Source organism: Cytobacillus sp. NJ13 (genome assembly GCA_030348385.1).
Lineage (GTDB): Bacteria > Bacillota > Bacilli > Bacillales > Cytobacillaceae > Cytobacillus.
This window is the reverse complement of the sequence record JAUCFP010000006.1, coordinates 2,133,039-2,248,381: the sequence shown is the minus strand read 5'-3', so window position 1 is coordinate 2,248,381 and position 115,343 is coordinate 2,133,039. Positions and strand designations below refer to the sequence as shown.

The 115,343-nt window shown below is 41.3% G+C and carries 114 protein-coding genes and 1 riboswitch (1 of these 115 only partly in view); of the genes, 69 read left to right on the top strand and 45 right to left on the bottom strand.

Annotation, left to right across the window (positions count from 1 at the left end; genetic code table 11):
* The 3 genes in view from QUF73_10915 to QUF73_10905 are tightly spaced (at most 4 nt apart) and all read right to left on the bottom strand, a layout consistent with a single transcriptional unit that may run on beyond the window.
* Positions 1–916: the 5' portion of a YheC/YheD family protein gene (locus QUF73_10915; GenBank protein ID MDM5226732.1), read on the bottom strand. The gene continues 449 nt to the left of window position 1, outside the view; only the first 916 of its 1,365 coding nucleotides appear in the window; its start codon is at positions 914–916; its stop codon lies beyond the left edge, outside the window.
* Entirely contained in the window at positions 894–1,997 is a 1,104-nt protein-coding gene (locus QUF73_10910; GenBank protein MDM5226731.1) for a YheC/YheD family protein, read from the bottom strand. The genes QUF73_10915 and QUF73_10910 overlap by 23 nt, the downstream gene beginning before the upstream one ends.
* 4 nt (positions 1,998–2,001) lie before the next feature.
* A complete protein-coding gene (locus QUF73_10905; protein ID MDM5226730.1) occupies positions 2,002–3,372 on the bottom strand; it encodes a YheC/YheD family protein in 1,371 nt (456 codons plus the stop codon).
* 224 nt (positions 3,373–3,596) lie between these two features.
* Between QUF73_10905 and QUF73_10900 the strand changes: the two genes are divergently transcribed.
* The 3 genes from QUF73_10900 to QUF73_10890 all read left to right on the top strand — a co-directional run bounded on the left by QUF73_10900 (position 3,597) and on the right by QUF73_10890 (position 5,856).
* Positions 3,597–4,742: a DUF445 family protein gene (locus tag QUF73_10900; protein ID MDM5226729.1), complete on the top strand. Its 1,146-nt coding sequence runs from the start codon at positions 3,597–3,599 to the stop codon at positions 4,740–4,742.
* 109 nt (positions 4,743–4,851) lie between these two features.
* Positions 4,852–5,202, top strand: a complete 351-nt coding sequence (locus QUF73_10895; protein ID MDM5226728.1) for a YlbF family regulator — start codon at positions 4,852–4,854, stop codon at positions 5,200–5,202.
* 129 nt (positions 5,203–5,331) lie between these two features.
* A complete protein-coding gene (locus QUF73_10890; protein MDM5226727.1) occupies positions 5,332–5,856 on the top strand; it encodes an HAD family hydrolase in 525 nt (174 codons plus the stop codon).
* A 69-nt stretch (positions 5,857–5,925) separates the two neighbouring features.
* On the opposite strand, the gene QUF73_10885 is transcribed toward QUF73_10890, so the two are convergent.
* From QUF73_10885 to QUF73_10865, 5 genes are all read right to left on the bottom strand, one after another.
* Complete coding sequence (locus tag QUF73_10885; GenBank protein ID MDM5226726.1) at positions 5,926–6,126, bottom strand: alpha/beta-type small acid-soluble spore protein; 201 nt, start codon at positions 6,124–6,126, stop codon at positions 5,926–5,928.
* Between the two features lie 240 nt (positions 6,127–6,366).
* On the bottom strand, positions 6,367–7,146 hold the full coding sequence (locus QUF73_10880) for an energy-coupling factor transporter transmembrane component T (protein MDM5226725.1): 780 nt from the start codon (positions 7,144–7,146) through the stop codon (positions 6,367–6,369).
* Positions 7,133–8,833, bottom strand: a complete 1,701-nt coding sequence (locus tag QUF73_10875; protein ID MDM5226724.1) for an energy-coupling factor transporter ATPase — start codon at positions 8,831–8,833, stop codon at positions 7,133–7,135. The genes QUF73_10880 and QUF73_10875 overlap by 14 nt, the downstream gene beginning before the upstream one ends.
* A complete protein-coding gene (locus tag QUF73_10870; GenBank protein MDM5226723.1) occupies positions 8,817–9,413 on the bottom strand; it encodes an ECF transporter S component in 597 nt (198 codons plus the stop codon). Before QUF73_10870 ends, QUF73_10875 begins: the two co-directional genes overlap by 17 nt.
* A gap of 1 nt (position 9,414) precedes the next feature.
* Positions 9,415–10,020: a YkoF family thiamine/hydroxymethylpyrimidine-binding protein gene (locus tag QUF73_10865; GenBank protein ID MDM5226722.1), complete on the bottom strand. Its 606-nt coding sequence runs from the start codon at positions 10,018–10,020 to the stop codon at positions 9,415–9,417.
* A gap of 89 nt (positions 10,021–10,109) precedes the next feature.
* A riboswitch (TPP riboswitch) is annotated at positions 10,110–10,212 on the bottom strand.
* A gap of 228 nt (positions 10,213–10,440) precedes the next feature.
* Here QUF73_10865 and QUF73_10860 point away from each other — a divergent pair.
* The 4 genes from QUF73_10860 to QUF73_10845 all read left to right on the top strand — a co-directional run bounded on the left by QUF73_10860 (position 10,441) and on the right by QUF73_10845 (position 15,843).
* Complete coding sequence (locus tag QUF73_10860; GenBank protein MDM5226721.1) at positions 10,441–11,307, top strand: Cof-type HAD-IIB family hydrolase; 867 nt, start codon at positions 10,441–10,443, stop codon at positions 11,305–11,307.
* 253 nt (positions 11,308–11,560) lie between these two features.
* Positions 11,561–13,075 carry a coproporphyrinogen III oxidase gene (locus QUF73_10855; GenBank protein ID MDM5226720.1) on the top strand — a complete coding sequence of 505 codons (1,515 nt, stop codon included), beginning with the start codon at positions 11,561–11,563 and terminating at the stop codon, positions 13,073–13,075.
* A 148-nt stretch (positions 13,076–13,223) separates the two neighbouring features.
* Positions 13,224–14,846 (top strand): long-chain fatty acid--CoA ligase, encoded by a 1,623-nt coding sequence (locus tag QUF73_10850; GenBank protein ID MDM5226719.1) that lies wholly within the window; start codon positions 13,224–13,226, stop codon positions 14,844–14,846.
* A gap of 205 nt (positions 14,847–15,051) precedes the next feature.
* Positions 15,052–15,843, top strand: a complete 792-nt coding sequence (locus QUF73_10845; GenBank protein ID MDM5226718.1) for an enoyl-CoA hydratase — start codon at positions 15,052–15,054, stop codon at positions 15,841–15,843.
* Positions 15,844–15,888: 45 nt separating this feature from the next.
* Here the strand turns inward: QUF73_10845 and QUF73_10840 are convergent, their stop codons facing one another.
* On the bottom strand, positions 15,889–16,074 hold the full coding sequence (locus tag QUF73_10840; GenBank protein MDM5226717.1) for a YhzD family protein: 186 nt from the start codon (positions 16,072–16,074) through the stop codon (positions 15,889–15,891).
* A gap of 179 nt (positions 16,075–16,253) precedes the next feature.
* Here QUF73_10840 and QUF73_10835 point away from each other — a divergent pair, with 179 nt between their 5' ends.
* Together QUF73_10835 and QUF73_10830 are read left to right on the top strand one after the other, a co-directional pair.
* The gene (locus QUF73_10835) at positions 16,254–17,153 is read left to right on the top strand and encodes an ABC transporter ATP-binding protein (protein ID MDM5226716.1); all 900 of its coding nucleotides are present in this window, start codon (positions 16,254–16,256) and stop codon (positions 17,151–17,153) included.
* Positions 17,146–18,396, top strand: a complete 1,251-nt coding sequence (locus QUF73_10830) for an ABC transporter permease (protein ID MDM5226715.1) — start codon at positions 17,146–17,148, stop codon at positions 18,394–18,396. Before QUF73_10835 ends, QUF73_10830 begins: the two co-directional genes overlap by 8 nt.
* 52 nt (positions 18,397–18,448) lie before the next feature.
* Here the strand turns inward: QUF73_10830 and QUF73_10825 are convergent, their stop codons facing one another.
* Positions 18,449–19,081 carry a LysE family transporter gene (locus tag QUF73_10825; protein ID MDM5226714.1) on the bottom strand — a complete coding sequence of 211 codons (633 nt, stop codon included), beginning with the start codon at positions 19,079–19,081 and terminating at the stop codon, positions 18,449–18,451.
* A 212-nt stretch (positions 19,082–19,293) separates the two neighbouring features.
* Between QUF73_10825 and QUF73_10820 the strand changes: the two genes are divergently transcribed.
* From QUF73_10820 to QUF73_10795, 6 genes are all read left to right on the top strand, one after another.
* Positions 19,294–20,523 carry a DNA repair exonuclease gene (locus tag QUF73_10820; protein MDM5226713.1) on the top strand — a complete coding sequence of 410 codons (1,230 nt, stop codon included), beginning with the start codon at positions 19,294–19,296 and terminating at the stop codon, positions 20,521–20,523.
* 14 nt (positions 20,524–20,537) lie between these two features.
* Entirely contained in the window at positions 20,538–23,531 is a 2,994-nt protein-coding gene (locus QUF73_10815) for an AAA family ATPase (protein ID MDM5226712.1), read from the top strand.
* A 177-nt stretch (positions 23,532–23,708) separates the two neighbouring features.
* Complete coding sequence (locus QUF73_10810) at positions 23,709–24,047, top strand: CidA/LrgA family protein (GenBank protein ID MDM5226711.1); 339 nt, start codon at positions 23,709–23,711, stop codon at positions 24,045–24,047.
* A complete protein-coding gene (locus tag QUF73_10805; protein ID MDM5226710.1) occupies positions 24,044–24,733 on the top strand; it encodes an LrgB family protein in 690 nt (229 codons plus the stop codon). The genes QUF73_10810 and QUF73_10805 overlap by 4 nt, the downstream gene beginning before the upstream one ends.
* Positions 24,734–24,935: 202 nt before the next feature.
* The gene (gene yhaM / locus QUF73_10800; GenBank protein MDM5226709.1) at positions 24,936–25,880 is read left to right on the top strand and encodes a 3'-5' exoribonuclease YhaM; all 945 of its coding nucleotides are present in this window, start codon (positions 24,936–24,938) and stop codon (positions 25,878–25,880) included.
* A gap of 122 nt (positions 25,881–26,002) precedes the next feature.
* Entirely contained in the window at positions 26,003–26,188 is a 186-nt protein-coding gene (locus QUF73_10795; protein ID MDM5226708.1) for a sporulation YhaL family protein, read from the top strand.
* Positions 26,189–26,246: 58 nt separating this feature from the next.
* Here QUF73_10795 and QUF73_10790 read toward each other — a convergent pair whose 3' ends face one another.
* A complete protein-coding gene (locus QUF73_10790) occupies positions 26,247–27,143 on the bottom strand; it encodes a peptidylprolyl isomerase (GenBank protein MDM5226707.1) in 897 nt (298 codons plus the stop codon).
* Between the two features lie 360 nt (positions 27,144–27,503).
* Between QUF73_10790 and QUF73_10785 the strand changes: the two genes are divergently transcribed.
* Both QUF73_10785 and QUF73_10780 read left to right on the top strand, forming a co-directional pair.
* Entirely contained in the window at positions 27,504–27,587 is an 84-nt protein-coding gene (locus QUF73_10785) for a YjcZ family sporulation protein (protein MDM5226706.1), read from the top strand.
* 64 nt (positions 27,588–27,651) lie between these two features.
* The gene (locus tag QUF73_10780; GenBank protein MDM5226705.1) at positions 27,652–27,744 is read left to right on the top strand and encodes a YjcZ family sporulation protein; all 93 of its coding nucleotides are present in this window, start codon (positions 27,652–27,654) and stop codon (positions 27,742–27,744) included.
* A gap of 87 nt (positions 27,745–27,831) precedes the next feature.
* On the opposite strand, the gene QUF73_10775 is transcribed toward QUF73_10780, so the two are convergent.
* From QUF73_10775 to QUF73_10760, 4 genes are all read right to left on the bottom strand, one after another.
* Complete coding sequence (locus QUF73_10775) at positions 27,832–28,011, bottom strand: hypothetical protein (protein MDM5226704.1); 180 nt, start codon at positions 28,009–28,011, stop codon at positions 27,832–27,834.
* 156 nt (positions 28,012–28,167) lie between these two features.
* Positions 28,168–28,716, bottom strand: a complete 549-nt coding sequence (locus tag QUF73_10770; GenBank protein MDM5226703.1) for a DUF3267 domain-containing protein — start codon at positions 28,714–28,716, stop codon at positions 28,168–28,170.
* A 229-nt stretch (positions 28,717–28,945) separates the two neighbouring features.
* Positions 28,946–29,521 carry an HTH-type transcriptional regulator Hpr gene (locus QUF73_10765; GenBank protein ID MDM5226702.1) on the bottom strand — a complete coding sequence of 192 codons (576 nt, stop codon included), beginning with the start codon at positions 29,519–29,521 and terminating at the stop codon, positions 28,946–28,948.
* A gap of 290 nt (positions 29,522–29,811) precedes the next feature.
* Positions 29,812–30,168 carry a YtxH domain-containing protein gene (locus QUF73_10760; protein ID MDM5226701.1) on the bottom strand — a complete coding sequence of 119 codons (357 nt, stop codon included), beginning with the start codon at positions 30,166–30,168 and terminating at the stop codon, positions 29,812–29,814.
* A gap of 190 nt (positions 30,169–30,358) precedes the next feature.
* Here QUF73_10760 and QUF73_10755 point away from each other — a divergent pair, with 190 nt between their 5' ends.
* Positions 30,359–30,550, top strand: coding sequence for a hypothetical protein (locus QUF73_10755; protein ID MDM5226700.1), 192 nt, complete (start codon positions 30,359–30,361; stop codon positions 30,548–30,550).
* A 41-nt stretch (positions 30,551–30,591) separates the two neighbouring features.
* Here the strand turns inward: QUF73_10755 and QUF73_10750 are convergent, their stop codons facing one another.
* The 3 genes from QUF73_10750 to QUF73_10740 all read right to left on the bottom strand — a co-directional run bounded on the left by QUF73_10750 (position 30,592) and on the right by QUF73_10740 (position 32,924).
* Positions 30,592–31,119, bottom strand: a complete 528-nt coding sequence (locus QUF73_10750) for a tryptophan transporter (protein ID MDM5226699.1) — start codon at positions 31,117–31,119, stop codon at positions 30,592–30,594.
* A gap of 128 nt (positions 31,120–31,247) precedes the next feature.
* Positions 31,248–32,330, bottom strand: a complete 1,083-nt coding sequence (gene serC, locus QUF73_10745) for a 3-phosphoserine/phosphohydroxythreonine transaminase (GenBank protein MDM5226698.1) — start codon at positions 32,328–32,330, stop codon at positions 31,248–31,250.
* Between the two features lie 174 nt (positions 32,331–32,504).
* Entirely contained in the window at positions 32,505–32,924 is a 420-nt protein-coding gene (locus QUF73_10740; GenBank protein ID MDM5226697.1) for an HIT family protein, read from the bottom strand.
* Positions 32,925–33,573: 649 nt separating this feature from the next.
* On the opposite strand from QUF73_10740, the gene QUF73_10735 reads away from it, so the two are divergent.
* The 3 genes from QUF73_10735 (at position 33,574) to QUF73_10725 (ending at position 36,316) form a co-directional block, all read left to right on the top strand.
* A complete protein-coding gene (locus tag QUF73_10735) occupies positions 33,574–34,314 on the top strand; it encodes an ABC transporter ATP-binding protein (GenBank protein MDM5226696.1) in 741 nt (246 codons plus the stop codon).
* Positions 34,307–35,527, top strand: a complete 1,221-nt coding sequence (locus QUF73_10730) for an ABC transporter permease (GenBank protein ID MDM5226695.1) — start codon at positions 34,307–34,309, stop codon at positions 35,525–35,527. The genes QUF73_10735 and QUF73_10730 overlap by 8 nt, the downstream gene beginning before the upstream one ends.
* Positions 35,528–35,590: 63 nt before the next feature.
* Entirely contained in the window at positions 35,591–36,316 is a 726-nt protein-coding gene (locus tag QUF73_10725; protein MDM5226694.1) for an EcsC family protein, read from the top strand.
* Between the two features lie 303 nt (positions 36,317–36,619).
* Here QUF73_10725 and QUF73_10720 read toward each other — a convergent pair whose 3' ends face one another.
* A complete protein-coding gene (locus QUF73_10720; GenBank protein MDM5226693.1) occupies positions 36,620–37,825 on the bottom strand; it encodes a M20 family metallopeptidase in 1,206 nt (401 codons plus the stop codon).
* 159 nt (positions 37,826–37,984) lie between these two features.
* Here QUF73_10720 and QUF73_10715 point away from each other — a divergent pair, with 159 nt between their 5' ends.
* Positions 37,985–38,641 (top strand): phosphatase PAP2 family protein, encoded by a 657-nt coding sequence (locus tag QUF73_10715; protein ID MDM5226692.1) that lies wholly within the window; start codon positions 37,985–37,987, stop codon positions 38,639–38,641.
* Between the two features lie 39 nt (positions 38,642–38,680).
* Here the strand turns inward: QUF73_10715 and QUF73_10710 are convergent, their stop codons facing one another.
* Complete coding sequence (locus QUF73_10710) at positions 38,681–40,087, bottom strand: hypothetical protein (GenBank protein MDM5226691.1); 1,407 nt, start codon at positions 40,085–40,087, stop codon at positions 38,681–38,683.
* A gap of 240 nt (positions 40,088–40,327) precedes the next feature.
* On the opposite strand from QUF73_10710, the gene liaF reads away from it, so the two are divergent.
* The 3 genes from liaF to QUF73_10695 are packed head-to-tail and all read left to right on the top strand — an operon-like array spanning position 40,328 to position 42,852.
* A complete protein-coding gene (liaF, locus tag QUF73_10705) occupies positions 40,328–41,164 on the top strand; it encodes a cell wall-active antibiotics response protein LiaF (GenBank protein MDM5226690.1) in 837 nt (278 codons plus the stop codon).
* A gap of 6 nt (positions 41,165–41,170) precedes the next feature.
* The gene (locus QUF73_10700; protein MDM5226689.1) at positions 41,171–42,217 is read left to right on the top strand and encodes a sensor histidine kinase; all 1,047 of its coding nucleotides are present in this window, start codon (positions 41,171–41,173) and stop codon (positions 42,215–42,217) included.
* Positions 42,214–42,852: a response regulator transcription factor gene (locus QUF73_10695; GenBank protein ID MDM5226688.1), complete on the top strand. Its 639-nt coding sequence runs from the start codon at positions 42,214–42,216 to the stop codon at positions 42,850–42,852. The genes QUF73_10700 and QUF73_10695 overlap by 4 nt, the downstream gene beginning before the upstream one ends.
* Positions 42,853–43,168: 316 nt before the next feature.
* On the opposite strand, the gene QUF73_10690 is transcribed toward QUF73_10695, so the two are convergent.
* Positions 43,169–43,678, bottom strand: coding sequence for an antibiotic biosynthesis monooxygenase (locus QUF73_10690; protein ID MDM5226687.1), 510 nt, complete (start codon positions 43,676–43,678; stop codon positions 43,169–43,171).
* Positions 43,679–43,994: 316 nt separating this feature from the next.
* Here QUF73_10690 and hemE point away from each other — a divergent pair, with 316 nt between their 5' ends.
* The 5 genes from hemE to QUF73_10665 all read left to right on the top strand — a co-directional run bounded on the left by hemE (position 43,995) and on the right by QUF73_10665 (position 50,500).
* Complete coding sequence (gene hemE / locus QUF73_10685; GenBank protein MDM5226686.1) at positions 43,995–45,041, top strand: uroporphyrinogen decarboxylase; 1,047 nt, start codon at positions 43,995–43,997, stop codon at positions 45,039–45,041.
* Positions 45,042–45,165: 124 nt separating this feature from the next.
* Entirely contained in the window at positions 45,166–46,098 is a 933-nt protein-coding gene (gene hemH, locus QUF73_10680; protein ID MDM5226685.1) for a ferrochelatase, read from the top strand.
* A gap of 30 nt (positions 46,099–46,128) precedes the next feature.
* Entirely contained in the window at positions 46,129–47,568 is a 1,440-nt protein-coding gene (gene hemY / locus QUF73_10675) for a protoporphyrinogen oxidase (protein ID MDM5226684.1), read from the top strand.
* Positions 47,569–47,685: 117 nt separating this feature from the next.
* Positions 47,686–48,258: a TetR/AcrR family transcriptional regulator gene (locus QUF73_10670; protein MDM5226683.1), complete on the top strand. Its 573-nt coding sequence runs from the start codon at positions 47,686–47,688 to the stop codon at positions 48,256–48,258.
* Between the two features lie 73 nt (positions 48,259–48,331).
* Complete coding sequence (locus QUF73_10665; GenBank protein MDM5226682.1) at positions 48,332–50,500, top strand: YhgE/Pip domain-containing protein; 2,169 nt, start codon at positions 48,332–48,334, stop codon at positions 50,498–50,500.
* A 52-nt stretch (positions 50,501–50,552) separates the two neighbouring features.
* Here the strand turns inward: QUF73_10665 and yhfH are convergent, their stop codons facing one another.
* The gene (gene yhfH, locus QUF73_10660; protein ID MDM5226681.1) at positions 50,553–50,687 is read right to left on the bottom strand and encodes a protein YhfH; all 135 of its coding nucleotides are present in this window, start codon (positions 50,685–50,687) and stop codon (positions 50,553–50,555) included.
* A gap of 328 nt (positions 50,688–51,015) precedes the next feature.
* Here yhfH and QUF73_10655 point away from each other — a divergent pair, with 328 nt between their 5' ends.
* The 7 genes from QUF73_10655 (at position 51,016) to QUF73_10625 (ending at position 58,538) form a co-directional block, all read left to right on the top strand.
* Positions 51,016–51,750 (top strand): MBL fold metallo-hydrolase, encoded by a 735-nt coding sequence (locus QUF73_10655; GenBank protein ID MDM5226680.1) that lies wholly within the window; start codon positions 51,016–51,018, stop codon positions 51,748–51,750.
* A gap of 12 nt (positions 51,751–51,762) precedes the next feature.
* Positions 51,763–52,752 (top strand): lipoate--protein ligase, encoded by a 990-nt coding sequence (locus QUF73_10650; GenBank protein ID MDM5226679.1) that lies wholly within the window; start codon positions 51,763–51,765, stop codon positions 52,750–52,752.
* A gap of 205 nt (positions 52,753–52,957) precedes the next feature.
* Positions 52,958–54,514 carry a fatty acid--CoA ligase family protein gene (locus QUF73_10645; protein MDM5226678.1) on the top strand — a complete coding sequence of 519 codons (1,557 nt, stop codon included), beginning with the start codon at positions 52,958–52,960 and terminating at the stop codon, positions 54,512–54,514.
* A gap of 127 nt (positions 54,515–54,641) precedes the next feature.
* Entirely contained in the window at positions 54,642–55,418 is a 777-nt protein-coding gene (locus QUF73_10640; protein ID MDM5226677.1) for an enoyl-CoA hydratase-related protein, read from the top strand.
* A 190-nt stretch (positions 55,419–55,608) separates the two neighbouring features.
* Positions 55,609–56,619 carry an ABC transporter substrate-binding protein gene (locus QUF73_10635; GenBank protein ID MDM5226676.1) on the top strand — a complete coding sequence of 337 codons (1,011 nt, stop codon included), beginning with the start codon at positions 55,609–55,611 and terminating at the stop codon, positions 56,617–56,619.
* Positions 56,620–56,746: 127 nt separating this feature from the next.
* Entirely contained in the window at positions 56,747–57,769 is a 1,023-nt protein-coding gene (locus QUF73_10630) for an ABC transporter permease (GenBank protein MDM5226675.1), read from the top strand.
* Complete coding sequence (locus QUF73_10625) at positions 57,744–58,538, top strand: ABC transporter ATP-binding protein (protein ID MDM5226674.1); 795 nt, start codon at positions 57,744–57,746, stop codon at positions 58,536–58,538. Before QUF73_10630 ends, QUF73_10625 begins: the two co-directional genes overlap by 26 nt.
* Before the next feature lie 98 nt (positions 58,539–58,636).
* Here the strand turns inward: QUF73_10625 and QUF73_10620 are convergent, their stop codons facing one another.
* Entirely contained in the window at positions 58,637–59,185 is a 549-nt protein-coding gene (locus tag QUF73_10620; protein MDM5226673.1) for an XRE family transcriptional regulator, read from the bottom strand.
* Positions 59,186–59,321: 136 nt separating this feature from the next.
* Between QUF73_10620 and QUF73_10615 the strand changes: the two genes are divergently transcribed.
* From QUF73_10615 to QUF73_10605, 3 genes are all read left to right on the top strand, one after another.
* Entirely contained in the window at positions 59,322–60,050 is a 729-nt protein-coding gene (locus tag QUF73_10615; GenBank protein MDM5226672.1) for an AzlC family ABC transporter permease, read from the top strand.
* On the top strand, positions 60,043–60,348 hold the full coding sequence (locus QUF73_10610) for an AzlD domain-containing protein (GenBank protein ID MDM5226671.1): 306 nt from the start codon (positions 60,043–60,045) through the stop codon (positions 60,346–60,348). Before QUF73_10615 ends, QUF73_10610 begins: the two co-directional genes overlap by 8 nt.
* A gap of 174 nt (positions 60,349–60,522) precedes the next feature.
* Positions 60,523–61,815: a M48 family metallopeptidase gene (locus QUF73_10605; GenBank protein ID MDM5226670.1), complete on the top strand. Its 1,293-nt coding sequence runs from the start codon at positions 60,523–60,525 to the stop codon at positions 61,813–61,815.
* Positions 61,816–61,860: 45 nt separating this feature from the next.
* On the opposite strand, the gene QUF73_10600 is transcribed toward QUF73_10605, so the two are convergent.
* Positions 61,861–62,505 carry a Type 1 glutamine amidotransferase-like domain-containing protein gene (locus tag QUF73_10600; GenBank protein ID MDM5226669.1) on the bottom strand — a complete coding sequence of 215 codons (645 nt, stop codon included), beginning with the start codon at positions 62,503–62,505 and terminating at the stop codon, positions 61,861–61,863.
* Between the two features lie 62 nt (positions 62,506–62,567).
* Entirely contained in the window at positions 62,568–62,804 is a 237-nt protein-coding gene (locus QUF73_10595) for an IDEAL domain-containing protein (GenBank protein ID MDM5226668.1), read from the bottom strand.
* A 199-nt stretch (positions 62,805–63,003) separates the two neighbouring features.
* Here QUF73_10595 and QUF73_10590 point away from each other — a divergent pair, with 199 nt between their 5' ends.
* A complete protein-coding gene (locus tag QUF73_10590; protein MDM5226667.1) occupies positions 63,004–63,558 on the top strand; it encodes a competence protein ComK in 555 nt (184 codons plus the stop codon).
* 98 nt (positions 63,559–63,656) lie between these two features.
* On the opposite strand, the gene QUF73_10585 is transcribed toward QUF73_10590, so the two are convergent.
* Entirely contained in the window at positions 63,657–64,046 is a 390-nt protein-coding gene (locus tag QUF73_10585) for a hypothetical protein (GenBank protein ID MDM5226666.1), read from the bottom strand.
* Positions 64,047–64,278: 232 nt separating this feature from the next.
* Between QUF73_10585 and QUF73_10580 the strand changes: the two genes are divergently transcribed.
* The 4 genes from QUF73_10580 to lepB all read left to right on the top strand — a co-directional run bounded on the left by QUF73_10580 (position 64,279) and on the right by lepB (position 68,974).
* Positions 64,279–66,264, top strand: coding sequence for a S9 family peptidase (locus tag QUF73_10580; protein ID MDM5226665.1), 1,986 nt, complete (start codon positions 64,279–64,281; stop codon positions 66,262–66,264).
* Between the two features lie 439 nt (positions 66,265–66,703).
* Entirely contained in the window at positions 66,704–67,639 is a 936-nt protein-coding gene (locus QUF73_10575) for an LCP family protein (protein MDM5226664.1), read from the top strand.
* Between the two features lie 130 nt (positions 67,640–67,769).
* Positions 67,770–68,393: a TVP38/TMEM64 family protein gene (locus QUF73_10570; protein ID MDM5226663.1), complete on the top strand. Its 624-nt coding sequence runs from the start codon at positions 67,770–67,772 to the stop codon at positions 68,391–68,393.
* A 26-nt stretch (positions 68,394–68,419) separates the two neighbouring features.
* The gene (gene lepB / locus QUF73_10565; GenBank protein ID MDM5226662.1) at positions 68,420–68,974 is read left to right on the top strand and encodes a signal peptidase I; all 555 of its coding nucleotides are present in this window, start codon (positions 68,420–68,422) and stop codon (positions 68,972–68,974) included.
* A gap of 146 nt (positions 68,975–69,120) precedes the next feature.
* On the opposite strand, the gene QUF73_10560 is transcribed toward lepB, so the two are convergent.
* On the bottom strand, positions 69,121–69,447 hold the full coding sequence (locus tag QUF73_10560) for a hypothetical protein (protein MDM5226661.1): 327 nt from the start codon (positions 69,445–69,447) through the stop codon (positions 69,121–69,123).
* A 255-nt stretch (positions 69,448–69,702) separates the two neighbouring features.
* On the opposite strand from QUF73_10560, the gene fabG reads away from it, so the two are divergent.
* From fabG to QUF73_10545, 3 genes are all read left to right on the top strand, one after another.
* Positions 69,703–70,443 carry a 3-oxoacyl-ACP reductase FabG gene (gene fabG / locus QUF73_10555; protein ID MDM5226660.1) on the top strand — a complete coding sequence of 247 codons (741 nt, stop codon included), beginning with the start codon at positions 69,703–69,705 and terminating at the stop codon, positions 70,441–70,443.
* A gap of 54 nt (positions 70,444–70,497) precedes the next feature.
* The gene (locus QUF73_10550; GenBank protein MDM5226659.1) at positions 70,498–71,676 is read left to right on the top strand and encodes a thiolase family protein; all 1,179 of its coding nucleotides are present in this window, start codon (positions 70,498–70,500) and stop codon (positions 71,674–71,676) included.
* 83 nt (positions 71,677–71,759) lie between these two features.
* Positions 71,760–72,299, top strand: coding sequence for a GNAT family protein (locus QUF73_10545; GenBank protein ID MDM5226658.1), 540 nt, complete (start codon positions 71,760–71,762; stop codon positions 72,297–72,299).
* 33 nt (positions 72,300–72,332) lie between these two features.
* Here QUF73_10545 and QUF73_10540 read toward each other — a convergent pair whose 3' ends face one another.
* Positions 72,333–73,517, bottom strand: a complete 1,185-nt coding sequence (locus QUF73_10540) for an MFS transporter (protein ID MDM5226657.1) — start codon at positions 73,515–73,517, stop codon at positions 72,333–72,335.
* A gap of 117 nt (positions 73,518–73,634) precedes the next feature.
* Between QUF73_10540 and addB the strand changes: the two genes are divergently transcribed.
* The 3 genes from addB (at position 73,635) to QUF73_10525 (ending at position 81,377) form a co-directional block, all read left to right on the top strand.
* Entirely contained in the window at positions 73,635–77,141 is a 3,507-nt protein-coding gene (gene addB, locus QUF73_10535) for a helicase-exonuclease AddAB subunit AddB (GenBank protein MDM5226656.1), read from the top strand.
* A complete protein-coding gene (addA, locus tag QUF73_10530; protein ID MDM5226655.1) occupies positions 77,119–80,877 on the top strand; it encodes a helicase-exonuclease AddAB subunit AddA in 3,759 nt (1,252 codons plus the stop codon). Before addB ends, addA begins: the two co-directional genes overlap by 23 nt.
* Before the next feature lie 188 nt (positions 80,878–81,065).
* Positions 81,066–81,377, top strand: coding sequence for an HNH endonuclease (locus QUF73_10525; protein ID MDM5226654.1), 312 nt, complete (start codon positions 81,066–81,068; stop codon positions 81,375–81,377).
* Between the two features lie 33 nt (positions 81,378–81,410).
* Here QUF73_10525 and QUF73_10520 read toward each other — a convergent pair whose 3' ends face one another.
* The 6 genes from QUF73_10520 to QUF73_10495 are packed head-to-tail and all read right to left on the bottom strand — an operon-like array spanning position 81,411 to position 83,351.
* Positions 81,411–81,629 (bottom strand): spore germination protein, encoded by a 219-nt coding sequence (locus QUF73_10520; protein MDM5226653.1) that lies wholly within the window; start codon positions 81,627–81,629, stop codon positions 81,411–81,413.
* 34 nt (positions 81,630–81,663) lie between these two features.
* A complete protein-coding gene (locus tag QUF73_10515) occupies positions 81,664–82,056 on the bottom strand; it encodes a spore germination protein GerPE (protein ID MDM5226652.1) in 393 nt (130 codons plus the stop codon).
* Between the two features lie 5 nt (positions 82,057–82,061).
* A complete protein-coding gene (locus QUF73_10510; GenBank protein ID MDM5226651.1) occupies positions 82,062–82,238 on the bottom strand; it encodes a spore gernimation protein GerPD in 177 nt (58 codons plus the stop codon).
* On the bottom strand, positions 82,235–82,846 hold the full coding sequence (gene gerPC / locus QUF73_10505; GenBank protein MDM5226650.1) for a spore germination protein GerPC: 612 nt from the start codon (positions 82,844–82,846) through the stop codon (positions 82,235–82,237). Before gerPC ends, QUF73_10510 begins: the two co-directional genes overlap by 4 nt.
* A 33-nt stretch (positions 82,847–82,879) precedes the next feature.
* Positions 82,880–83,116, bottom strand: a complete 237-nt coding sequence (locus tag QUF73_10500; protein ID MDM5226649.1) for a spore germination protein GerPB — start codon at positions 83,114–83,116, stop codon at positions 82,880–82,882.
* Between the two features lie 13 nt (positions 83,117–83,129).
* Entirely contained in the window at positions 83,130–83,351 is a 222-nt protein-coding gene (locus tag QUF73_10495) for a spore germination protein (protein ID MDM5226648.1), read from the bottom strand.
* Between the two features lie 211 nt (positions 83,352–83,562).
* Here QUF73_10495 and QUF73_10490 point away from each other — a divergent pair, with 211 nt between their 5' ends.
* The 5 genes from QUF73_10490 (at position 83,563) to QUF73_10470 (ending at position 91,126) form a co-directional block, all read left to right on the top strand.
* Positions 83,563–85,155 (top strand): long-chain-fatty-acid--CoA ligase, encoded by a 1,593-nt coding sequence (locus QUF73_10490; protein ID MDM5226647.1) that lies wholly within the window; start codon positions 83,563–83,565, stop codon positions 85,153–85,155.
* A gap of 107 nt (positions 85,156–85,262) precedes the next feature.
* Positions 85,263–86,450 (top strand): DUF418 domain-containing protein, encoded by a 1,188-nt coding sequence (locus QUF73_10485; GenBank protein ID MDM5226646.1) that lies wholly within the window; start codon positions 85,263–85,265, stop codon positions 86,448–86,450.
* Between the two features lie 79 nt (positions 86,451–86,529).
* A complete protein-coding gene (locus QUF73_10480; GenBank protein MDM5226645.1) occupies positions 86,530–87,438 on the top strand; it encodes a fumarylacetoacetate hydrolase family protein in 909 nt (302 codons plus the stop codon).
* 205 nt (positions 87,439–87,643) lie between these two features.
* Positions 87,644–88,000 (top strand): YisL family protein, encoded by a 357-nt coding sequence (locus QUF73_10475; GenBank protein ID MDM5226644.1) that lies wholly within the window; start codon positions 87,644–87,646, stop codon positions 87,998–88,000.
* 204 nt (positions 88,001–88,204) lie between these two features.
* On the top strand, positions 88,205–91,126 hold the full coding sequence (locus QUF73_10470) for an EAL domain-containing protein (GenBank protein ID MDM5226643.1): 2,922 nt from the start codon (positions 88,205–88,207) through the stop codon (positions 91,124–91,126).
* Between the two features lie 360 nt (positions 91,127–91,486).
* On the opposite strand, the gene QUF73_10465 is transcribed toward QUF73_10470, so the two are convergent.
* A complete protein-coding gene (locus QUF73_10465; protein ID MDM5226642.1) occupies positions 91,487–92,050 on the bottom strand; it encodes a DUF2777 domain-containing protein in 564 nt (187 codons plus the stop codon).
* A 157-nt stretch (positions 92,051–92,207) separates the two neighbouring features.
* On the opposite strand from QUF73_10465, the gene asnB reads away from it, so the two are divergent.
* Positions 92,208–94,055: an asparagine synthase (glutamine-hydrolyzing) gene (asnB, locus tag QUF73_10460; GenBank protein ID MDM5226641.1), complete on the top strand. Its 1,848-nt coding sequence runs from the start codon at positions 92,208–92,210 to the stop codon at positions 94,053–94,055.
* Positions 94,056–94,133: 78 nt separating this feature from the next.
* On the opposite strand, the gene QUF73_10455 is transcribed toward asnB, so the two are convergent.
* Together QUF73_10455 and QUF73_10450 are read right to left on the bottom strand one after the other, a co-directional pair.
* The gene (locus QUF73_10455) at positions 94,134–95,483 is read right to left on the bottom strand and encodes an MATE family efflux transporter (protein ID MDM5226640.1); all 1,350 of its coding nucleotides are present in this window, start codon (positions 95,481–95,483) and stop codon (positions 94,134–94,136) included.
* Between the two features lie 126 nt (positions 95,484–95,609).
* Positions 95,610–97,379, bottom strand: a complete 1,770-nt coding sequence (locus tag QUF73_10450; GenBank protein MDM5226639.1) for an alpha-glycosidase — start codon at positions 97,377–97,379, stop codon at positions 95,610–95,612.
* Positions 97,380–97,695: 316 nt separating this feature from the next.
* Between QUF73_10450 and QUF73_10445 the strand changes: the two genes are divergently transcribed.
* From QUF73_10445 to QUF73_10425, 5 genes are all read left to right on the top strand, one after another.
* A complete protein-coding gene (locus tag QUF73_10445) occupies positions 97,696–98,988 on the top strand; it encodes an extracellular solute-binding protein (protein MDM5226638.1) in 1,293 nt (430 codons plus the stop codon).
* Positions 98,989–99,189: 201 nt separating this feature from the next.
* A complete protein-coding gene (locus QUF73_10440; GenBank protein ID MDM5226637.1) occupies positions 99,190–100,473 on the top strand; it encodes a sugar ABC transporter permease in 1,284 nt (427 codons plus the stop codon).
* Between the two features lie 2 nt (positions 100,474–100,475).
* Positions 100,476–101,318, top strand: a complete 843-nt coding sequence (locus tag QUF73_10435; GenBank protein MDM5226636.1) for a sugar ABC transporter permease — start codon at positions 100,476–100,478, stop codon at positions 101,316–101,318.
* 89 nt (positions 101,319–101,407) lie between these two features.
* Positions 101,408–102,946 (top strand): alpha-amylase family glycosyl hydrolase, encoded by a 1,539-nt coding sequence (locus tag QUF73_10430; protein MDM5226635.1) that lies wholly within the window; start codon positions 101,408–101,410, stop codon positions 102,944–102,946.
* A gap of 120 nt (positions 102,947–103,066) precedes the next feature.
* Entirely contained in the window at positions 103,067–104,113 is a 1,047-nt protein-coding gene (locus QUF73_10425) for a LacI family DNA-binding transcriptional regulator (GenBank protein ID MDM5226634.1), read from the top strand.
* 185 nt (positions 104,114–104,298) lie between these two features.
* Here QUF73_10425 and QUF73_10420 read toward each other — a convergent pair whose 3' ends face one another.
* A complete protein-coding gene (locus QUF73_10420) occupies positions 104,299–105,168 on the bottom strand; it encodes an SDR family oxidoreductase (protein MDM5226633.1) in 870 nt (289 codons plus the stop codon).
* A 119-nt stretch (positions 105,169–105,287) separates the two neighbouring features.
* Between QUF73_10420 and QUF73_10415 the strand changes: the two genes are divergently transcribed.
* Positions 105,288–105,791: a GNAT family protein gene (locus QUF73_10415; protein ID MDM5226632.1), complete on the top strand. Its 504-nt coding sequence runs from the start codon at positions 105,288–105,290 to the stop codon at positions 105,789–105,791.
* 60 nt (positions 105,792–105,851) lie between these two features.
* On the opposite strand, the gene QUF73_10410 is transcribed toward QUF73_10415, so the two are convergent.
* Entirely contained in the window at positions 105,852–106,343 is a 492-nt protein-coding gene (locus QUF73_10410; GenBank protein ID MDM5226631.1) for a YajQ family cyclic di-GMP-binding protein, read from the bottom strand.
* Between the two features lie 158 nt (positions 106,344–106,501).
* Here QUF73_10410 and QUF73_10405 point away from each other — a divergent pair, with 158 nt between their 5' ends.
* The gene (locus QUF73_10405) at positions 106,502–107,365 is read left to right on the top strand and encodes a S1-like domain-containing RNA-binding protein (protein ID MDM5226630.1); all 864 of its coding nucleotides are present in this window, start codon (positions 106,502–106,504) and stop codon (positions 107,363–107,365) included.
* 54 nt (positions 107,366–107,419) lie between these two features.
* On the opposite strand, the gene QUF73_10400 is transcribed toward QUF73_10405, so the two are convergent.
* Both QUF73_10400 and QUF73_10395 read right to left on the bottom strand, forming a co-directional pair.
* On the bottom strand, positions 107,420–107,551 hold the full coding sequence (locus tag QUF73_10400) for a DUF3941 domain-containing protein (protein MDM5226629.1): 132 nt from the start codon (positions 107,549–107,551) through the stop codon (positions 107,420–107,422).
* A 108-nt stretch (positions 107,552–107,659) separates the two neighbouring features.
* Positions 107,660–108,514, bottom strand: coding sequence for a DegV family protein (locus QUF73_10395; protein ID MDM5226628.1), 855 nt, complete (start codon positions 108,512–108,514; stop codon positions 107,660–107,662).
* 271 nt (positions 108,515–108,785) lie between these two features.
* On the opposite strand from QUF73_10395, the gene QUF73_10390 reads away from it, so the two are divergent.
* Complete coding sequence (locus QUF73_10390) at positions 108,786–109,616, top strand: YitT family protein (GenBank protein MDM5226627.1); 831 nt, start codon at positions 108,786–108,788, stop codon at positions 109,614–109,616.
* A 19-nt stretch (positions 109,617–109,635) separates the two neighbouring features.
* On the top strand, positions 109,636–110,391 hold the full coding sequence (locus QUF73_10385) for a BsuPI-related putative proteinase inhibitor (protein ID MDM5226626.1): 756 nt from the start codon (positions 109,636–109,638) through the stop codon (positions 110,389–110,391).
* A 38-nt stretch (positions 110,392–110,429) separates the two neighbouring features.
* On the opposite strand, the gene QUF73_10380 is transcribed toward QUF73_10385, so the two are convergent.
* The 3 genes from QUF73_10380 to QUF73_10370 all read right to left on the bottom strand — a co-directional run bounded on the left by QUF73_10380 (position 110,430) and on the right by QUF73_10370 (position 111,717).
* Positions 110,430–110,615, bottom strand: a complete 186-nt coding sequence (locus tag QUF73_10380; protein MDM5226625.1) for a DUF3813 domain-containing protein — start codon at positions 110,613–110,615, stop codon at positions 110,430–110,432.
* Positions 110,616–110,617: 2 nt separating this feature from the next.
* Complete coding sequence (locus QUF73_10375) at positions 110,618–110,770, bottom strand: hypothetical protein (GenBank protein MDM5226624.1); 153 nt, start codon at positions 110,768–110,770, stop codon at positions 110,618–110,620.
* Between the two features lie 128 nt (positions 110,771–110,898).
* Positions 110,899–111,717, bottom strand: a complete 819-nt coding sequence (locus QUF73_10370) for a Cof-type HAD-IIB family hydrolase (protein MDM5226623.1) — start codon at positions 111,715–111,717, stop codon at positions 110,899–110,901.
* 279 nt (positions 111,718–111,996) lie between these two features.
* Between QUF73_10370 and QUF73_10365 the strand changes: the two genes are divergently transcribed.
* The 3 genes from QUF73_10365 (at position 111,997) to QUF73_10355 (ending at position 114,506) form a co-directional block, all read left to right on the top strand.
* Entirely contained in the window at positions 111,997–112,764 is a 768-nt protein-coding gene (locus QUF73_10365; protein ID MDM5226622.1) for an alpha/beta fold hydrolase, read from the top strand.
* Positions 112,765–112,839: 75 nt separating this feature from the next.
* Complete coding sequence (locus QUF73_10360; protein ID MDM5226621.1) at positions 112,840–113,148, top strand: metal-sulfur cluster assembly factor; 309 nt, start codon at positions 112,840–112,842, stop codon at positions 113,146–113,148.
* Positions 113,149–113,378: 230 nt separating this feature from the next.
* Positions 113,379–114,506, top strand: a complete 1,128-nt coding sequence (locus QUF73_10355) for a TIGR04053 family radical SAM/SPASM domain-containing protein (protein MDM5226620.1) — start codon at positions 113,379–113,381, stop codon at positions 114,504–114,506.
* Between the two features lie 30 nt (positions 114,507–114,536).
* Here QUF73_10355 and QUF73_10350 read toward each other — a convergent pair whose 3' ends face one another.
* Positions 114,537–115,238, bottom strand: a complete 702-nt coding sequence (locus QUF73_10350) for a Crp/Fnr family transcriptional regulator (protein ID MDM5226619.1) — start codon at positions 115,236–115,238, stop codon at positions 114,537–114,539.
* Between the last annotated feature and the right edge of the window lie 105 nt (positions 115,239–115,343).

Below are 115,343 nucleotides of genomic sequence, written 5' to 3'. Positions count from 1 at the left end.
GACGGAGCAAATGGATTCCCTGCTGAACAAGCATCCGGCTTAAACTCCGTCCTGCAAAAACATTCCCCATCAAATTTTCCAGGCTGTGAAACTTTCTCAGCCGGTTATCATCCCGCACTCTATATCGGCAATAATAATGACCATCCTTTTTATCATAAATAATTTGATGAATACCAAGCCCCAGGCTTCCATTAATCGGTTTTAGGAAAATATGGCCATAATCAGCCAGCATTCTTTCAATTACAGAAAATGAAGAAAAAGGGTGGGTTTCCGGCAAGTAGTGACTAATATCATCATCGTTCTGCAGTCTTTCATAAACATCCAATTTATTAAAGAAACCAGGATTATACCAGGGAATTAAATAGTCTTTCTGCAGACGGTCACGAACTTCTTTAAGTTCGATCCTTCTTTCACTTTTTCGATTGGGAAGCCGATCATATACGACATTCGGAAAAGGCACTTCAAAGGTTTCCCATCCTTCCTCATGATAAAAAAGCCCACTGATTGTTCCTTGTTCCCAGTTGATATGCTGGTCACCGAACAAATACGGAATTGCTCCAACCGTTTTTTTGACTGAAAGCAGTTTGGCAAAAAACAAGGTCCGATCCCCGACTGGCCTCAAAGGAAAGGAGGTGAATCCTGATGTGAAGATTCCTACGAGCGGGCCGAGGTACAGTGTCCCCTTATTGGCAAATGCATGCAGAGGAATCTTAAGGTCAGGGAAATGCAGTGCATCTGCCACACCTTTACTTATAATGATGGAGTTTTTCTTTGTTTTCTGAAGTAAGAAAGCGGCATCTGCAGAATGTGTGCCAAAGGCCAGTTTCGTCAAATGAGTATGAAGGTTAAGCTCATTCGGAATATAAACTGTTTTGGAGGCTGAATCGGAAATTTCAATTTGATATTGTTTTCTCATGATTCGTGCTCCTTTCCAATTCCTTATTGGCTGCCAGGAATTTGGCATAGTGAAGGGGAGCGGTATATAATTCTTCCTTCTTTTCAGGCTGGCTGTTCAGGATGGTTTTTCTGCCTGGTTTTGAGTTGATATCCAAAATCCAAATGGATCCGTTGTTTTCCACTCCTATATCGATTCCCATTTCAAATAGCGGAGGAAGCTTTCGTTCAAGCGCGGCGGGAAGTGTATCGATAATGTCATTAAGTTCATCGCAAAGAAAACTCCTCAATGAAGATGGGTATTCAGTAATCCAATCCTCAAAAGAAATATTGCTGCCGCCAGTGCTTAAATTGGAGACGATGCCGCCATTTCTGCCCGTCCGAATGCCCCGGCCAAGCTCCTTCCAGGTGCCATTCCTGTCCTTTTGAAGCAAAATTCTTATATCAAAGGGCTGTTCTTCCTTGTTCGATAGATTCACATATGGCTGGAAGAGGTATTGCCGTTTCGAGGTCAGGTTATTAAGCCAGCCCGCTGCCTTTTCAGCGCTTTCAAAGCTGCGGGTAACCTGAGCATTCTTTTTATCTGTTTTAACAAGAATGTTTTTGCCTGTTTTCTCAATATAATAGATTCCGTGCCCCTGTGAGCCGCTTGCGGGTTTTAAGATGAGGGGATGATCAGGCATGAGGCTGCCTATGAACCTGTCAGCGCCAGTAAAGGGGGTTGTTTTTAGCAAATAGGGTGAAATGTTTGTGCAGGACAGGATTTCATATAATTCAAGCTTATTAGGCAAGCCATGGCCAAGGAATTGGATATCAGTTCTTGCCTTGAGCCAATTCACGATGGACATGCATTGTTTTGAGTGGGAATCATTTCCGTAAAAACAGCGGTCATAAAGGATTTCGGGCACTGTAAATTCTGCTTGCTCCCATCCGCCTGAAGCAGGGTTATAGAAATCACCTGTAATTCTTTCTGTAATAGGATTGATATCTGAAGGCACAAACCGGCAGCAGTTAATATTATATTCATTAGCTCTTTTGGCCAATTCCATAAAATATGACTGTTCACTCCGTTTATTCAATGTCATGATTCCGAATGAAAGCATGTTGTTATCCTCCTCTTTGGATGAATGATAATGCCGTTGCATATTCCATCAGTGCCTTGGCTGAGGGCCTTACTCTTTTTTCTTTGTCTTCGAAATTTTTGGAGGGCTTAGAATTCACTTCGATGATCCATAGTTTTCCATTTGTATCTAAACCAATATCAATTCCGAGTTCTCCGACAAGCCCTTCGCATTTCTGGCTGATAATCGTTGCTGTTTCGACTGCAAGTTCCTTCAATAATGCCAGCTGCTGAACCGCTGTTTTCTGATCAGACAGCATCGAAAAAATTCTTAGAGGTTTCATGATTTCCCCGCCTCTTGCAATGTTTGAAACGAATTGCTGCTCAGCAGAAATCCTTGCAACTGCTGAAGTGGCTTTCCAAATATCCTGAAAATTTTTGTGGCAGAGCACACGGAAATCAAGCTGCCTGTTTTTATAGGTTTGCAGAGAGATAGCCTGCTGGGTCAGATAAATTGTATTCTTTTGGTATTGCTGGAACCACTGTGCAAAGCGGGTATAATTTTTGAAAGTGAGTGTATTCTCCCTGCCGTTTCCGGTTGATAGTTCTGTCATGATTTCTTCGCCGTTTAAACTCAGTCTGATAATATTCCGGCCCTGGCTGCCGTGTATGGGCTTTAGGAATATTAATCTGTGTCTGGTCAGCATATCCTTGATGGTTTGTTCATCTGCTATGGCTGTATCAGGGAGATAAGGCTGCATATGATCCTCAGAAAAGAGCAGATTATGAACTTCCTTTTTTGATAAAAAACGGTCATTAAACACAGGGATGTTATATTTTTTTAGGCTGTTTTTAAATGATTGAAATGCGGAACTTGCTTCAAGCATTCGGGAGTGAATCCGGTTATAGATTACACTCGGCAAAGGAACCTGCCGTTGTATCCACTTTCCATCCTGCAGGCAGTACCCTTGCAGACTGCCTTGAATGAAGTCCTGAAAGTGAAACACATAAAAAAATCCCCCCATATTTGAAACAACCTCATGCAATTCTTCGCAAAAAGAATGAATAGAGCGGAAGTCAGGCTCTTCGCCGCTATCATTGAAATCTGTCATCAGCCCTATAATTGGTCCGGCAGTGATAGTAAAGTCCTTTCTGGAGTAACTGGCAACGAAATGGAGATCTTCCATTGGCAAGCAGCATTCCTGAAAAAGCCGATCACTGAAAATAACCTCATCTTTCGTAATGTTTGCTCCTTCAATGGTTATCTGAATGGTGTGCTTGCCGATCTGCAGCAAATGTGGCATATGCAGATCAATATTCCAGTAATGGACGAGAGAATGGCTAATTTGAATACGAAATTGATTTTCCTGAAACTTCTTTACCGGAACAATCGTAATAGGCAATAAAGAAACTGACATGATCATTCCTCATTTGCTTATCTTTATTTGAGCCTATTCTGGGTAGCCGAATGCAGGGTGCAAAATGAAGTCTGAATTTTACCTGCGGCAGAAAGTGCAAAACTCCCATTGATGAAGTTTTCACTGTATAATAAAAAAATAGGCAAAAGCTGATGCCATATCGTATGTTCTGGGCAATAAAATGGTGCGTCAGGAGAGGTGCCTGTAACTTAAGGAAGGTAGAGATGTCTATGGATATTGCAATAACAATATTTTTGATGATGTTAATTGGGGCTCTCATTGGCGGGTTTACAAATTACCTGGCTATTAAAATGCTCTTTAAACCTTATAATGCCGTTTACATAGGCAAATGGAAGGTTCCATTTACCCCGGGGCTGATTCCTAAAAGAAGAGATGAAATGGCTGATCAGATGGGTAAGCTTGTTGTTAATCATCTTTTGACACCAGAAAGCATCAAGAAGAAGGTCATCAATGCTCAATTTCAGCGTGATATGACTGGGCTGGTTCAAAAAGAGCTTGACACTATCCTGCTGTCGGAAAAATCAGCAGATGACATTCTTGCAGCGATTGGAATCACGGATGGGCAAGCGAAAACAGAATACCGCATTAACTTATTAATTGAGCAGAAGTATGAAAAAATCATTAGTGAATATCGCAGCCGGCCCCTTAAAGAAGTTATTCCTCAAGCTCTTTTGGATAAAGTGGATGAAAAAATCCCGGCTATCAGTTCAATGATCCTTCAAAAGGGGACTGATTATTTTTCCAGCATTGAAGGCAAAATGAGGATACAAAGAATGGCAGATGATTTTGTTCGTGAGCGCAGCGGCGTTCTGAGCAACATGCTGCAGATGTTCATGGGGAACATTAATATTGCAGATAAAATTCAGCCGGAAATCATAAAGTTTTTAAATAATGAGGGAACGTCCGATCTGATTACCGCACTTTTACAAAGAGAGTGGGGTAAAGTTCTTGAAGTGGACGCTGCAGTTATTGAAGAGCAGCTCGAAAAAGAACAGATTCTTTCAGTATTAAAGAATATTGCCCACAGAGTCATTAATCTGGAGGAGTTATTTAGAACGCCAATTTCATCTTTTATGAAACCATATAGGACATACATTGTAGATGAACTGGCTCCTAAAAGTGTACAGATGCTTACTGATTGGCTTTCGGGAAAAACTGAAATGGTTATGGAACGACTTCGTCTGTCTGAAATTGTCCGTGAACAGGTCAGCAATTTTTCGGTGGAAAGGCTGGAAGATATGGTCTTTTCCATAATAAAAAGCGAGTTAACAATGATTACAAATCTAGGCTTCCTCCTTGGGGGTATTATTGGTCTTATTCAGGGAGTCTTAGCCATATTGATTAATTAAAGGTTATCGCCTCGCGTTTACTATCATACTTTGTTATAGTGGAGTGGATGTTCAAAAATGAGGAAAATGAATTTTCCTTTTTGAACAAGAACCGGAAGGAGTGTTTTCTATGACAGTAAATTTATATGATTCAGCCTATGAATTAGAAAAAGCAGTGCGGGAAAGCAATGAATATAAGGCTTTAAAACAATCATACGATGATGTGAATGCAGATCCGTCTGCCAAAGCAATGTTTGATAACTTCCGCAAAATCCAGATGGAACTTCAGCAAAAACAAATGATGGGCCAGGATATTACACAGGAAGAAGTAGAACAGGCACAAAAGACAGTCGCCCTTGTACAGCAGCACGCCCAAATCTCAAAGCTTATGGAAGCAGAACAGCGCATGAGCATGATGATTGCAGAAATGAACAAAATCATCATGAAGCCTCTTGAAGAGCTTTATGGTGCAGTTGAATAATTAGCATTGGAAAACTCCCGGAATTGATTTCGGGGGTTTTTTAATAAGAAAAAGCATTATCCCTATTAAACTGAACGAGGTTTGGGTACCTTTATGATAGATGTTGATTTACAGTAAGGGGGCAGCAAATTGAAAAAAGCCATTTTTCTTGACCGGGACGGAGTTTTGAACGAGGTTTTATCTGACAGGGTGAAATTCGTTAACAAGCCTGAGCAGTTATATTTACTTGAAGGGGCGGCAGAAGCTGTGGCAGAGCTGACCAAAGCAGGTTATGAAATTTTTGTTGTGACCAATCAGGGCGGCGTGGGACTCGGTTTTTTGAAAGAAAGAGAGCTAAGGAGAATTCATGAAAGGCTACAGGAGCTTGTTAAAGAAAAAGGCGGAGAAATTAAAGAGGTGTCCTATTGCCCTCATAAACCGAAAGCCGGGTGTGAATGCCGCAAGCCAAATGCAGGCATGCTGTTGGATTTGGCGGAAAGGCACCATCTTGATCTGGCTAAGAGCATTATGGTAGGCGATCACGAGCGGGACATTGAGGCAGGCAAGAAGGCTGGCTGCAGAACTGTTTTTATCGGCTCTGATCCAACAAGTGCAGATATCCAGGCCTCATCACTTTTTGAGGCGGTGGAAGATATTTTGGAAATGCTTAAATAGGAGAGTAAAAAACCGCTTCCAGAATTGGCTGGAAGCGGCATTTTATTTTACTATGATTGCGTGGAAGGACTAGCGTGCTCCGCCAAGCTGCTGCTCAGCCATTTGCACCAGGCGCTTTGTGATTTCTCCGCCTACTGATCCATTTGCTCTTGAAGATGTTTCCGGGCCAAGGTTCACACCGAATTCTGTTGCGATTTCATACTTCATTTGATCAATTGCCTGGCTGACTCCTGATACTAAAAGCTGATTAGAATTGCTGTTTCTTGCCATGTAATTCATCTCCTTTGGTGTAGTTTTCTTGATTGTTACACTCATAGCTTTAGGAGAGAAAATAAGATTTATTCATAGGTGTATATGGTAATTTAAGGTATTTTTGGCGGACTCTAATTTGGATTTGACTTGAAATCAGCTTTGCGCTTATAAATTGGTCCTAAACGCACAGAAAAAATCTTAAGCGCACATAAATTTCCTTCATCCGCACATAAATAAATGCCATCCGCACATAACTTTCTAGAGTTCGCCATTATAAAGCTGCAGAAATCCAAATAGCCAGGAAATATAGGCACTTGCCAGCACTGCTCCAATAAAAAAGGCGAAATATGCCCAATCCTTCCAGGAAACAGAGATTTTTCGATAGAAATCCCGATTTCTATCTCCGGTAAACCCTTTTGATTCCATCGCCATCGCCGTCCTCTCAGCTTTACGGATCGCTCCGGCAAGAAGAGGAACTGAATACCTCTTAAGTTCTGCCATTTTTTCAGAAAGTGTCCGGGCTTTGGGTACTCCCCTGATCCGGTGGGCGCTTCTGATAATCTCAAATTCTTCTTTCATTAATGGCAGAAACCGATAGCCTGCCATGATTCCATATGCAAGCTTTGGAGGGAGCCGGCATTGCTGCATGAGACTGAGCAGGAATTCTGTCGGCTTTGTGGTTAAAATGAACAGAAGGGACAGAGAGGTAAAACTTAAAACCCTCATTCCAAGAGATAGGGCACGCTGAAAGCCCTCCTCAGTCAATGTGAAGATCCCCCATGTCCATAGAATGGTTTCTCCTTCAATAGTCTTTGTAAAAATCAGAGCTGACCAAATATATATTATAGCCATGAAGATAAACGGCGAGAAAAGCAAAATCCATCTTTTGAATGAAACCTTACCAAAAATAAAGGTGGCTCCTGCAGTCACGACTAAGGTCAGAAAAGGAGTAACCGGGTCAAAGAAAACTGACAAAATCAATACACAGACAACCACAGTCAGAGCTTTTATGCTTGGGTTAAATTCATGTAAGAGCAAGCTTGTTCCTCCCTTCCACGGCACCCAGTTCGTTCCTGAGTTTTTCAGTGTAAGAAACTTTTAGAGAAGCAATCTTCATAATCTCATGTTTCTTCCATAATGAATCAGGCAATCCCTCGTAAATCTTCTCTCCTTCTGAAAGGACAATCACTTTATCGGCATAGGAATGCAGGATTTCCATGTCATGAGTGATCATCACCACGGATCCTCCGCTATGAATCTTAGTTTCCAAAAGCCCCATAAGCTCCGCAGAGGTCCTGGCATCCTGTCCAAATGTCGGTTCATCAAGGAGCAGCAAATCCTGTTCATTCACAAGCATTGATGCAACACTAAGCCGCCGCTTTTGTCCCTGGCTTAAGGAAAAAGGATGCATGTCAGCGTGCTGAAGCAAATTCACCTGATCCAGAACAGCATGAACCATTTTTTGTATATCGGCATCTGGTATTCGCTGAATTTTTAAACTGAAGGCAATTTCACCATATACAGAATCTGCAATAAATTGGTGTTCGGGATTCTGAAAAACGTATCCTAATTTTAGTCTTAACTCTTGCTCCTTCCACTGGGAAAGGGAGCGATCATTAAAAAGAATATTGCCTTTGGATGGAGCAGATAATCCTGCCAGCAGTCTGGAAAGCGTTGTTTTTCCTGATCCATTTGAACCGGCTATTGCCACAAATTCACCTTTTTTAACAGAAAAACTAATATTTTTAAGCAAATCCTTCCCATCTTTATGAAAAGAGAGATTCTCTGCCGACAGGATGATCTGCTCTTCAAAGCCTTGATGTATAGTCTTCCTGTTATCTAAAATCTGAAGTGCAGCAGAGGGATTTACAAATCCAGCAATTAGCTCCCGATCAGTTAAAGGAAGCTTTTCCCCGCTGTAAATCCCAGCTTTTTTACCTAATAGGCCTGCTCTTACTGCGCTTGGCAGCCAAATACCCTCAAGCAGAAGTTCTTCTGCATACTTATTAAAGCAGTCTGCCGTGCTTCCATTAAATAAAATTTCGCCATCCTGGTTTAGCACCACGCAGCGGTCGGTCAAATCAACCCAATCATCAAGCTTGTGCTCAATGATTAGAAGGGAAAAGGATTGCTCTCCTTTAAGCTGTTTGATGATGCGGGTAAGTTCATAGCTTGAAGCCGGGTCAAGATTGGCTGTCGGTTCATCCAAAATCAGGATATCCGGTTTTAATGATAATACACATGCAAGTGCAAGTTTTTGCTTTTGTCCCCCCGAAAGGGTATGGATTAAGGCGTGTTTAAATGGCAGAAGATGAACAAGTTCCAGTGCTTCATCAATCTTGCTCTCAATTTCTTCAGGAGGTGTTTTCATATTCTCAAGGCCGAATGCCAGCTCTTCTTCAACTGTTGTCATGCAAAACTGGCTTTCAGGATCCTGAAACACTATGCCGATGTGCTGATTAATTCCACCATTCCGGAATTCCTCCAGCATCTTTCCCTTGAAAGAAATACTGCCATCCAGTTCGCCATCAACGGCTTCCGGATACAATTTATTTAAGCAGAAAGCAAGCGTGCTTTTTCCGCAGCCGCTGGGGCCCAATAATAGAACAGCTTCCCCTGGATAAAGGCTGAAATTCACATTCTTAAAAACCGGATTCTTCACATCTTCATGCCGGAAGGACAGCTGTTCTGTTATTAGTAAAGGCTGGTTATGCTGTAATGCCATTTTTGGATTTTTCCCTTCTCAGCTCTTTTCCGATAGGAAAGCTGTTTAATGCCCCAGTTTTAGCAAGACTCTCACTCAGCCATTTCCCCAGCAATCCAGCAAGTAAAGCACTGCTAATTAGTCTCACACAAAACATGGCAGTTACATAACCGGGTGAGAGGGCAGCATAGCCGGAAATGAAATAGCCCCAAATAAAGCTTGTAACAGAAGAGCCCATGCCGGCAGCAATTAAAACCCATGTACGGTAATTGTTCCATTTTGTGGCCGCAAAAACAGCTTCTGCTCCAATCCCCTGAATCATACCTGAAAGAATCAGGCGAGGGCCTACTGCATTGCCAATCATGACTTCAATGGCTGCAGCGATGGTTTCCGATAAAAAGGCTGCACCGGGTTTTCTGATTATGTACGCTGCGATGATTGAAACAATAAACCAAATGCCAAAAATCAGATCATAGCCAATTAAGCCGAACATCGCATATAGCACGTTGCCAAATTGCATGAACACCAGGTATACAACTGCAAACACAACAGCGAGGACAGACAGGACAATGACTTCACGGAGCTTCCATTTTTCGAGCATATTACATAGCCCCCTTATTGGAAGGACTGTTCGCAGACATATTCACCGTCATGACAGTATGAGTAGAATCGCTTTTCTTACAGCTTTCGAAAGCATCTTCCAGCGTTTTAAAAACAGCGTGTGCATCTCCATCTAATCTTGAAGCATAATGGACACCTTCAGTAAACGTTCCCTGAGCCTTTGCGAGCTCGACCTGGTCCATAATGACGTTCATGTATGCAGGAATCCCCATCGGATAAAGTGCGAACTGTACAGCGACTTCCTGGCTGATTCCTGCTGATTTTTTTTCATTCGCCCTATCCTCATTTTCAGCAAGATAAGCATCGCCGGCAGTATCCCCAGGGCATCCATTTGAAAATGTGCCATTAAATACTACATGGTCACCATGCTTAACAGCTTCAAGATAAATAGCTTTGACCACATCAAAAACATGAATGGACCTTCCGCGCACACAAGTGCTCACATCATCTGTTTCCATCCATACCTTGCTTGTATCCACTTCTTTTAGAGCAGATAAAATAACATCCACAAACCTGTCAGTCATTGGATAGATTGAAAACCTGCATCCTGTAATCTCGCTTGTTCCGCATAAGAAATTTTCTTGCATTTTGTCATTCCTCCTATTTTAAATAAAAATAAAAAACTGCATTCCCATTAGGAAATGCAGTTGAATGTTATCAATACACTAGAAATGATAGCCGTCCACCTGCACTTCCCCACGCTGGTATTATCCAGATCGGGTGATAAGAGTCAGAACGGATTGTTCTTCTCAGCCATTAAAGCTCCCCTAGTGCAAAATAAGATATGCAGTTTTTATTGACTCCATCTTAATACGGTGTATACAAATTGTAAATGAATAATTTATTATTCTTAAAATCAAATGATCTATAAAAACAGATAAACACCGTCACTATGCAGATAAGCTATAAAAAAATTTCTGCATTGTCCATGTCATGTTCTAATCCAATCCTTCCCTTCATAAAAGTGTAATAGGACAATTTCACACCGAGAATAGGGGGCAAATTGGATGATATATAGAATGCTTGCTTTAAATATTGACGGAACACTACTCCAATCAAATGGAAGACTTCATAAATCAACAAAAGAAGCGATTGAATATGTACAGCAAAAAGGAATTTATGTAACACTTGTTACATCCAGAAGCTTTCCATCCGCGAAAAAAGCGGCTAAAGCATTAAAAATCAATTCTTTGCTGGTCACACACAGGGGGGCTTATATTGCAGCTTCTCAGGAAAAGCCGATATTTGTAAAAAGGATACAGGAAGATGAAACGTTTGAAATCGTGCGCCTGCTTGAAGGCTTTACCTGTCAAATCAGGCTGGTGCACGAAAAATATTCTCTTGCCAACAAAACCAAGTTAAATACCAATATGCTTGCTAAAACTGTTTTTACAACCGGGGATCCCATTTTTTACTCGCAGCAATTTGTGGATTCATTAAGTGACACCATTTTAGATGAGCCGGTCACGCCCCCAAAAATTGAAGTGTATTTTGAAGATAAAGACGATCTTGAGGATACTCATGCAGCCATTAGGGGCATGTTTGAAAATGTAGAAGTCATTAAATTGAGTGATCTGCGGTTGGACATTGTTCCTGCCGGTGTTTCAAAGCTGAATGGTTTGCTCTATTTATGTGAACATCTCGGAATTTCCCGAAACCAAATGGTCGTCATAGGCGACTCGGCAGATGATCTGGATATGATTGAAGCCGCCGGTCTCGGTGTGGCGATGGGAAATGCTCCTGCAGAAGTAAAAAAAGCAGCCGACTGGCTGACCCGATCCAATGACCAGAACGGCGTAAGCTACATGGTTAAAGAACATTTCCGCAAGCAGCATCCAATCGATTTCCTGAAGAAAATGAATCTATTAAAATAAAATCAATGAAAGAGAGTTCGATTAGGTAATCGGCTCTTTTTTTGCTTTGCAAAACTGGCAAAGGAGAAAGGAAGAAGAACCCTGAATAAATATAAGCAATCCATTAGGAATTATTCCCCTTATATTGACCTTGTTTCCCCATTTCTGTACACTAAAAGAAGTTTGTCAACATGAAAAATAGACACTTTTCAGCTGCCTGAAGAAAACGAAAACATCGGCAGATTTAATATATTTTCTAAAAAAGGTGATCGATTTGAATATTTCAATTTTGGGTTTACAGGATGAACGGTTCCATCGGCCGCTCCGGCTGATCGGGAACCTCTTTTTTGAAGAATGTACGGTGACGCTGGGTGAGAATGCTGCAGCTGATCTGACAATTAATTTTCAGCTTGAAAATGGAAAACACATTAAAGCCATTGCAGATCTTACTGATAAAGATGGCAAGAACCTTTCAGCCAATTTTGAGAAGGAATTCGTTCCGGCTGAGTCAGAAAAAGAGAATTTCAAACAAATGAAAAATGCAGTATCCCATGTATATCTGACTGTTTTGCAGGATTGGACAGGCATTATTCAAAAGTGGGGAATTCTGACGGGGGTACGTCCCACAAAATTGCTTCACCGTGCCATACAGCAGCAGACACCTCTTCATGAAGCACATCAGCAGCTGAAGGAAGAGTATTTGATTACAGATGAAAAAACCCAGCTTATGCAGAATATCGTAGACAGGCAGCTTGCTGTCGTACCGGATCTTTATGACTTGAAAAATGAAGTCAGCATATATATTGGCATTCCATTCTGCCCGACAAAATGCGCATATTGCACTTTTCCTGCATATGCGATTAATGGCAGGCAGGGTTCTGTAAATTCATTCCTTGGCGGTCTGCATTACGAAATGCGCAAAATTGGGGAGTGGCTGAAAGAAAATGATGTGAAAATTACTACTGTCTATTACGGAGGAGGTACTCCGACAAGCATTACGGCGGATGAGATGGATATGCTTTATGAGGAAATGTATGAATCTTTTCCAGAAGTAGAAAACATACGGGAGGTCACTGTAGAAGCCGGCCGTCCGGATACGATCACACCTGAAAAGCTTGAAGTGCTGAAAAAATGGAATATTGACCGCATCAGCATCAATCCTCAGTCCTATATTCAGGAGACCCTGAAAGCCATTGGCCGCCACCATACAGTGGAAGAAACCGTGGATAAATTCCATCTGGCCCGCAATATGGGAATGAATAACATCAATATGGATCTGATTATTGGGCTTCCTGGAGAAGGCGTGCCGGAATTTTCACATACTCTGGATGAAACTGAGAAATTAATGCCGGAATCCCTGACAGTTCATACTTTATCCTTTAAACGAGCTTCGGAAATGACAAAGAACAAGCAAAAATATAAAGTTGCCGAACGTGAAGAAATTGAAAAAATGATGGTCATGGCTGAGGACTGGACAAAAGTGAATAATTACCATCCTTATTATCTTTACCGTCAGAAAAATATTCTCGGCAATCTTGAAAATGTCGGCTATGCCCTTCCGAATCAGGAAAGCATCTATAACATCATGATTATGGAAGAACAGCAGACAATCATTGGGCTTGGATGCGGGGCTTCCAGTAAGTTCATTGATCCGCAGACAGGTAAAATCACTCATTTTGCAAACCCAAAGGATCCTAAATCGTATAATGACAGTTTTGAGCATTATGCAGCAGAGAAATTGAAAATATTAAAAGAACTTTTTAATAAACATGAATCCCTGGCCGAATAGGCAGGGATTATTTTGGAGAAATATTTTAGAAAATTTAGAAAAATATTAAAGGATTTCCTGAAAATAAAGAGAATGAAATAGGTAATAAAGATCATAGAATTCTATGAATCTGAATGTAAGCGTTTTCTTAAAAGGGGGAATTATAATGATGATGCAGACGCCTTTGACTATGACGCAAATGATAAAGCGCGCAGAAAAGTATTTTCCAAGGAAGACGGTCTTTTCAAGAACGGCCGGCGGAATTCAGAGATTTACATATAAGGAGATTGCAGAACGGACCAGGAAGCTGGCAGAAAGCCTGCAAAATCTAGGAGTGGAAAGAGGGGACAAGGTCGGGACACTTGCATGGAACCATCATCGCCATCTAGAAGCTTATTTTGCAATTCCATGCAGCGGAGCCGTTCTCCATACGATTAATATTCGTCTGTCACCTCAGCATATTACTTATATAATTAACCATGCTGAAGATAAGGTGCTGCTGATCGATCCTGACATTGTACCCCTAATTGAGAAGGTTAAGGATGAACTGAAGACGGTCAAGGCGTTCATCATTATGACTGATGAAGGTGAAATCCCGGAGACTTCTCTTTCGCCGGTTTATCACTATGAAACACTTATCAAAGAAGCAAGCGGAGCATATGAATATCCTGATGATCTGGATGAAAATTCAGCAGCTGGAATGTGCTATACCTCAGCAACCACAGGCAACCCTAAAGGTGTCGTCTATTCCCACAGGGGTATAGTCCTTCACAGTATGGCACTGGGAATGGCAGATAGTGCAGCGGTAAGCGAGAAAGATATCGCCCTTCCGGTAGTGCCGATGTTCCATGTAAATGCATGGGGGCTGCCTTTTGCTGCTGTCTGGTTTGGAACCACTCTCGTTTTGCCGGGACCATATTTTACACCTAAACTTCTGGCTGAGCTTATCCAATCAGAAAAAGTTACGATAACAGCTGGAGTGCCGACAATCTGGCTTGGACTATTAAAAGAACTTGATGAAAATAAATATGACATGAGTTCACTCCGATCGGTTCTGTGCGGAGGATCGGCGGCACCAAAAGGCATGATTAAAGCTTTCGAGCAAAAGCACAACATTCCATTCATGCATGCTTACGGAATGACCGAAACAAGCCCTCTTGTTGTTATTTCGACTTTAAAAAGCTATCAGGAAGAGTTGTCTGCAGAAGAGAAGCTGGACATAAAAGCCAAACAGGGCATACTTGTACCCGGATTGGAAATGAAGATTGCCGGCAAGGATGGGGAAGCAGCATGGGACGGAAAGGAAATGGGGGAACTCGCCATAAGAGGACCATGGATTGCTTCTGAATATTACAAGGATGAGCGGACCAATGAGGCGTTCCGTGATGGCTGGCTCTACACGGGTGATGTAGTAACCATTGATGAAGAAGGATTTATGAAAATTGTTGACCGGACAAAAGATTTGATTAAGAGCGGAGGGGAGTGGATTTCTTCTGTTGATATCGAAAATGCCTTAATGGCTCATGAATCGGTATTTGAGGCAGCGGTTGTTGCTGTCCCGCATGAGCAGTGGCAGGAACGGCCGGTGGCTTGCGTTGTTCTGAAAGAGCCATTTAAAGGGCAGACAACAAAAGAAGAACTTTATGAATTCCTGAAGCCGCAATTTGCAAAATGGTGGCTACCGGATGAAATTCTTTTCTTTGATGAAATACCAAAAACATCAGTAGGGAAATTCCTCAAAATGGCATTAAGAGATCAGGTTCAAAAAGAATATACAGGTAATGCCAAGTAAATATCGGCCAAGTGCAGCATCCTTCTGCGGATGCTGTTTTTTAGTGCAGGTTTGGAACGTTAAAACTTGCTTAACTTCTGCTATAGTTTGTATTTGCAGCAAAAAACTTGAATAAGTGACAAAATTAAAAATTTTTAGACAAAACACTTTTTAAATATAATAATACTCTTTATAATAAAAGGAGCACAAAAAGGAGGGGAAGGATTTGGCAACAGATTTTGTAACTGATACTGTCAGCATACAGCTTGATGGGCGAGTGGCCACAGTTGAGATGAACAGGCCGGAATCACTGAATGCATTGAATGTGGAAATGATTAAGGGGCTCTTGGCTGCTATGAAGGATATAAGCCAAATGGATGAGGTGGATATCGTTGTATTAAAAGGAAAGGGCCGTGCATTTTCCTCAGGCGGGGATATTAAAACAATGCTTTTGGAAACAAATGAAAGCGATTTCCCAGTTGTGATGGATTGCATCAATGAGCTGGTTGTAACTCTATATAGCATGCCGAAGCTGACAATCAGTGCTGTAACAGGTGCAGCTGCTGGTTTGGGATTAAGCCTGGCATTGGCCACTGATTATATTTTGGCAGATAAGGGCAGCAAGCTTGCCATGAATTTTATTGGAATTGGATTAATTCCTGATGGAGGGTCTCACTTCTTCCTGCAACAGCGCATTGGCGAGGATAAAGCTAAGCATTTAATCTGGGAAGGAAAAGTGCTGACTGCAGATGAGGCTTTACAAATGGGGCTGATTCACGAAATTGCAGGGGCTGATTTAAGTACAGCTGTTGATGCGAAATTAAGCAAATGGCTTAACAGTCCAACAGAAGCAATGATTAAGACAAAGAAAATTCTTGCTGATAAAAACCGGCCGCTCCTGCTGAAAGTGCTTGAGCTCGAAAAGCTCGGCCAGCATAAAATGAGGCAAACGGATGATCACAAAGAAGGTATCCAGGCCTTTATTGAAAAAAGAAAGCCTGTGTTTAAAGGGAAATAAAGATTGAAGGAAGAAAAGCAAAGAGCTGAGCCCTTTGCTTTTTTACTACCTATGAAACAAAATCAGCTTGCCGGCCGGAGAAGTACAGCGGTGCGTTTTTTCATCCAGCCCTTTTTCCTTAAGGAGGTTTTCTCCCACACTCTTAGCTTCGTCATCTGTAGCTGCCTGGAATGATTCATCCAATATCTTTTCCCCGTCCTGTTCAAATGCAGTAAGCTTGTACGTTTTCATAATAAGATACTCCTTTATTATAAAATTCAGATAGTTACTATTATTCTTGCATAATTTTTATAAATGTGCAAAATATTTTTTAAAAGAAATGCCGTAAATTAAGATGCTAAATTTTTAAAAATAGTGAACCTTTTTTATGTTATGGCCGTATTACCAATTAGGCAAAGGAGGAGTTCGATATGGCTTTAGAGCTTGAACATGTAACAAAGCGTTTTGGCAAGTTTACGGCAGTTGATGATTTATCTCTATCTATTCCCGAAAGTGAGATGTTTGGATTCCTGGGGGCGAATGGCGCCGGTAAAACGACTACCTTCCGAATGATATTGGGGCTATTGGATCCCAGCGGAGGAAAGATTACGTGGAATGGAAATCCCATCGATTATTCAACTAGTCCGCTGATAGGCTACCTTCCCGAAGAAAGAGGCTTGTATCCAAAGCTTAAGGTCAAGGATCAGGTAGTCTATTTAGCTAAGCTGAGGGGGATGGCAAAGCAGGATTGTTTAAAGGAATTAACATATTGGCTTGAGCGCTTTAAGGTTCCCGAATATGCCAATAAAAAAATTGAAGAGCTATCAAAAGGCAACCAGCAAAAAATCCAGTTTATTACTGCAGTTATACATAAGCCAAAGCTATTAATATTGGATGAACCATTCAGCGGGCTGGATCCGGTGAATGTAGAGCAGCTGAAGGATGCTGTGCAGGATTTGAAGGATAGCGGCACAACGATTGTTTTTTCCTCCCATAGGATGGAACATGTAGAAGAACTTTGTGAGCATTTATGCATCATGCAAAAAGGACGGCCTGTTGTGCACGGGTCTCTAAAAGAAATTAAACGTTCCTTTGGTAGGAAGAATCTTGTTATCCATGCAGACTATGACTTAAGCTTTTTAGCGGATAGCAGGGGAGTGGTGAAGGCCAGACAGACAGCTGAGGGAATTCAGCTGCAGATTTCCGGGGAAGAAGCAGCTGAAGGCATTTTCAGGGAGGTTGCAGAGAAGGGTTTTGTCCGTAAGTTTGTACTGGAAGAGCCGTCCCTGAATGATATTTTTATAGAAAAGGCTGGTGCTTCCTATGAGTAATTTTATGACGATCCTTCTTCATACTTATTTAAGCAAGCTGAAGACCAAGTCTTTTATTGCAACGACCCTCATTACTGTGGTGATTGTTGCAGGGCTTGCCAACTTATCAAGTATTATTGATTATTTTAATAAGGATGATGAAGATAGAGTTGCAGTAATCGATGAGACTGGTGTGCTGTTAACTCCACTTCAGGAACAAATGGATGCTCTAAATAACAAGATAACTTTAATTGCATACAAAGGGTCTGAGGCAGAAGGGGAAACTGCTGTTAAAGATGGAGATTATAAAGGGCTTTTACTGTTATCCTTTAGTAAAGATGAGCTCCCAGAAGCGGCCTATAAAGCCAGAAGCATAGCCGATTCAGCCATCCCATCCGAATTGCAGGGCGGGCTGCAGCAGCTGAAAACACAAATGGCTGCCACTCAAATTAATCTTAGTCCAGAGCAATTAAGCAAATTATATGAGCCGGTACCTTTTGATAAAACCGCTCTTGAAGAAAACGCCAAAACAGAAGAAGAACTGAATCAGGCAAGAGGGCTTGTTTATGTTCTATTATTTATCATTTATTTTGCCGTAATCTTATATGCCAATATGATTGCCATGGAAGTAGCAACAGAAAAGTCTTCCCGTGTCATGGAAATCTTAATATCCAGTGTTTCTCCAATCAAGCAGATGTTCGCAAAAATATTGGGAATTGGGCTGCTTAGCCTGACACAGATGGCACTTATTCTATTAGTAGGTTATTCTTCAGTCAAACAAAATCTTGATTCGATGGAAGGCGGCTTTTTTGAATTTTTTGGCTTTGGAAACATTCCGGCTTCGACTATCGCTTATGCACTCATCTTTTTCATTCTTGGATATTTCCTTTATGCCACACTGGCTGCTTTTCTTGGTTCGCTGGTAAGCAGGATTGAAGATATCCAGCAGATGATTACTCCAATGACCATGATGGTTGTGGCAGGCTTTATGATTGCTATGTTTGGATTAGGTCAGCCGGAAGCTTCTTTTGTAACAATCACCTCTTATATTCCATTCTTCACTCCGATGCTCATGTTCATGAGAGTGGGGATGCTGTCACTGCCTGTATGGGAGCCAATTCTTGGAATCGTGATCCTGCTGGCTGCCATTATTTTACTGGCTGTATTTGGAGCGAGAGTATACAGGGGCGGAGTATTGATGTATGGAAAGTCGAATTCCTTTAAAGATATCAAAAAAGCCTTACAGCTTACTAAAAACGATTAATATGAAAAAAGCTCCGTCTTTAAGAAACGGAGCTTTTTTCAATGGGGTTTTTTTAAGAAAACAGTGCCTTTAATCCTTCGAATCCAAAATAAAGCCCAAAACCAATCAGCGATATTCCTGAAAGAATAGAAATGACGATAATCCCTTTTGAAGTAAGGAATCGGCGAAACCCTGTGGTCAGTCCTGCGACAAATAAATCCCATAGCATGAGTCCCAGAAAAATCATTGTACTGTATAAAAGGAGTTCTGTTTTTCCATAGGCTGCTGCTGTTTTTGCAAGAACCGAACCGTAGATGCCCAGCCAGAACAGAATGGAGAGAGGACTGGATATGGACATAATGAATCCGGAAAAAAAGCATTTATACAATGAATCCCGGCTCCGCACATAGCTTATGGAAATTTTATTGGCATTTGCAATGCTCTCGATCCCTGTATATAAGAGAATAAATCCTCCAAAAAGCCACAGGAAAATCTGTACGATAGGGGCGTCCAAAAAATGGACAAGGCCAAGGTATACAACCAGCATATAAAAGGCATCAGCAAACATGGAGCCCACTCCAACAATCCACGCATGCCAAAATCCATTTTTTATCCCCTTTTCAAGCCTGACAGCATTTACCGGCCCGATTGGAGCTGCCAGGGATAGTCCGAGAAACACATAACTTAAATAAATTCCAATTCCCAATATACCACTCCGCCCTATAAATTTTCCTTGAACTGCAAACCTGTCCTAAAGGAAAGTGCCCTTGTACATTTTTATGCACAAGCTTTCCAGTCTAAAACAAACTTCAGGAAAATTATCAGAAGGGAACATATAGCAATTTAATTTCGAATAGGAACGTGCATTCGCTTTTTGAATGCGGTAAAATGAGAGAAAAGGAATGAAAGGAAGTTTACATGAAAAGAGTTACGTTTATTCATGCAGCTGATTTGCATCTGGATAGTCCAATGTCCGGTTTGAAGCATTTGCCCCCATTCATTTTTAAAAGGCTCCAGGAAAGTACTTTTGACGCATTTACGAAAATTGTTGACTTAGCCATTTTCCATACTGTGGACTTTATTATTTTAGCCGGAGATTTGTTTGACGGTGAAGACAGGAGCATAAGGGCCCAAACACGTTTTCGGAAAGAGATGGGGCGGCTGGCTGAATGCGGGATTGCTGTTTATGCAGTCCATGGAAATCATGATCATATGGATGGGCGATGGGCCCACTTGCCAATGCCGGAAAATGTCCATATTTTTTCCCATGAAGTTGAAGTGGTGAAGCATATTGCTGAAAATGGCACATCCGTTCACCTTTATGGTTTCAGCTACCCTAAGAGACATGTGGCGGAACGGATGATCGATCAATATAGCAGGGAAAATGGAGCTGACCTGCACATTGGAATCCTTCATGGTTCTTTTGAAGGCAACAGTGATCATGCTCAATACGCCCCATTCCGAATAAATGATTTGCTTGAAAAGGACTTTGATTATTGGGCTCTCGGACATATACATAAACGAGAAATCTTACTCTCCCAGCCACCCGTCATTTACCCTGGTAATATACAGGGAAGGAACCGGAAAGAAACTGGTCCCAAAGGATGCTATTTAGTTGAGCTGGATAGTTCTGGTGCAAAGACGGAGTTTCTCGAAGCTGCTCCTGTTATATGGGAGAAGGCAGAAATAGATGCTTCAAAATCGGAAAGCTATCAGGAGATTTATGAGATTTGCTTAAGTTTGATTGAAGAGAAGCGCCAAAACAGAAAGGGAACAATCATAAATTTGACACTCAACGATGTAGGCTTGTCTGATCACGAATTAAGAAGCTTGAGGAATGGTGAGCTGCTCGAATCTTTGCAGGAGGAAGAGGCAGAAGAGGAGTCTTTTGTATGGATTTCCGGTCTGGCCATGAATGAAAAAAGAATGTGGAATAAAGAAAAGCTGGCACATGAATCGGATTTTTTCAATGAGCTTTTTAAAACTGCAGGTGATTTTGCAGAAGGAAATGAAAGAGCTCTGGCCTTGTATGCACATCCCCTGGCAAGAAGGTTTTTGGGCGAGCTCGATAAGGATGAAAAACGGAAAATCGCAAATGAAGCCGAAGCACTGCTTGTGGATCTTCTATACAAAGCTGAAGGACATTGAATGGAGGTGGGCCTTTGAAAATTACAGATATACATATTTACGGTTATGGAAAGCTTGCTGACTTTATATTAGCCGATGTTCAATCTTTGCAGGTGATCTACGGAGAAAATGAGGCAGGCAAATCTACCATTATGTCTTTTATCCATAGTATTCTTTTTGGCTTTCCAGCTAAGATTCAATCGGAATTAAGGTATGAGCCCAAGGAAGGAGCAAAATATGGGGGCAGGCTTACAGCGATTTTTCCTGATAGAGGGAAAGCGGTCATAGAGCGTGTTAAAGGAAAAGCATCCGGGGATGTCAGTGTCTTGCTTGAGGATGGAACAAGGGGAGGGGAAGAGCTTTTAAACGATCTCCTTCACCACATTGATAAAGGGCTGTATCAATCTATTTTCTCTTTTAATATCCATGGGCTGCAAAATGTAAATCAAATGAAGGGTGAAGGTTTGGGGAGGTATTTGTTTTCAGCAGGTTCACTGGGAACGGATCATCTGGTTTCTGCGGAAAATATACTTCAAAAGGAATTAGAAAGCCGCTTTAAGCCAAACGGAAAAAAGCCTTCCCTGAATGTAAAGCTAAAAGAGATGAAGCAGCTGCATCAGGATTTGAAAAAAGCGGAGCAGAATAATGAGCAGTATTGGACATTGCTTCGTGAAAAAGAAGATCTTGAAAACGATTTAAACAGAATACATCAGAGACTGAACCAAGCTCAGCAGGAGCTGTATCGTTTAAAAGAATGGCAGGACCTATATCCATTAATAACAGAGGAGCAAGAGCTGATCAAAGAAGGGGAAAAATTTGCAGACATTTCTTTCCCGGCAAATGGGCTTGCTCTTTTGGAGAAACTCGAAAGTATGATTCAGCCCCTGGAAGGGCGCAGAGCTAGTCTGGAATCCAGAATAATTATCCTGGAACAAGAGCTGCAGAATAATCAGCCGGATCATTTGCTCCTTAAGCATGAGCATCACATCAATGCAGCGGTTGAAGGGCTGCCGTTTTTGGAAAAGTTAAACCAAGAAGAAAAAGAATTATCAATTAAGCTGGAAAATATTACAGAAGAAATCTTTAATCTTCAGGAAAGACTTCATCTCCAAATTGACGAACAGCAGCTTGAACAAGTTGATACGAGTGTTTTTATGAAGGAAAAGGTTAATAATGCGCACATTCGCCGAAACCGTCTTCAAGCACTGAAACAGGAATTGGATGATCAATTTAACGATGAAAAGTCAGTGCTGGAGAACATGGAACGAAAAATTGGCGAATTGAAAGAACAGCTTCTTAAGGAAGAGGAACGTTCAGCCATTAAGGAAACATTAAGCTTCACTGCAGATAGGCATAATATCGAAAAAGAACTGCAGGATACACAGGAGAGGCTTCAGTTCCTTCAGAGAGCAGAAAAAAAGGAGCAGGAAAAAAGACGGCAAAAAACATACCAGGAGAAAAGGCAGCTTTTGTTTTTGGGAGTTCTTTTTACAGCTTTGTTCGGCTGGGGAATCTTTAGCCAATCATGGGTGATTGCAGGTGCAGGATTTATAGGCGCAGCCTTTTGTTTTGCCATTGCCAGTAAAAAAGAGCCTAAAGGGCAAGACAGCTTTATTAAAAATGAGATAAAAGCTCTGAGTGAAAAAGAACGCACACTGCTTGATAAATTAAAGCAGCCTGACATTCAGCATGCAGCCAGCCTGGAGGCACAGCTGAAGAAAGACAGCGAACGGCAAAATCAGCTTATCCAATTGCAGTTTCAGCTTGAACAGGCAAATGAAAAATACGAAAAGGTCATTGCCTCTTTTGAAAAATGGGAGAATGAATGTGCCGAACTTGAGAATGAACTGCTGGAGCTGGGTAAACAGCTATTTCTCCCTCATGATATCTCCAAAACCTATTTGAGTGAAGCGTTTAATCTGATTGAACAGCTAAAAGCCTTTTGCAGGGAAAAGAAATACACTACTGAAAGAAAGGCATCAGCAGAAAAGGGAATCAATGAAAAGCTTCATACTTTTCATAAGCTAAAAGGTTTATTGGACAGCGAGCCTGGAAGTGTACAGGAAATCGGCTATCAATTGAAAAAAAGACTAAAAGAAGAAACGGAAAAACATATTAAGCAGGGTGAAAGGGAAGCCGCGCTTCATGAGTTAAAGGTAGAACACAGCACAGTGCTGGCCGAACTTAGCCACTTTCAAAAAAACTACGAGAATCAGCTTTCCCTTGCCGGAACCAATGCAGCCGAAGAGTACAGGGAAAAAGCTGCTGAAGCACAGAAATTAAAAGAACTTGAAGAACAGATTAAACAGGTCCGCAAGCAAATTAATCTTAACTCTTTTTCACAGGAAGAAATCACTAAATATTCCAATGTGACAAATCCAGAAGCAGAGGTACAAGCTGTCAGCGAAGAAGCTGCTCTCCTCCAGGAAAGCATCCCTTGTTTACAGAGCAAGCTTGCAGAGGTCAAATATGAAATTCAAATCCTTGAAGAGGGCGGAACCTATGCGGAACTCCTTCATAGGTTCGCCTTGCTGAAATCTGAGTTTGAAGAAGAAGCAAGGGAATGGGCAAAATATGCTGCTGCCAAGGATATATTAGATAGAACGATAAACAGTTTTAAAAATGAGCGTTTGCCCAAAATGCTGGGAAAAGCAGAGCAATTTCTTTCTGTTTTAACAAATGGCGGCTATGTACGGATTTTTCCTAAAGAAGAAGGAAGCGGGTTTCTTATAGAAAGCAAGACAGGAGCAGTTTTTGAAGCAAAAGAGCTGAGCCAGGCGACTGCGGAACAGATATACGTATCCGTTAGGCTGGCACTCGCCATGACGATTTATGGAAAGTACCCCTTCCCTATTATTATAGATGATAGCTTCGTGAATTTTGATCATGTCCGAACTGAAAGAATGATTAACCTGTTAAAGAACCTTACAGGCAGGCAAATTTTATTTTTTACCTGTCATAAGCATCTTCTGCCGCATTTTCAGGAAGAACAAATACAGTCCGTTGCAAAGGAAAAGCTGTCTGTGTAATTATAACAGGCAGCTTTTTTTATAAGTGCTGTAAGCAAATCTTACAATTACACAAGAGGCATATTAAAAAGTGTGTAAAGAAACCTTACAAATATCATGTTTTTTCTTTTTTTATCCAGTAAGATGATAAAAAGCGGTTAGGAAGGAGAAAATAATTTGCCCTGGCTGATTCAAATATTGTTACTCGCTATTTTTCTGATTGCAGGGAATTTTGCGGCTGTGTTCTTTCATATTCCGCTTCCTGGAAGTGTCATAGGGATGATTATGTTATTAATCCTATTGGTAACCAACCGAATTAAATTAGAATGGATAGAGAAAGCAGCATCTTTTCAAATTAAACATATGACCCTGCTGTTTATCCCCTTTGTCATTGGATTATTTTTATCTCCCAATTTTATTCCTCTATTAAATTTTCATTTCCTTTTGGTGCTGATTCTAAGCAGCTTTTGTTGTTTATTGGGCACAGCGTATTCTGTTCAATTGTATGAGAACATAAGAAGGAGGAGTCAAAAATGAGTTCTGTTATTTTCAATAGTATAGGGTGCATCTTGATGACTCTTGCCAGTTATATCGCAAGCCTGCAAGTTTTCAGGAAGTTTAAGAAGAGCTGGTTGAATCCTTTATACACCGGAACCGCGCTCTTAATTATCATTCTTCTAATATGCAACATACCTCTATCAGTCTATCAAAAAGGAAACAGTCTGTTTGAACTGCTCCTCCAGCTTTCGGTTGTCTCTTTTGCTGTTCCTTTATATAAGGAGTGGCCCTTAATGAAAAGACATCTTAAGAAAATATTCTCAGGAGTCTTTGCCGGGACCTCCTTAGGCATATTTTCGGTTTACAGCATGTCACAGGTTTTTCACTTTAATCAGGAGATCATGGCATCTCTTATTCCGCGTTCGGTAACACTCCCGGTAGCCTTAACGGTCTCGGATGGCCTGGGAGGAACCACAGGCTTTACTGTTTTCTTTGTACTATTTTCTGGTCTTTTTTCCGTTATGCTGGGACCAAACTTATTGAAGTGGCTTGGAATAAATAGTAAAGCTGCCAAAGGATTGGCAATGGGCACTTCAGCACAAATGCTGGGAGCCAGCCGTTCACTCATGTGGGGAGAGGAAGAAGGTGCCATGGGGTGTATAGCCATGACAACTTCTGCAATTATCCTTTCTTTATTCATTCCAATATTGCTGCTTTTGCTGTAAACTGCAAGTATCATAGAAACCCATTCATGAAAAAGTGAATGGGTTTTTGTAGCGGACAAAAGACATGATTAATTTAGGAGAGAGCGGGATCTGTGTGGTATACTAGGTTAATAGAATTGCATGTTTAATGAGGCTGCCAAAGATCTGTCAGTTTCTTAGTGCCCTTTTTAAACAACCTCGTGAAGGGAGCGTCGGTGCGCGTATGTCAAAAGGAATTGTTTATTACGAAGTAGGAGAACAAATCGAGCTTTTTCTGCTTATCAAAAGTGCAGCTAAAGGGATTGCGAGTAATGGAAAACCGTTCTTGACCCTAATTTTCCAGGACCAAAGCGGAGAAATTGAAGCCAAGCTTTGGGACGTGTCTGATGATGATGCGAAAAACTACAGCCCTGAAACCATTGTAAAAGTGGCAGGGGATATTTTAAATTACCGTGGACGCAATCAGCTAAGAATCCGCCAAATTCGGCCGGCGTCCCCAACAGATCCGGTCAAGCTGGCAGACTTTCTGGAAACAGCGCCCTTAAGTACAGATGAAATGATGAGTAAAATCACTCAATATATATTTGAAATGAAAAATCCGAATATCCAAAGGATTACTCGCCATTTATTGAAGAAGCACCAAAAGGACTTTCTTGAATATCCGGCCGCTACGAAGAATCATCATGAGTTTGTATCCGGTCTTGCTTATCATGTAGTTTCCATGCTGGATTTGGCAAAGGCAATTTCCGGTTTGTATCCAAGCCTGGATAAGGACTTATTGTATGCTGGAGTCATTTTACACGACTTAGGAAAGATTACAGAGCTGTCTGGACCGATTTCAACATCTTACACAATAGAAGGAAACTTGCTTGGACATATTACCATTATGATTAATGAAATTGGAAAAGCTGCTGAGGAACTGGGAATCAGCGGTGAAGAGATTATGATCCTTCAGCATATGGTTTTATCCCATCACGGTAAAGCGGAATGGGGCAGTCCAAAACCGCCGCTTATCAAGGAAGCAGAAATTCTTCATTATATTGATAATATTGATGCAAAAATGAATATGCTTGATAGAGCCCTTGAGAGGGTGAAACCGGGAGAGTTCTCGGAGCGGGTATTTGCTCTGGATAACCGTTCATTCTATAAGCCCAGTTTTCATAAATAATAACTGCCATCCTTCCTAATGGAAAGGATGGCCTTTTTATTTCCTGTCTATCATATTTTTCCTGGTTTAGCATACATTTTTAGTAAATGGACAACCATTAAGAAATGAAAGAGGGGAAACTGATGATTCCAATTTGGGTATATTTTGTTGCAGCCGGAATCGTTGTAAGTGCATATATGGCGGTAACGACGGGCAGAGAAGAGAAAAAGGTGGAGCAAGACAGCATTGAACGTGAGGGTGAAATTTATATGAAGCGTCTTGAAAGGGAAAAAGAAGAGCGGAAATCCACTCAGCAATCTGCAGGCTGATTGGAATCAGTCTAAAAAACATAAAAAACGGGACTCCAGCCTGGAGCCCCGTTTTTAATTATTTTTCTTCAGTTCCTGCTTCACCTTCAGCCCCAGCTTCCGGTTCTTCAAGAACTCCTTTTAGTTCCTTATCTTTAATATCAACATCAGCAGCCTTTAATTCACGATCCATTGCCTGCTGAATTTTTTCGCCGTCAAGCTTGGACACTTTCACTTGATATTCCATTTCCTTCTTCATTTCTTCAAATGACTTTTTCTCTTTTTTCTCTGTTACTTGAATGATGTGGAAACCGTGCTCTGATTTAACAGGAGCGCTGATTTCGTTCACATCAAGGGCATAAGCAGCCTCCTCGAATTCAGGAACCATTTTACCAGGGCCGAACCAGCCTAAATCACCGCCATTTGCAGCAGATCCTGGGTCTTTTGAATATTCTTTGGCCAGGTCTTCAAATTTTCCGCCTTCGTCCAGCTTTTTCTTTACTTCTTCCGCAGTTTTTTCATCCTCTACAAGGATATGGCGTGCTTTAATTTCTGGCTTGTAGTTATCGTAGTATTCTTTAACTTCTTTTTCTGTTGCTTCAATATCTTTAATAGCTGCTTTTTCCTGAAGCAAGCCTGTTTTGAAAGTTTTCCTTAGATCTTCTTCATCCTTATAGCCATATTGCATGAGTGCCATCTCAAAATTAGCGCCAAGCTGCTGTTTTAATTCATCGATTTTCTCGTTAAGTTCTTCGTCTGTTACTTCGTATTTATCAGAAAGAACTTTTTCATAAATGAGCTCCTGGAGCGCCTGTTCGCCGTATTTTTCCTTCATTGCTTCATAAAGCTCGTCCTTCGTAATGTTTCCGCTCTTTGTTTCAACGACAACATCTCCTGATTCTCCGCCGGTACTGCTGCATGCGCTTAATCCAATTACTCCGGCTGCAATGGAGAGGGATAGCATCCATTTTTTCATGTTGAACACTCCTAAATTAATTTTCAATTCGACTCTGGTGAGCTGGAGCTGGAATTTTTAGACATTTAAATAACAGCAATTGTCTTCACAGAGCCTGCATTTATCACAATCCCTACTATACCATAAATGTAAAAAATAACAAAAGAAGAAAGTAATGATTGGTCTTTTAACACAGCGTTTTTTGAAAAATTTGGGTATTCGCCCATCCCATTCAGGACAATTGTACATATGATACATGGAACCCTCTGATGGGAGGTTTCAAAGCAGCCTAAAAAGTTAGGGTAGCCGGGATAGAAGCCTATCCGACCACAGAGGCAAATGAATAGGATATGGTAGCAACCTGAAAGGGAGGTGTTATCCATGGGTGCTGGATACGGCGGAGGTTTCGCGTTAATCGTTGTATTGTTTATTTTACTAATCATTGTAGGCTGCGCGTGGCTATAAATCTAAGGTGGGCATAGGGTCTTTTGACAGGGCCCTGTGCCGGAATTTGAGAGGAGGCAACCATATGTCTGGAGGACATGGATGCGGCGGAGGTTTTGCGTTAGTTGTCGTGCTGTTCATTTTGTTAATCATCATTGGAGCTTCTTGTTTTTGCTAAGCTTTTGATGTTTAAAATTAATGTATATATAAAAGCGGCGGAAAATTTCCGCCGCTTTTGCTCATGTTTAAGAGCTCTCAGGATATCCTAAGCATACAAGATTTCTACAAAAGAAGAGATTAGCAATATGGTAATAAGAATGTTGATGGTTCTGAATACTTTGGGCTGCCGTTCCTCAGGAATCTCTTTTTGGAGACAAAGCGAATTTGTCATCTTGTTGATATAAAATAAAATAAAAACGGCAAAAATAATAAATATGGAGATCATCCAAGATTCCCTCCTTGGGCAGTCATATTATTGCTTTTACATGTTTTGTCTGTTATTTACAATATCAAAGTTCACAAAAAAAAGATAGTATTAAAGATTGCCTGTCCGGTAAGTAAAAGGTATCCTTTGTCAGGATACCTGGGATTTATGCTTATGCTACTGGTTGGAATGAAGCAATATCTCAAACCCATCTTCGTTTTCTTCAACATAAGATTGATTTGGGGCATTCAGCACATTTTTGGCGCACACAATGTCAGAAAAAGATAAGCCTGCATGGAAAGCAAACAGAATTATTAAATAATGAACATAATGCGGAAAAATAAAGCAAGCACCCAGAAGCAGGCTGTTTATGATAAACATAGGGGCCAAAGTGGCAGTCAGGAAAAGCCGTTTTGAAATAGGCTCCGTTATTCGAATATATATAATTGGCATAAAGCCATATTTAATTGTCAGCTGTTTTTTAACCATACTTCCAAGGTGTGCAATAGGCAGAAAGTGAAGCAGCTTATGCATAGGATACATCAGCCATAAACCTGCTGCAAAGAAAATGAAATAATTATCGTAAAAGGAACCTGGCAAAAATACATACGTTGCAGGAACATATGTAAATATGAAAGTAGCCAGCATGGTTAAGGAAGACAGTATAAAAAGTCTTTGCGATCCATATTGCTTCGTGAAGTTAATCGTCTTCCAGCAATTCATCATATAAATACCTCCAAATGGAGTAAAATAGTAATCTTTCAAACTCACTTAAGATACTTTACGATGAATAAATAAAAAAATCAATAGGGAAAGCTAACACATTTTGTCGAAAAAAACTTTAATATAATGAAACTAATGTGAAACTGTGAGCAACCAAATTCATAAATACAAAGCGAACAGCATGCTTTCGCTTTGTAAGGGTTTACATAATGATAAAAGGAACTTTATCTATTTAAACAAGTTCCTTTTCAGCTGTTGTTTTTTTCTTTAATTTGCCCTCATCTTCATCAAATTGATTTTCAAGGTTAGCAAAGGACTTTTCAAAAATCTCCATGAAATCGTCACCATATATATTGCGGACTATCGCCATAATTTCAATGATATCTGGAAACTTCCCATACAGTTCCCTTAATGGCATCGCACCAGAGAACACGGCATTTTTCTCAGGTGAATAGGTTTCCATCAGACTTAGTAATACCTTTTCGCCATCCTCAGTCAATTTAATATAGGTATTTCTTTTATCGCTTTCTTTTTTAGAAAACTGAAGAAAACCTCGTTCTTCGAGCTTTTTGGAGAAGTTGAATGCAGTAGAAACATGCATTACGCCAAATTTGGCAACATCGGAAATCGATGCTCCGTTTAAATGATAGGCTATCCATAGAATATGGTGTTCATTAATATTTAAATCGTAGGGTTTTATCCATTGCTGCCAATCTTTTTCTATAGACTTCCACAGGGCTTTACTCAGCTGTGCCACTCGCTGGCTGAAGATCATTGCTTCCTTCATAGAAATTGGTTTATCCGACATTCAAAAATTCACCTACTTTGTAAAATTAATTATTTCTGGTCAAACAGCCAGAAGTTCATTTTTCTTTTTATAGTATCATTATGCCAATAAAACAAAAATTAATAAAGATATAAATTTACAAAATTTTTAGAAATATAATTAGATATTTCTATAAAAGGCTTAAGGACAGGGGATGAGAGCATGTTAAAAGCTTAATAAAATTTTGAAGCATTTTCATAATATATTGGTTTTCGTTCAAAAATAAAAAAATCCTTCTTTTTAACCAAAGAAAAAAGAAGGATTTTTTTTATTCACTTTTTATTTAAATTTGTTTCAAGTTCATGGATGGCTGCTTCAATTTCCTGCAATTCTCTCTGCAGCTTGTGCTGATGGGGAAGGATTTCGTTTTTCCAATTGCTGATGGAATATTTGATGTCGTTTGAGAATTCCTTAAAGGCGGTTTTTCCTTCCTTTGAAGCAAATGATGCTGAGTCCTTTATGGCCAGCAATTCGGATTTTAATTCGCTCAGCTGCTCCTTCAGGGTGTTTGTGGTTTCTTTTAACTGCTGTCTTGTATCCCTTCCTGAAGCAGGTGCGGTCAATAAGGTTGATATGCCGGCTGCAGCGCCGCCTGCTAATAGTCCAAGCAATAACGATTTGGCTTTCATAACCATCACCTCAAAATCTTGTTTATATGTCTATTTTACTACATTTCTCATTTTTCTAAAGCGGAAAATGAAAAGTTCCCGTTTCTATATCTATATCACAAAACATAGAAGGGTAAACCATATCCTCATAGCTCCCGGCATACAGGCATACAATTAAGTAGAGGGATATAAAGTGAAAGGGGGAGATAGGTTGTCCGGAGCGGCAGCTGGAATTTTTGCTTTGAGTGTGGTGCTGTTTTTAGGAGGTATTCATTTTTTTCTTTCCATAAAGAAACCCGGAGTCTATCCTCCGAAGTATGTTCTGAAAAAAAGGGCAGCTGCTCTAGCGGCAGGCGGTGCACTGTTGTTCCTGCTGGGAATGATTGTAGGGAGCTTCCAATAATGTAAATATAAAAAGCCCGCTTATTTTGCGGGCTTTGTCTATTACTGGCTGATCGTCTGCTGAGTCAGCTTTGTTCTGTTTGCAATTGATTGTGCTACTGGATAAAGGATAACCATTGCCACCGTGTTAACTGCAGCTGCGGGCAGTACAACTGCTGCAAATAAGGCAGTGAATGGCCCTGGCAGTCCGACAATCAGGTATGCGGAAGTTAAAAATACAATTCCGGATACAATTGTTCCTGCTGCTGTTAAGACAGCTGCACTGACGATATTCTTCCGGAATTTCTTTAAGATCAGGAACAAAGCGAAAAAGGTGAATGCAGTAACAGGCTTATCAATAATATTCGGGATTAATCCTCCAGGAAAAGTTGTGGTAAGCCCGGAAATCAGGCCTGTAACCAAACCTAAAAGCAAAACGCATTTGCTGTCTGGAAAAAGGATTATGCCCAAAAACATCATGGTAAGCATCATGTCCGGTTTCATCCCAAGAAAGAACCCTGGAACTACGGCATGAAGCACTGCGCCCATCCCGACTAATAGGGATAAGGCCACTAAATTTTTTGTATTCATTTCTAATCTCTCCTCTGCTATTCTCTGACTAAGCTCTGTTCGTCTCTCCTGCAGTGCACTCTTTGCCTGCAGCGAAAAACTTTAACTCATTATAACACATATCCCTAGGATAAAAAGGTGTTATATTTTTAATTATTATTCTTAAAGGCTTTCATAAATGCGGCCAGTTTTTCAACATGCTGCTCTGGCACAGCGTTGTAAATGGAAGCGCGGCAGCCGCCTATGGAACGGTGTCCACCGAGCCCAACAAACCCTGCTTCTTTTGCCTGGTGAAGAAATTCCCTGGAGAGATCCTCATTGTGAAGGTTAAAAGTGACATTCATGCGGGATCTGCTGTCTTTATGAGCATGCCCTATGTAAAAGCCTTCGCTTTCATCTATTACATCATAAAGAATTTTCGCCTTTTTCTCATTGGCCTTTTCAATCTGCTGAAGGCCGCCTTTCTTATCCGCCCATTCAAGCACCAGGGACAGCAAATAAATAGCCAGAGTGGGAGGCGTGTTATATAAAGAGTTATTATTGGCAAACGTATTATAATTCAGCATTGCAGGGAGATTTTCTGATGATCTTTGTAATAGTTCTTTTCGGATAATGACTACTGTTACACCGGAAGGGCCGAGATTTTTCTGGGCGCCTGCATAGATCATATCAAATTGTTCCACTTCCAATGGACGGCTTAAAATATCGCTGGACATATCTGCTACAAGTGGTGTTTTTTCATTAAAAGGAAATGTTTTCCATTGCGTACCGTAAATTGTATTGTTGCTGGTAATATGAAGATACGCGGCATTGTCAGGAATCACATCTTGATTGTATGCTGGGATGAAGCGGTATTTTTGATCCTTGCTGGAGGCGGAAATAACGGTTTCGCCGATTTTATCTGCTTCTTTTAAGGCTTTCTCCGACCAGGAGCCGCTGAGGATATAATGGGCTTCTTGATCTTTTCCCAGCAGGTTCATCGGAACCATTGAAAACTGGAGACTTGCACCTCCCTGGATAAATAGCACCTCATAATCATCCGGAATGGCCAGCAGTTTTCTCAAAAGTGCTATTGCCTGATCATGTACTGCCTGATACTCTTTGCTTCTATGGCTTAGTTCCATTATGCCCATTCCGGTATTGCTGAAATTTAGTAAATTCTTTTCCGCTTCTTTTAATACCTCTTCCGGCAGGGCCGCGGGACCTGCATTAAAATTTAGAGCACGGTACATTTTTCTCCCTCCAAAAATATAAAATCAATGCACTATAACGCTGTAAAGAAATAAAGATATTTAATATGTTAACAAAATTTACTGATTTGTACAGAGAAAAAAATGAACATTTTGAAAATTAGGGGATGAAAGAGGCAAAAAAATTCCTCCTGCAGAAACAGGAGGAAGGTAAATTTATAAATGTTTTTTTATAGCTTCAGAAATCTCCTGAAGGTCGGACGCTGAATATTCCGATTGATGTGATTTCCATACAACTCCTAAGCCATCACCTTCGCCGTAGCGGGGAATAAGGTGGGAGTGAAAGTGGAAAACGGTCTGCCCGGCATGTTCGCCATTGTTATTAATTAAATTCAAACCAATGGGATCAAATTCAGCCTTGATAGCTCTTGCAATCTCCGGAACCGCTTCGAAATAGCTGCGGGCTGTTTCCGCATCCATTTCATATAAATTATCTTTATGTACTTTCGGAATGACAAGTGTATGCCCTTTAGTGACCTGGCTTATGTCCAGAAACGCCATCACATGCTCGTTTTCGAAAACTTTGGCTGAAGGAATCTCGCCATTGATTATTTTACAGAAAATACAATCGTTCATTATGTCAGCTCCTAACCAAATATTCTTTTACACAATTCTACCATATTCGCCAAAAAACAAAAAAGTGAAACATATTAATGGGAATAAGGATTATTGCATTGTACTATTCATAAAATAAAAAGGCAGGATCCACTTGGAATCCTGCCTTCGGTGAAGGGGAAGCTTCTATTGGAACGTTTCTGCTTCAGGTAAATTCTCTTTAACAAACACCTCATTTATGAATGAATTGTGTTCATATCTAGAGAAAATCGATCTTTGTTCAATCGGACCATCCCCTTATTTCTTTATATGCATTCACGGGCGTATAAAGCATGGATGATAGTCTTTAACAAACACCTCATTTAAAAAATGACTTAGTGACCACTTTCGGGTGAAGCGATCAAGTGTTTAAGATCATCAGGTTTCATGTGCAATGCAACCATCCCCTTTATTAGGAACGTTTGAAGCTTATACTGAAAGGAAACTGTCTGCGACAGACACCTCATTTCAAGTTTTGATCATCTGAATGTTGTTCAAATGATTTGTTTCCCCTTCATAGATTAGAATCTCCGGATTCGGGATTTATATACAGGAATTTTCCCCAAACTGGACAATATCCTTTGGCTTTTTTTACAATGGTCTTACATATATAGTAGGAAGGACGTTGAAAATGGCGCTGCTTGAAATTAAAAACGTTACCGGCGGCTATACAAGAAATCCGGTCTTGAAGGATGTCTCCTTTGATGTGGGAGAAAACGAAATAGTCGGCCTGATTGGCCTTAACGGAGCCGGAAAAAGTACGACCATCAAACATGTAATTGGCTTAATGGAACCGAAGGAAGGCGAAATAACAATCAATGGGAGGCAATTCCTTAAGGATAAGGAAGGGTATCGCAAGCAATTCACCTTTGTTCCGGAAACGCCGATTTTGTATGATGAATTAACACTGGAAGAACATTTGCGTATTACAGCCATGGCATACGGCCTGCCTGAAACAGATTATAAATCAAGAGTGGAATCACTCCTAAAGGAATTCAGAATGGAAAAAAGAATGAAGTGGTTTCCAGCCCATTTTTCTAAAGGGATGAAACAGAAGGTAATGATTATGTGCGCTTTTCTGGTGCAGCCGTCATTATACATTGTTGATGAACCGTTTGTAGGTCTTGACCCGCTGGGCATTCAATCACTTCTTGATTTGATGAAGAAAATGAAAGAAAGCGGGGCAGGTATTCTTATGTCCACCCATATATTGGCAACTGCTGAAAGATATTGTGATCGTTTTGTGATTTTGCATGAAGGAAAAGTGAGGGCGAAGGGAACTTTAGCAGAGCTCCAGCAGCAATTTGCTATGCCGGGAGCTACCCTCGATGATTTATATATCCAGCTCACAAAGGAAGAAGATTATGTTTAATGAAAAACAATTATGGAAGGAGAGGTTCGGGAGGACAGTCAAAGAGCTTTCCCGCTATCTCCGCTATATTTTTAATGGCCATATTGTCATTGTGATGGTGTTCCTTTTGGGCACTGCCGCTTTTTATTATCAGGAATGGATAAAGACGCTTCCCGGTCATTTTCCTGCTGCAGCGGTAATGGCAATTATTTTAGCTCTTCTGGTTACATACAGCCCGATTTATACATTTTTTTCTGAGGCAGACAAAATTTTTCTTCTGCCGCTTGAAGATAGGCTTTCAGGTTATATTAGGCGTTCGCTGGCAGTAAGCTTTTTTGTGCATGCGTACATCCTCGTAATGGGGCTAGGGGTTTTCATGCCCATATATGCCAGAGTGAATGATGGCAATTTTAGAACGTTTTTACCTTTTCTGCTTATCTTGCTGTCGTTAAAAATTATCAATTTGCTGATCCGCTGGAAGATACAATATTACATCGAAACAAGCGTACATATCCTGGATGCATGTGTGCGTTACGCAGTAAACGCTGTGTTCCTATATTTTCTTTTTAGCGGTGCTTCCCCCATTTTCATGCTGGCGGCAGGCGTGCTCCTGATTCTGCTGTACTGGTTCTTTAGTATGAAATCCAGGGGTAAAGGACTAAAATGGGAGTTTTTAATTGACCAGGAAGAGAGGAGAATGACGTCTTTCTACAGGCTCGCCAATATGTTTACAGATGTTCCAAAGCTGAAAGATCGCGTAAAAAGGCGAAAATGGCTTGATTGGCTGCTATCAGTCATTCCTTTCAAACAGGATGCGACGTTTAAAAACCTTTTTGTCCGAACGTTTCTCCGTTCTGGTGATTACTTCGGTCTATTCATTCGTTTAACGTTCATTGGTGCCGGAGCGATTTATTTAATTTCGTATGGCATGGGACAAATACTGCTTGTACCGCTATTCATGTACTTAACAGGCTTTCAGCTCCTGCCCCTATGGAATCATCATCAGGATAAGCTGTGGGTGAACTTATACCCCGTTAAAGGGGACATAAAGGAGAATTCCTTTAAACAGCTGCTTACAAGCATCCTATATGTTCAGGCACTCCTCTTATCGCTGGCTGTCCTGGCCAATGGCGGCTGGATGGCATCACTGCTGTCTTTGACATTAGGGATTTTATTTGCATATGTATATACTCATTTCTATATTCAGAATCGGCTGGCGGGCAGCCGGGCATAAAATGAAACCAATGCTGTCTGGTATGCGTATATATAGTCATCCTGAAAAAAGGCAGGTATGAAAATGAGGGAGTATGAATTAAAAGCATATCACGAAATTGAAGAATGGAAGAGACGAATAAATAAGCGCTCCAGTATGCTGAATCGCCTTTCAAAAAAAGCTCAAACAAAGGTAAATAGTATAATACCCGAAAAAGCTCATCAAATTATTACAGACAGCATAAAAAATATGGTGAAGGCAACCCTGATTGGATCAAATGCAACCACCAGAAAAAAACAATCTGCCGGCCGCGGCCTTGAATTGATGGATCACATGCTTGAAGAGAAGATTTCGACCTACCGCAAAACAGCTGCGGTCGAAGGTGCCGGAACCGGGGCAGGGGGAATTTTCCTTGGCCTGGCTGATTTTCCTTTGCTGCTGAGCATAAAGATGAAATTTCTTTTTGAGGCTGCTGCCCTATATGGATTTGATACAAATGATTATGAAGAGCGCCTGTTTCTCCTTCACGTATTTCAGCTCGCATTTTCCAGTGATGAAAAAAGGAAAGAAACACTGAAGCTTATTGAAGAATGGGATGACCGTAAGGAAGCATTAGCAGACATGGACTGGAAGGTGTTTCAGCAGGAATACCGTGATTATATCGACCTCGTTAAGATGCTCCAGCTGGTGCCCGGTATAGGTGCTGCTGTTGGGGCGTATGCGAACTATAATTTGCTTGACCATTTAGGAGAAACCGCTAAAAATGCTTATCGTCTGCGGATATTAAAGACTGCTCCAAGGCCTGATTAGGCTTGGGGCTTTTTTGCAATTTGATTGAGGCGAGTGAGTTTAATTGCGCCAATTTGGCCGGGGATTGCGCCGAAGAGATTCAGCTATGCGCCGGGAGAGGAAATTAATGCGCCAAAAAAGCAGGTAAATTTGCTGAAAACTTAAGAATTGTGCCGAAGAGATTCAGATATGCGCCAAAAGAGAAATTGATTGAGCCAAGAAAACAGGTTATTGCGCCAAACTTAAAATCTTCTGAAAAAAAGTTCCACACCCACCACAAACAAAATGGGCCAGTCGCCTGGCCCAATCTCAAATTTCCTCTTACTATCCTACCTCAACAGAATCCTTGCTTTCCTGAAAGCTATGATAGTTTAAAGCTGCTGTTCCCAATGTTTTGGCTGCGATCAGCATGGCTTTTTCATCGATATCAAACTTTGGATGATGGTGCGGATAGTTTTCAGCTGTGTTTTCTGGTTTTGCTCCAGTAAAGAAGAAGGTGCCTTTAACCTGCTGGAGATAGTAAGCGAAATCTTCTCCGCCCATATCAGGCTCTGTTTCTTCTACCCACTTGACTTCATCAATCTTCCCTGCAAGTTCAGCCAGGAATTCGGTTTCTGTTTTATGATTAATAACCGCAGGATAGCCTCTATGGAACTGATAGTCATAGGCGCTGTCTGCTGTGTAGCATGTTCCTTTAACAATGCGCTCAATTTCCTCTTCGATATTGGTACGTACGTCCTCGTTAAATGTGCGGACGGTACCGATCAATTTTGCTCTATCGGCAATTACATTAAATGCGTTATCAGCTACGAAGGATCCAACTGTTACAACTGCAGAATCTATTGGATTTACTTTTCTGCTGACGATTTGCTGAAGATTGACGACCAGCTGGGACGCAGTTACAATCGCATCTTTTGTTTTGTGAGGCTGTGCTCCATGCCCGCCTTTTCCTTGGATGGAAACTTCAAATCTGTCTGCTGCTGCCATAAATGGACCGACGCGATATTGAATTTTCCCCGTTGGTTCGGATGCCCATAGGTGAGTTCCAAAAATGGCATCGACTCCCTCAAGGCAGCCATCTTCGATCATCGATTTCGCTCCGCCTGGGGCATATTCCTCGGCGTGCTGGTGAATCATGACATATGTACCTTCTAATTCATCCCGAAGTTCATTGAGCGCCTTTGCCAGCACAAGCAAAGTTGCTGTGTGTCCATCGTGTCCGCAAGCATGCATAACACCAGGTACCAATGATTTATATGGGACATCCTTTTCATCTTGGATAGGCAGTGCATCAAAATCTGCTCTTAAAGCGATTGTTTTTCCTGGTTTACTGCCATGGATTTTAGCAACAACTCCATTTCCTCCTACATGCCCCCGGACTTCAATACCCAGATCTTCATAATAGGTTTTGATATAGTGAGCCGTCTTTTCTTCCTTAAAGGATACTTCGGGGTTCTGGTGAAGATAGCGGCGGATGGAGACCATTTCATCGTAATAGCTTTCCAGTTTTTTAAATAATGTTTCGGACATGATTTCCTCTCCTAATTGCATAATTTTTTCATTATTATAACATTCTTTAATAGGTTAAAGGAGAAAATCTTCTTTTTTCTCAAACTTAACATAATAAAAGTGAAGAAGAGATGATACTATAAATTAAAGTGCTGAATTGGAGGTTTTGTAAGATTGGAAATGCATAAATCTAAATGGGCAAACTTTTTCCTGGCTGTATCAGCAGCAGTTTTTCTTTATTTTTTGGCTTCTGTTAATATCGGAAAATCACTAATATTTGATCGTTATTTTTCGGAATTTTTTACAGGTTTGTTTTCAGAAAACACTCATCCATTTTTTGAAGCCATGGACAGTTTAGGGGATAAAGCCGGTGTTGGAATCATCACATTGGCATTCTTATTGTTACTTTTGTTTAAATATAGGAATTATGAAGCGATGGCATCAGTTGTTTTTGCTGTTGCAGCGGGAAATGAAGTAAATAAGTGGCTTAAAGAGGCAATTGGAAGGCCGCGCCCAGATCAGGAACATCTGGTTGATGTGGCGAGTCTCAGCTTTCCGAGCGGACATGCTATGATTGGGATGATCCTTTATACGGTTATTGCCTATTTTATCATTAACGAATTAAAGTCCAAGTCTGCAAAATGGATGACGGCGATTTTAGCTGGCATTTGGATTTTCTTAATGGGAATCAGCCGGATTGTGATGGGTGTACATTATCCGTCAGATATTGCAGCGGGATTTGCAGCAGGCTATATTTGGGTATTCATTTCAATTTCCATTTACGCGGCACTAAAGTCAATGTTCAGGAGAAAATCACACCAAAGAGAATCGGCATAAAAGCAAAGAGACTATCGCAGATAGTCTCTTTGCTGCTTTTTAAATGAGGAACATGGCTGCAATAGTAGTCACAATTAAACCAATTGTTACCGGAAGCAAATTCCTGCGAGCCAGTTCAAAAGCGTCTACATTACAGATGGCTGCTGCAGGGATGAGGGCCCAAGGAACAAGCGTACCGCCGCCTACCCAGATTCCGGCTACCTGGCCTAGAGCTGTTAAGGTTGCCGCACCTGTGCCTATGGCTGCTGCGAACAGGCTTGCAATCGAGCCGGCAAGTGATATGCCGGAAAAACCAGATCCGTCCAGGCCGGTAATGGCTCCAACCACTGTTAATGTAATGGCGCCTACTTCTTTGCTTAAAGGGACAGCAGAAGCCAGGCCAACTCCAAGATCATTAACGATTCCATGAGAGTCTTTTGGCAGAAAGTCTCCTATCATTTGTGTAAATCCAGCGTCCCCCAGATAAAAGAAAGCTGCAATTGGAATTACAGGGCCAAATACCCTAAAACCAAACTGGAAGCCTTCAACTAAATAGCCAGTTGTTTTTTCAAGGCCTTTATTGCGATGGGCCGATAGCGTAATCATCAAAAGGATGAAAATCGATGTCCCGCCTATTAAAGCTGTAGCGTCACCGCCCTGGAGGTCCAGTGCAAACATGGCAGTAACATCAGCAGCAAATAAAAAAGGTATGAATAGCGCAAAAAAACGCTTTTGATGAAGTGATAGCAGATGTTGTTGACTGGCGTCAGACTGAAGTTCAGCAGGGGTACCCACGGTGAGTCCTGTTGCTGCAGTCAGTTTTCCGCTTTTCATGTCTCTCTTTATAAGATAAAAAGCTGTAATAGTTGTCACTGCTCCCATAATAATAACAAGCGGAATACTGGCTGATATGACTTCCCCGACAGGAAGCCCGGCTGCATCGGCAGTTAACTTCGGTGCAGCCTGGATTATAAAATCGCCAGATAGTGCAATGCCATGCCCGAATAGGTTCATGGCCATGGCCGCGCCCAAAGCAGGCAATCCAACCCGAATGGCTACTGGAAGAAGTACTGCTCCCATTAATGCAACTGCAGGAGATGGCCAAAAAAACCATGAGATGACCATCATCAAAATCCCAATAGTCCAATAGGCAAGTGCTGGTGTTCTGATTAATTTGGTAAAAGGAGAGATCATGACATCATTGATTCCAGTTGTGGTCAGTGTCCGGCTCATGGCGACGATTATCGAAATGACCAATATAGTGGAAAGGAGTTCTGTAATAGCAAATATAAAACTGGTAAAAATACTGCTGACTGAACTGCTTAAGGAGCCGGTAGCCGTAATGGCAATTAAAAAGATGCCTGCAATACAGACAAGGGTTGTATCTCTCCTCATAATCATGAAACCAATAATAAACAGAATAAAAAGAACATAAATCCAATGGATGGCTGTTAGTTCAACTCCCATCTATAGTTTCCCCCTTTCATAATTCCATAAGAGAAGCGCCGATTTAGGCGAATCACCCGATTTGGAATGTAGTACAGAATATGATGGAAAGAAATAAATGGTGATATGGATTGCATCCGTCCGGAGGCGGAGGGTGAACCACTCTGCGGAATGTTTGCATAAAATAGCTGAGTGATAAAATGAATATATTGGAGGAAAAGGTTTCTATTTTAGCGAATACAAGATTAGGAGAAAAGAAGGATGGGAACGCCTATGAGATACAAGTCAGTTAATCAGATAATCTTCGCGGTAACTTTATCAGCAGTTGGAATTTTGCTTCTCCTTATGAACATAGGTGTCATTTCCTTGGAAATAAAAGAGGTATTTGTCGTAATTTACCCCTTTATTCTATTGGCTGCAGGATGTCATTATCTGCTGTCATATTTGTTGAAGAAAAGCCGGAGCGGAATGTTTCCCGGGTTATTTCTAATAGTATTTTCATTTTTATTAATCCTTGATCGTTTCGAAGTAATTGAATTTAGGTTTATGGAAATATGGAAACTCTGGCCCCTTTTTCTTATTTTTATCGGGATTAATATTTTATTGAAACGAGACCGTTTAAAGATTCATTTTGATCAGGATTTTCCGGCGGATATATATGGAAAAAACAAAGGTGCAGCGGAGAAGAAGATTATTAATATCTCAAAATACGAAAGCCCGCAGCCGCTTAAAAATATAAGAGGTTTTTCGATTGGTGATGTGGATTTTAAACAGCCAAATTGGTCTTTGGAGCCAATGGATTTATATACAATGATCGGTGATTATTTTATTGATTTCAGCAAGGCCTTCATCCCGGAGAAAGAGACACCTGTCATTGTAAGAGGGTGGATTGGGGATGTAAAAATGATTATCCCTGAAAACATTCCGGTGATGATCCAGTCAAATATTAATATAGGAGACATTCGCATTTTTGATCAAAAGACAGGTGACATTAACCGCAGTCTTCAATATAAGTCGCCCGGTTACGATGAAGCATCAAGAAAGCTGAGAATCGCTGTACAAGTAAAAATTGGATCCATCCGGATCGACAAAGTATAGGGGTATATGATGAAAAAAACCGGGATCAGGTATTGGTTTGTACAGAGTTTTATTATGATGGCCATTATAAGTTCATTAATCTTTTTTGTCGGATTACAGGTGTATCTATTTTATAATCCTGAATCGCCAATGACGATAAAGAGCACCTTCTGGCTTTTTTTGTATGCTTTAACCATTTTACTTCTTACGGGAGCCTACTTTGGGCTCAAGGGAAGCTACTTAATTAAAGGCAGGCTCGGTGATATTTTATTATTTGTTTCAACATTGAGGAGCGGTAAGTATGCTGATCGGATGGAATCTTATGAAAAAGATGAGATAGGGTTAATTTCAGATGAACTGAATCAGCTGGCGGAAAATATCCAGGAGCAGGTTTTTTCCATGCAGCGGCTTGCTGATGAAAAGTCTATCCTGGCACAAACAGCCCATTCAGCTGCTGTGATGGAAGAAAGACAGCGTCTGGCAAGAGATCTGCATGATGTAGTGAGCCAGCAGCTTTTCGCTTTGAGTATGATGTCTTCAGCTGCCCTAAGAGTTTTTGATTTTGATAGTGATAAAGCAAGGGAGCAGTTAAATGAAGTCTCGGAAATCGCTGCGAAAGCGCAGGGGGAAATGAGGGCGCTTCTTCTCCATTTGAGGCCTGTGCAGCTGAGTGATGACAGGCTATGCGATGGAATTATTAAGCTGATACAGGAGTTAAAGGCCAAGACAAACATCGATTTTCACGCAAGCATTGATGAGATCGAGAATCTTTCGAAAGCAGCGGAAGAGCATTTGTTTCGGATTGTCCAGGAAGCCCTATCAAATGTGCTCCGCCATGCTGATGCAGGGAATATAAAAATAACCTTAACGGAAGAAGAAGATTACATTTATCTTTTTATTGCTGATAATGGAAAAGGTTTTAATCCTCATAAAGAGAGGATAACCTCCTATGGGCTTAAGACAATGAGGGAACGCTGCGAAGAAGTTGGAGGAATATTCAAAATTCGTTCTAAGAAGAACGAAGGAACCTATATAGATATTAAAATTCCGGCAAAAGGGGAGAGGCTGAAATGATCAGGGTTGCTGTAGTGGATGATCATGAAATGGTAAGAAAAGGCATTATTTCTTATTTGGCAACGGAAGCTGGCATAGAGGTGATTGGGGAAGCAGAAAGCGGAAATGAAGCTGTAAAGCTTGTACTCAAAGAACGGCCGGAAATCGTTCTGATGGATCTGCTGATGGAAAATGGGAACGGAATTGAAGCGACAAGGGAGATTTTAAAAAGCTATCCTGGATGCAAAATTATAATCATAACCAGCTATTACGATGATGAACAAGTTTTTCCGGCAATTGAAGCGGGTGCGTTCAGCTATATGCTTAAAACAGCAAATGCTTCCGAGGTTGTGAATGCAATTAAGAAAGCTGCAAAAGGAGAGCCCGTTATTGAATCAAAGGTTGCAGGGAAAATGGTAAGCCGTTTCAGAGAAAAAGAGAAAAAGCCTCATGACGATTTAACTGAAAGGGAGTTTGATGTCCTGCTCTGCATTGGGGAAGGGATGACAAACCAGGAAATAAGTGAAGAATTGTTCATTGGCATCAAAACAGTCAAAACACATGTAAGCAATATCCTTAGTAAACTGGGCGTTACTGACCGTACACAGGCAGCGGTTTATGCCAATCGAAATGGCATAATTAAAAAGCAGGCATAGAGAAGGATGAGCCCGATGCAGCTCATCCTTTTATTTAATTATAAGAATGTATGAATTCTTAAGTCAGATAATTGTCTAGCGCAAGCAGCCTGCCCCCTCGAGGTCACAAGCCAATCCTCCCAAAGAGCAAAGGACGCCTTTCCGGAAGGCTCGTCTTGTGCTTGGGGCCCCTAGGATGGGGGTCATGCAGACGTTGCCACAGGACAAGGAAAGCTACGGCAGCGATACATCGCACGACCGAAAGCGGTAGCTTTTGGGAGGACGTGGCGTTCTTAGTCTGCGTTCCTTCGTGGGCAAGGAGCTTCCGCTTTTCTTATTACTCTTCTTCAGGGATAGAATATTGGGTCACATATGAAGGGCTGGAGAATATATTAGGTGTCTTATCGATGCCGCTTTCCGTCCCGCGTTTTTCGTGTGCTTTTTCATATGCTTTGGAATTCTGCCAGTTCTTAAAGGATTTTTCATCCCGCCATAGCGTTAGAATGATATATGTGTTTGATTCAAGAGGCCGCAGAACCCGGATAGCCGCAAATCCCGGTTCATTTTCGATAAGTCCCGCCCTGTTTTTAAATCGGTGCTCAAAAAGCGGCCTGCCTTCCTCTGTAACAGGTATATTATTCAGAACTGCAAATCCTGCATCCTTGAATGTCCCGGAAGAATCTATTACTTCATAGGAACGAGGTTCTTTAAAGATGGAGGCGCCAGCAGTTTCATGGATTAATAAGGCACTCTCCGTATTTTGCATTGCAACCATGGTTTCATCGGAGTGCTTTTCCTCAATTTTTTTCAAAAAATCGTAAGTTCCTCTGGCCATATATATCTTCATTTTTTCTCACTCCACTTGGAAAAGTTTTATAGTGTTCTTTCATTTTAGTGAAAGCATCATGCTATTAATAGAATCTACATCATAAACACTTCACTCATGAATTTAAATTTTTAATGTGCTAATATCCTTACAATCTTTAATTTTCCCTTATTTAGACAGTTAAAAACGTCAAATTTTTGACATTTGGCCTTCAAATCTATACAAAAACAGAGAAAAAAGGATATAGTCATAAAGGATAGATACTGGCGATTTCTAATTTTGGTATATATATATTACAATAATACGCAGACAAGTCTTGAAAGGTGGATAAAATTTAATGACAAACTCATTTAATGATACATTTCTGAAGGCAGCAAGGGGGGAACAGACAGATTATGTTCCTGTTTGGTATATGCGCCAGGCTGGCCGCTCGCAGCCGGAATATAGAGCGATAAAAGAAAAATACTCCCTATTCGAAATTACGCACCAGCCTGAGCTTTGTGCTTATGTTACAAGGCTGCCGGTAGAGCAATATAACAACGATGCTGCCATTCTTTATAAAGATATTATGTCACCGCTTCCTGCCATTGGGGTTGATGTGGAAATTAAATCAGGAATCGGCCCTGTTATTTCAAATCCAATCCGTTCCATAGCGGATGTAGAGAAGCTTGGGGAAATAAATCCGGAAGATGACGTTCCATATGTACTGGATACTATTAAGCTTCTTACTCAAGAGCAGTTGACTGTGCCTCTAATCGGTTTTGCAGGGGCTCCATTTACTCTTGCCAGTTATATGATTGAAGGCGGACCATCAAAGAATTACAACAAAACGAAAGCATTCATGTATGCAGAACCTAAAGCCTGGTTTGCATTAATGGAAAAGCTTGGGGAAATGACTATTACATATGTGAAATCCCAGGTCAAAGCAGGTGCAAAAGCCATCCAGATTTTCGATTCATGGGTTGGCGCCTTAAATGTGGAGGATTACCGCTATTTTATTAAGCCTGTAATGAATCGTATTTTCTCTGCCTTAAAAGAAGAGAATGTCCCGCTGATCATGTTCGGTGTAGGCGCAAGCCACCTGGCATTGGAGTGGCATGATCTGCCGCTTGATGTAGTTGGGCTGGACTGGAGACTTCCGATTCAGGAAGCAAGGGCAAAAGGCATCACCAAAACAGTTCAGGGTAATCTTGATCCGGCTATTCTCCTTGCACCATGGGAGGCTATAGAGGAAAAAGCTAAAGCAATTCTCGATCAGGGAATGGCTCAGCCGGGTTATATATTCAATCTTGGGCATGGTGTTTTCCCTGAAGTTAATCCGGACACATTAAGAAAATTAACAACTTTTATTCATGAATACTCTGCTTCAAAACTAAGCAAGTAGCCTCCGGTTTGCTTTATGCGATAGCAGGCTGCATTTGCATATTGCTATGAGCATTAGTTTTGGTAATCGATTTGTTTTTTGGCACAATAAAAACTGGAGACAGAAATAATTTGAGGTGGATGACATGGGTAAAAAAACAATGGGTTTACTTGTAATGGCTTATGGAACTCCCTATAAGGAAGAAGACATTGAGCGTTACTATACACATATCCGCAGGGGAAGAAAGCCTTCTGAGGAAATGCTTGAAGATTTAAGAAGCAGATATGAAGCGATTGGCGGAATATCACCGCTTGCCAAAATTACTAAAGATCAGGCTGAAAAACTTGAACAGCATTTAAATGAAATTCAGGACGATTATGAATTCAAAATGTATTTAGGGTTAAAGCATATTGAACCTTTCGTAGAAGATGCGGTTAAACAAATGCATGAGGATGGGATTGAAGAGGCTGTCAGCATTGTTCTTGCACCTCATTTCTCAACCTTTAGCGTAAAATCATATAACGGCAGAGCCAAAGAAGAGGCTGAAAAGCTTGGCGGTCCTGTAATAAAATCAGTTGAAAGCTGGTATAAAGAGCCTAAGTTTATCAAATATTGGGCCGATCGTGTAAAGGAAACATTCGATAAAATGCCTGCCGAGGAAAAAGATTCTGCAGTGTTAATTGTTTCTGCACATAGTTTGCCGGAAAAAATTCTGAAATCAGGGGATCCATATCCGCATCAGCTGCAGGAAACAGCTGACCTCATTGCCGAGCAGGCTGGTATCAAAAACTATGCCGTTGGCTGGCAAAGTGCAGGAAACACACCTGAGCCTTGGCTTGGTCCTGATGTACAGGATTTGACAAGAGACCTTTATGAAAACAAGGGCTTCAAGGCATTTGTGTATACTCCTGTCGGTTTTGTGTCAGATCATCTTGAAGTGCTGTACGACAATGACTATGAATGCAAAGTTGTCACTGATGAGCTTGGTGCAAGCTATTATCGTCCCGAAATGCCAAATTCGCAGCCAGAGTTTATTGATGCGATGTCTGATGCCATTTTTAAATTGCTGAATAGATAAGCAAAAAATTAGAAAAGAAGGCGATTTACCGTGCAGGGAGAGAGACAGAAAGTTGTTGTTGCCGGAGGAGGAATTACTGGTCTTGCTGCAGCTTACTATCTGCAGAAGGAAGCCAAAGAAAAAGGAATGGCCCTGGATGTAAAGCTCATAGAAGCCTCACATCGACTTGGCGGCAAGATTCAAACGATAACACGAGACGGCTTTGTGATCGAAAGAGGGCCAGATTCCTTTTTGGCCCGTAAACAAAGTGCGTCCCGGCTTGCCAAGGAAGCAGGCCTGGAAAAAGAGCTTGTGAGAAATACATCCGGTAAGTCCTATGTGCTTGTAAGGCAGCGTCTATTTCCAATGCCGGGCGGATCCATCATGGGCATCCCTACACAAATTGCTCCATTTATTACAACCGGCTTATTCTCTCCCGCAGGGAAGGCAAGAGCTGCGGCGGATTTTGTGCTGCCGCGCTCCAATCCTTCCAATGATCAGTCACTGGGTGCCTTTTTCAGAAGAAGGCTTGGTGACGAAGTTGTCGATAATTTGATAGAACCGCTTCTTTCAGGCATATATGCTGGCGATATTGATCAATTAAGCCTAATGGCCACTTTCCCGCAGTTTTATCAGGTTGAACAGAAGTATAGAAGTTTAATTCTGGGAATGAAAAAGTCCACAGGATCTCAGCCGAAACAAGCCGCAAACCGCAAGAGCAAAGAAGGGATGTTCCTTACTTTCAAATCAGGGCTTCAATCACTTGTCGATGCCCTAGAGAGCAAGCTTGAAGCTGGAACTGTACTGAAAGGCCATCGCATTGAATCGATTATGAAGGCTGGCAGAGGCTATACAGTTGAAATGAATGGCGGAGAAAACCTACAGGCAGATTGCATGGTTATGGCTGTTCCCCACCATGCTCTGTGCAGCATATTCTCTGGCTGGGGACTTTTTGAACAGTTCAAAGAAATGCCGTCCACTTCAGTGGCAAATGTAGCGCTGGCTTTTCCTGAGGAAGCGATTGAAAGGGATATTGACGGAACCGGTTTTGTTGTTTCACGCCATAGTGATTACACCATTACTGCATGTACCTGGACACATAAGAAATGGCCCCATTCGACCCCCAAGGGAAAAGTGCTTCTGCGCTGTTACGTTGGCAAAGCCGGTGATGAAGCTGTGGTAGATCTGTCAGATGATCAAATTGTTAAAGTTGTACTTGATGATTTAAATAAAACAATGAATATTAAAATGAATCCGGATTTTGTTTATGTAACAAGATGGAAGGATTCAATGCCGCAGTATACTGTAGGACATAAAGAACGCATCGGGCTGGCAAAGAAACAGGCACAGGAAAAGCTTCCGGGTATTTTTCTGGCAGGAAGTTCATTTGAAGGTCTTGGCATTCCTGACTGCATAGATCAGGCAGAAGAGGCAGTGAGAAATGCAGTTGAATACTTGCAAAGCAACAAGCAAAAAGCTGTCCGGGTGTGACAGCTTTTTAAATTGGAATCATTTCAGGTTGCTTTTTCAATTATAGTATGATAAATTACTTTTTGTACTAATGACCAAATTGTTCATTTAGTCATTTTTTTTTAAAGAGGTGAGTTCATGTCAGCAGATCGGAAACAGCAAATTATTGAGGCAGCCACTAAATCATTTTCTCTGTTTGGATATAAAGCAACCACTATGGATCAAGTTGCAAAGCTTGCAAATGTAGGAAAAGGCACTATTTATAATTTCTTTAAAAATAAAGAAGAGCTGTTTGATGAAATTATCCATACGCTCATCGTGGAAATGAAAAGCGCAGCTGATGAAGCGCTTGATCCTTCTTTGCCCTTTCATAAAAATGTTCATCGGGGATTGTATAAGATACTTGAATTCCGCATGAAGCATCAGCTGACAATCAAGCTTTTCCAGGAAGCAAAGGAAATGGGAACTCCTGCTGTTACAGATGTCATTGGGAGAGTAGAGGATGCGATATTAAATTATGTAAAAGACAATGTTGCACAAGCGATTGAAAAAGGAGAAATCCGTCAATGCGATCCGGAACTGACATCTTTTGTGATGCTGAAGCTTTATATTGCTCTCATATTTGACTGGGAGCAGCGTCATGAACCTTTAGAAAAAGAAAAAATAGCTATGCTGTTTGAACAATACATTATGAAAGGATTATCGAATTAGATAGTCCTAAATTTTTTCAGAGAAATGACCAAATGAGGGATTTAGTCATTAAGTGATAACGGAGGGATTTACGGTGAAGAACAAACTTTTCTTGAAGGAGTTTACAGCAATTATAAAAAACAAAAAGCTGCTGATTCCTATTATCGCAGTAATGTTTATTCCTATTTTATACAGCGGAATGTTTCTTTGGGCATTTTGGGATCCGTACGATCATTTAGATGATCTGCCTGTTGCTATCGTTAATGAGGATGCCGGTGCTGCATTTGAAGAAAATGACTTGCATCTGGGCGATGACCTCGTTGATAAATTAAAGGAAAGCAAGGACTTTAATTTTCAATTTGTTGATAAAGAGGAAGCATATAAAGATCTAAATGATCAGCAATATTATATGCTTGTAGAAATCCCTAAGGATTTTTCCAAGGATGCAACCACTCTTCTGGAAGACAATCCGCAGAAAATGAACCTGATTTACGTTCCCAATGAGAGCTACAATTTTTTATCAGCTCAAATTGGCGGAACAGCTGTAGAAAAAATTAAAGCGTCTCTGTCGGAAAAAGTGACTGAAACATATGCTGAAACTATGTTCGATAAGGTAGGGGAACTGGCAGATGGCATTGGAGAGGCAAGTGACGGGGCCCTTCAAATCAGTGAAGGATCTGCAGATTTAAAGGATGGTTCTAACACGCTGCATAAGAAGCTGGAGCTATTGGCCGATAAATCCATTGAATTCAATAATGGTGTAAGCTCAGCAAGCAAAGGTTCAGAGGAAATGGCAGAAGGAGCTAAATCCCTTTCAGAAGGATTAGGCAAACTGGCTGAAGGCCAATCAGAATTAAGTAAAGCATCTGATCAGCTGAAATCTGGAAGTGAAAAGCTTTCTGCAGGTGTTACACAAACAAAGGCAGGGATTGTTACAGTAAAGGAAAAACTTCCTGTTATGATTGATGGAACCGAGCAGCTTGAAAATGGAGCGAAAACCTTATCTTCATCTCTGGAACAATGGCAAACGGAGGCACAAAAACTCAGCGGAGGCACTGCTCTTTTAGAGCAAAAGCTGCAGGGCTTTATTTCGCAGCTTCCAGAGGGATCTCCTGAAAAAGCTGAGCTTCAGCCTGCGCTTGCCCAGCTGAAGGCTGGATCAGCCCAGCTTGCTGAGTCAGCTGGCAAACTATCAGCAGGAGGAGCCGAATTGTCCCAAAAAATGGGGCAGCTAAATGGAGGACAGCTGCAGCTCCAGCAGGGAATAAATCAGCTTGCCCAAGGGGCATCCGAGCTGGAAACTGGTTCTCAGCAGCTAGTACAGGGCCATAAAGATTTCGGTGCTGGAATGGAAACATTTGCTCAGAAATTTGGTGAAGCACAAACCGGAGCAGACAGGCTAGCAGGCGGTGCAGCAGATTTGTCAGGCGGGCTTGGCAAACTGACCCAAGGTTCAGCTGCATTTGCAGATGGCACAAAACAGCTTGAAGATGGCGCAGGCAAAGTAGCTGAAGGTAATACACAAATTTATGAAGGATCTTCGGAGTTAGCAAATAAATTAGCCGATGGCGCTGAAAATGCTTCATCTGTAAATGCCAGCGATAAAACTTATAATATGATGGCAAATCCGGTAGAAATAGATAATGAGAAGATTACAGAAGTTCCTAACTATGGTACAGGGTTCGCGCCTTATTTTCTGTCTCTTGGCCTTTTCGTAGGTGCTCTGCTTCTTTCTATTGTATTCCCGCTTCGGGAGCCGGCTGGCGTTCCGCGGTCAGGATTTAGCTGGTTTGCAAGCAAGTTTGGGATCCTTGCTGGAATAGGCATTATTCAGGGTCTCATTGCAGCCATGATTCTATTGCTGGGACTTGGCCTGGAAGTGCAGAGTGTACCTTTGTTTCTTCTGTTTACAATCATAACCAGCATTACTTTCATAGCGCTGATTCAATTTTTTGTCACCGTCATGGGTGATCCTGGCCGGTTTGCTGCAATAATCATATTGATTCTTCAGCTGACAACAAGTGCTGGTACTTTCCCGCTTGAGCTGATTCCTAATGCACTTCAGCCAATCAGTTCATACTTGCCTATGACCTATTCTGTATCCGGACTAAAGGCTGCCATTTCTAGCGGAAATTTTGATTTCATGTGGGAGAATGCAGTCATTCTATTGAGTTTCGCTGCCCTGTTCATTGCAGGAACTTTTGTTTACTTTACTGCAATGCACAAGAAAAAATTTGCAGCTGCTGCAGGGCAGGCTGATTGATTATAAGCAAAAAACAAAGCCAGCCCACAGGGCTGGCTTTTAATATATTATTCTATAAATCTGTTATTCCCATGCATTTATCACACTTGTTTCCGTAGCATTCATGCTGCTCTTCGATCGACTTCCCGCATTCTGAACATTGTTTTGCCGGCAGGTTTCTGAAAAACTCCATAATGTTTTGAATCATGTTGAAGCCTCCTGATTTGTGATTTTGTTCTAAATAGTTTGATTATTTAAGTTAATTGTATTATAACAGAGTTTATATGTCAACTTCTGTTTCAATACAATTTTAAAAAAGTGAAAAAATAGGCATAATCGAGTATATTGGACATAGGAAAGCCGGGTCTTTCTTGAGAGTTTGGCTATAAGTCATAGCTTAAGGTTTACGCTTTTCTAAAGTGATAAGTGTATAAACTCTGAAGTTAGATAACTGTCTGACTCCAGGCGCCATCGGCTTTCAGGCCTATGCTGGAAAAGGCGGGCGCCTTGCGCTTTTTTAATAAGGGGGAAACGTGATGAAGTTAACTGTAATTGGGAGCTGGGGCGGTTATCCTAAAGCAGACGGGGCCAGTTCAGGGTATTTGCTGGAGCATGAAGGGTTTCATTTGCTGATCGACTGCGGAAGCGGCGTTCTTTCAAAAATGCAGAATTTTTTTCAGCCAGAAGAATTGGATGCATTGATTATCTCGCATTACCATCCAGATCACATTGCGGATATAGGGGTTCTGCAGCATGCCAGGCTCATTCAGGGTTTTTTGGGGAGGAAAACAGATACACTCCCGATTTATGGTCATTCCCTTGATCAGCATGAATTTGCCAAATTTACATACAAAGATATCACAAAAGGAGTCTGCTATGATCCTGATGGCACTCTCTTTGCAGGGCCGTTTCAAATTCGCTTTTTAAAGACTAATCACCCTGTGCCATGCTATGCAATGAGAATTGAAGCAGACGGCAAAACGCTTATTTATACGGCTGATACCTCATATAAAGAAGAGCTGGCTGTATTTAGCGAAAATGCTGATTTATTAGTTTGCGAATGCAATTTTTATGGGCATCAAAATGGAAAAAATGCAGGGCATATGACAAGCTTGGATGCTGGAACACTGGCCAGCAAAGCAAATGTGAAAAATTTGCTGCTGACTCATTTGCCTCATTATGGTGAACTTCGAAAACTGAAGGAAGAGGCTTCAACAAAATATACAGGTCCTATTTCTATTGCGGATTATCAATGGTCCCATACTTTTTGAGGAGGAAACCAGATGCTTTTTATTGACAACCAGGGAATCACCGATCCCAGAATAAACCTTGCTATTGAGGAATATGCACTAAAGAATCTTGATATTGAAGAAACCTATTTGCTTTTTTATATTAATGAACCTTCCATTATTATTGGAAAAAACCAGAATACCGTTGAAGAGATTAATACTGAATATGTCGAGAACAATGGCATCCATGTGGTCAGAAGGCTTTCTGGCGGCGGGGCTGTTTATCATGATTTAGGCAATCTCAACTTCAGCTTTATCACAAAAGATGATGGAGAAAGTTTCCATAACTTTCAAAAGTTCACCGAACCAGTTGTAGAAGCTTTGCAGAAGCTTGGTGTTAATGCTGAATTGAGCGGCCGAAATGACCTGATGGCAGAGGGCAGAAAGATATCCGGGAATGCCCAGTTTTCTACTAAAGGCAGAATGTTTAGCCATGGTACCCTCTTGTTTGATTCCGAAATAGAAAGTGTAGTTTCGGCACTAAAGGTAAAGAAAGATAAAATTGAATCGAAAGGCATTAAATCTATTCGAAGCCGGGTTGCTAATATCTCAGAGTTCCTGGATAAAAAAATCACAATTCAAGAATTTCGCACTTTGCTGCTTAAGAATATTTTTGGTGATTTAGATGAAATTCCAGAGTACAAGCTCACGAATGCTGATTGGGAAAAAATTCACCAGCTGTCCAAGGAGCGCTATCAAAACTGGGATTGGAATTATGGAAAATCTCCCAAATTTGATCTTCAGCACTCGCATCGTTTCCCAGTGGGGCAAATTGATATTAGACTTAATGTCACAAAAGGAAAAATTGAGGAATGTAAAATTTGCGGAGACTTTTTTGGGGTTGGCGATGTAAGCGAAATTGAAAACAAGCTTACAGGAATTCGTTATGAAAAGTCAGAGATTGAAATTGTTCTTGAAGGAGTGGACATGAAGCATTACTTCGGAAATGTGGAAAAGACCGAATTTATCAACCTGGTTTATTAATGCGGTCCTTTATTGAAAAGCTGGCATAATGCCGGCTTTTCTTATATTTATATAAAGTCTTGCGAAAGGCAGTTTCGCTGTAAAAAAGAAATTGTGAACAATTCGCTTTCCTACTTGAATACAAAAATTTCTTTCAATATAATATATTTAGAAAATTTATTTAATAAAAATGAATGATTATTCATTCATTATAGGGGGAGTGTAAATGAATTTAACAGAGCAGCTGCATGGAACGGCGATCAAGATGGGCAATAAGACTGCCTATTATTTTATGGACCAGTCCAGTACATATGCGGAGCTTGATGGTGCTGTAACCAAATTTGCGGATGGGCTCTCAAAGCTGGGAGTGAAAAAAGGAGATCATATTGCTCTTTTACTGGGGAATTCACCGCATTTTGTCATCGGCCTGCATGGAGCACTGCGGCTTGGGGCAACTGTCATACCGATCAACCCAATTTATACACCTGATGAAATTGGCTACATTGTTAATAATGGTGATGTAAAAGCGGTTGTTACGCTTGATCTATTAGTGCCTTTGATTGAGAAGATGCATCAGGCTCTTCCAAAGGTGGAGAACTTTATTATTTGTGAAACCCCGCAGGGACAGGCATCAAAAGTCGACCCGTCTGCATTATCAGCTTTCTCAAAAATGAAATCGTTTACACAGGTGGTAGCTTCAGGAGATTTGGATTATAGAGGCCCTGAACTCGAAGAAGATGAAACAGCCGTTATCCTATATACATCGGGTACGACAGGCAAGCCAAAAGGTGCCATGCTGACACATAAAAACCTCTACAGCAATGCAAAGGATGTCAGCGACTATTTGCACATGAACGAAAATGACCGGGTTATCACTACTTTGCCGATGTTTCATGTTTTCTGTTTAACGGTTGCTCTCAATGCACCGCTGATGAATGGGGCTACTATTTTAATAGATCCAAAATTCAGCCCGAAAGAGATTTTTAGACTAGCTAAAAAATATGAACCTACTGTTTTTGCCGGCGTTCCGACCATGTACAATTTCCTTCTTCAGTATAACGATGGCAATCCGGAAGATCTGAAATCGTTAAGGCTTTGCATTTCGGGCGGTGCTGCCATGCCTGTTGCACTTCTTCATGGCTTTGAGAAAAAATTCAATGTCATTGTCTCAGAAGGATATGGTCTTTCAGAAGCTTCTCCGGTTACCTGCTTCAATCCGCTTAATAAGCCGCGAAAAGCAGGCTCGATCGGGCAATCCATTATGAATGTTGAGAATAAGGTCGTAAATGAACTGGGAGAGGAAGTTTCTGTTGGCGAAGTAGGTGAACTGATTGTACGCGGGCCCAACGTGATGAAGGGCTACTACAAGCTGCCGGAAGAAACCGCGGCTACTATTCGCGATGGCTGGCTTTATACAGGAGACCTCGCAAAAAAGGATGAGGAAGGCTACTTTTATATCGTTGACCGCAAAAAGGACCTTATTTTAGTCGGCGGATATAATGTGTATCCGCGGGAAGTAGAAGAGGTGCTCTATAATCACGAGGATGTAGTTGAAGTTGCTGTATTGGGCGTGCCTGACCCGAATCTGGGAGAAGCGGTGAGGTGCTATGCAGTATCTAAAAATCCTCAGCTGACAGAAGAATTGCTGCTTGCATACTGTGCTGAGCATCTGGCTAAATATAAAGTGCCGGCATCGATCGAGTTTTTAGAGGAGCTTCCAAAGAACACGACTGGTAAAATTTTGCGGAGAGCATTGAAGAATCAGGTTCTTCAGACTAAATAGGCTTTTTAGGACAGGCATTGGATGTGTCTGTCCTTTACTTTTCTAATTTCAAATTGACTATATTTGAAAGGGTTTTCACGGAATTTATCGAATTATTTAGATAGCACTGGGAAGAGGAGAGATACATATGAGTTCTATTACAGTCGAAACAAAAGGTCATATTGCGGTCGTAACGATTAACCGCCCTGATGCATTGAATGCTTTTAATTTTGAGACTTTATCGGAGCTTCAGGAATCAGTTGAGAAACTGCGCACCAGCCCTGATGTTCGTGCAGTGATTTTTACAGGGGCAGGAGAAAAAGCATTCAGTGTGGGTGCAGATTTAAAAGAGCGCAGGACCCTATCTGAAGAACAAGTCCGCCGAAATATATATAAAATAGGTGAGGTATTCTCGCTGGTTGATCAGCTTCCGCAGCCTACTATCGCTGCTATTAACGGTTTTGCCTTTGGGGGCGGGATGGAATTGGCTCTATCCTGCGATTTCCGCATCTCAGTTTCAGGCACTTCCATGGGACTTACAGAAACAAGTTTAGCCATAATACCAGGAGCAGGCGGCACTCAAAGGCTCCCAAGATTGATTGGCCAGGCCAAAGCCCTTGAATTAATTTTGACGGCTAAAAGGCTTACGTCTGAAGAAGCGCTTGAATACGGCATCCTTACCAGAGTGACTGAAAAAGAAAATCTCTTAAATGATTGTTTTGAATTTGCCGGACAAATGCTTAATAACGGCCCGCTTGCCCTTCAGCAGGCTAAATTTGCTGTAAAGCATGGCATGGGCGTCGATTTGCAGACTGGGCTTCAGATTGAAAGGAAGGCATATGAAGTCATTATCCCAACAGAAGATAGAGTTGAAGCTCTTGCAGCCTTTGCTGAAAAAAGAAAACCTGAGTTTAAAGGGAAATAAAATGAATAAGTAAGTAATGGGACACGGCAGAATCTTGCTGTGTCTTTTCTTTTAAAATAATAATTTTTAGAAAATTATTAAAAAACATCTTGAATAGTTAGGCTGTTAACTATATAATTTAGTGAATAAAAGCATAAAAGCATAAAAGTGCTGAAGTGAAAAGATAGAGATAAAAGGGGGATCATCTAGTATGTTAGAGAGAATAAAATCATTTAAAGCAATAGCTGCAGCAGGCCTTATGGGAACATTGCTGCTAAGCGGCTGCGGCAGTGAAAGCACAAATGGAGATGCCGGTTCTTCCGATAAAGAAAAGGAAGAATCATTTAAAATAGGAGTTACGCAGATTGTCGAGCATCCTTCGTTAGATGCGGCACTGGAGGGCTTTAAAAAGGCATTAGAGGATTCCGGTATTGAAGCAAGCTACGATGTCCAGATTGCTCAGGGGGACCAGAATAATAATCAATCCATTGCCAATAATTTTGCCGGTGATGGAGTAGACCTGATCTTTGCCAACTCTACCCCCAGTGCATTAAGTGCACTGAATGCAACGAAGGATATACCGATTGTATTTACTTCAGTAACTGATCCAGTGGGTGCGCAATTAGTAAAATCAATGGATTCACCTGAAGGAAATATAACTGGTACAACAGATACGCATCCTGATGCGATACCCAAAATGGTTAAATTTATAGATGAACAGTTTGAGGCTGGAACGGTGGGCGTTATTTACAATTCTGGAGAACAAAATTCAGAGGTGCAGATTGAAAAGGTGAAGGAAGCTCTTTCTGGTACAGATATGAAATTGGCCGAAGCTACCGTATCCAATTCCTCCGAAGTGAAACAGGCTGCAGAATCACTTGTCGGAAAAGCAGATGCCATCTATATTATTACGGATAATACTGTCGTTTCCGCTTTGGAATCCGTCATTCAGGTTTCAAACGATAATGACATCCCGCTATTCGTAGGAGAGCTGGATTCTGTTAAACGCGGGGGCTTTGCTGCTTACGGATTTGACTATGAAGATATCGGGTATGAAGCTGGGGAAATGGCTGCAAAAATTTTAAAAGACGGCAAGAAACCATCCGAACTTCCTGTCCAATATCCGCAGAATCTTAAGCTGGTAATCAATAAAAAGGCTGCAGAAGAAATGGGAATTGATTTAAAAGAGGAATGGAGCGATCTTGCTGAGTTTGTGGAGTAATACCAGCAAATAACCACCAGCGCTTGCGCTTTTCACCTCGATAACTGTCTAGCTTCAGCGCCTACCCCCTCGAGGTGTCGGGGGTGGGCAAGGCGCTTACGCTTTTCTAATAGAAAGGGAGATTACTATGCCAACAGCGATCTTTGGTTCCATTGAGGCAGGAGCAATTTATGCCTTAATGGCATTGGGGGTTTACCTATCATTCAGAATACTGGATTTTCCCGATCTGACGGTGGATGGAAGCTTTGTAACGGGCGCATCTGTAGCAGCTGTCATGATAGTAGGAGGATACAATCCATTTTTGGCAACAATGACAGCTTTGCTTGCGGGTTTTGCAGCAGGCTGCCTTACAGGCCTTCTTCATACAAAAGGAAAAATTAATGCCCTCTTGTCCGGAATATTAATGATGATCGCATTGTACTCTATCAATCTCCGAATTATGGGAAAGTCAAATGTTCCTCTGCTGTCTGAGGAAACGGCTATCACAAAGCTTACAGCATTCTGGCAGGGGCTTGGGATTGATCAGGCTATTCAAAGCCTGTTTGGGGCACTGGGAATGGGTTTCGTCCCAAAGACCTGGGGTATTCTGATTTTAATGCTACTATTAGCCTTTGCTGTGAAAGTATTGATTGATCTTTTCTTAAAGACAGATATTGGCCTGGCTATACGTGCAACAGGCGACAATGAGACGATGATCCGAAGCTTTTCTGCTGATACAGATCTTCTGAAGATAGCTGGCTTGGGCATTTCAAATGCACTGGTTGCTTTTTCTGGAGCATTAGTGGCACAGTATAACGGATTCAGTGACGTCGGAATGGGAATCGGCATGATTATCATCGGACTTGCATCCGTAATCATTGGAGAAGCAATCTTTGGTGCAAAAACAATTGTTCGAGCAACGCTGGCTGTCATCGGAGGAGCCATTTTATATCGTATTATAGTAACTCTTGCATTGAGAGTTGAATTCCTTGAAACAGGAGATATGAAGCTAATCACAGCAGTAATCGTGATTGGTGCGCTGATTCTGCCCAAGCTTATTCAGCAGCAAAAAGATAAGCAGAGAAAGCGGCGGAGATTAGCGGAAGCGAAAAAAACTAATGCTTACGGGAAAAGTGGTGAACATCTTGCTGCAATTAAATCAGATTCATAAAGTGTTTAATGAGGGAACTCCAGACGAAAAAACAGCACTTCACAGAATCAATCTTCATTTAAAGCCAGGCGACTTCATGACGGTTATCGGCAGCAATGGAGCGGGAAAATCTACCCTTATGAATATGATTTCCGGCAAATTGATTCCTGATATAGGAGAAGTGCTGGTTGATGGCACTGATGTCACTCTTGTGAAGGAACATAAAAGATCCAGGCTGATTGGACGCGTTTTCCAGGATCCGATGGCGGGAACAGCCCCTTCCATGACGATAGAGGAAAATCTGGCCATTGCTTATTCGAGAACTATGGCACGCGGCCTTCGCAAAGGAGTTTCCAAGAAACGCCGCGACTTTTTCCGGGAAAAGCTGGAAATGCTGCACCTTGGATTGGAAAACAGGCTTTCAGCGAAAGTCGGACTGCTGTCAGGCGGGGAGAGGCAGGCATTATCCCTGTTGATGGCGACTTTTACAGAGCCTAAAATATTGCTTTTGGACGAACATACCGCTGCCTTGGACCCGGCTCGTGCAGAATTGATTACCAGCCTTACGAAAGAGATTGTGGAAACATATAAACTTACCACATTAATGGTGACCCACAATATGCAGCAGGCACTTGACCTGGGAAATAGGCTGATCATGATGGACAAGGGCCAAATCATTTTTGAAACAAATGAAGACCAAAAGAAAGATTTGACTGTAGAAAAACTGCTTGAAGAATTCCAAAAAATCCGCGGAGAGAAAATGAGCAGCGATAAGGCTGTATTAATCTAAAGGGAGACCGGACAAAGGCTTTTGGCTTTGTCCGGCTTGTTTGTTTTGTAAATATTTCAATAAAAAAGCATACCGCCCGCAGCGATATGCCAACTTTTTCATGGATAATACATGACTGCCTGGTAGCGAATCAATTCGTCTCCGAGATTTTTATACGTATGCGCTTTATTTGCTGAGAATTTTATTGAATTGCCGGGGCGGACAGTGATTCGCTGGTCTCCGATCTCCATTTCAAGCGTTCCGGACATGACAGTGATATATTCTTCAACACCCTCATTATGTTTATCAGATGTATGCTGGCAGCCCGGTTCAATTTCGACTGTGAAGATCTCGAATTTCTTGCGGGGGTCAAAAGGGAACACGGGGTAAACCCTGTAGTTGCTGCTCTCCATTATTGGAGTTAGAGTCTTCAATTCTATGAATTGGACATCTGATGGTTCCTCATGAATAAGTGAGGAAAATGAAACTTGAAGGCCGCTCGCGATTTTCCAAAGGGTGGTGACAGTCGGGTTGGATTCCCCCCGCTCAATCTGCCCCAGCATCGCCTTGCTGACCCCGGTTATTTCTGCCGCAGCATCCAGGCTGCAGCCTCTTGTTTTTCGAATATTCCTTAGGTTTTCCCCAATACTTTTTTGAATATTCTCCATTATATCCTCCAAACTTATTGTGTAATATAACGCACGAATGTATAATATATTATATCAAAGCATCATTCATCAATATTAAGTCTATTATAGTATAATTTTCAGGCCTAGTATTATAGTTTTTAAGGCGGTGAGCATTATGGCAGAACTTGCAGTCGGCAAGCCTTCCGGGGAATATAAGAAAGGGGTGCAGTCGGGAATCAGCATTGCGATAGGATATGCACCCATCGCTTTAACATTTGGGCTGCTCGCCAAAACAACTGGTCTTTCAATTGGTGAAACAGCTTTAATGAGTTTGCTTGTATTTGCCGGGGCGGCACAGTACATATCCCTGAGCCTTCTTTCATTGGGAACGGGACTATTTGAAATTGTTTTGACAACTTTTATTGTGAATATCAGGCACTTCTTAATGTCTACCTCTCTTAATGAAAAGTGGGATGATGAACAGGCTGCTAACAAGGTAATTTTATCATTTGGGATTACGGACGAAACTTTCTCAGTTGCAGCAGTACGTGAAGAAAAGGTAACAAGCGGTTATATGCTTGGGCTTATCTCGGTTTCCTATGCAAGCTGGGTCATTTGCTCGGGGCTTGGGCACCTTATTGGTGCGAGCCTTCCGCAAACCTTGCAGGAAAGCATGTCTGTTGCTCTTTATGCCATGTTTGTCGGCCTTCTCGTCCCGTCTATGAAAAAGAGTGCAAAAATTGTATTTCTTGCGATACTTGCAGCGTGTTTTAACACAATTTTCACTTTGACTAATACACTATCGACAGGCTGGGCAATTGTACTGTCTACGCTTTTATCGGCTGTAATAGTAGAATGGATTGAAAGTGTAAAAAACAGGCACAGGGGGCAGGGGCATGAGTAGCCATATCGTGTGGATGATTGTTGGGATGGCAGCAGTTACTTATATCCCAAGGCTGCTGCCTTTTATGCTTTTTAAGGGGAAGGAGCTTCCCGGATTTGTTCAGGGGATATTAAAGAATGTGCCGTATGCGACATTAGGGGCACTCATTTTTCCAGGCATTCTGTTTATAAATGAAGATATTTGGTTTGGGCTGCTCGGGGCAGCCGCTGCTTTTCTCGCAGCCTTTTTAGGTGCAAATGTGATTGTTGTTGTATTAGGATCAATTGCTCTGTTATCTGTATATTCTTTCTTGTTTTAGAAAAGATTATTATTGATGTTCTTTAGCCGGTTCCTCCTAGAACCGGTTTTTTCAATAGAACTGCTGGAATAGGCTTATAACTTTTAATTAATGATTGTCCCGCCAAAATAGTTCTAATTACAGATTTTTATACTAAACTAAATATAGAAAGGTTGTACCATAAGGGGGGATCAGATGGCGCGGAAATTAGGCTTTTACGGGGCGCTGGCCTTTTTCGTATACGGTTTATTTTTTTATTGGTATTTATTCTATTTTGCTGACAGCAGTCTGCCGTTTGAGTATGAAGGCTCACGTGCAGATCCGGCAACTTTCCTGAACGGCAGGGAACTGATGCTCAGTGAGGAATATTCTAAAATAAGAAACCTGCTGTTTTTTATTTCTACACCTTTTGAGTGGATTTTCTATTTATTCATTCTTTTATTTGGCTTATCGAAGGCTTTTAAGAAGTGGGCTGAGCAGACTGCGCCTTATAAATTCCTGCAAACGGCGATCTATTTGATTTGGCTTTCTTTTTTCGCGTTTATCGCCACGATGCCATTAAGCTATATCAGCTTTTCACTTTCAAAAACGTATAATATTTCAACTCAGAGCTTCAGCGGATGGATGAAAGATGAGCTCATTGATTTTTGGGTTAATTATGGAATGATGGTTCTCATTGTGTCTGTACTGTACTGGCTGATTAATAAGAGCAGGAAGAGATGGTGGCTTTATGCCTGGCTATTGTCTGTTCCATTTACCTTATTTATGATGTTCCTGCAGCCGGTTGTCATTGACCCTTTGTATAATGATTTCTATCCTTTGAAAAACAAGGAACTTGAAACAAAAATTCTTGATTTGGCCAGTCAGGCTAAAATACCGGCGGAACATGTCTTTGAAGTCGATATGGCAGAGAAAACGAATGCGCTGAATGCATATGTGACAGGTATCGGATCAAATTCAAGAATTGTTCTTTGGGATACAACACTGAATAAATTAACTGAAGATCAGATCCTGTTTATTATGGCACATGAAATGGCCCACTACGTGGAAAAGCATATATACATCGGAATTGGCGGTTACCTGCTGCTTTCCCTGCTGGGACTTTATTTGACAGCCAAATTAATGGAGAAAGCAGTCGATAAATGGGGAAGGGCGCTAAAAATTCCTGCGGTAAATGATATTCGGTCCCTGCCGCTGTTTTTGATGATTCTTTCGATGCTGCTCTTTATTTCAAGCCCTTTATCCAATCTTGTTTCACGGTATCAGGAAACAAGGGCAGACCATTATGCCATCGAAATGACGAAGGACTCAAAAGCAGCAATAGAAACATTTCAGGAGCTGACACGTGCCGGTTTAAGCCAGGTTAATCCGCCGCTTCTCGTAAAAATATTCCGGTATGGACATCCAACCATGCTGGAGCGTATTTCCATGCTTGAAGAATTTGAAATGGAACAGAGGCAAAAAGAACGGAAGCAGGCGGCAGACTGATTTGACAATAATATGAGAGAAAAGCAGGCCATGCGGCTTGCTTTTTTACGTTTCATTCTTATAAATATGTATGCGGCCTTCAATATCAGTCTGTATTTCATTATAAAAATAAATGCCTGCATCATCATCAATTCCATAACCAGTCTTGGCATTGGTTTTCCCGGCTGCCCTCTTTAAATTTTCCCCTTCATTCCATTTAATGAAATGGACACTTATGACACAATCCCTGATTAAACCGACACCTTTCAGAAAGAGATGCTGTTTTTCAGGTGTATCAATAGGGGGAATTATGCAATGCTCCGGGATGATTAGGGCACCTGCCGAAAAACCTGCTACAGGAATACCGTTCATGTACATTTTGCCAATGTATTCTCCCACTTCAGTATCCACAATAAAACTTCTGTATTTTTCCGTTTCACCGCCTCCAATGATGATGCCGGAACAGGACCCCAATTCTTGAAGAAAAGATTCTGATGGTGCAGGGGAAAGCGGCAGATAACAGAAATTCCTTGCGCCATTTTGAGTTAAGCCAGCAGTATACTTATTCATATAGCCTTCCCAGCCTTCCCTTTCCAAAAAGAGTATAGCTATTTTGCCAGCCGCTCCGGAAGCCAGCTCTGTAAACTTTTTTCCAAGCCTTTGCCCGAATGGAGGGCTTCCGCCCATTAAAAATAAATGCCTGCTGTCCATTAATTTTCTCCTGCCTTGTTAAAATAAAATACCCCGCTGATTGGCGGGGGCAAGCTAGTATACTAAGTGCCAAAACGTTTGGAAAGTTCTTTGTACTGCTTCGATAAATGCATAAATGAAGGTTTATTTCCTTCATCAATGGCTGCGTCTATTTTTTTCATCAGCTTTTCTTTTTCAGTATTCAGCAGAATCTCGGAAACAAGCATATCAATATAAAGATCAAGAACAAAAGAATCCTTATGGTTTTTCCGTTTCAGCCCACTGGTTTTCATTAATTCGGTGTATGATTTTTCCTTCATGGAAATCACTCCTGAGCTTTTTAATATTATATGGAATTGCCTCTGAATATTCAACTGAGTTTTTTAAATTTTTAGAAAATATTTTCAGAATGTCGAAATTGTGAACAATTTAAAAACTATTGAATAAATTAGTAATTTTTAGATAAATTGGTGTTAATATGGAAAAGCGGAAGCGGAATAGAAAAGGAGATGAAAACATATGAGCCATAATACCCAAATGATCGAAGAGTATGAAGTCAATCCAAATACAATGATTATCAAACCCCTTTCTTATGGGCTAAAAGTTTATTCACAAATCTGGGAGCTTGATGATGAGGTGACTTCCCCTTTTAAGCCGGTCGATATAATTAAAAGCAGCTGCAGATATTTTGGATCAAGCTATGAAGGCAGAAAAGAGGGGACACGCCAATTAACCGGCATTACCCATAAAGCTCCGATAACGATCGACCCCACAAATTTCATTTATTTTTTCCCGACGGCCTCTCCAAACAATCCTGAATGTATCTGGATTGCATTGGATCACATCAATTATTTCAAGCGAGCGGAAAACGCACATACTCAAGTGGTTTTTAAGAATAAGCAAAGCTTCATCATTCCAGTATCTTATACTACTCTTAATAATCAGGTGCTCAGAACAGCTTTACTAAAAACGACATTGATAAGAAGGATAGAAGATTCAGAGAGAAAAGCACTGTACTTTGTGAATGGTTCCAAAATAATGAATGCTTCGGAGAGAACTGGAGCCTACCAATAGAGAAGGGAAAGGATAACTAAGAAGCATGCGGAATTTCATGCTTCTGTTTTCCGTGTGTATATTACCTTATTAGCTGCAGGCTTTTCCTATTACAAATATTAATTTGCCTTCAGGTTTTTTCCTGGCCCAGGCATAGGTTTTTTAATAAGATAATATGTCATCAGCTCCTGGACTTTATTGCGGATGCGGGGGTTAAAGTAATTATGGTGCTCCTCATATCCTTTGTAAAGGAACATGAACATAGTAAATGCCTCATCTCTCTTTATTTCCTGTACCTTTAGCTGGTGTTTATTCATATAGCGTTTTACCTCAGAAAGTTCACTTTGAATGACCTTCATTGTTTCTTCAACCAAATCAAGATAAGGCTGTTTTAGTTTAAACGGGCTTTTATTAATGACGATGGAGTCCCGATTTAAAATGGTTAGCACCATTGGCAAATAAATAGCCTGCTCCATGATATTACGGTCTTCCTCAGGAATTCTGGTCATATTCTTTCTGCTCCCTTAATCAATAGTATCCTGTTAGTATTACAGAACAAGTGTTCTTATTTAATTTTACAAAGGAATGTTTTTTCTTGCAAGAGCCTATATTTGTCGAAACGCTGTTATGTTTCATCATTTCCAATAATTAAAAAAAGTTTCAGCCAGCAGCTTATTGAGAAGGGATTTTATTTCTGATGTCGAAATAAGTAGAGCAGCACAGTTAGGAAGGATGGAATCAATGACGCAAAAAAGAACAATTAAACCGGAAGACCTTTATCAGTTAAAATCTGTAGCTGATCCGCAGCTATCCTTGAATGGAAATGACTTAGCTTTTATTGAGACCAGAATGCTTGATGAGGAAAATACATATAGTTCAAATATTTTTTACTTAAATACAATTGAAAGCAATATGCCGGTTCAGTGGACTTACGGCAAGCACCGTAATCATTCACCCCGCTGGTCTCCTGATGGGGAGTCAATCGCATTTGTATCCGACAGAGACGGAAAATCACAGATTTATGTGATGAGCAAAGCAGGCGGAGAAGCCAGACAGCTGACACACTGTGCAAATGGCGCTTCAAATCCTGTTTGGTCACCTGATGGGAAGAAGATTGTTTTCAATCTTTCAATAAAACCTGGTGAAGATGCAGAAACAAAGGAAAATCAGGAAAAACAGGAAGACAAGCCCGTTCCGCTTGAAATTGAAAAAATGAAGCATAAATCAGACGCCCAGGGTTTTTGGGGCGGAAGGTACAGCCAGGTTGCATTAATAGATATTGAAACTGGCGGTATGGAACAGCTGACATCCGGAGAACATGACTACCAATTGCAGGACTGGTCACCTGATGGAAAATGGATTGCTGTTACGGCAGATTTAAGTGAAGACAAAGATTTCTCTTTTCTAAGCGATGTGTATATCATCCATGTTGAAACAAAAGACATGAAAAGGGTCACAAATGGAAAAGGTTATTTTGGAAGCGCCACATGGTCGCCGGATGGAAAATACATAGGATTGTTCGGGCATGAAAGGGAATACGAAAATGCTACGCATACAAAGGTCTGGGTGTATAATCTCGAATTTGGAAATCTGCAGTGCCTGACTGCAGAATCAGATATATTGGCTGGTGATTATGCCATCGGGGATTTCCAGCAGGGTGCAGTAACACCGGGAATTCTTTGGGCAGAGGACAGCAGAAGCTTTTATTTCCTGGCAACTGATCATGGCAATACAGTTGTTTATTATGGCTCTTTAGATGGGGAATTATATCCTGCGCTGCTGGATCAGCAGCATGTATATGGATTGACAACAGGAGGAAGTATCAATAAAGCTGTTGTAGCCATTAGCAAGCCCTCAAATCCAGGGGATTTATTTTTGCTTGATGTCCCTTCAGGGGAATTAAAACAGCTCACAAAAGTGAATGAAGAGTTCATGAACGGAGTTGAACTGGCAGATGCTGAGCCAATTCAGTTTAAATCTTCGGATAATTGGGACCTGCATGGCTGGATCATGAAACCAGTCCATCTGAAAGATAGCGAAAAAGCACCGCTTGTGCTCGAAATCCATGGCGGGCCTCATGCCATGTATGCCAATTCTTATTTCCACGAATTTCAATGTCTCGCAGCAAAAGGCTATGCGGTCTTATTTATCAATCCACGGGGAAGCCATGGATATGGCCAGCATTTTGTAGACGCTGTAAGAGGAGATTACGGTGGCAAGGATTATGAAGATATTATGGATGCAGTCGATTACGCGCTGGAAAACTTCGATTTTATTGATAAAGACCGGCTTGGCGTAACGGGAGGAAGCTATGGCGGCTTTATGACCAACTGGATTATTGGACACACCAGCCGCTTTAAGGCAGCAGTCACTCAGCGATCCATCTCCAACTGGATCAGCTTTTATGGAGTAAGTGATATCGGCTACTATTTTACTGATTGGCAAATCAAGAGTGATTTGAATGATGTAGTAAAGCTTTGGAAACATTCGCCGCTTGCTTATGTGAATGATATGAATACACCCCTGCTGATTCTGCACAGCGAAAAAGATTATCGCTGTCCAATTGAGCAGGCAGAGCAATTATTCATTGCCTTAAAGCATCGGAAGAGAACAGCAAAATTTGTGCGGTTCCCTGAAGCCAACCATGAGCTTTCCAGAAGCGGAAAACCGAATTTAAGAATCAGCCGTCTGAATTACATTGCCGGCTGGTTTGATGAATATCTATAAAAAAGTTACCGCAGGCCTTCGGGTTTGCGGTTTTTTGATAATATCAAAATTTATATCTTTGTACTTCGAGAGCTGTTTAGCTCCAGCGCCTACCCCCTCGAGGTCACAAGCCGATCCTCCCAAAAGGCAAAGGACGCCTTTTAGTGAGGCTCGACTTGTGCTTGTCGGGGGTGGGCAAGGCGCTTCCGCTTTTCTAATAAAGCTGTAAAGTAACATCAAAATCGCCGATATATCAATGAAATCAGTTTTCATACAGCATACAGAAAATATTTAAAATAAATTGCAACGAATCCAATTCATCTGCAAAATATAAGGGTATACAGGATATACCAGCAGTGATATCGAAACTTTTTTATGGAAACCGCAGTCATATATTTGAAGGTATTTCATACCTGTGCCGCAGAATCATAATTTTACTGCAAAGAAAGGAATTATTTTTATGAGATCAGATAGATATGAAAAGAAAAAAAAGAAAAGTAAATGGAAATGGAAATCCGTCCTCTTAGTCCTGTTTCTCCTGATTGCAGGAACCCTTGGCTATTCGTATTTCCAATTCAAGCAAGGCGTTTCCCAGACAGAGGGAGAGGCAAATATACAGACAGAAGAATTTGAATTTAATGGTGAAAAAGATAAATATGGAGGAACGAATATCCTGATCCTTGGAAGTGATGCAAGGGGAGAGGAGAAATCAAGGGCAGATACAATTATGGTTGCCCAATATCATCCTGAGAAGGGCACATATAAACTTATTTCCTTTATGAGAGATATGTACGTGGACATACCGGGCCATGGACAAAACAGAATAAATTCAGCTCTTGCTTATGGCGGGCCAGAGTTATTAAGGCAGACGATTAAGGAAAACTTTGATATAGATATAAAATATTACTCAATTGTTGATTTCGAAGGCTTTGTTCATTTAATCGATGAAGCTTTTCCAAGAGGGGTAGAAATTGATGTGGAAAAAAGAATGTCTGCCAATATCGGTGTTACTTTGGAACCGGGCCTGCAGCGTCTTGATGGAGAGCATCTCCTTGGGTATGTCAGATTCAGGCAGGATGCGGTAGGGGATTTTGGGAGAGTAGAACGCCAGCAGAAGGTAATGAAAGAAGTAGCAAGCCAGTTTACAAGCCTTCAGACCATTACAAAGCTTCCAAAACTCATCGGGGTGGTAACTCCTTTTGTAAATACGAATATGAATACGGGCGATATTCTGTATATTGGGAAAGATTTCTTATCTAAGGATAACAGGAATGTAGAGACTCTTCGTGTTCCTGTTGATGGAACATTTGAAAACCAGAGAATTAATGGTGCTGCTGTTTTAGGAATAGATAAAGAGGCGAACAAAGCGGCAATCCATGAGTTTCTTTCGAAATAAAAAGTTAGAAACACTGTTTTTGGCGGATTAGGTGTACAATAAAAGGGGAAGTGGTAAAACTAGGGGAAACTTCCCTTTTGTGAAATCAAACGAATAGGACTTTGCTGCATATTGGACAAGGAGATACTAAATGGATTTTGAACTGTTCAAAGATTGGTTTACATTGGATCATATAATGGATTTAATTCGGGAATATCGTTCATTTGGGCCGCTTCCCGGTATTCTGCTTCCAATGCTAGAAGCATTTTTGCCTTTTCTGCCCCTGGTTTTGTTTGTTATGGCAAATGCGAGTGCATTTGGTCTCTGGCTGGGTTTCTTATACTCCTGGCTCGGCGCGGTGGCAGGAGCGCTGCTCGTTTTCCTGCTGGTCAGGAAGTATGGCCAAAAACGATTACTCCGTTTTTTGAAGAAGCATAAGCAGGTACAGAAGCTTATGAAATGGGTGGAAAAGCATGGGTTTGGGCCATTGTTCATCCTGCTCTGTTTTCCGTTTACTCCTTCGGCAGTTGTAAATATTGTCGCGGGGCTTTCAAATATCAGCATTGCTCAATACATGCTGGCAGTCCTGAGTGGCAAAATAGTGATGATTTTTACAATAAGCTTTGTCGGATATGATATCAAATCATTAGTAACACAGCCAATTCGGACAGCCATTGTTGCATTGGTCATTTTCATTCTTTGGTATGTCGGCAAAATCATTGAAATAAAGATGAATATGAGCGTAGAAAAAGATCCCGGGAATAAAAAGCATTGAATGCATAAGTATTGGGGAGATGAAATGTGAAGGAAGGATTGAGAAAAGAGGGAGCGGAATGGCTGAAGGCTTTTGCAATTGGCATCATTATCTTTGCTTTTATACGGACTTTTTTCTTCTCTAATTATGTTGTGGAAGGTGAATCCATGATGCCCACCCTTCAGGATGGAAATAAGCTGATTGTCAATAAAATCGGCTATCAGGTCAGCGATTTAGAGCGCTTTGATGTAATTGTCTTTCATCATAATGATGAAGAGGATTTTGTAAAAAGAATTATAGGGATGCCAGGGGATGAAATCGAATACCGCAATGATGAACTATTTATAAATGGCAAAAAAGTGGATGAGCCTTACTTGGAGAAATACCGGAAAGAAACATTAGGAGGCAAACTGACAGGTGATTTCACACTCTTGGAGATGACGGGCACCGAAACGGTTCCGGATGGAAAACTATTTGTTATGGGAGATAATCGCCTCGGAAGCTGGGACAGCCGGCATTTTGGATTTATTTCAGCCGGCCAGGTTGTAGGAAAAGTAAACCTGCGCTATTGGCCGCTTGATGAAATGGATGCGTCATTCTAAACAAACTTATTTTGTGAAAAAGGGACTCGATAATATCAATTATTCGAGTCCTTTTATTTTAAACTGGCTAGTCCAAGCAGCATACCCCTTCGAGGTGTAGGTGGAGGGCAAGGCGCTTGTGCTTTTCTTATTGAAGGCAAGACATCTCAGCTAACATGCAAGTTGGGATTATTCCTATATTCAGGTTCGCAGTTTACACATACGTTTTCATCATAGTCAGTCATATTAACATCTTCACGATTGTATTCAATTCCGCAAAGGGAGCAGGCAACCATTTTTTCTTCTTCCATTTCCTCTGGTGGAATTGGGATAGCGTCATTAATAGTAATGGGCTCTACGGTAATTCCGCGTGTATTGGCCATTTCGGCATTTAAATATTCCATTGCGGATTCTTCACTTTCCCAAAATCCCAAATCCCATAACAGCTCCTGGGCATCTCCGTTTTGAGCCATCAAGCCATAAACAACTTTCATGATAAATGCTCCTTTCAATTTTGCTGTCCTTTTGTTTTATATTTCTTAGCCTTTTTTGGCTGCGATTAAACCGATTCAAAAAATTACCATGAGTTCCTTTAGAAGACTGGGATAGCTTTTTAAACAATGAGAATATATTGCAGAGGACACAGGAGAAACTGCAGGCTTTGTCGAATAATAGCTTTTGTACACGTCAAAGGATCCGTTTCAGTATCTGATGTCGGAATATTTAAATATATCATGGAGGTGCAATTGATGAGGCTGAAGGATAAAGTCGCCATAATTACTGGTGCGGCGAATGGAATTGGTCTGGCTGCGGCCGAAAAGTTTGCAAGTGAAGGAGCGGTGGTAGCAATGGCTGATTATGATGCAGACATGGGAATTACCAGGGCTCAAGAGCTGAAGGAAAAAGGTCTTAAGGTTGAGTTTTTTCAGGTTAATGTCGCGGACAGGCAAAGCATAGACAGTATGGCGGAAGCTGTAAAAGCGGCATTTGGAAAAATTGACATCCTTATCAATAATGCAGGAATAACAAGGGACGGGATGCTGTCAAAGCTAGCTGCAGACGATTTTCAGGCAGTTATGGACGTGAATCTGGCAGGTGTCTTCCATTGTACACAAGCAGTGCTTCCATTCATGCTGGAACAGGGAAGCGGAAAAATAATCAATACGTCCTCTGTTTCGGGAGTCTATGGGAATATCGGACAGACAAACTATGCGGCAGCCAAAGCTGGTGTAGTGGGAATGACCAAAACATGGGCAAAGGAACTCGGCAGAAAGGGAATTAACGTAAATGCCGTTGCCCCAGGATTCATCTCTACCGGTATGACAGCAAAAGTACCGGAAAAGGTTATTGGCCAAATGCAGGGTATGGTTCCGCTGGGCAGACTTGGAAAACCGGAAGATATTGCGAATGCATACCTGTTTCTAGCTTCCGATGAATCGGATTATGTGAATGGCACGGTCCTTCATGTAGATGGCGGAATCATGATGTAATGATCTGACTTCGAGCGCGTGCTTGATAATCAGAAGATTAATGAGGTGGAAAAGATGAGAAATGTTGTAATAACATCAGCAGTCAGAACACCAGTTGGAACGTTTGGCGGAGCGTTTAAGGATCTTCTGCCGACAGATTTGATTGTGCCTGTATTAAAAGAAGCTGCCGAGAGAAGCGGCCTGCAGAGCAATGAGGTGGATGAAGTGATTTTGGGACACTGCATTCAGCGTACAGATGAACCGAATACAGCAAGAACAGCAGCTTTGCTTGCAGGCTTTGATGAAACAACAACAGGGTTCACAGTCCAGAGGCAGTGTGCATCCGGTATGCAGGCAATTATTTCTGCAGCGCTGCAGATTCAATCAGGGATGTCAGATATCGTGATTGCTGGAGGAGTGGAAGCCATGAGCTCCAGCCCTTATGTATTAAAACAGCATCGCTGGGGCGCCCGCATGCAGCATGGGCAAGTAACCGACACCGTATGGGAAATTCTCGAAGATCCAATCCATCATATTATGATGGGGGAAACGGCAGAAAACCTGGCAGAAATTCATGCCATTACAAGAGAAGAACAAGATGAAGCGGCCTTGCTTAGCCATAAGAGAGCCTTGCACGCGATTGAAAACGGTTACTTTGATTCGCAGATCGTTCCAATTATTATGAAAAGCAGGAAAGGGGAAGTAACTGTTACAAAAGATGAAAACCCGCGTGCAGATTTAACAGCCGAAAAGCTGCGAAGCTTGAAGCCTGTCTTTAGAAAGGGCGGCTCCGTTACAGCAGGAAATGCATCAAGCCTGAATGACGGCGGAGCAGCACTTGTCCTGATGCCGGAAGAACTGGCTCTGGAAAAGGGACTGAAGCCTCTGGCAAAGATTGCTGGATTCTCCGTGGCAGGAGTAGATCCAAAGGTAATGGGAAGAGGGCCTGTGCCGGCAGTCAAAAAAGGCCTTGCTAATGTCAGCTGGTCGCTTGATGATGCAGACTTGATTGAGGTCAATGAGGCTTTTGCAGCCCAATATTTGGCGGTGGAGAAAGAGTTAGGCTTAAACCGGGACAAAGTGAATGTAAATGGAAGCGGAATCAGCCTGGGACACCCTATTGGATGTACCGGTGCGCGTCTTGTTGTGAGTCTCGTTCATGAATTAAAAAGAAGAGGCGGCCATAAAGGAATAGCTTCTCTATGTGTCGGAGGCGGGATGGGAGCCACAGTATTTGTGGAAACGTACGAATAAAGAGTTCCTTCGGGAGCTCTTTATTTATCCGAAATAAGTGGAAACCATCTTCAGCATAATTGATTTTTCCGGGGGTGAAGAAAGTGATAAGCAGTACGATATTGTCTGGAAAGAGTATCATTCTGGGGTCGTTTATTGAGGAAGATATTAAAAAGATAATCCAGTGGCATGCAGACGAAAAAATCATGCGAAACCTGGATGCTCTGCCGGTAAAACCCAAACAGGAAACGGAAATTAAGAAATGGCTTGATGAATGTCCGCAAGACACCTTCAGATTCTCGCTCAGGTTAAAAGAAGCAAATGAACTGATAGGCTATGCAGAGTTAAACGGCATTTTATGGCCCCACAGAACAGGCTGGATCACCATTGCCATTGCAGATGAAACCGAATGGGGAAAAGGGTACGGAAAGGAAGCCATGCAATGCCTGATTCGCTATGCTTTTATGGAGCTTAATCTGTATAGGCTTCAGCTTACTGTATTTTCCTATAATACTAGAGCAAAAACTTTTTATGAAAGTCTTGGATTCCAGAGAGAAGGCTGCTATAGAGAGTTTCTTGAGCGCGATGGAAAACGGCATGATATGTATCTGTACGGGCTCCTGAGAAAGGAGTGGAAAGAGTGAAGAAGCGCGGAATGATTCCGCGCTTTACAAGATTTATTCTGGCTGACTGACAAAAATAATTTCTTTTGACAAGAAATAGCTAAGAATGATATTCGTCAGGAAAAAGGCAAGAAGCAGATACAGTACATAATGATATTCAAGTATCATGACTGCCGGCGGGGCAAGGCTTGCTCCAGTTAATAGAAAAAAAGAATAGAGAGAAAGCGCTTTTGCACGATCAGCCCCTGCAATCATGCCAATCAGTGTGATAACAGTGGGAACAAGAAGAGATATGGAAGCCACGAACATTATAGAAATAGCCATTAAGGCAATAGTGCTGCTGAAGAAAAACATATTAATGATGCTGAAGATTCCTAAAAGTAAACCAAGCTTTAATGTCGAATGGGCACCAATCCGCTCAATTAATTTTCCCGTAAAGAGGGACAGCAGCGCCCCGATTAGTCCCACAGCTCTTAATGTGAACAGCTCCTCCATGGTTCCCTTGAAATTCCTTCCTATTGCATCGTAAAAAGCTACAAAGGTAAACAGCAAAGTAAAGGTAATAGCATAGCTTTGGAGCAGGTTTCCGTTGATTAATAGTTTTTTCATAATAGAAATAACGGGAACCCCTGATTTGGAAGGAGGAGAAGTGCCTGGAAGTATTTTATACGATACAAGGAAAAGAATAAAATAGCAAAACGCAAAGAAATAAAAAGCATAGTTCCATTTAAAATAAAAAGTAATTGTCGAACTGATCAGCTGTCCAAGAATTCCGGCGACAAGGAATCCTGTATTGATAAAAACAAGCAGCAGGGTGCGGCTCCTGGGCTGAAAAAGATCAAAAGAATAAGCGAAGGCAACAGGAGCAAAGCTCCCAAGAGTCAGACCCTGAATCGACCTGGTTATATAGAGAGTCTCTACATTAGGAGAGAGCCCGACGGCACAAGTGGACAAAGCAGAAGCAAACAAACCCGTAATAATAATTCTGCGCCTGCCAAATGTATCTGAAGCAGGGCCAAAGAATAGCAGGCCGGCTGCATAAAAAAATGCAAAAAGGCTTCCCCCGCCGACAATATAATTTTCATTTACTTTAAATGAGTCAGCAATGTCCCCGTAAATAGGGATTAGTGTATAAATGCTGCTGGCCACGAAAATTCCTGTAACTGTCAAAATGACTGACGTTGCAGTCAGGATCTGTTTTGAAATCATCCTTATCACCTGCCGATATACTTTATGCACGAAACCCCCTATAGGAAAGTTGTCATTTCCACAATTTTGAAGAACCCCATACAAAAAATTGAACAGCTGATATGATAAAATAATGATAGAGAGAGAGCTTTTTTAAGGAGGAAAAATATGACCGTACGTTTATTGATAGGCCGGTCCGGAAGCGGCAAAACGGAATACTGCCTTAATGAAATCCGCGATGAACTGCGGTTTAATCCGGATGGAGATCCAATCATTTATTTAGTTCCGGAACAAATGACGTTCCTTTCAGAATATAAATTAATTACCACGCCAGGCCTTGGCGGAATGATACGAAGCCAGGTATATTCTTTTACGCGCCTTGCCTGGAGAATTCTTCAGGAAACAGGAGGCATGAGCAGATACCATCTTAACAGTGTTGGCATCAGCATGCTAATCCGCAAAATCATCGAAGATAAAAAGGATGAACTGAAGCTTTTCCAGAGGGCTGCAGATAAAAATGGTTTTATTCAGCAAATTGAACAAATGATGACTGAATTCAAACGTTATTGTGTAGCTCCCGATGAACTGGCTGAAAGGCAGAAGCAGCTCTCAGGATCAGGGAAATCGAATAAGGCACTTCAGGACAAGCTGCATGATCTTGAGTTAATCTATAAAAATTTTGAAGAATCCCTTGCCGGCAAATATACAGATTCAGAAGATTATTTCCGCCTGCTTGCTGAAAAAGCCTCCCATTCGGAGTATCTAAAAAATGCCGAGGTTTATATAGATGGCTTTTACAGCTTTACACCACAGGAATATTCGATTGTTGAACAGCTGATGAAGCAGTGTAAAAACGTAACTATTACACTGACGCTTGACCAGCCGTTTAAACATAGTGCTCCTGAAGATCTTCATTTATTCAGAATGGCGGGAGAAAACTATCAGACAATCAAAGAAATGGCTTCACGCAACAGTCTGGGTGTTGAAGAACTGGTCCTTACTGAGCAAAAAAGGTGGAGCAGCCATTCTCTTAAGCATCTTGAGGCATATTTTGACAGCAGGCCTGCTGAGGCACTTCCAGGGGAAGCAGACATTCACATCGGACATGCTGCTAACAGGCGGGCTGAAATCGAGGGCGTTGCCAGGAAAATAAATAAGCTTATTCGCACAGATGGCTATCGCTATCGTGATATTGCAGTACTTGCAAGAAACGGACAGGATTATCATGACATGATTGAAACAGTGTTCCATGACTATGAAATCCCATTTTTTATTGACCAAAAAAGAACTATGCTGAATCATCCACTCGTGGAGTTAATTAGGTCAACTCTTGAAATTATCAATGGGAATTGGCGATATGAACCAATCTTCAGGGCAGTAAAAACGGAGCTGATATTTCCATCCAAGTTAAACGCAGGCAAGCTTCGTGAGCAAATGGACAGACTTGAGAACTATGTTCTTGCCTATGGCATTCAAGGGGACAAATGGACGAAGAAGAAGAGATGGATATACAGGAGAATCAGGGGGCTGGAGTTTGAAGCGGTTGCCCAGACAGATGCCGAGAAGAAAATAGAAGATGAGTTAAGTGATTTGCGCGAAATGATTACAGGCCCAATACTAAGGCTGCACAGGCGCTTGAAAAAGGCTGCTGATGGCCGCGGCTATTGTGAAGCTTTATTTTTGTATCTGGAAGAATTGGATGTGCCTGTGAAGATTGAAAAGTGGAAATCTGCTGAAGAGGGAAAAGGGAACCTTGTTAGATCAAGGGAACATGGACAAGCATGGAATGCTATTATGGAGCTTCTGGATCAGTATGTAGAAATGCTTGGTGAAGAAGAAGTGACGCTTAAGCGCTTTGCTTCCGTTCTGGATGCCGGTCTGGAGTCGCTGCGATTTACGCTTGTTCCGCCTGCCATCGATCAGGTCATGGCGGCCGATTTGGAAAGATCAAGACTAACTGATATTAAAGCTGCCTTTGTCATTGGTCTGAATGAAGGAGTAATTCCTGCCAAATTCTCAGAGGACGGTGTGCTGGCGGATGACGACAGAGAAATTCTGAACACAAACGGAATGAAACTGGCGCCGGGAAGCCGTACACGACTTCTGGATGAAGAATTCATAGCCTATAAAGCGTTTGTCACTCCATCAGAAAAACTTTTTATCAGTTATCCGCTGGCAAATGAAGAAGGTAAAGCCCTTATGCCTTCTCCTTATATTAAGAGATTGGGAGATTTATTCCCTGATTGCAGGCAGCATTCCTTCATGTCGGATCCGGCAGAGCTGCCGGAAACGGAGCAGCTGGAATATGCAGATAATCTTAATACAGCACTTTCGTATTTAACTTCTCAGCTTCAGCTGAAAAAACGCAGCTATCCAATCTATGACCTGTGGTGGGATGTTTATAACTTCTATCTTAATAATGAGCAGTGGAGAAGGTCGGCATTAAAGGTTCTTTCCAGCCTGAATTATGAAAACCGGACACTTCAGCTTGGCGAAGACATCAGTAAAGAATTGTATGGCGATCATATTCAGGCGAGTGTTTCCAGGATGGAATTATTCCATAGCTGTCCATTTTCCCATTTTGCACAGCATGGACTACGGCTGCGGGAAAGACAGGTATACCGCCTGGAAGCGCCGGATATCGGGGATTTATTCCATGCTGCTTTAAAATTTATCGCAGAAACAGTTATGACTCATAAGCTTTCATGGACAGATATGACGAGGGAACAGTGTGAGATCCTCGCAAAAGAAGCAGTTGAAATGCTTGCTCCTAAACTGCAAAATGAAATTCTTTTAAGCTCGAACAGGCATCACTATATTAAGAGAAAGCTTGAGCAAATCATCAGCAGGGCCTCCTATGTCATCAGTGAGCATGCAAAATCAAGCGGATTCTCGCCAGTCGGCCTTGAATTGGGGTTTGGTCCAAAAGGAGAACTTCCTTCGCTTGTTTTTCCTCTTAAAAACGGGTCTAAAATGGAGCTTGTCGGAAGAATTGACAGAGTGGACAAGGCTCAGGATACAAACGGGACATTTTTAAGGGTAATTGACTATAAATCAAGCTCCAAGGATTTGAATGTCAGTGAGGTTTATTATGGCATTGCTCTGCAGATGCTCACGTATCTGGACATCATTATTGCCCATTCCAATTCTTTGATCGGGACTGAAGCCGATCCGGCAGGAGTCCTTTATTTCCATGTCCATAATCCAATCGTCAGCACTTCAAAAATGCTGACATTAGAGGATATCGAGCAGGAGCTCTATAAGAAATTTAAAATGAATGGCCTGCTTTTGGGAGATGAAAATGTCATCAGGTTAATGGACCAGACAATTGAGACAGGCGATTCATCCATTATCTCAGCCGGATTCAAAAAAGACGGGACACTTTCGAAGCGATCTAAAGTGGCAAGCAAGCAGGAGTTTGATTATTTGCGCCGCTACGTTAGAAAGATGTATAGGAATACTGGCAATATGATTACAGAGGGGGATGTTAAAATTGCCCCATATAAAATGAAGGAAAAAACACCATGTACATTTTGTGCCTATAAATCTGTATGCCAATTTGACGAATCGCTTGAAACAAATGATTACAGATTATTTGTGCCTAAGCCAAAAGAAGACATGATTGAAATCATCAAGAAGGAGGTGGAGGGCGATGAAAATGGCCATACCGCCTAAGCCGGAAGATGCAAACTGGACTGATGACCAATGGAAAGCAATTATGGCCAAGGGCCAGGATATCCTTGTGGCTGCTGCAGCCGGATCAGGGAAAACGGCTGTTTTGGTTGAAAGGATCATCAATAAGATTATTGCTGATGAAAATCCTAATAATGTCGATGAACTGCTTGTTGTGACCTTCACAAATGCCTCGGCAGCCGAAATGAGGCACAGAATCGGCGAGGCTCTTGAAAAAGCGATAAATGCCGATCCGAAGTCAGCCTACCTCAGAAAGCAGGTAAGCTTATTAAACAGAGCATCCATCTCAACTTTGCATTCATTTTGCTTAGAGATGATCCGCAAATATTACTACATGACCGATATTGATCCCGGATTTCGAATCGCTGATGAAACAGAAGCACAGCTCTTAAGGGATGAAGTACTCGAAGAGCTTTTTGAAGAGGAATACGGTAAAGAGGGAAATGAAGCATTCTTTGCACTTGTTGACACTTTTACAAATGACAGGAGTGACAATGCGCTTCAGGATATAATTAGGGACTTATACGATTTTGCCCGCTCCAATCCTTCACCTGATCAATATCTTGATTCTATTGTTGAGATGTATAACGTGGACGGAGTTAACAGTCTCGAACAGCTTCCATTTGTCCGTTCCCTTTTGGAAGATATAGATCTTCAGCTGAAAGGGGCAAAGCAGCTGCTGGAATATGGGCTGGAGCTGACTAAGCTTCCAGGAGGACCGGCTCCGAGAGCAGAAAACTTTATCGCAGATCTGCACGTTGTAAATACTCTAATTGAAGCGAAAAATGATTCGTGGCCGATGCTATATGAAGCGATGCAATCATGGTCTTTTGGCAGAGCCAAAATGTGTAAGGGAGATGTTTATGATGAAGGGCTGGTTGAAAAAGCAAAGAAACTTAGGGACCAGGCAAAGAAAATTATAACTGGCCTGCAGGAAGAATTGTTTTTCCGCAAACAGGAAAGCTTCCTGCGTGACATGGCGGAAATGAAGCCCCACATAGAATCGCTTGTTTGGTTAGTTAAAGAATTTTCCATTCGCTTTGACCAGGTTAAAACTGAAAAAGGGCTGGTTGACTTTGCCGATCTTGAGCATTATTGCCTTGAAATTCTTTCATCATCAGATGAAGAGGGTAGGCTCTTGCCATCAGAAGCAGCTCTTGCCTGCAGAATTCAGTTCAAAGAAGTCTTGGTTGATGAGTATCAGGATACCAACATGGTTCAGGAAGCTATTTTGCAGCTGGTAACAGCGGAATCAGAAGAAAACGGGAATCTTTTCATGGTAGGGGATGTAAAGCAGTCGATCTACCGTTTCCGCCTTGCAGAGCCTAATCTGTTTTTGGGTAAGTACACACGGTTTGGCCGGGACGGTGAAGAGGCAGGGCTTAGAATTGATTTGGCGCGAAATTTCAGAAGCCGTAAAGAAGTTCTCCACGGGACCAACTATATTTTTAAGCAAATTATGGGAGCAGCTGTCGGTGAAATTGAGTATGATCAGGCAGCTGAGCTTGTTAAAGGAGCTCCTTATTCAGAGAGTCAGGAACACCCTGTAGAAATTACCATTATTGACCTTGAAGGAAATGAAAAAAACGAACCTGAGCCTGAATCAATGGATGAGGGTTTTGACAGCGAAGATTTAGCCCAGTCACAGCTCGAAGCCAGATTTATGGCGTCGAAAATAAAAGAAATCATTGAGAATCGGAAAGAAGTTTACAACACAAAGACTCAAGCTGGGCGGCCTGCCAAGTATAGGGATATTGTCATCCTGCTTCGTTCCATGACATGGGCTCCGCAAATAATGGAGGAGTTTAAACAGCAGGGAATCCCTGTTTATGCCAATCTCTCCAGCGGCTATTTTGAAGCAACGGAAGTAGCGATTATGATGTCACTTCTAAAAGTGATTGATAATCCGTATCAGGATATTCCGCTGGCCTCTGTTCTAAGATCTCCTATTTTAGGGCTGACCGAAGAAGAGCTTGCACAAATCAGGATCCATAATAAAAGAGGATCTTTCTATGAAGCATTGACTTCTTTTTGCCGGAATAACCCAAACCTGGAAACAGGAGATTTATATGAAAAAGTGCGGCCATTTTTTGATCAGCTTAAGGATTGGCGTGTGATGGCGCGCCAGGGTTCTCTTTCCGAGCTGATTTGGCATCTGTACAGAGAAACCAGGTTTTTTGATTTCGTCGGCGGCATGCCGGGCGGAAAACAGAGGCAGGCAAACCTTCGCGCATTGTACGATAGAGCAAGACAGTATGAAGCAACTTCATTCAGAGGATTATTCCGCTTCTTAAGGTTTATTGAACGAATGCGGGACAGAGGCGATGATCTCGGCGCTGCCCGTGCTCTGGGTGAGCAGGAAGATGTTGTCCGCCTTATGACGATTCACAGCAGCAAAGGGCTGGAATTTCCTTTCGTTTTCATTGCAGGGCTTGCCCGCAGCTTTAATACGATGGATCTGAAAAAGCCATACATGCTCGATAAGGAATTTGGATTCGCCGCAAAATATGTAAATGCAGAGAAAAGAATTTCTTATCCCTCTTTGCCACAGATTGCCTTTAAACGAAAAAAGAAAATGGAAATGCTTGCTGAAGAAATGCGGGTCCTTTATGTTGCTTTAACAAGGGCGAAGGAAAAGCTTTTCCTTGTTTCGTCCGTCAAGAGTGCAGACAAAAAAATAAATCAGTGGCTGCAGGCATCTGAGCATAAAGAGTGGCTCCTGAATGAGTATGACAGGGCATCTGCAAACAGTTACCTGGACTGGATTGGCCCATCGCTTGTAAGACATAAAGATTGTGAGGCATTGAGAGGGGAAGGGACGGTGAATCCTCTCGTTCCGGCTGACATACTTGAGCACCCTTCCTGCTGGAATATAACCATAATCAAAAGCGAAGAAGCTGCTGTTCTTTCAGAAGAAGCCAAAGATGGCGGAACGGATCTGCTGCAATTGGTTTATGAAGGAAAACCTGTTCCGGCTGAATCGGCATATAAGGATAAAGTAGAAGAACAGCTTTCCTGGAAATATTCCTATAAGCAAGCAGCACAGCACCGCTCTAAACAATCCGTTTCGGAAGTGAAGCGGCAGCGGGAGATTTTTTCTGAAGAAGACAGCGGTACTGAATTAATCCGAAAAATCAGCAAGCCCCTGCTTGGCAGGCCAAGATTCATGCAGGAAAAATCACTTTCTCCTGCTGAACGGGGTACAGCTATGCATGCTGTCATGCAGCATATTGATTTCAGCAGGCCCGCAACCGTAGAAACGATATCTTCCAAAATGGATGAAATGGTTAGAAACGAATTGCTGACAGAAGAGCAGCATGCCAGCATTGAGCCGCAGCTGATTGTACAGTTCTTCGAAACCGAACTGGGACAAAGAATTGTTCAGGCTAAATCGATACGAAGAGAAATCCCATTCAGTTTATCTTTCCCAGCCAGGGAAATCTATTCAGATTGGCAGGGAGAAGACGAACCTGTTCTCATTCAGGGGATTGTGGACTGTGTATTTGAAGATGAACAGGGCTTGGTGCTCCTTGACTATAAAACTGATGGAATTACCGGCCGGTTTAAGGGAGGCTTTGATGAAGCCAAACCAATTCTCGAAAACAGGTACAAAGTTCAAATTGATATGTACACGAGAGCATTGGAACAAATTTTAAAAAGAGAAGTCAATGAAAGATGCCTCTTCTTCTTTGATGGAGCTCATACAATTAAGCTATAAGATAAGCCGGCAAGGGGACTTGCCGGTTTTTTGCGTACTAGCAGGAATGTTATTGGGTGTACAAACAGTGAGTTCCCGCGCTTAAAAGGATCCGCTTCGAGGTAAAAAGGGCCATCCCCGCAGAAACAGAGACCCCGCTCCATTACTTCCACAAATTTGGGGTAATCTAAAATTAAAGGAGGCTTATGATGGGAAAAAAGCGGACAGAATCCGGAACCTGTGAATTATGCCTGCGGGAGGATCTTGTAATAACCGTACATCATTTGACACCGAAAGAAATGGGAGGTACATTCCTGCCAACTGCGAACTTATGCATTCCCTGCCATAAACAGATTCATGCATTATATACAAATCCAGAACTGGCAGTAAGACTGAATAAAATTGAATTATTGCAGCAGGATGAGAAAATAGAAAAATATTTGAAATGGATTAGAAAGCAGCCTTCAACTAAGTTAACGAAAGCAAAGAAATCGAATGAAAGGAAAGTAAAAGGACGATAACAAATTTGTTATCATCCATGGTCAGCTTATAATTTAGTTGTTGCCGACATTTGGCTGGTCAACCAGGCTGGTATCAAGCACATTGCTGGCGTTTAGGCCATTGTTTGTAATAACTAAGCCGCCTGTATTTGCGGCGCCCTGTCCGGTTGTTGATTTGGAATTGTTTTTTGGGGAGATATACAGGGCATCTCCAAATTGAACAATTCCCCCGCTAACATTTATAATTTGTACCGGTCCGATTATAGCTGGCATGAAAAACATCCTTTTTAAATAATTTTATATTTCTTTATGGTCTGCCTGCAGAATTATTGTTTTTGGGGTAAACCTGACGGATATGCTTGACCCGGGATTCCATTGAGATATCGCGGCTGTTGCCGATATGAATGACAGAAGAAGAGGAAACCCCAATTATGTCAATATTCTGCACCTTAATAATTGGATTTAGCTGGGCAGTCTGAATTACAATTTCTTTATTGATGGGCATTAAGGGAATGGGTTCGCTGAAAATCGGATAAGCAGAAAAATTACCTTCCCGGGCGTCAAAAAATTCAGCTTCACGCTGGACCGCAAGTGCCCTGGAGAAACCCTGAATCGAACAGGAGTCTCCAATCTCAAATACCGATGAAAATGAGATAGTATCAATATTGATTTTATCAACAGATGAAGTTCTTTGAAGCATAATAATTACTCCGGTGTAAGTGGGACAAAAGGCCCGACAATAAGAGATTCTAATGGTGTATCAAAGGTAGCTGCAAGCTGGATCGTTTGCGTATCTCCAACCATTAATACAGATGAACTGGAGACACCAATAACTCTGATATTGCCAACACACAAATCCCGGTTATAAACCTGATAATTCATTCTTTCTTCATTCCTTTCATATTTTCAGGCAAATGAGAGATAAAGGCATGAACCCCATTTTGTATTTCCTTTTTTATAAGTTCAATAATCACTTCATTATTATTTTCCTGCGTAGACCGATTTGCAGACTGCTGCTGTTTAAGATAGAAGTCAATCCTGTTAGGCAGCTGCTTTTTTATATCCTCTTTGATAAACGCAATATATGAATCATCCACATTAACATTTAGCTTCTGTTGAACAGAAGCGACAATTTCTGGAAGCTTACTCTCTAAATATTGATAGATGGCATCTTCAATCTCCATCGTTCTTTTCATATGGTTGTTAGGCGATATAGGTGCCTTGATGTTTTTATTATCAACGGCAAAATCTTCAATGTTTTGCAGCTCGGAAGGATTTAGGCCAATGTTTAAAGTACCTTCGAGAGACTCTACCTTAAGCTGGTCGAATTTATACTCAATCCGGTCGACCTGCATCGGAGGACGGCTTTTCAGAACTTCAGTCTCTTCCTGAAGTTTTTTTACCGCTGCTTCCAGGCTGCGGATTCTTTTTTCCTGTGCCTCTACAAAAGCATGCAATTGCTGAAGATAAGAATTTAATTGCTGGTTCATGCGCACCACCTCGCTTTTTTCACCATCTATACCTTAGGGTCTCTGAGATCCGGTTAAAGGTACCGAAGGCGTTAATAATAGATTACCTGCTGGACCCGATGGGGCTGGAGTTTCAGCTTCAGGTGCAGGCTCGGTAAATCCCCCTGTGTTATACAGGTAGGAAGCCGGCTTTATAATGCCTGCACTTCCAATCTGCATTACGGAAGAGTTTGTAATCCCACCGATCTTAATAAAATTAATATGAATGGATTGCTGTATATAAAAATTCATGTTATCACCTATTCTAAGCATTAAAATAATTGCCCTGATCCACGCCATCACAATCATAAGTGTTTGTAGTGCTTTGGTGATTGTAAACATTCATGCCATCCCCTGTGTTGAAAGATCCTGCACCCGAAAAGGTCTTAGCGTTAGAAACAGGCATGATTTTATAAACATCCCCGATGTTGAAGACAGAACTGCTTCCTATTGATATGACCTGTGCGACTCCGACAATAGCTGGCATACATAACAACACCCTTTAAAATGATTTCTTGTATATCGTATGTGCCTAATAGCTGATTGTGATTAATTAGCCCAAATATATGAGCAGACAGAGAGTTTCTGAGTTTATAAATGTTATATAACAGGAGTGATTTATGTGAACCTGTCGCATTGAATGTGATAATATAAAATAAATACAGAATTAACAAAATTTTCAGTGAGGTGACCGTAAGATGAATGTACCTTTAATATTGACTCAATTTTTAGATCGCGCTGTTTCTCTCTATGGATCAAAAAAAGCCATTTTTGCAGATGATAGAGCTTTTACATACGAGGAATTGAACACGAGGGTTAATCAGCTCTCTCATGGTTTAAAAGCTTCAGGCATTCAAAAAGGGGACCGGGTTGCTTACCTTGCACCCAATTCAGTCGAAATGCTGGAAGGGTTTTATGGGATTTTTCAGCTGGGAGGAGTCATGGTTCCTCTAAATATACGGCTGAAGCCGGAAGATTATCTGTTTATTTTAAACCATAGCGAATCCAGGATCCTTTTTGCCGATCAGGACCTTTACCACCTTATACTGCCTGTGAAAGATCAGCTAAAGACAGTTGAAAAAATCATCGTTCATTATAAAGAGGAAGAAACAGATGAAACCGATTATGATTCATGGCTCAGCAGCCAAGACAGCAGGCCATACGATAGGGAAGACCTCGACGAAAATGATGTATGCAGCCTTTTATATACAAGCGGTACAACAGGCAATCCCAAAGGTGTCATGCTGACCCATCGCAACAATTACTTGCATGCATTGTCAACCATGCATCATTTGAGGGTTAGCGATCAGGATGTACTGCTGCATGTCTTGCCGATGTTTCATGTGAATGGATGGGGCTCACCTTTTTATTATACGGCAAATGGAGCTTCTCAGGTATGCATGAGAAAAGCTACGCCGGAAAGGATATTTGATGTGCTGCAAAAGCATAATGTTTCCGTTATGCATATGGCTCCCACTGTCCTGAATTCACTGTTGCAATACTATGAACAATGTACTCCGGCAGTTGAGCAGGACGTCAGGGTTGTTATAGCAGGCTCCGCCCCGCCGCCTGCTTTTGTAACAAGGGTAGAAAATGAGCTTGGATGGGAGTTTATACAGGTGTATGGAATGACCGAATCATCTCCATTAAGCACTGTATCGACGATTCGTTCTCATCTTAAAGAACTTCCTCTTACTCAGCAGTACCGGATGAAGGCAAAGGCAGGACATCAGATGATAGGCTGTGAGGTCAAGGTAATCAATGAACAGGGCGAAGAAGTGGCCCATAATGGATTAGAAATAGGAGAAGTCGTTGTCCGCAGCAACGGAGTGATGAAAGGCTATTGGAAAAATGAAGAGGCAACGATGGAAGCGATTAGGAGCGGCTGGCTTCATACCGGTGATATGGCAAACGTAGATGAATACGGCAATATCGATATCGTTGACCGTAAAAAGGATATCATTATCAGCGGCGGGGAAAACATCTCATCCATAGAAATAGAAGGGGCTTTATACGAGCACCCTGCCATCCTGGAAGCAGCTGTTATAGCTGTGCCTCACGAAAAGTGGGGGGAAACGCCGCATGCATTTGTAGTCCTGCGAAGTGGAAAAACGTTGACCGAACAGGAGATTATTAGTTTTACCAGGGAGAAACTTGCTCACTTTAAAGCTGTAACGGGAGTGACATTTGTCGAAGAGCTGCCTAAAACAGCTTCGGGTAAAATTCAAAAAATCCATCTTCGAAATGATTACTGGGAATCGAATGGAACAACAGGCCGTTTTGTAAATTAACTTAGAATCGGGACTTCAGCATTGCTGAGGTCCTTTTTTTCTGGACAATTAGAAACATGCTCTCTATCATAAAAGATAGATTTTGCTGACAAAAAAGGAGGCGTTTTATGGACAGACAATTCAGTCCGGTCCTGGAGAAGGATCGAATTATTTCGCTGGATATAATGAGGGGATTTGCCATCCTCGGAATTTTTTTAGTTAATATGCTTTCTTTCCATTCCCCATTGCTCTATATTGATCCTTTTGAATGGTGGGACAGCCCGGCAGATAAAGCCGCCTATGCTTTTATTGATATCTTTGTGCAGGCCAGTTTTTATCCTTTATTTTCCATGCTGTTTGGTTATGGATTAGTCATTCTGAGGGAGAGGGCACTGGCTAAAGGCCTTTGGTTTGGAGGAATGGCTGCAAGGAGATTTTCCCTTCTGCTTCTGATAGGCATCATTCACGCTTTTCTTATATGGCATGGGGATATTCTGATTAACTATGCAATCTTTGGCTTTATCTTTTTACTGTTTGTAAAAATGTCCGGAAGAAATATGCTTTTGACCGGAATCTTGCTTTACCTTATTCCCAATCTGCTATTAGCCCTTTTATTATTTGCAACGGCTCTGTTTGTTCCTGCTGATGAGCTATCAATCTATGACCCTCAAGCGGCATTAGCTTCTTTACAGGCCTATCAAAAAGGAAGCTTTTCCGAGGTTACCGCACAGCGGATAGAGGACTGGTCAGGTGTTAATAATCTTGCTTCACTGCCAATCATGCTGGCTTCTATTTTTCCTTTATTTTTGATAGGGGGAGGAGCTGCCAAGCTGAGGTGGCTGGAGGAAACCGAAAAAAACCGGGGTTTCCTCAGAAAAATCATGCTAGTATCATTGGCTGCCGGGTTATTGTTAAAATTGCTGCCATACTTGTTGGAAAGCAACCTGGTCTTGGATTACGTGCAGGATACTTTTGGCGGTCCCCTGTTAGCCATTGCTTATGGTTTAGGGATAGCGCTGATGATAAAGAGCGGGAAAGTACCTGGAATCGTGCTGCCGCTCTCATATGTTGGGAAACTCTCGCTCTCAAATTATCTTTTCCAGTCCATTATTTCGACTTTTATTTTTTATAGTTACGGACTAGGCTTTTATGGAAAGGTCTCTGCTTTTTGGGGGACACTTCTGGTTATTATTATTTTCGCTTTTCAGATTTTAGCCAGCCGATTCTGGGCTGCCCGTTATTATTATGGACCGGTGGAATGGCTTTGGAGGAGCTTCACATATTTGAAAATCCCAAAATGGAAGCGAAAAGAATAATAGTTTTGATTATAAAGGCCCAAAAGTCTGAAAATTTATATTATACTAAAAAAGCGAATAATAAAATGAGGTGATGGGATTGAAATTTGTTACTGTTAAGGATCGGACCAGCAGTTATGCTGGCTTATTGGACGGCACCGGTACAAAGGTTCTTCCTCTAAATGCTGCTTTGGAAAAAATGGGTGGAAAAAGCGATTTGCCGGGGACATTGAAAGAATGTATTGCCTTAGGGGATAAGTTCGTTGATAAAGTACATAGTTTAATAGACTGGCTAAACAGCAATTCGGACAGGGAAGAACTTTTTCGTCCGCTCGATTCTGTTATGCTGGAGGCACCGATACCCCGTCCGGATAAAAATATATTTTGTGTGGGCAAGAATTATGCCGAGCATGCAATAGAGATGGGAAGTAAAGAGGACATTCCTGAGCATATAATGGTATTCACGAAATCCCCTACAACGGTGATTGGTCCTGATGAAACGGTATTGAATCACAAACATGTAACTGCAGAGCTGGATTATGAGGGCGAGCTCGCTGTTGTAATCGGAAAAAAAGGACGGGCGATTCCGAAAGAAGAAGCATTGGATTATATCTTTGGCTATACAATTATTAATGATGTGACAGCAAGGGATCTGCAGTCCAGGCATAAGCAATTTTTCATTGGTAAAAGCCTGGATGCTACATGTCCAATGGGGCCTTGGATTGTTCACTCATCAGCCATTGAAAATCCTAACAAGCTCGATATTCAAACAAAGGTAAACGGAGAAGTGAGACAAAGCTCAAATACTGGACACTTTATCTTCCCAATCGAAGAAATCATCTCCGTCCTGTCAAAAGGCATGACTCTTGAGCCCGGGGACATTATTGCTACTGGAACTCCCGCTGGTGTTGGCAAAGGTTTTAAGCCACCCCGCTTTCTGCAGCCAGGTGATAAAATGGAAATATCCGTTGAAAAAATTGGAACCTTGACAAACACTATAGAAGACTAAAGATGAGGCCTGTGCAGGGATGCGCAGGTCTTTAAGAATTGAATTAAGTATATAGAGATTTTCTGCGATGTCAGTGAAGAATATCACACTTGTCATAAATATTTCACAAAGTTGTCCCTATGTAATCGCAGCAGCACCATAACTTTGGGAATTTCAATGTCAATATGATATGATGGTATCGAATTTTACAATAGGAGGCACGGGAATGATACATGCCCACATAACCACATGGTTCTTGGCACTTGTTTTATTTATTATTGCCCTTATCATGCATAAAAGCGGCAAGCAAAAAGGTTTGAAAGTTGTTCATATGATCTTGAGGCTGTTTTATTTGCTGATCATTGGAACAGGAATTTGGATTTTAAGCAGCCTCAACAGCATTGACCTTCTCTATGTATTGAAGTCATTGGTAGGCATTTGGGTAATTGCGATGTTTGAAATGATTATCATTCGTACTGTTAAGGGGAAGAAGACGTCAATTTTATGGGGACAATTTGTCGTTGCTTTGATTTTGGTTCTATATCTAGGCTTTGTTAAATTGCCATTAACTTTCATGACGTAATAAGAATAATTATTGAAAGCTGCCAAAAAAGGCAGCTTTTTCTAATTTTGTCATGTCATGACTTCACTAAATATGGTAATTTAAACATATCAGCAACTATATCAATAAAAAATTAGAAATTGGAGCCGCTTCAGGTTTAAAGAGAATTTTCCATAGCGGTCAAAAAAGCATTTCTAATGATTCTTACTATGATGGTGGGTTTTTATGGCAAAAACGTTTACATGTTTATATACCAGCACTAGCCAGCTTAATAGTTTTATAGATTTGAATGAATTAAATGAATACCCTAATCTTCTTGTGCAGGTTTTTACAGGAACCCCTGAAAGGCCATTTATATCGAAACTGCAAAAAGAGCTGACAGACAAGCTTCCAGTGGCACATATTGCAGGCTGCTCGACATCTGGTGAAATCTATGAAGGGCGCATTACGGAAAAGCAAACAGTAATCTGTTTTACAGCCTTTGAAAAGACAGAATTAAAATCATTCCTGTTAAACAGGGCTGATTTTATGGACAGTTATCAAATGGGCCAAACATTGGCACAGGAGCTGGCTGTCTTCAATACAAAAGCTGTCATCCTATTTCCGGCAGGATTTGATATAGATTCCACAGCCTTGCTGGAGGGAATATATGAAAACCAGCCGGAAATGGTAATTTCCGGAGGTCTTGCCGGAGATAACGGTTTATTTCAGGAAGGCTTTTCTTTTACACGAAATGGAATAACCAGTGATGGTCTTGCAGCATTGGCATTGCAGAGCGGCCATCTTTCGGTCCGTTCGTTTGCTAATTATCAGTGGCAGGAGATTGGAAAGAGTTTTACTGTTACTAAGGCTGATGGGTCTACGATCTATTCTATAGATAATAAGAAGCCCTTAAATATTTTAAAGTGCTATCTGGGTCAGGCTTTTATTAAGGAATTGCCCCAATCGGGTACGGAATTCCCTTTCCTGTTAAATTACCGTGGAGAAAAAGTATCTGTTTTTATTATAAAGTCTCTTGAAAATGGTGCCATAAAAGTAAACAGAAAGGTTAAAGAGGGAGATACACTCACGTTTGCTTATGCAAATCTGGAGGATATCATTGACCGGTCGCTGAAGGAATTAAACGAGCTGAACCATAACCCTCCTGAAAACATATTTATATACAATTGTATGGCCAGGAAACAGTTTGCAAGAGATTTTACGGAAAAAGAACTGGAAATGCTCCAGATGATAGCTCCGGCAAATGGCTTTTTTTCTTATGGGGAAATTGCCTTCCGTAAAGGTGCGCTTCCACAAATGGTCGGACATTCTCTTACATATCTTGCTCTTTCAGAAAGCATCGGCGAATCAGCAAAGACTAGACAGGATTCCTTTGTTTATGAAAAAACGGCCCAGTTTAAAACGATAGCTTCTTTGACTCATTTAATGCATGCAGCTCAGGACGATATTAAAGAGTTAAACAGAAATTTAAAAATGTCTGAACAAAATTATAAATCTCTGTTTGATAATAATGCGGATTTTGTTTATTCGACAGATTTGAAAGGGAATTTCACAAGTGTAAACCCCTCATTCGTAAAAACTTTCGGGTACAGCCGGGAAGAAATAATGGGCAAATCAGCTCTTGGGTATGTGCGTGATGAAGATGTGCAAAGGATCAGATTGCACTTTTATCGGGCATTAAGAGGCAGAGAGCAATATTATAATGTATATATTGATGCAAAATCCGGCGAGACTAATCTCTTTCAGCTGAAAAACATCCCGATTACTGTTAATGGGGAATGTGTAGGCATTTATGGAATTGGCAGAAACATTACGGAGCAGAAAAAGATAGAAGAGAAGATAACAGAACTGGCTTTTTTTGACCAGGACACAGGGCTGCCTAACAGAATAAAGTTTACCGAGCAATTGGAAATGGAAGTAAAGAGAGCAAGGAAAAAACAGAAAAAGCTCGCAGTTCTTTCGATTGATATTGACCGCTTTAAAATTATAAATGACAGTCTCGGGCACTTTGCTGGGGATATGGTGTTAAAGGAGATTTCCGAAAGAATAGAAAGGGTTCTGCCGTCGGGTTCTTATTTGGGAAGGTTCAGCGGGGATAAGTTTACTTTGGTATTATCAAGGGAAGCAACTATCGAGAAGGTTATGAAAGTATCCAAAAAGATATTAGAGGAAATATCCCTTCCTATATCTCAGTCGAATCAGGAGTTTATTGTCACTGCCAGCATTGGTGCGAGCCTGCATCCAGATGATGGGTCCGATGAGCATTTGCTGCTTAAAAATGCGGATATTGCCACAAATCGCTCCAAGCAGCAAGGAGGAAACAGGGTCACCTTTTTCTCGATGGAAATGAATCAGCAGGCAATGGTCAGACTTGAGCTTGAAAGCTACTTAAGAAAAGCTTTGCAGAAAAATGAATTCTATTTATGCTATCAGCCCTTAATTGATCTTGAAACAGGCAATTTATACGGAAGCGAAGCCCTGATTCGCTGGAATCATCCAAAACTTGGCCGTGTTTCACCCGGTGAATTTATTCCTCTTGCAGAAGAGACTGGTCTCATTGAGGATATCGGCGGCTGGGTATTGCGGTCGGCTTGTAAGCAGAATAAACGGTGGCAAATGCTTGGCTATGAATCTCTTTCCATCTCTGTGAATGTATCGGCCTATCAATTCCAGCAGCCGGGATTTCTTCAAGAAGTTAAGATGGCATTGGAACTTTCCGGTATGGAGCCGCAATATTTAACATTGGAGCTGACGGAGAGCACGATGCTGAGAAATGTTGAGTACAGTATCCAAGTTATGCAGGCGCTGCAGGATATAGGAGTCAAAGTATCCATTGATGATTTTGGCACAGGCTATTCTTCTTTAAGTTATTTAAAGGACCTTCCAATCAATACATTAAAGATCGATCGGTCGTTTATTAATAATCTGCGATTAAACACATCCGATGTTGCCATTGTAAAAGCCATCATCACCATGGGGCACGGGCTTGCCGTGAAAGTCGTGGCAGAAGGGGTGGAAACACAGGAGCAGATTGAGCTTTTAAAAGAATTAAAATGCCATTATGCACAAGGCTTCTATATTCATAAGCCGCTTATGACCCGTGAGTTTGAGGAAGGCTTATCTAAATATGCCCAAACGCTCAGCTAGAATAAAGAAACAGCAGCACCGCCATTAAAGGCAGGCTGCTGTTTTTTTAAACAAAAAAGTATAAGATTTTAAACGTCTTATGCTTGTCGTCCCTGGGCAGTCGCCTCCACATTTCGGGCAAGCCCCCAAAAAGGCAAAGAACGCCTTTCCATGAGGCTCGTCTTGTGCTTGAGGCCCTCAGGACAGGCTTCGTCCCACCGAAAGCGACAGCTTTTGGGAGGGATGCGGGTTATGCAGACGTTGCCACAGGACAAGGAAAGCTACGGCAGCGATACATCGCACGACCGAAAGCGGCAGCTTTTGGGAGGACGTGGCGTCCTTAGTCTGCGTTCCTTCGTGTACAAGGCGCTTCCGCTTTTCTTATGAAGAAATTTTTTCAATAACCATCCTTTTTCCGCTGTTTAAGGTAAATTCAAACCGGTCACTCATTTTTTCATAATAGCAAAAATGGTGCTGCACATTGCAAATATGATCCTGATTATCAAAAACGATGAAGTTCACACCGCTTTTCCTGTCCTTATCATTGAAAAATGCCAGCTGGTTATAACAATAAATGCAGTCATAAACCGAAAATTGCATGGAATTTAAAGTGGTTACGAACTGGTAAAAAGCATCATCATTCATTTCCTCCAGTAATCTCTCGAGGGAGAAAACAAGATGTTTTCGGATGCGGATCGAGTCCTGATTCTTCAAGTGAAATATTTCATCGTCAAAGGCCACTTTGCCATCCTCGAATAAAATGCCTTTCTTCCAGCGTTTAAAGCGGAATACTTCCATTTCCTGATGGAGGAATTCGTCCAATAATGATGCTTCTTCTGTTTCATGGTCGAAAAAAACCCATTGTTCATTAATATACTCTACAGTGCCTTCTGTAAAAGCACGGGATTGATATTCAATTAGCTTTGTTCGCTGCTGTCTATTCATATAAAACCTCCATTAACTTCCTCAACTTCTTTTTAGACAGTTTTGGCGATTTTTATAACCGCTTGTATGTGGACAATTAACTTTTTTCTAGGCTGTGCATACAATAGCATCATGAAAAATGTGCCCATGCGATTCCGCTTTGAAAGGATGATGTAAAGTGTGTGGAATTACCGGCTGGATTGATTTCCAAAAGGATTTGAGAAAAGAAACGGCAGCAATTGGCAAAATGGCGGATACGCTGGCAAAGCGGGGTCCAGATGAAACAAACATATGGACAGATGTGCAAGCTGGATTCGGCCATAAAAGGTTAATCGTTGTAGACCCGGCAGGCGGAAAACAGCCAATGACTAGGGAAAAATATCAAAACCGCTATACTATTTGCTATAATGGAGAGCTTTATAATACGGAGGATCTCCGTAAAGAACTCCTTATAAAAGGATATTCGTTTGATGGCCATTCTGACACTGAGGTTTTGCTGACTTCTTATATAGAATGGGGAGAAAATTGCCTTCAATATTTAAATGGCATCTATGCCTTTGCTGTATGGGATGAGAAGAAAGAACAATTATTTATAGGCAGGGACCGTTTAGGGGTAAAACCTTTATTTTATAGAGAAACGAAGCAGGGCATTATATTCGGATCTGAATTGAAAGCTATTTTGGCCCATCCTGATATTAAGGCTGAAATCGGCAGGGAAGGCCTGGCAGAAGTCTTTGGACTGGGGCCATCAAGATCCCCGGGTTCAGGAGTTTTCAGAGGCATTGATGAATTAAGGCCTGCACACGCGCTGACGTTTTCAAGAAATGGACTGAAGGTATGGCGTTATTGGAATGTGCAAAGTGCGCATCATGAGGATAACGTTGAGGAAACTGCTGAACGAGTCAGAGAATTATTTACGGATGCTGTCACAAGGCAGCTGGTATCGGATGTCCCGTTATGCACGTTCCTATCCGGCGGTGTGGATTCGAGTGCGATTACAGCTATTGCGGCAAAAGCTTACGAAAGAGATGGAAAGGGCCAGTTGAACACTTATTCGATAGATTATGAGGGAAATGAGGAATTTTTCAAGGCCAATGAGTTTCAGCCCAATTCAGACGTAGCATTTATCCAAAAGATGTCCCAGACCTTTAATACGAGACATAACAGCTGTATAATCACCCAGCAGCAGCTTGCGGAGGATTTAATCGAATCCGTGCATGTAAGGGATCTTCCGGGCATGGCTGATGTCGATTCTTCCCTGCTATGGTTTTGCAGGGAAATAAAAAAGGATTTTGTTGTAAGCTTATCAGGGGAATGCGCAGATGAAATATTTGGCGGCTATCCATGGTTCCACAGAGAGGAAGACTTAAAGCGCAAGGGCTTCCCATGGATGAGGTCGCTCGAAGCCAGACAGGGTCTATTGAAAGAAGATTGGAGTAAGAAACTAAATATTTATGACTATGCCATGGAAAAATATCTTCAGGCAATCTCTGAAACCCCTGCCTTAGACGGGGAGAGCAGGGAAGACGCAAGCAGGAGAGAACTTTTCTATATTAATATGATTTACTTTATGACGACCCTATTGGATCGTAAAGACAGAATGAGTATGGGGGCGAGCCTTGAAGTCCGGGTGCCTTTTGCCGACCATCGCCTGGTGGAATATGTATGGAATATTCCTTGGGAGATCAAAATGCATGGAAACCGCGAAAAAGGAATCCTGCGCAAAGCACTCGAAGGCATCCTGCCGAATGAAGTTTTATACAGAAAGAAAAGCCCGTACCCCAAAACACATAATCCGGAATATACAGCTGCAGTCCAAAAGATGCTCACTGGATACTTGGAAGACAGGTCATCCGCGCTGTATGAATTCTTTGATTACAGCCAGCTGAAGAATATAATTGAATCGGGCGGTGACTCATTCCAGAAACCATGGTTTGGGCAGCTAATGACTGGGCCTCAGCTGTTAGCACACCTAGCACAGATTCATGTGTGGTTTAAAGACTATAATATAAATATTGCAGAATGAAAAAGCAGCGGCAGTCATTACTGCCGCTTTCCTTATGGTTTTATAGACTATGTCTGCATGGGGCTGCCGTTTTTATGTTTAGACAGCTTTTGAAGACACAAACGACTTGTTAACCCAGACTCTGGATCTCCAGCGCCATAACATGAGCAATCCTCTAAGCCATTCATCGGCAATAAAGGCGATCCAAATGCCGGCAAGACCCAGTCCAAAATGAATTCCAAGTACATAGGAAAGGGTGACGCTTACGCCCCACATGGACAGGATCCCCATATAAACGGGGAATTTTACATCGCCGGCTGCACGGAGGGAGTTAATGACGACCAAATTAAACGATCTGCCGGGCTCCAGGAGGATGGTCAGAAGAATGAGAACACTGCCAACCTTTATGATGTCTGGATTAGAAGTGAATATGCCCATCAATTCTTCTGAGAAAAAGGAGAAAAGAACGGCAGTTCCGAACGAAATCATGATGGCAAGGCGCAGGCTTTTCATGCACCTTTTATAGGCTGCCTCGTAATCTTTTCCACCTACCATATGGCCTATCAGGATTTGAGTGCCCTGGCTGATGGCGACACTGAAAAGGAAAATGAACATCATAATATTTTGTGCATAAACTTTTGCAGTCAGAGCTTCTGTACCCAGAGCAGCGATGAAAATCGTAATGACCATCTGCGACCCATTATAGGATAAATGTTCTCCTGCTGAAGGAATCCCGATTCTTAAAAGATTTTTGATATGTTCCTTTGGAAAGCGGAAAAGTAAGCGGAACGGAAGTGCTTTTTCTGTTCTTCTAAGCAGTACGGCGACAGCAGCAGCCAATCCGATCAATCTGCTGACGACAGTGGAGATGGCCACTCCTTCTACACCCAATACAGGAAAACCGAATGGGCCAAAAATGAATAAGTAATTGCCTATAACATTTAAAATGTTCATGCCGATGGTAATGTACATAACATCTCTGGTAAATCCATAACTTCTGATAATGGCTCCAATTGTCATAATTAATGCCTGGACAAAGGAAAAGCCGCCAACGATGACCAGGTAGGCGTTTGCCTGGTTTAAAAGTTCCTCCGGTAAATCCATCATCCGAAGCAGCGGTTTGCCTGATGCGATTAGAAGAATACTTAAGATGATTCCAAATACAAGGTTTGCCCCTAAAGAGACAATTGAAATTTCAGCAGCTGTTTTATTATTTTTTGCGCCTAAATTTTGAGCGATTAGGATGGAGGTCCCAGTTGCAACAAATCCAAACATGACGATCACGAGCGAAAGGATCTGATTTGACACACCGACTGCAGCCACGGATTCATCCGAATATTGCGAGAGCATAAGCGTGTCAGCATTCCCCATAAGCATGTGAAGCAAGATTTCTATAAAGATCGGCCAGGTTAATGCAAATAATGTCAATTTTTTCTGGTTCTTAGTCATGGTTATTCTCCCTGTTTGTAAATAAATTTTCATGTAAATAGGAGGGGCCGACGGCAATATAAAAACGAAAAAAGAAAAGCCTTAAGGTCTTGCCCTTAAGAACTTTCCTTATTTCAATCAGGTTTCCTATTTATTGAAGGTGGCGGGGAAGGACAGGATTTCAAATCCCCATCCATCAAGCTGAACTTTAAGGTTCTCCGCTTCTGCTGCAAATTCCTGGTCTGAAAGCATATTCGTAATCTTTACACCCTTCAGAGGAAAAGGCAAAGTAACTTCCGCACTTTCATCCGCAGGATTGGCGAGCACAATGATTGTTTTATAATCATCGTATTTGCGGTAGGCAACTATATTAGAATCTGTTTGAATAAATTCAAAATGCCCATCATTTGCCAGCAACTTTTCTTCTTTCCGCAGCTTAATAAGCCTTTGAATATGAGAATGCAAATCACGATCCTGTTTTTCCTCATCCCATTCCATGCATTTTCTGCAGCCTGGATCCATTTCACCGCTGAGCCCGATTTCATCCCCGTAATACAGGCATGGTGAACCCATAAAGGTAAATAAAAGTGTATAAATAAGTTTTACCCTGTCTTTATCATCTTCACATTCTGTTAAAATTCTGGGTGTATCATGGCTTCCGACCAGATTGAATGCAACTTCATAGACATTGGCCGGATAACTGTGGATTTCAGCGGTCATATTATTGGCGAATTCAGTTCCGGTAATGGATTTTTTTGCAATTAAATTAAGCAAGTTGGTGGTAAAAGGATAATTCATGACAGCATCGAATTGGTCTCCGCGCAGCCAGGGCATGGAATTGTGCCAGATTTCCCCTAAAATATAGAGATCTGGCTTAATTCGTTTAACAGTCTGTCTGAATTCACGCCAGAACTGATGGTCAACTTCATTGGCCACATCCAGCCGCCAGCCGTCGATATCAAACTCTTCAATCCAGTAACTGGCCACTTTGAGCAAATAATTTTTTACCTCGGGATTATTTGTATTCAGCTTTGGCATCTGTTCAACAAAAGCGAAGGTCTCAAAATTAGGGTACTCCCCGCCTTTTAGCGGGAAACTATGCGGATGGAACCAATCTTTATATTGTGATTTTTCTCCCTTCTCAAGCAAATCCTGAAAAGGGGGAAAGTAGTATCCGCTATGGTTAAATACGGCATCGAGCATCACTCTAATATCCCGTTTATGGCATTCTTGAACAAGTCTTTTTAATGTATCCTTTGAACCGAACTGGGGATCAATTTCCAGATAATCTATTGTATCATATTTATGATTGGAAAATGCCTTAAAAACAGGTGTGAAATAGATGCCGGTAATGCCAAGGTCATGAAGATAATCCAGATGTTCAATGACACCTTCAAAATCACCGCCAAAATAGTTATCCTTAGAGGGATGTTCACTGCCCCAGGGAAGAACTCCTTCGGGGTCATTGCCGTGATTCCCGTTAGCAAATCTTTCCGGGAAAATCTGATACCATACCGTATCCTTCACCCAGGCAGGAGCTTTAAATACTTCTTCAGGATGAAGATATGGAAAGTTGAAATAATAACCTGAATCAGCAGGAGCCTCCTTGTAAAAACCTTTTTCAGTCAAAATTAATTCTTCTTCAGCAGATTTTAATTTAAAGCCGTATCTGGACCTTCTATATGGCGGGTCAATATAGACATGCCAATAATCATGAATGCCATCAGAGCCGGATTTCTTCATATTCGTATTTTCATACTGCCATTTTCCATCCGCCCAAAGATATTGGTCACCGTGTATTAAAGTGACTTCAGAAACATCATCTTTCTTAGTTTGCAGTCTAATATGTAAGGTTTTCTTGCTGATAGGATAAACATAATGATCAGCAGGGTAATGTATGATAGCTGCCTTTTCCATTGAAATTCCCCTTTCAAAGTGCAATCGCTTGCATTATACCATATGAAAGAAAAGAAAATATAGAAGAGAAATGAGTATCAATCTTTTAAAATTTATTTTCGCTTAAAAATATTTAGAAAAAAGGAGTTGTAAAAGCCCAAAAACCTTGTATAATAAAAATTAGAAATTGTGCAATCGTTTTCATTTAGCGTTTTCATTGGTTAATAGGTTAAGTGAACGCTCATTTTTTTAGAAATAGATTTAAGTGTTTACACTTTTGTGCAAACGGTTGTACTTTTTACATTACTCAACAGATCTATCTAAAGGGGGCAATATCATGAAAAAGTCACTATCTTTCTTTATGATGCTGGTATTAGTGATCGGAATGCTGGCAGCTTGCGGTCCTCAGCGTGAGGCACAGCCGGAAAACACAGATAAAGATAACGGCACAGGCGAAAACCAGGCTGAAGAGCCAAAACCGGAAAAATTAGTAGTTTGGGAAGACACAGATAAAGGCGTAGCTTTAAAGCCTGCCATTGAGTCCTTTGAAAAAGAATATGGAATTAAAGTTGAATTTAAAGAGTTGGGCATGGCAGATAAGATCCGTGACCAATTAAGACTTGATGGACCTGCCGGAAATGCACCTGACGTTGTTACACTTCCACATGACCAAATTGGCCAGGTCGTAACTGAAGGTCTACTTCAGGAAATCAAAGTAGAAGACAGCGTTCTGGATACTTTCACAGAATCATCCATCACTGCTCAAATGTTTGACGGAAAACTATATGGTCTTCCAAAAGCAACTGAAACACCTGTTTTCATCTATAATAAAGCATTAATGGAAAAAGCTCCTGAAACTATGGATGAGCTTTATTCTCAAGCTAAAGAATTGACGACTGGCGGACAGTACGGATTCCTGGCTCTATTCGACAACTTCTATTTCGCACACGGACCTATTGCTGGCATGGGCGGATATGTTTTTAAGGAAAATGACGGTGCATTAGACCGTGAAGATGTAGGCTTAAACAACGAAGGCGCTGTTGAAGGTGCTGAGTTCATTCAAAAATGGTACAGTGAAGGCTTATTCCCTAAAGGAATCATTGGGGAAAGCGGTGGAGCAGCAATGGATGGCCTATTCAATGAAGGAAAAGCTGCTTCTGTTATGAATGGTCCATGGGCACTTCAAGGCATGAAGGATGCAGGAATTGATGTTGGCGTTTCTGTAATGCCAAAGCTTCCAAACGGTGAGCCTGTTAAAACATTCATGGGTGTTAAAGGCTGGCATGTAACTGCATTCACTAAAAACCCTTATTGGGCAACAAAATTTGTTGAGCATATTACAAATGAAGAAAACTCAAAAATCCGTTTTGAGACAACTCAGGAAATCCCTCCTGTAAAATCTCTTATTGAAGACCCTGTAATTGCAGACAATGAAGCTGCAAAAGCAGTTGCTGAGCAATCTCAATATGCTGTTCCAATGCCAAACATTCCTGAAATGGCTGAAGTTTGGGGACCGATGGCCTCTGCACTTCAAACAATTGCGACAGGAAAAGCGGAGCCAAAAGCAGCACTTGATGATGCAGTAAAAACCATTAAAACAAATATTGAAACAAATCACCCTGCCAAGTAATTCTTGACAGAAAAAGGGCGGTACCTTCCAGGAGGTATTGCCCATCATTTTTATAGAAAGAAAATATAAGCGGCAGAAGCCGCTTTCCTGTTCCTCTTTAAAGCAACCGTTTGCACAAAAAGACACCCACTATTATTTTGGAAATGAATTATAATAATAGAAAATACTTTCTCCTATAAAGAAAGGGGAGGCCACAGCCATATGGACGCAAAAAAAATGACATCCAAACATGGAAGAAATGCTGCTCTATTATCCATCCTGCCTGGATTTGGACAGTTTTATAATAAACAGTTCGTTAAAGGTGCCATATTCTTAATTCTTACGGTTTCGTTCTTTGCAGCATTCTATGACACACTCAATTGGGGATTCTGGGGACTTATTACATTAGGGGAAATTCCAGTTCTGGACCACTCGATTTTTCTCCTGATCGATGGAATTATCGCACTGATTGTAACAGCATTGGGACTAATCATTTATGCCTTTAATATTTATGATGCATATAATAATGGAAAAAAGCGTGATTTGGGTCTGAAATTAAACAGTGTCAGAGAACAGTACCACAATCTCCTTGACAATGGTTTTCCATACTTAATGATATCACCTGGATTTTTTCTCTTAGTTTTCGTTGTTATTTTTCCTATCTTATTCGTAGTTCTTCTTGCATTTACAAACTATGATCTATATCATTCTCCGCCTGCAAAACTGGTAGATTGGGTTGGCATTCAGAATTTTATCGATATCTTCAAGCTGGATTTATGGAGAAAAACCTTTTTTGGCGTAATGGGCTGGACAATAGTCTGGACTTTCGTAGCTACCACTTTGCAGGTAGCTCTGGGTATTTTCCTGGCAATTCTCGTTAACCAGAAGGATCTTAAAGGGAAAGCGATTATCCGAACAATCTTCATTCTCCCTTGGGCAGTTCCTGCATTTATATCAATCCTGATTTTCTCAGGCATGTTCAATGAGACATTCGGTGTAATTAATAAAACGATACTGGATGCGATTGGCATCGGTCCCGTTCCATGGATGACAGAGGAAAATTGGACACGTTTAGCATTAATTTTTATTCAGTCATGGCTTGGATTCCCGTTCATTTTTGCCATGACAACAGGTGTGCTGCAGTCCATTCCGGATGAGCTTTATGAAGCTGCAACAGTTGATGGTGCAACAATTCTGCAGAAATTTTCAAAGATCACTCTGCCGCTGGTTCTTTTTGCAACAGCACCCATAATCATTACTCAGTATACATTCAACTTCAACAACTTTAATGTTATCTTCTTGTTCAATGGCGGGGGACCGGCCATTCCGGGCCAAAATGCCGGCGGTTCGGATATTCTTATATCCTGGATTTATAAACTGACAATGACTTCTGCCCAATACGGCAAAGCAGCTGCGGTTACCATGATCCTGTCACTCATTGTCATCACGGTAGCTCTATGGCAGTTTAGAAGAACAAAATCATTCCAAGAAGAGGATTTGATGTAGCTATGAGCATGAAGAAAAATAAAATAATCCGGCTGACTTTTTCATATGTAATCATTGCCTTAATGAGCTTTATTGTGATTTATCCGCTTTTGTGGGTAGTGGGTTCTTCCTTAAATCCAGGCCAAAGTTTGTCGGGATCCACAATGTTTCCTGAAAATCCGACATTAGATCATTACAAATATCTTTTTGATTCAGATAAGTCTAATTATGTTAAATGGTACTGGAATTCTTTGAAAATAAGTTCACTGACCATGATTTTAACGGTTATTACAGTATCCTTCACTGCGTACTCATTTTCCCGTTACCGCTTTATCGGAAGGAAAAATGGATTATTAACTTTCCTGATACTGCAAATGATACCTAACTTTGCAGCACTGATTGCCATTTTTGTATTAGCGACAAGAACTGGTTTAATTGATACTCATCTTGGATTGATCCTTGTGTATGTCGGCGGGCAGATTCCAATGAATACTTGGCTGATGAAGGGCTATCTCGATACGATTCCGAAAGAACTTGATGAATCTGCGAAAATGGATGGTGCGAGCCATCTGCGTGTCTTCTGGCAAATTGTTATGCCGCTCGCAAAACCAATTGTTGCGGTAGTTGCCCTATTTTCTTTCATTGCTCCTTTTGGGGATTTCATCCTTGCCAGAATTTTATTAAGAACAGATGAAAAGTTCACAATGGCTGTAGGATTGTATGAAATGGTTGCGAAGCAATTTGGAAATGAATTTACAAAGTTTGCAGCTGGCTCTGTTTTAATTGCGATTCCGATTGCTGCACTGTTCCTTATGTTCCAAAAATACTTTGTATCTGGTTTGACGGCAGGGGGAACAAAAGGCTAATCTTAAAGGGCTGAAACTTTACTGGCCGCTGCAGTCTGCAAACTTGATTGCAGTCTCTCAGCGGCCAGAAAAATGAAGGAGGAGCGGCGATGAAAAAAGGAATCATAACCTTCATCTTAATCCCGTTTCTTCTTTTTTATGCCCTGCCGGCAGGAGCAGCTGAAAAAGAAGAGCGTAAATGGCAAGATGAAACATTTTATTTCTTAATGATTGACCGATTTAGCAATGGAGATCCAAACAATGACTTTAAAGTCGATGTTAAGGACCCAAAAGCTTATCATGGCGGAGATTTTAAGGGGATTACAGAACGCCTGGATTATATTAAAGATATGGGGTTTACCGCAATTTGGCTGACTCCCGTTTTTGATAATGAAGAGAAGGGCTATCACGGTTACTGGATTAAAGATTTTTATAACACGGAAGAACACTTTGGCACAATAGATGAATTCAAGCAGTTAGTCCAGGAAGCTCACAAAAGAGATATGAAAGTGATTTTGGACTTCGTAGTAAATCATGTGGGCTCCAATCACGAATGGGTTAATGATCCCGGGAAAAAGGATTGGTTCCATGAAAAAAAAGATATCGTGAATTGGACTAATCAAACTGAGATTGAGAATGGCTGGATTTATGGGCTCCCTGATTTAAAGCAGGAGAATCCTGATGTACAAAACTATTTAATTGATGCAGCAAAGTGGTGGATCGAAGAAACGGATATTGACGGATATCGTCTTGATACCGTAAAACATGTTCCAAAATCATTCTGGACCGATTTCGCCAAAAATGTAAAGTCAGTTAAAGAAGACTTTTATTTGCTTGGAGAAGTATGGTCGGATGATCCCAAATATATTGCCGAATATGAAAAAACCGGGATAGACGGATTTGTTGATTATCCATTAAATGATCATTTAAGAACTGCCTTTGCAGAACCTGACAAACCGTTAAGCTGGCTTTTTACAAACTGGGACCGAAATAAAGCATTTTATGAAAATCCCTATCTTATGGGAAGCTTCATGGATAATCATGATACTGTCAGGTTCACCCGGGATGCCATTACAAAAAATCATCATCCGGGTCCAAGATGGAAACTTGCATTAACATACATGTATACCTCACCTGGGATTCCAATTGTCTATTATGGAAGTGAAATAGCTATGGATGGCGGTGAGGATCCAGACAACCGCAGGCAAATGGATTTCCGTACAGATAAAGAACTGATAGATTATATCGCAAAACTTGGAGAAGTTAGGCAATTGCTGCCATCTTTAACAAGGGGCGACATGGAACTGCTGGAAGAAAAGGACGGTTTTGCCGTTTATAAACGGGCTTACAAAGATGAAACAACGGTGATTGCGATCAATAATTCAACAAAGTCACAGAAAGCGGTACTTGATTCCTCTCAATTAGAAGAAGGAAAAGAGCTTCGCGGCATGATTGCTGATGATCTCATCAGAAGTAAAGACGGTAAATATGAGTTAATCATTGACCGGGAAGAGTCTGAGGTATATGTTCTGGCAGAAAAATCAGGATTGAATATTCCGCTGATTGCAGCACTCGCAGCAGTTTATTCAGCCTTTATGATTTTTATCTATCTTTTATGGAAGCGGTCAAAAAAGAAGAAATCCGAGTAATTTTGGCTTTAGAGCCCCCCCTTCTTCCTATGCCTGTTAACTGTTTAAAAAAGGAAAGAAAATCAAACCTGTTTTGATTATAATATTAATAACAGAGACCTCACGGAGAGGGTGATTCAATTGGCAGTCACAATTAAAGATGTAGCAAAGATGGCAAAAGTTGCGCCTTCTACTGTTTCAAGGGTAATTGCCAACAATCCTCGCATCAGCGAGAAAACCAAGCAAAAAGTCAGGGAGGCAATGGAACAATTAGGATACCATCCGAATTTTATTGCCCGAAGTCTCGCAAGCCAGTCAACCCGCGCAATTGGACTGATAATGCCCAGTTCTACGGATGTTGTATTTCAGAACCCCTTCTTTCCAACTGTCCTTAGGGGTCTGAGCGAGGGTGCTCATGAAAGGCATTATGCCCTCCATATGACAACCGGGAAAACGGATGATGAGATTTATGAAGGTGTTGTCCAGATGGTACAGGGCGGCCGGGTAGATGGAGTGATTTTGCTATATTCAAAAGTGGAGGATAAAGTTCTGGCCTTTTTAAAGGAAAGAGATTTCCCGTTTGTTGTTATAGGCAAGCCTTTTTCAGACGAAGAAGAGATCACTTACGTGGATAATAATAATTTCCGTGCAGCCAAAGAAGTAACGGAGTACTTGATTAATCTTGGCCATAAGCAAATTGCGTTTGTCGGCGGAAACTTAAATCTAACTGTTACAGTTGAACGGCTGCTTGGCTATGAAAAAGCATTAAGGGATGCTGGCATTGAGCTGGTAAATGATTATATTGTTCATGAGGAATTCTTAAAAGAAGGAGGCCAGGAAGCTGTCAGAGGACTCATTTCCCTGAAAAAGCCTCCAACTGCCCTTGTGGTTGCCGACGACTTAATGGCATTGGGTGTCCTGAATACGTTGGATGAATTGGGTATAAGAGTTCCTGAAGATATGTCTATCATCAGCTTTAATAATGTGCTTTTGGCAGAAATGTCCAGGCCTCCCCTAACTTCTGTCGATATCAATATATTCGATCTGGGGTTTGAATCTGCACGAAGCCTCATATACAGAATTGAAAACCCGAGGGAGCCTGTAAAGCGAATTATTATTCCCCATAAAATTGTAAAACGCTGCTCATGCAGCAGTCCGAATACTGAAGAACCACAGATTGTATCATAAAAAAGGGAAGCCTTTGGCAGGCTTCCCTTTCGTTTACCGCAGTCTAACGGTCAGTAAGACTCCCCGTTGAAAGACTCAGAGGAATCATAGGAGATAATTGGGAGTCAAACTGCCCGTATAGGCCCGATTGGTTCAACTAACAATCAGAGGGGGTTAAATTAACCCCCTCTGATTGAAGTTTCACTTTACCCATTTACAATTGTGCCGCCATTGACATGGATCATCTGGCCGCTCACATAAGATGAATCATCACTGGCAAGATAGACATAGGCCGGAGCTAATTCATAAGGCTGTCCTGCTCTGCCTATTGGAGTATTTGATCCAAATTTCGATACCTTATCCGCGGTGAATGTAGACGGAATAAGCGGTGTCCAAATAGGTCCAGGAGCAACTCCATTTACCCGGATTCCCTGTCCAGCCAGCGATTTGGCCAATGAGCGTGTAAAGGAGACAATCGCACCTTTTGTTGAAGAATAGTCGATTAGCTGCTCGTTGCCTTCGTAAGCTGTTATGGAAGCAGTATTAATAATTGAGCTTCCTTTTTTAAGGTGAGGAAGTACTGCTTTTGTCAAATGGAAGAATGAAAAGATGTTTGTTCTGAATGTTTTTTCAAGCTGTTCAGCAGTGATATCAAGCAGGCTTTTTTGAGGATGCTGCTCGGCTGCATTATTAACAAGTACATCGATTTGACCAAATTTATCAAGTGTTTTCTTGACTGCATCCTTACAGAATGTTTCGCTTCCGATATCACCGGAGATCAGCAGACAGTCCTGTCCCTCAGCCTGAATGGCCTCTTTAGTCTTTTCTGCGTCTTCATGTTCTTCCAAATAGACAATTGCCACGCTGGCTCCTTCTTTGGCAAAATAAATGGCGGCTGATTTTCCGATGCCGCTGTCTCCGCCTGTTATTAAAACAACTTTTCCTTTTAATTTATCAGAGCCTTTATAATTAGGATCAACAGATTGGGGCTCAGGCTGCATTGGTGCTTCTGTGCCGGGCTGATGATCCTGATGCTGAGGCGGAAATTCCTTCGGATTGTTTTGAGTATTAGACATTATGAAATCCCTCCAAATCATTAATACTCCTTTAATTCCATTTTATTATGGTGAAAAAACATGGAAATTATTTGAATTGGTCCATATAATAGATTTAAAAAAGAGTGGGGGAACATGAATTGCAGATTCGCACAGCTGACAAAAGTGATGCAGAAGCCATTTTAGCGCATTGCCGGCAGGCTTTTGGAGAAACTGATTTTTTAATGACAGGGGCGGATGAATTTAATTTAACAATTGAAGAAGAGGAAGCTTGGATTGAGCAGAGCATTCGAACAGGGAATCTTATTTTATTAGCGGAAGTTCACAGTGAAGTAATTGGAATGCTGAACTTTCGGCGTTCAAAAAGTAAAAAGGTGAACCATCTGGGTTATTTCGGGATTACAATACAGGAAAAGCATTGTAACCAGGGACTGGGAAGCAAAATGATGGAGCAATTTCTGAAGTGGGCGCAAGGCGAGCCGGGTCTGGAAAAAGTATGCCTTGAAGTCTTTGCGTATAATCAAAGAGCGATTCATCTGTACAAGCGATTTGGATTTCAGGAAGAAGGACGCAAAATTAAACATATTAAAAGAAATGATGGTTCTTATGCAGATGAATTAATGATGTATAAATTTGTAAAATAATATCTTCTGCAAAATTCCTGAATAAAAAAAAGCAAACGGATTTTCTCCGTTTGCTTAAAACTACCGAAAATTTACGAATTGAACATCGACAGTCAAATCTGCCTCTTTAACAGCTGCAATAATATTCTGCAGGTCATCGCGGTTTTTGCCGGTTACACGGACCTGATCATCCTGAACCTGGCTCTTCACCTTTAAGCCGCTGTTTTTAATAAGGGTATTAATCTTCTTGGCATTTTCTTTATCAATTCCCTGAACAAGCTTTGCTCTTTGGCGTACTGTTCCGCCTGATGCCCCTTCAATTTTGCTGTAATCAAGATTTTTTACAGGAATGCCCCTTTTTATCAATTTACCAAATAAAACATCTTTAAGCTGTTCCAGTTTAAATTCGTCATCAGATAGAAGCACGAGCTCTTCTTTATCCAGCTTTATATCACTTTTGCTGCCTTTAAAGTCATAGCGGGTGGAGATTTCCTTCATGGCAATATTAATGGCATTGGTTACTTCAGAAAAGTCAACTTTGGATACAATATCAAATGAGCTTTCTTTAGACATGACAGCCTCCTTGGAGATAACATTTTAAGTTTCACTTCTTGTCCTTATTATAGTAAAATATAGCAGTTCAAACAACTTTAGGAGTTATGTGATCTTAATTGGGAAAGATTTAATATAATGAATATTTGTTTACTGGAAACTAAGAAGGAGGAAAAGGGATGGCTTTAGAAGAGAATTTAGGCCGTGCTGCTAAGCTGATTGTTTCAAGGGAAGCAGCATTTGGCTATTTTTTGACGGATGGAGAGGAAGATGTTCTTCTTCATCAGAACGAGACGGATGAAAAGCTGGAAGAAGGGCAGGAAGTCGAGGCTTTCCTTTATGTGGACTCACAGGGAAGAATCGCAGCAACGACAGTGATTCCGGAGATTCAGGTTGGTACATATGGATGGGCGCATGTAAGTGATGTAAAGCCCGGCATCGGTGTTTTCATCAACATTGGCATTCAGAAGGACATGCTCCTCGGGGAGGAGGATCTGCCTGTACATGAAGCCGTCTGGCCGATTGAAGGAGATAGATTATACATTACGCTCCGTGTGAATAAGAATAACAGAATTTATGTAAAAATGGCTACTGATCCTGTGATTACAGAAATATCACTAAAAGCAGCTAAAAGCGATTTTAATAAGAATATCCACGGACATATATATAGAACTGCAAAGGTTGGGAGCTGGATTTATACAGCTGAGGGCTTTAAAGGCTTTATCCATGAATCCCAGCGCAAAAGGGAGCCACGTCTTGGCGAAAAAATTGAAGGGCGAATTGTTGATGTGAAAGAAGACGGAACAGTGAATGTTTCTCTTATCCCAAGAAAACATGAGGCACTGGACGATGATTCCGAAAAAATCCTATCTTATCTTGAAAGCCGCAATGGGGCGATGCCATTTGGTGATAAAAGCGCGCCAGAAGATATACAGGAGCGTTTTCAGTTAAGCAAAGCTTCTTTCAAAAGGGCTTTGGGCAGGCTTATGAAGGAAGGCAAGGTTTATCAGGAAGAAGGATGGACATATATAAAGAAAGACTAATTCACTCCAATAACAATCTAAAAACGGACAAGCTATTGCTTGCCCGTTTTATTATTATAAATGGTCTGTCTTTTTGGAATACTGGTTTTTCCCGGCTTTGCGGTTTTTCTCCCGCATCATATTTTTTTCGTGAAGAAGTGCATTATTGTCTTTTGCTTTTTTATCATTATCGGAAGTATGCGGCATAATAAAAATACTCCTTTCATACTGATAGGTTTATCCTTCAGAATTTAACTGAAGTACAATCATATTGTCTGTCAGAATGAAATGGAGTATGTATTCTTCACTTAAGGTTTATTTTTGCCTTTGGTAGAAAATTGCAATTGTTCCTGGACCGGTATGGGACCCGATTGCAGAGCCTATGGATGTAATATAGACTTCTTTGGCTTTAAGCTCTTCCAGGATTAATTTTTGCATTTCAAGAGCTGTGTCTTCATCATCAGCATGGCTGATGCCGACAATCTGATTCTCAAACGCAGTCCCATTTTCTTTCATCAGTTCAATAACACGGCGAAGAAGCTTTTTCTTGCCGCGCAGTTTCTCAATCGGTACAAGTTTGCCATCTTCTACTGTTAAAAGAGGTTTAATGTTCAAAAGCCCGCCTAGAAATGCGGAAGCTTTAGAAACACGGCCGCCTTTTGCCAGATATTCGAGATCATTTACAGTGAATAAACTCTCGAGATGCTGGCAGCGAAATTCGATATCTTTCTGGATGTCGTCCTTGGATGAGCCTGATTGAGCTTTAGCAGCAGCAGCCTTCACAATTAATCCATATCCCAATGAAGCAGCCTTGGAATCGAAAATGGATAATTTGAAATCAGGGTATTTCTCTTTTACCTGCTCCAAAATCATTACAGCAGTCTGGTATGTACCTGAAAGTCCGGAGGAAAAAGAAATATAAATGCCGTCTTCATTTTGTTCTGCCATTTTCATGAACGTTTCCTCAAAAAGGAGAGGGGATACCTGAGATGTTTTAGGCACCTGGCCTTCTCGTATTGCATCATAAACATCCTTAGGTTCTATGGTGACTAAATCTTCATATTCTGTATCATTCAGTTGAACCTTTAATGGAAAAAGTGTGACGCCATTTTCTTCATAGAAGCTTAGCGGCAGATCACACGCACTGTCAGCTAGAATTTTTACTGACATTTTCTTTCACCTGCTTTCAAACTATATGAATTAAGTTTATAGAAATCAAGTAGAAAAAACAATGAATTGTGTTGAAAATGACACTTATCGCAGTCTAACGGGCAGTAAGACTCTCACTTTCAGAATCAGAGGAATAGAAGGGGGATAACCGGGAGTCAAACTGCCCGTAAAGGCCCGATTGGTTCAACTAACAATCAGCGGGGAACCCCCACTGATTGAAGTTTCACTTTACTGGGTAAAGAAAATAATAAGAAAATTCAGGGGGTAAAAAATGGTTTGGTTAGAAACTAAGAAAGTATTTATTGTTTTGATTGGCGCGATACTGAACGCGATTGCGATGAATTTTTTTCTGATACCTGCCAATGTATATGCGAGCGGTTTTACAGGGGTGGCGCAGCTCTTATCAAGCATTCTGGGGGATTTTGGATCAACAGGGATCCTGCTTTTCATTCTAAATATTCCTGTCACCATTTTAGCCTGGAAAAAGGTTGGAAGGTCGTTTACCATTTATAGTTTTCTAAGCGTATTCTTAATGTCTTTTTTCCTGGAAATTATACCGGTAATTCATGTATCAAAAGATATTTTGCTAAATGCAGTTTTTGGAGGTGTCATTGCCGCTGTAGGTGTAGGGATAACACTTAAATGGGGGGCTTCCACAGGAGGAATGGATATCATTGCGATGGTATTGTCCCGAATGAAAGACAAGCCTGTCGGTACATATTTTTTCACACTTAACGCCATTATTATAATAACTGCCGGTTTTTTATATGGATGGGAAAAAGCCTTATACACACTTGTTACCCTTTATGCCTCAACCAGGGTCATAGATGCTATTCATACAAGACATGAGAAACTGACAGCACTGATTATAACAAAAAAATCGGAAGAAATGAAAAAAGCCATCCATGACCATCTTGTCAGGGGGATTACAACCATTCCTGCAAAGGGGGCTTTTACAAATGAAAACAAGGAAATGATGATGATTGTCATCACACGCTATGAGTTATTCGACCTTGAAAGAATTATAAAAGAAGTGGATCCGAATGCCTTTACAAATATTGTCCAAACAGCTGGTGTATATGGTTTCTTTCGCAGGGATTAAATGAAAGGAGGGATGATGGATGCTTCGGCTTTTGGCGGTTGCAGCTATGATTATCTTCACTATGCCTTTGCAAAGTTTTGAAGCTTCTAAAGAGGAAATGCCATTTGATTTTAAAGTAATACCTCAAGCAGGACTGGAAAATATGGAGATAGAATTGCTTTTGAGGAATACTGCCAGTTACCCATTGAACTTTGAGTTTAGAACTTCCCAATTTTACCAAGTGGATATATTCAATCAAAAAGGCCAACAGGTATACTCATCTTCAGAAGGAAAAGCATTTTTACAAGCTATACAGACCATTCCCATCAAACCCGATGAAAGCAAGGTGTGGAAAGAGCAGTGGGATTATAGGCACAAAGGCGAAAGAGTTCAGGAAGGGGAGTACATTGTAAAAGCTAAGCTTCTGGCATCAAACTTAAATGGCAAAGAATTGGAGACAATAGTCGAATCAGAAGCATCTGTATATATCCCAGGACAAAATTCTTCCTTCCGCCATGCTAAGGTTACTGGAGCGAACGGCGAATATACAGTATCAATAGAAGGGCGTCCAAAAAGCGGAAAGATATGGTATACAGTTGATGATGGCCATAATGAACTGCAGGCTGAAAAGGACGTATCAGCACTTTCAAATGACTGGGAGAGCTTTAAGATAAATATAAACATTCCTGCTGATAAACTGCCTGAAAACGGATCAGTGATTTTGCATTTATATGAAAAAAGCCATGAAGACGGACAAATTATTAATTCCTTTCCTGTTATCCTGGAAAGGAGGTAAAAAAGAAGCTGGCAGCCATCGGGGCTGCCAGCTTCTTTTTAGCGATTCTGCGAATATTGTTCAAGCTCCTGCTGCATCTCCCGCAGCTGTGCCTGTTCAGCCGCAGTAGAGTTGGCAAACGCGGAACTTAAAGCATTTTTCGCGCGGGAGACAGTTTCTTCGCCTGCAGAATTTTTAGCTATTTCCACATATTTTCTGGCTTCCTGAAATAACCTGTTTCCCATCGTTATATTCCTCCGAGGGATGATTCTTTCACATTAGCTAATTTTTGGGCTTCCGCCTCTGCATAGGTCATGTGGTACGGGATACGTTCATCATGCTTGCTAACAGTATCAACACCCTGTTGAACGAAGCGTTTTGATTTATTACGTTTACCCATTCGAATCCCCTCCATGAAAGAGTTTGAAGCAGCATTGTGCTGCTCCATCCTTTAGTATGCTCTAAAGGAATGATTTAAAAAGGGGATTTAATGGACTGATTACTATTTAATTCTTTTTGTTCATTTGCTTATAGTGATTTAAGGTTTAATAATTCATTTAGATAGATTCCGATTCCATCTTCCTCGTTGGTTAAAGTGACTTCATTGGCAATATTTTTCACCTGGTCAATAGCATTGCCCATGGCAATCCCGTAGCCTGCAAATTCAAGCATTTCAAGATCATTGTCTTCATCACCGAAAGCTATGATCCGCTCAGGCGGTATTTGGAAGTAATCAGCTGCTTTTTGAAGGCCAACGGCTTTATTCAGCCCTGTTTTGACGATTTCTATGACATGCCATGGAGCCGCCCAGCGACGGTGGTCAATCACTTCGGCATGAACTTCAGAAAGATGATTTCTGATGGTCTTTACATGCTCCTCATCTGTATGGATCAGCATGCTTGTCGGATTATCATTGAGATAATTGCGCAAATCTCCAGTCGTAATTTTTGGATCACCAAAACCGAAGATATCCAGAAGCTTTTCATCATGGTAATGCAAGTAAACATCATCTATAACTTCTGCTACAATATTATGAACTGTATAGCTATTAACGGCTTCGACAATTTCTTTTGCTACGTTCATTTGCAGTGGTGTGTGGTAAACTCCCCAATTATGATCTTTAGGATGATGTATGTAAGCGCCATTGAAATTGACAATAGGCGTAGTCAATCCCAGTTCACGATAGTAAATTTCGCTGGAGCGAAATGGCCTTCCGGTGGCAATCATCACTTCGTGTCCTTGTTCCCGTGCCTTTTGAATAATCATTTTAGTTTTAGCTGAGATGGTTTTGTCATCTTTTAATAATGTGCCATCAAGGTCCAGTGCAATTAAATGTTTTTCTGCCATAAGATCTCCTTTTAAGCGCTCAGCACTTTTTAATAAGAATAAAACTGCAGTTAGCGGACTGCAGCCAATTGCTTATCTTGAAGTATGCCCCGCTTTTCTCTTAAGTGTAAAGGTTTTGGAAAAAAAAAGTCTACATGTTAAACTGAAAATATAGAAAGAATTAACATTAAGTCAAGTGCTTAAGCTTTTACAAAATCATTTTATACATATATGTTATCAATATTATTATAATTTTGTAAAAAAATTCACTTTTGCCCTATAGATTTAGGAGGAAGAACTGTGGTTGTTATTGAACATAAGCATATCAAAGAAATTCCTGTTCTTGAACTCGCCAGACAGGATGTAAAAGGGGGACGCTTGCCTTTTATTATTTTCGTTCATGGCTTTACGAGTGCCAAAGAACATAATCTGCATTATGCCTATCTGCTTGCTGAAAAAGGGTTCAGGGTGGTGCTTCCGGATACCCTATTTCATGGGGAAAGATCTGAAGGTTTATCAGGCAGCGATTTAAATTTCAAGCTATGGGATATTGTTCTGAATACCATTGCGGAATTGAAAATAATCAGGGATGTCTATGAGGAGGCAGATTTGATCGACCAGGGAAGAATAGGGCTTGTGGGCACATCCATGGGAGGAATAGTCACTTTGGGCGCCTTGACCCAGTATGAGTGGGTCAAAGCTGCAGTAAGCCTTATGGGTATGCCGTATTATGAAAAATTTGCTCAGCTTCAGCTGGATGAATTGAAGAAGAATAATATTAAAATTCCGCTTTCCAATGAAGAACTAGCAGATCTGCTGGGAACTTTAAGGGAGCGGGATCTAAGTCTTCAGCCTGAAAAGCTTGTCGGAAGACCGCTCATGTTCTGGCATGGCAAAAAAGACCCGGTTGTGCCTTATTCCTATACATACCAATTTTATGAGACCATCCAGTCCTTATATAGTGACTCACCTGAAAACCTCATGTTTATATCAGATGAACAGGCGGGTCATAAAGTAAGCAGGGAAGGTTTGCTGGAAACGGTAAAATGGTTTGAAGAACATTTATAGCCAACATTTTTTTCAATTAATAAAAATATTTGTTAAGATAGAGTTAAAGTAAAAAATAGAAGGAGTGCTGCAGTTATGGACCAGGATTTAAAAGATAGCATTATGGGAGCACTTGAGCTTGTAGTTGACCCTGAGCTTGGAATAGATATTGTAAACTTAGGCTTAGTATATGATGTGAAAATGGAAGAGGAAGGGAAAGCCGTTGTAGATATGACTCTTACTTCCATGGGCTGCCCTTTGGCAGGAACAATTGTTGAACAAGTAAAGTCAGCATTGGCTGATATTCCTGAAGTAAAGGACACTGAAGTGAACATTGTCTGGAACCCGCCTTGGTCTAAGGACAGAATGTCCCGGTATGCAAAAATTGCACTTGGTGTACAATAAGATTGAATCTTAAAAATAGCAGGGGTATTTCCCTGCTGTTTTTTTTGTGCCCTTGTCCTGATGCCTTTTTGCACAACTCTATAAATTCTCTGGAAATGATCATTTGTATGTGAGGTAGTTCACTTATTTAACATGCCGATTATCCTATAATAACGATGGAAAGACAAAATATAGTTTGCTTTGCGTTGATGAAACAGCCAGGACCTGAGCCTGTTAAGGAGGCATTTCAAATGGGATTTGATAGAGATTTTAATAAAGACCCTTTTATTGTGATATGGGAATTAACAAGGGCATGCCAGCTAAAATGTCTGCATTGCCGTGCGGAAGCGCAATACAGGAGAGATCCGCGAGAACTTTCTTTTGAAGAAGGGAAGTATTTGATTGACCAAATTAAAGAAATGAACAACCCTATGCTTGTTTTTACTGGTGGAGATCCATTAATGAGACAGGATGTATTCGACATTGCCGAATATGCCGTAAAAAAAGGTGTGCGTGTTTCGATGACGCCAAGTGCCACACCAAATGTAACAAAAGATGCTATTGAAAAAGCCAAAGAGGTCGGTTTAGCTCGATGGGCTTTCAGCCTGGATGGCCCAAATGCAGAAATCCATGACCATTTTAGAGGAACTTCCGGTTCCTTTGATTTAACGATTGAAAGGATAAAATATTTACACGAGCTTGAAATTCCAGTCCAGATTAATACCGTTATTTCGCGTTATAATATCGATTATCTTGACGAAATGGCTAAGGTTGTAGAAGAACTCAAATGTGTTCTTTGGAGTGTGTTCTTCCTCGTCCCAACAGGTAGAGGGCAGGAAAAAGATATGATTTCTCCGGTTGAACATGAGAAGGTATTTACATGGCTCTATAACTTAAGCAAGAAAGTTACTTTCGATATTAAGACAACAGCTGCCCAGCATTACCGCCGAGTGGTCATTCAGCAAAAAATGAAGGAAGCGAAGGCCCAAAATGAGGACATTCAATATCTCGATGCACTTACACAGCAAGGGCTAACGGGTTCTATTGATGGTTTAGGCAGGGCTCCTAAAGGAGTAAATGACGGAAATGGATTTGTTTTCATTTCACATATTGGGGATGTTTATCCCAGCGGGCTGCTGCCTGTTAAAGCAGGGAATGTCAGGGAACAGCCACTCGCTGTAATATACAGGGAATCGCCAATTTTTAAAGACCTTAGAAATCCTGATAAATATAAAGGGAAATGCGGACAATGCGAGTTCCGATATGTATGCGGGGGATCAAGGTCACGTGCATTTGCCATGACAGGGGATTATATGGAAAGCGAGCCGTTTTGTGTTTATATTCCAAAGGCACTTAGAAAGAAGGAGGCAAAATCTTAAAAGAAAGAGGAGTGCAGTTCGGATGCACTCCTACTCGATGCTGCAATATACGGCAGGGCAGTTTTCACAGCCTATTTCATTTTTTAAATATTGAAGATCTTTGACTGTGATTTTTCCATTTAGAATGGTGATGATGCCGTCTTTCTTCAGTTCACCCAGTATCCGGTTGGTGCTTTCCCTGGAGGTGCCGCAGAAATTCCCAAGCTCTTGATTCGTAAGGGGCAGATCAATGAGTATGCCGTCCTTAACCTTTATGCCATAGCTGTTAGTCATTCTGATAAGAGTTGAATATAGGGCACCTTTTTTTCCATTAAGGACGAGATCTCTAAATTTGGTCTGTGTATTACGGAAGTGGTCGCTCATCCATTTCATAAATTCATAAGCCAATGTACTATTTTTAAAAATCTCCCTTTCCAGGACAACTTTTTTTATCACAGCAACTTCACCAGCTTCAAGAACTAAAGCATTCAATAAATATTTAGGGTCACTGGTAAATAGGGTCAGCTCACCAATGATTTCATTTTCTCCGCATAACCTGAAGGTCAGTTCTCTGCCATCTGCTGTTATCTTGCTGATTTGTATCTTGCCTGAAAGTATAATATAAAGCTCATCAGCATCCATGCCTTCCTGAAAGATGTAAGCCCCTTTAGAGGTTTTCATACGCCGGTCTGCGAAATGAAGAAGCTCTTTAATCTCTATGGAATGTGTTGGTTTAATGGCTGTACGAGCCATGTTAATCCTCCTTCATAAAACAACTGTCTTTTTTCACAATAATATCATCTGTATAGTGAAAACATTGCCGGCTTTTGTGTCTTTATTGTGGCATTTTCTATTGAA

Excerpts from the sequence above, each read along its gene's own strand:
- QUF73_10910 (MDM5226731.1), bottom strand. The coding sequence starts at position 1,997 with ATGCTTTCATTCGGAATCATGACATTGAATAAACGGAGTGAACAGTCA.
- QUF73_10905 (MDM5226730.1), bottom strand. The coding sequence starts at position 3,372 with ATGTCAGTTTCTTTATTGCCTATTACGATTGTTCCGGTAAAGAAGTTT.
- QUF73_10900 (MDM5226729.1), top strand. The coding sequence starts at position 3,597 with ATGTCTATGGATATTGCAATAACAATATTTTTGATGATGTTAATTGGG.
- QUF73_10895 (MDM5226728.1), top strand. The coding sequence starts at position 4,852 with ATGACAGTAAATTTATATGATTCAGCCTATGAATTAGAAAAAGCAGTG.
- QUF73_10885 (MDM5226726.1), bottom strand. The coding sequence starts at position 6,126 with ATGGCAAGAAACAGCAATTCTAATCAGCTTTTAGTATCAGGAGTCAGC.
- QUF73_10875 (MDM5226724.1), bottom strand. The coding sequence starts at position 8,833 with ATGGCATTACAGCATAACCAGCCTTTACTAATAACAGAACAGCTGTCC.
- QUF73_10870 (MDM5226723.1), bottom strand. The coding sequence starts at position 9,413 with ATGCTCGAAAAATGGAAGCTCCGTGAAGTCATTGTCCTGTCTGTCCTC.
- QUF73_10865 (MDM5226722.1), bottom strand. The coding sequence starts at position 10,020 with ATGCAAGAAAATTTCTTATGCGGAACAAGCGAGATTACAGGATGCAGG.
- QUF73_10860 (MDM5226721.1), top strand. The coding sequence starts at position 10,441 with ATGATATATAGAATGCTTGCTTTAAATATTGACGGAACACTACTCCAA.
- QUF73_10850 (MDM5226719.1), top strand. The coding sequence starts at position 13,224 with ATGATGCAGACGCCTTTGACTATGACGCAAATGATAAAGCGCGCAGAA.
- QUF73_10840 (MDM5226717.1), bottom strand. The coding sequence starts at position 16,074 with ATGAAAACGTACAAGCTTACTGCATTTGAACAGGACGGGGAAAAGATA.
- QUF73_10835 (MDM5226716.1), top strand. The coding sequence starts at position 16,254 with ATGGCTTTAGAGCTTGAACATGTAACAAAGCGTTTTGGCAAGTTTACG.
- QUF73_10830 (MDM5226715.1), top strand. The coding sequence starts at position 17,146 with ATGAGTAATTTTATGACGATCCTTCTTCATACTTATTTAAGCAAGCTG.
- QUF73_10820 (MDM5226713.1), top strand. The coding sequence starts at position 19,294 with ATGAAAAGAGTTACGTTTATTCATGCAGCTGATTTGCATCTGGATAGT.
- QUF73_10805 (MDM5226710.1), top strand. The coding sequence starts at position 24,044 with ATGAGTTCTGTTATTTTCAATAGTATAGGGTGCATCTTGATGACTCTT.
- yhaM (MDM5226709.1), top strand. The coding sequence starts at position 24,936 with ATGTCAAAAGGAATTGTTTATTACGAAGTAGGAGAACAAATCGAGCTT.
- QUF73_10795 (MDM5226708.1), top strand. The coding sequence starts at position 26,003 with ATGATTCCAATTTGGGTATATTTTGTTGCAGCCGGAATCGTTGTAAGT.
- QUF73_10790 (MDM5226707.1), bottom strand. The coding sequence starts at position 27,143 with ATGAAAAAATGGATGCTATCCCTCTCCATTGCAGCCGGAGTAATTGGA.
- QUF73_10785 (MDM5226706.1), top strand. The coding sequence starts at position 27,504 with ATGGGTGCTGGATACGGCGGAGGTTTCGCGTTAATCGTTGTATTGTTT.
- QUF73_10780 (MDM5226705.1), top strand. The coding sequence starts at position 27,652 with ATGTCTGGAGGACATGGATGCGGCGGAGGTTTTGCGTTAGTTGTCGTG.
- QUF73_10775 (MDM5226704.1), bottom strand. The coding sequence starts at position 28,011 with ATGATCTCCATATTTATTATTTTTGCCGTTTTTATTTTATTTTATATC.
- QUF73_10770 (MDM5226703.1), bottom strand. The coding sequence starts at position 28,716 with ATGATGAATTGCTGGAAGACGATTAACTTCACGAAGCAATATGGATCG.
- QUF73_10765 (MDM5226702.1), bottom strand. The coding sequence starts at position 29,521 with ATGTCGGATAAACCAATTTCTATGAAGGAAGCAATGATCTTCAGCCAG.
- QUF73_10760 (MDM5226701.1), bottom strand. The coding sequence starts at position 30,168 with ATGAAAGCCAAATCGTTATTGCTTGGACTATTAGCAGGCGGCGCTGCA.
- QUF73_10750 (MDM5226699.1), bottom strand. The coding sequence starts at position 31,119 with ATGAATACAAAAAATTTAGTGGCCTTATCCCTATTAGTCGGGATGGGC.
- serC (MDM5226698.1), bottom strand. The coding sequence starts at position 32,330 with ATGTACCGTGCTCTAAATTTTAATGCAGGTCCCGCGGCCCTGCCGGAA.
- QUF73_10740 (MDM5226697.1), bottom strand. The coding sequence starts at position 32,924 with ATGAACGATTGTATTTTCTGTAAAATAATCAATGGCGAGATTCCTTCA.
- QUF73_10735 (MDM5226696.1), top strand. The coding sequence starts at position 33,574 with ATGGCGCTGCTTGAAATTAAAAACGTTACCGGCGGCTATACAAGAAAT.
- QUF73_10730 (MDM5226695.1), top strand. The coding sequence starts at position 34,307 with ATGTTTAATGAAAAACAATTATGGAAGGAGAGGTTCGGGAGGACAGTC.
- QUF73_10725 (MDM5226694.1), top strand. The coding sequence starts at position 35,591 with ATGAGGGAGTATGAATTAAAAGCATATCACGAAATTGAAGAATGGAAG.
- QUF73_10720 (MDM5226693.1), bottom strand. The coding sequence starts at position 37,825 with ATGTCCGAAACATTATTTAAAAAACTGGAAAGCTATTACGATGAAATG.
- QUF73_10715 (MDM5226692.1), top strand. The coding sequence starts at position 37,985 with ATGCATAAATCTAAATGGGCAAACTTTTTCCTGGCTGTATCAGCAGCA.
- QUF73_10710 (MDM5226691.1), bottom strand. The coding sequence starts at position 40,087 with ATGGGAGTTGAACTAACAGCCATCCATTGGATTTATGTTCTTTTTATT.
- liaF (MDM5226690.1), top strand. The coding sequence starts at position 40,328 with ATGGGAACGCCTATGAGATACAAGTCAGTTAATCAGATAATCTTCGCG.
- QUF73_10700 (MDM5226689.1), top strand. The coding sequence starts at position 41,171 with ATGATGAAAAAAACCGGGATCAGGTATTGGTTTGTACAGAGTTTTATT.
- QUF73_10695 (MDM5226688.1), top strand. The coding sequence starts at position 42,214 with ATGATCAGGGTTGCTGTAGTGGATGATCATGAAATGGTAAGAAAAGGC.
- QUF73_10690 (MDM5226687.1), bottom strand. The coding sequence starts at position 43,678 with ATGAAGATATATATGGCCAGAGGAACTTACGATTTTTTGAAAAAAATT.
- hemE (MDM5226686.1), top strand. The coding sequence starts at position 43,995 with ATGACAAACTCATTTAATGATACATTTCTGAAGGCAGCAAGGGGGGAA.
- hemH (MDM5226685.1), top strand. The coding sequence starts at position 45,166 with ATGGGTAAAAAAACAATGGGTTTACTTGTAATGGCTTATGGAACTCCC.
- QUF73_10670 (MDM5226683.1), top strand. The coding sequence starts at position 47,686 with ATGTCAGCAGATCGGAAACAGCAAATTATTGAGGCAGCCACTAAATCA.
- yhfH (MDM5226681.1), bottom strand. The coding sequence starts at position 50,687 with ATGATTCAAAACATTATGGAGTTTTTCAGAAACCTGCCGGCAAAACAA.
- QUF73_10655 (MDM5226680.1), top strand. The coding sequence starts at position 51,016 with ATGAAGTTAACTGTAATTGGGAGCTGGGGCGGTTATCCTAAAGCAGAC.
- QUF73_10650 (MDM5226679.1), top strand. The coding sequence starts at position 51,763 with ATGCTTTTTATTGACAACCAGGGAATCACCGATCCCAGAATAAACCTT.
- QUF73_10645 (MDM5226678.1), top strand. The coding sequence starts at position 52,958 with ATGAATTTAACAGAGCAGCTGCATGGAACGGCGATCAAGATGGGCAAT.
- QUF73_10640 (MDM5226677.1), top strand. The coding sequence starts at position 54,642 with ATGAGTTCTATTACAGTCGAAACAAAAGGTCATATTGCGGTCGTAACG.
- QUF73_10635 (MDM5226676.1), top strand. The coding sequence starts at position 55,609 with ATGTTAGAGAGAATAAAATCATTTAAAGCAATAGCTGCAGCAGGCCTT.
- QUF73_10630 (MDM5226675.1), top strand. The coding sequence starts at position 56,747 with ATGCCAACAGCGATCTTTGGTTCCATTGAGGCAGGAGCAATTTATGCC.
- QUF73_10620 (MDM5226673.1), bottom strand. The coding sequence starts at position 59,185 with ATGGAGAATATTCAAAAAAGTATTGGGGAAAACCTAAGGAATATTCGA.
- QUF73_10615 (MDM5226672.1), top strand. The coding sequence starts at position 59,322 with ATGGCAGAACTTGCAGTCGGCAAGCCTTCCGGGGAATATAAGAAAGGG.
- QUF73_10610 (MDM5226671.1), top strand. The coding sequence starts at position 60,043 with ATGAGTAGCCATATCGTGTGGATGATTGTTGGGATGGCAGCAGTTACT.
- QUF73_10605 (MDM5226670.1), top strand. The coding sequence starts at position 60,523 with ATGGCGCGGAAATTAGGCTTTTACGGGGCGCTGGCCTTTTTCGTATAC.
- QUF73_10600 (MDM5226669.1), bottom strand. The coding sequence starts at position 62,505 with ATGGACAGCAGGCATTTATTTTTAATGGGCGGAAGCCCTCCATTCGGG.
- QUF73_10595 (MDM5226668.1), bottom strand. The coding sequence starts at position 62,804 with ATGAAGGAAAAATCATACACCGAATTAATGAAAACCAGTGGGCTGAAA.
- QUF73_10590 (MDM5226667.1), top strand. The coding sequence starts at position 63,004 with ATGAGCCATAATACCCAAATGATCGAAGAGTATGAAGTCAATCCAAAT.
- QUF73_10585 (MDM5226666.1), bottom strand. The coding sequence starts at position 64,046 with ATGACCAGAATTCCTGAGGAAGACCGTAATATCATGGAGCAGGCTATT.
- QUF73_10580 (MDM5226665.1), top strand. The coding sequence starts at position 64,279 with ATGACGCAAAAAAGAACAATTAAACCGGAAGACCTTTATCAGTTAAAA.
- QUF73_10575 (MDM5226664.1), top strand. The coding sequence starts at position 66,704 with ATGAGATCAGATAGATATGAAAAGAAAAAAAAGAAAAGTAAATGGAAA.
- QUF73_10570 (MDM5226663.1), top strand. The coding sequence starts at position 67,770 with ATGGATTTTGAACTGTTCAAAGATTGGTTTACATTGGATCATATAATG.
- QUF73_10560 (MDM5226661.1), bottom strand. The coding sequence starts at position 69,447 with ATGAAAGTTGTTTATGGCTTGATGGCTCAAAACGGAGATGCCCAGGAG.
- fabG (MDM5226660.1), top strand. The coding sequence starts at position 69,703 with ATGAGGCTGAAGGATAAAGTCGCCATAATTACTGGTGCGGCGAATGGA.
- QUF73_10550 (MDM5226659.1), top strand. The coding sequence starts at position 70,498 with ATGAGAAATGTTGTAATAACATCAGCAGTCAGAACACCAGTTGGAACG.
- addB (MDM5226656.1), top strand. The coding sequence starts at position 73,635 with ATGACCGTACGTTTATTGATAGGCCGGTCCGGAAGCGGCAAAACGGAA.
- addA (MDM5226655.1), top strand. The coding sequence starts at position 77,119 with ATGAAAATGGCCATACCGCCTAAGCCGGAAGATGCAAACTGGACTGAT.
- QUF73_10525 (MDM5226654.1), top strand. The coding sequence starts at position 81,066 with ATGGGAAAAAAGCGGACAGAATCCGGAACCTGTGAATTATGCCTGCGG.
- QUF73_10520 (MDM5226653.1), bottom strand. The coding sequence starts at position 81,629 with ATGCCAGCTATAATCGGACCGGTACAAATTATAAATGTTAGCGGGGGA.
- QUF73_10515 (MDM5226652.1), bottom strand. The coding sequence starts at position 82,056 with ATGCTTCAAAGAACTTCATCTGTTGATAAAATCAATATTGATACTATC.
- QUF73_10510 (MDM5226651.1), bottom strand. The coding sequence starts at position 82,238 with ATGAATTATCAGGTTTATAACCGGGATTTGTGTGTTGGCAATATCAGA.
- gerPC (MDM5226650.1), bottom strand. The coding sequence starts at position 82,846 with ATGAACCAGCAATTAAATTCTTATCTTCAGCAATTGCATGCTTTTGTA.
- QUF73_10500 (MDM5226649.1), bottom strand. The coding sequence starts at position 83,116 with ATGAATTTTTATATACAGCAATCCATTCATATTAATTTTATTAAGATC.
- QUF73_10495 (MDM5226648.1), bottom strand. The coding sequence starts at position 83,351 with ATGCCAGCTATTGTCGGAGTCGCACAGGTCATATCAATAGGAAGCAGT.
- QUF73_10490 (MDM5226647.1), top strand. The coding sequence starts at position 83,563 with ATGAATGTACCTTTAATATTGACTCAATTTTTAGATCGCGCTGTTTCT.
- QUF73_10485 (MDM5226646.1), top strand. The coding sequence starts at position 85,263 with ATGGACAGACAATTCAGTCCGGTCCTGGAGAAGGATCGAATTATTTCG.
- QUF73_10475 (MDM5226644.1), top strand. The coding sequence starts at position 87,644 with ATGATACATGCCCACATAACCACATGGTTCTTGGCACTTGTTTTATTT.
- QUF73_10470 (MDM5226643.1), top strand. The coding sequence starts at position 88,205 with ATGGCAAAAACGTTTACATGTTTATATACCAGCACTAGCCAGCTTAAT.
- QUF73_10465 (MDM5226642.1), bottom strand. The coding sequence starts at position 92,050 with ATGAATAGACAGCAGCGAACAAAGCTAATTGAATATCAATCCCGTGCT.
- QUF73_10455 (MDM5226640.1), bottom strand. The coding sequence starts at position 95,483 with ATGACTAAGAACCAGAAAAAATTGACATTATTTGCATTAACCTGGCCG.
- QUF73_10450 (MDM5226639.1), bottom strand. The coding sequence starts at position 97,379 with ATGGAAAAGGCAGCTATCATACATTACCCTGCTGATCATTATGTTTAT.
- QUF73_10445 (MDM5226638.1), top strand. The coding sequence starts at position 97,696 with ATGAAAAAGTCACTATCTTTCTTTATGATGCTGGTATTAGTGATCGGA.
- QUF73_10440 (MDM5226637.1), top strand. The coding sequence starts at position 99,190 with ATGGACGCAAAAAAAATGACATCCAAACATGGAAGAAATGCTGCTCTA.
- QUF73_10435 (MDM5226636.1), top strand. The coding sequence starts at position 100,476 with ATGAGCATGAAGAAAAATAAAATAATCCGGCTGACTTTTTCATATGTA.
- QUF73_10430 (MDM5226635.1), top strand. The coding sequence starts at position 101,408 with ATGAAAAAAGGAATCATAACCTTCATCTTAATCCCGTTTCTTCTTTTT.
- QUF73_10420 (MDM5226633.1), bottom strand. The coding sequence starts at position 105,168 with ATGTCTAATACTCAAAACAATCCGAAGGAATTTCCGCCTCAGCATCAG.
- QUF73_10410 (MDM5226631.1), bottom strand. The coding sequence starts at position 106,343 with ATGTCTAAAGAAAGCTCATTTGATATTGTATCCAAAGTTGACTTTTCT.
- QUF73_10405 (MDM5226630.1), top strand. The coding sequence starts at position 106,502 with ATGGCTTTAGAAGAGAATTTAGGCCGTGCTGCTAAGCTGATTGTTTCA.
- QUF73_10400 (MDM5226629.1), bottom strand. The coding sequence starts at position 107,551 with ATGCCGCATACTTCCGATAATGATAAAAAAGCAAAAGACAATAATGCA.
- QUF73_10395 (MDM5226628.1), bottom strand. The coding sequence starts at position 108,514 with ATGTCAGTAAAAATTCTAGCTGACAGTGCGTGTGATCTGCCGCTAAGC.
- QUF73_10390 (MDM5226627.1), top strand. The coding sequence starts at position 108,786 with ATGGTTTGGTTAGAAACTAAGAAAGTATTTATTGTTTTGATTGGCGCG.
- QUF73_10385 (MDM5226626.1), top strand. The coding sequence starts at position 109,636 with ATGCTTCGGCTTTTGGCGGTTGCAGCTATGATTATCTTCACTATGCCT.
- QUF73_10380 (MDM5226625.1), bottom strand. The coding sequence starts at position 110,615 with ATGGGAAACAGGTTATTTCAGGAAGCCAGAAAATATGTGGAAATAGCT.
- QUF73_10375 (MDM5226624.1), bottom strand. The coding sequence starts at position 110,770 with ATGGGTAAACGTAATAAATCAAAACGCTTCGTTCAACAGGGTGTTGAT.
- QUF73_10370 (MDM5226623.1), bottom strand. The coding sequence starts at position 111,717 with ATGGCAGAAAAACATTTAATTGCACTGGACCTTGATGGCACATTATTA.
- QUF73_10360 (MDM5226621.1), top strand. The coding sequence starts at position 112,840 with ATGGACCAGGATTTAAAAGATAGCATTATGGGAGCACTTGAGCTTGTA.
- QUF73_10355 (MDM5226620.1), top strand. The coding sequence starts at position 113,379 with ATGGGATTTGATAGAGATTTTAATAAAGACCCTTTTATTGTGATATGG.
- QUF73_10350 (MDM5226619.1), bottom strand. The coding sequence starts at position 115,238 with ATGGCTCGTACAGCCATTAAACCAACACATTCCATAGAGATTAAAGAG.